This window comes from Thermasporomyces composti, assembly GCF_003386795.1.
In the GTDB taxonomy this organism is placed as follows: domain Bacteria; phylum Actinomycetota; class Actinomycetes; order Propionibacteriales; family Actinopolymorphaceae; genus Thermasporomyces; species Thermasporomyces composti.
Map to the genome: position 1 here is coordinate 1,607,164 of NZ_QTUC01000001.1, position 115,343 is coordinate 1,722,506.

The following is a 115,343-nucleotide window of genomic DNA, read 5'->3' on the forward strand; positions in this document are numbered from 1 at the left end:
CTGCCCGATGACCCGCTCGCCATCGGACGCGCTGACGCTCCGGTCGTCCTCATCGCGTACGAGGACTTCCGCTGTCCGTACTGCGCGAAGTACGCCACCGACATCGAACCGCAGCTCATCGAGCGCTACGTCACCTCGGGTGTGCTGCGCATCGAGTGGCGTGACTTCCCGGTCCTGGGCGAGGAGTCGATGGAGCTCGCCAAAGCGGCCCGCGCCGCCGCGCGGCAAGGCAAGTTCTGGGAGTTCCACGACGCGGTGTACGCGATCGGCGCTTCGAAGCCCCGCTTCTCCGAGGAGCTCATTCAGGACCTCGCCCGCGAGGCGGGAGTCCCCGATCTGACGAGGTTCAACGCCGACCGAGCCGACCCGAGGATCGAGCGAGCGATCCGGGCTGACATGGCGGAAGGTCGCGAGCTCGGAGTGTTCAGCACACCCACGTTCTTCATCAACACCCAACCGATTCTCGGCGCCCAGCCGTTGGAGCGGTTCATGACGATCATCGAGGCGGAACGGGCCACGAGATGAACGTCGGCTACCTCGGCGCCTTCCTCGGCGGGGTGCTCGCGCTGGTGAGCCCTTGCTCGGCGCTGCTGGTGCCCGCGTTCTTCGCGTACGCGTTCGCCAACCGGGTGCGCCTCCTGCTCCGTACCGGCGTCTTCTACCTCGGGCTCGCGACAACGCTCGTGCCGATGGGAGTGGCCGCCGGCTCGGTCGGCGCTCTCCTCACCGCGCACCGCGACGTCGTGGTCTGGGTGGGCGGAGTGCTCATGATGGGTATGGGAGCAGCGCTCATCCTCGGGTTCGGGTTCGGCTCGACGGCCGCGCAACGCGTCAGTGGCCGGATCCGCGTCTCCTCCGCGCTGTCCGTCTATGTGCTGGGCGGCGTGTATGGCCTGGCGGGGTTCTGCGCCGGTCCCCTCCTGGGGAGTGTGCTGACGATGGCCATGACCGGGGCCAGCCCGGTCTACGGAGGCTCCTTGCTGGCGACCTACGCGCTCGGCATGGCGTTGCCGCTGTTTCTCATCGCGGCGCTGTGGGATCGGTTCGACCTGGGCCACCGCCGGTGGTTGCGAGGTCGACCACTGCGCCTCGGGCCGCTGCGGCCGCACAGCACCACCTTGGTCGCGGGACTCCTCTTCGTCGTGCTCGGCGTGGTGTTCCTCGCCACCGACGGAACCGGGTCCTTGGGCAGTCCTGTCAGTCTGGACACCCAGTTCGCCGTGCAGGCCTGGGTGCAAGAGACCGTCGCGGCGGTCTCGGACACGGTCGTGTTGATCGTCGTGGCGGCCACGTCCTGCGCCACTGTCGCATTGGTCGCCATACGTCGCGCCCTCCGCGATCGGAGACACCCGAAGACTCGGCAGAGTCCAACGCCACGGTGACGCGACGACCCACGCCGACCAGGACGTGTTCTCCGTCGACCTCGGTCGCCTCCAGCGTCACAGGTGAGCCTGGTCCGTCGGTGGCTGCTGGTGAACTGGGAGCGTGCGGCTGCTCAGCGTCGACTTCCAGCACGACTTCGTCTCGCCCGGGGGCGTCCACTACCGCGGCCAGCCCTGCGTCGAGTTCGTCCTGGACACGGTGGTGCCGTTCGCCCGCGAGCACGGCGTCGGGATCGCGGAGATCGTCTCCGACTACCGCGATCCGGGCGGCGACGACGTCCCTACCTGCGTGCCCGGCCGCTGGGGCTACGAGTCGGCGATCCCCGAGGACGTCAAGCCCGCGTCCCCCTGGGTGAAGGCGTCCGTCGCGCCGACGTGGGTGCGGGACGGCGGCGGACGAGCCGACGTGGTCCCCGGACCTCCACGACCTGACCCGGACGGGTTCACTGCCTGGCTCACCACGACGCTCGGTCCACCGGACCCCAAGGAGCCGGTCGTGCTCCTGGGGCTCGTGCTGGAGGTGTGCGTGCTGGCCACCCTCATCGAGCTCCGGCTGCGCGGCTACCTCGCGACGGTGCTGGTCGAAGGGGTCGACACCTACGACGGCGACCAGCGACGCAAGCGGGACTTCCTCGACACCCTCGCACCGTTCTGGGGGCGGCCGCTGACCTGGTCCGAGTGCGTGACCACGCTCGCGAGCTGAGCACGTGCGGTGACGCAAGCGCCACGGACTCCAACCCGCCGTACGTCGCGTGACGTGTGTCAGTCTCGGCCGCTGAAGACCCGCGTCAGCTCGTCGGTGTGGTCGGGGCGCGTCGTCCACGACGCGAGCGACGACCTGGTGTGGGTTGTCTTTGCCGGCGTGGAGATGTTCAGCCGCGCCTCCTACGTCGAGTCGCTCCGGAGGGGAGCAGTGGCTTCCAGTGGGACATGCGCGCCGCGAGGGTCACGCTGCCGCAAGTCGCTCACCCTCCCACCGCGTCAAGGCCCTGCGACCGCTCAGCTCCGGCGCACCCGATAGCGCAGGTGAAGCACCCGGTTGCCGCGGATCACCATGTCGGGATCCTCCAACAGGTGCTGCGCGTCGACGGACCCGAAGTAGCGCCTGCCAGACCCGAACACGACAGGTACGACGTCCATGCGCACCTCGTCGGCCAGTCCCGCGGCGAGCGCCTGGCCACCGACGTCGCCGGCCGCGACCTCGACCACGCGATCACCGGCGAGCTCCTGTGCCTTGGCGACGGCTGCCTCGACGCCGTTGACGAAGTGGAACGGCGCGTCGAGGTCCCAGCCCTCGGGCGGCGGTCGGTGCGTCACGACCACCACGTGGTCGACCCCCCGGAGGGAGGCACACCGTCCCAGCCATCCGTGAGGTCGAAGACGCGACGTCCGGCGACCGTGACTCCGATCTGGTCCCAGTACGCCCGGGTGTAGTCGTACGACGCCTGCGACGCCTTCAAGGCGCCGCTCTCGTCCAACGGCACGTCACCGTTGGTCAACCAGTCGAACAGCGGTCCGGGCTGGTCGTTCTCGTCCGCGATGAAGCCGTCGACCGACACCGAGGCGTACATGACCACTGTGCCCACGGGGCCTCCTCTCCGCTCGAGGTCGCCCCTCATGGTGGCGTGTCGCGGGACCGTCCAGATGGCGGACCTCATCGTCGTCGTCGCCGATGGCCGAGTCCGGGAGGTGGGGAGCCACCACGAGGATCCCCGGACATCGACGTCTTCCCACGCCTCAGCCGGGAAGCGCGGCCGACGGCGCACGCGACGGCTGCAACGATTGCGGGCGCGCGAGGCGGTCACCGGTAGTGGCGCGACTGACCTCGCCCGTCCGCTCGTAGCGCGGCGACAGAGGGAGACGTGCCGGTCGATCTCGTCGCTACGCTTCCAGCATGGCGGACGAACGACTGACCGCGGCGCGAGACCTCTACGAGAAGGCGGTCTTCTTCGCTGACACCGAGGCGTTGACGGCGGCCAACAACCAGCTGGACGAGGTGGAAGCCGATCTCGCCTTGGCACGGGGACGGCTCCTCCACGCGCGCTTCCTCGCCGATCGCGCCGAGGACCCGAACGAGCTCGTCCAGTTCGAACGCGCCGCGACGCTCTACGGTCGGTTGGGCAACACCCGAGGCGAGGCCGAGGCGTGCTTCTGGATCGGCGCCTTCCACCAGGTGGTCCGTCAGGACGGCGATGCCGCGCTCCCGTGGCTCCGCAAGGCGTACGAGCTTGCGGAGCGTGCGAACGATCCGCTGACTCTCTCGTACGCCGCACGGCACCTGGGATTCCACGCGATGGAGGCCGGCGACCTCACGACCGCGCGCGAGCTGCTTGAGGAGTCGCTCCAGCTGCGCCGCAAGCTCGACTTCCGCCCCGGTGTCGCGGCCGCCTTGCTCGCCCTGGCCGACGTGACGAGCCGGGTGGGCGAGAAGGAGAAGGCCCGTGAGCTCCTCGCCGAGGCGGAGGCTGAGGCGACGGCCAGCGGCGCGAAGGGTGTGCTGTCGTGGATCGAGCAGGCACGTGCCGACTTCTCGTAGACCTCTTGCTTCGTACCGCGGGAGCGTCACCTTCGTTCACGATTCGCCGACAGTCGCTGCCCCCACGGCCGTCCTGACGTAAGTGGCCTCCGCGTCGCGCCCTCGACTGCGTGCCGGTGGGAGCGACTATCGGGTGACCGATGCGCGATCAGATCTGGCTGAGGCCTCCGTCGACGAGGAGCTCGGCACCGGTCGTGAAGCGGCTGGCGTCGGTGGCGAGGAAGAGCACCGCGGCGGCCACCTCGTCCGGCTCTCCCATGCGACCCAGCGGGATGCGAGCCACCAGCTCCTCGTCGAACTTCGCCGCCTGGTCCTTGTCTCCGAGGAGGTCAGCGAGTCCAGGGGTGCGGGTCGGTCCCGGGGTGACCACGTTGACCCGGATTCCACGCGGAGCCAGCTCGACCGTCCACGCGCGAGCGAAGCTGCGGACGGCGGCCTTGGTGGCGTTGTAGACGCTGAACGCTGCGACGCCCTTGGCGGCGGCGATGGAGCTGGGGAGGATGACCGAGGCTCCCTCGGACAGCAGCGGGAGCGCCTTCTGCACCGTGAACAGCAGTCCTTTGACGTTGACGCCGACGATGCGGTCGACGTGCTCCTCGGTGACCTCCTCGAGCCGCGCCGTCCCGCTCACGCCGGCGTTGGCGAACAGCACGTCGAGGCGACCGGTCTCGTCCTTGACCCTCGCGTACAGCCGGTCCAGGTCGTCGAGCACCGACACGTCGCCTCGCACCGCGATGGCGCGCCCACCGTTGGCCTCCGCGTTGACCGCCTTCGCCGCGGTGTCCAGCTCGCCTTGCTGCCTGCCGGTGATGAACACGGTGGCTCCTTCGGCGGCGAACAGGCGCGCGGTCGCCGCCCCGATGCCCTCCGAAGCACCGGTCACGACGGCGCCCTTGCTCTGGAGCGCGCCCATAGGCGTCCCCTCCTTCTTCCCTCTCCCACGCTCACCCCGTTCCTCCGACCGATCCCTGAGCCTTTCGTCCTCGTAGGTCGAGGTCCAACGGTCGTTCGCGACCCGGGAGGTCGAACCACCTGTGGCGGCCCGCGAAGGCGGCCGTTCGAGCGACCAACGGGTGCGGTCTCTCCCACACACCCGGGAGCCAGAAACAGCGATGGAGCAGAAGCATCACCTCAGCACCGACCTGCTCCAGCTCGTCGCGCAGGTCGCGCGCCCACTCGGCGCCCACGCGACCATCCTGTGTCAGCAGGCCCGTGTCGCCACCGTGACGTCGTACTCCGCGACGATGATCGACGTGGTCGTGCCCGACAGCGCGCCTCGGCTCGACCTCGACGACGGCCCAATTCCGACACGGGCCCTCGTGGATCGAGAAGACGAGCTCACCGGTGAGATCGTGGTGTGGGTTCGCGCGGGTCGGCTGATCGGACTCGAGCAAGCCTGGTACACCGACGAGCCGCCGATCGCGTGGCCTCTGCCTGACGCGGTGAGAGTCACCGGAGCCACCGAGGGGACAGGCCCATTCCCGGGTGACCCACCTGCACTCCCGCACCACGCGATGACGCGGCGGGCAAGCGGCTTGCCCCTGACGTTCCTGTGGGTGGCTCGTCGCCGCTTCGGGTCGTCGGCCGTAGCCGCGCCATGGTCAGCGCCGCGGGGCAGCGGCGCGGAGATAGTCGAGGAAGTCGTCGATCACGTCGCCGGGCCCGGCACGGCCCTTCCCATCGCGCGCGAGGTGTCCCACGGCGGCGAGGTCCGCGGCACCGTGGGCCGTCGCGCGCAGGAGCGCGGCGAGCGCCGCGGATGCCGCGCTCGCCAGCTCCGACGAATCGATCGACCACGGCCCGAAGACGAACGTGAACCACGCAGGGTGCCGCTGGGCCCACTCGACGTAGCGGTGCAGGAGTACGCGCACGGGGGTCAGCGGTCAGTTCTTCGTCGAACGCCAGCCCGTCGCGACCGCGCCGCACACCACTGGCGTCGGGCGCTGCGAACGCCTGTGGACGATCAGCGCCAGGCTCGTCGGCCTCGAGCCCTGACCGCGTGACCTGGCCAGTGGGACCCCTCGGGCATCAGCACATTGCCGCAACACGATGCGCGGTGAACGAAAGCACCTTCGACCTGGCGGGTTGTTGGAGCCAGCGAGGGGACTCGAACCCCTAACCGCCCGATTACAAGTCGGGTGCGCTACCAATTGCGCCACGCTGGCGGAACACCACGCAAGCGTAGCGGCGGACGTTGGGGCCCGAAGGTCCGGGCGGGCCGCCACGCGCCTAGCCCGCCACCTCCACCACCACCTTGCCGCGGGTGTGGCCGCGTCGATTGTGCTCGAGCGCGGCCCTCGCCTCGGCCAGGGGGTAGGTGGCGTCCACCGTGATCTCCAGTCGCCCGGCCTCGACGAGGCGTACGAGCTCCCGCAGGTCGTCCGGGTCGGGACGAACGAAGTGGTACCTCGTCCCGGCCACGCCTGGCTCGACGATGCTGGCGACCCGGCCCGGCGACGACACCAGGTCGACGCTGGCCCGCAGCGTCTCGCCACCCACGAGGTCGAGGATCGCGCTCGGCCCCTCGGGAACCAGCGAACGCACCCGCTCCGCCAGCCCGTCGCCGTACTCCACCGGCTCGGCGCCGAGAGACCGCAGGTACTCGTGGTTGCGCTGGCTGGCCGTCCCGATCACCCGCGCCGCGCCCAGGGCCTTCGCGATCTGGACGGCGAGGGAGCCGACCCCACCGGCCGCCGCGTGCACGAGCACGACGTCCCCCGACGTGACGCCGAGGACGTGGCGGAGCGCCTGGTAGGCGGTGAGGCCCGCGAGCGGGAGACCGGCCGCCTGCGCCCACGTCACGTTCCGCGGCTTGGGCGCGAGCGTGCGCACCGGCGCGGCGACCAGCTCGGCGAAGGTGCCGCGCTGGATGTGGTCCTCCCGGACGTACCCGACGACCTCGTCGCCGGGCGCGAACTCCGACACGGCCGGACCGGTCCGCTCCACCACACCCGCGAGGTCCCAGCCGAGCACCACCGGGAAGTGCACCTCGAACCACGGGTCGAGGCCGCCTCCCACGATCTTCCAGTCCACCGGGTTGACGCCCGCGGCGCGGGTCCGGACGAGAACCTGGTCGGGTCCGAGCTTCGGCTCCGGGTGCTCGCCGTAGCGAACCCGGTCGAGCCCGCCGTACTCGTCGATCATCACCGCCTTCACGCGGCACATCCTGCCCCACCAGGGCCTGCCCGACACCGCGGCGGTGACCCGACACCGCGGCGGTGACCCGACACCGCCCGTCGACCGGGCCTGTCAGCCGACTGGGCCTGTCAGCCGACTGGGCCTGTCAGCCGACTGGGCCTGTCAGCCGACTGGGCCTGTCAGCCGGCACTGTCGGACCGAGCCTGCTGTGTGGCTCAGCGCTCCGGAGCCGCGCCCGTCGAGTTCCGCACGACCAGCTCCGGTCGGAAGAGGTACTCGGTGTTCGGCGAGCCGTGGCCGCTCACCGCGTCGATCAACGCGCGAACCGCCGCCTGCCCCATCGCGTGCACCGGCTGTCGCACCGTCGTCAGCGGCGGATCGGTGAACGCGATCAGCGGCGAGTCGTCGTACCCGACGACGGACACGTCACGCGGCACGTCCAGGCCACGTTGGCGCGCCGCGCGGATCGCGCCCAGCGCCATCAGGTCTGAGCCGCAGATGATGCCGGTGACCCCCTGGTCGAGCAGCCGCACCGCCGCCGCGTGACCGCCCTCGACCGAGAACAGCGACTGCTCGACGAGCCCGGTGACGTTCTTGGCCCGCAGCTCCGGGCTCTCCAGCTGGGCGGTGAACGCCGCGAGCTTCCGGCGCACGGGGACATACCGGTCGGGCCCGATGGCCAGACCCAGCCGCCGGTGCCCGAGGCTCGTGAGGTGGCTGACGGCGAGCTGGATCGCCACGGCGTCGTCGGTGGAGATGAACGGCGCCTCCACCGACTCGATGTACCCGTTCACGAAGACCACGGGCAGCCCACGTCCGGTGAGCTTCTGGTAGCGCGCGGCGTCGGTGGAGACGTCGGCGTGCAGACCGGACACGAAGATGATCCCGGAGACGCCGCGGTCGAGCAGCATCTCGACGTACTCGTCCTCGCCGACGCCGCCCGGGGTCTGCGTGCACAGCACCGGTGTGTAGCCGTGCTGGCCACAGGCGTTCTCGATGACTTGGGCGAACGCTGGAAAGATCGGATTGTCGAGCTCGGGGACGACCAGGCCGATGAGGCCCGCGCTGCGCTGCCGTAGTCGAGCGGGACGCTCGTAGCCGAGGACGTCGAGGGCGGTGAGCACCGCCTGAGTCGTGGTCTCACTGACGCCTGGACGCCCGTTGAGGACGCGCGACACGGTGGCCTCACTGACCCCGGCGTGCCGGGCGATGTCGACGAGCCGTGCCCTCTTGGCCGGGCTCGCCTCCATCATTCGTCCTCCTGGTGAGCCCATCCCCGGCCTCGTGCGCCGCGGGTCGGACCGGTGGTGCTGGAACATCCTGCCAAGGATTGTGCATCAGTCGCGCTCAGCATCGTCGCCGCTACGAAAAGCGCAGGTCACGTGCCGCCTCGAGGTCGACGCAACGGTCCGCAGCACCGTCCGACGCGGGGTGTGACGCGGCCAGTCCGGGCCAGGAGCGCGGCTGGATCGTGACACCACGCACGTCACCGTGTCACCATGAGCTGCCGCGTGCTTGCGTCAGACGGCGTGTACCCAGGGGACCAGCGCGTCGGCTGACGGAGCCGCCAAGCGCCCTTTGCTCGGATCGTCCGGCACGTTCCTGCCGGTGGAGGGATGGAGAGTCATGGCAACGGTCACCTATGACGGCGCGACCAGGATCTACCCGGGTACCGACAAGCCCGCCGTCGACAAGCTCGACCTGCACATCGAGGACGGGGAGTTCATGGTCCTCGTCGGACCGTCGGGATGCGGGAAGTCCACGTCCCTGCGGATGCTCGCGGGCCTCGAGGAGATCAACGAGGGGCGGGTGCTGATCGGTGACCGCGACGTGACGCACCTCCCTCCGAAGGACCGCGACATCGCGATGGTCTTCCAGAACTACGCGCTCTACCCGCACATGACCGTCGCAGAGAACATGGGCTTCGCCCTCAAGATGCAGGGTGTGCCCAAGGACCAGCGGATGAAGAAGGTCCGCGAGGCCGCCCAGCTGCTGGGCCTGGAGGACCTCCTCGACCGCAAGCCGAAGGCGCTGTCCGGTGGTCAGCGGCAGCGGGTCGCGATGGGTCGCGCGATCGTCCGGGAGCCCAAGGTCTTCCTCATGGACGAGCCGCTGTCCAACCTCGACGCCAAGCTGCGCGTCTCCACCCGTACCCAGATCGCCGCGCTGCAGCGTCGGCTGGGAGTCACCACGGTCTACGTCACCCACGACCAGACCGAGGCGATGACCATGGGTGACCGGGTCGCGGTCCTCAAGGACGGCGTGCTGCAGCAGCTCGACACCCCGCTCAACCTCTACGACAAGCCCGCCAACATCTTCGTCGCCGGCTTCATCGGCTCGCCGGCGATGAACCTGCTGGAGGGCAAGGTCACCGAGGCCGGGATCGACATCGGCGGCTACACCGTTCCGATCGAGGCCGCGGTCCGCACCAAGCTGGGCAGCGACACCACGGCTACCGTCGGAATCCGCCCGGAGGCGCTGCGCATCGTCGGCGCGGAGGAGAACGGCATCACGGTCGAGGTGGCGGTCGTCGAGGAGCTCGGCGCCGACGCCTTCCTGTACGGCCTGCTGGGCAGCGGCGACGAGCAGAAGGAGATCATCGCTCGGATCGACGCTCGTCGCCCGCCGGAGAAGGGTGTCAAGGTCAAGCTGGCTGCCGACCCGGACCGGATCCACATCTTCTCGACGACCACGGGAGAGCGCGTCAGCTCCTAAAGACGCAGACCGGACTGGGCGTGGGGTGACGACCCGCTCGAACCCCACTCCAACGTCGAACCGTGGGGCCACCGGTCACGTCCGGTGGCCCCACGGTTTTCCGGTCACGCTCCGCGAGTTCCGACGCTGGTCACCTCGCAGTCCACCGATGGATGCGTGACGCCTCCTACGCTGCTCTCACATGACGAGAAGGCTCCTGGCGAGGGTCGCCCGAAGCCTCCCCTACGTGCGACGCGTCCTCGAGCACCGCGATCGGGCGGTCGCGCAGAACCATCGACTCCGCGAGCAGGTCGACCTCCTCACCAAACAACGCGACGCCGCGCAGCGGGAAGCCGACAAGCTCGCCTTGGGATTGGTGCCCTCGCACGCCGCGGAACCGCTCGACGACCTCCAGGTGCTGTTCATCGTGACGTATGGGCGGTCCGGCTCCACCCTGCTCATGAGCCTGCTCGATTCCCTGCCCGGCTACGTCATCCGCGGTGAGAACGCGGGCGTTCTCTACCACCTGTACGAGTTCCATGCCAAGGCGCTGAGCGCCCGCGACAAGTGGGCCAAGGACAAGCCGCTGCCTCCCCAGCATCCGTGGTACGGGATCGACGACTACCCGCAGTCCCTCGCCCTCGCGCGCATGCGTCAACTGGTCGTCGACACCATCTTCCGCCCGGAACCCGACACCCGGGTCACCGGCATGAAGGAGATTCGCTGGTGGATGCCCAACATCCCGGCCTACCTGGACTTCCTCGAGACGCTGTTTCCACGCGCGCGGTTCCTCCTCAACACCCGGAACCTCAAGGACGTCGCGCGCAGCCGCTGGTACGCCAAGAACCCTGACGCGCTGGCCCACCTGACCGACTTGGAGGCCCGCCTGACCAGCGCGGTGGCGAGTCGTGGCGACCGCGGCTACCACATCCATTACGACGACTACATCCGGGATCCCACGGTGCTCCGCGGGTTGTTCGAGTGGCTCGGCGAGGAGTACGAACCGGATCGGGTGGCGCGAATCCTGGCGACGAAGCACTCCTTTTGATCACCACTCATCGTCGACGAAGGCCTACCCTCGCTCGTATGCCACGGTTCGTCTCGGTCCCCGCCGACGCCGGACTCCTCGCGCTCGAGTGGAACCGGCCACTCGCCGAGTGGTCGTCGAAGCACCTCGTCGCGCTACCGCGCGGTATCTCCCGTCACGTCGTGCGCTTCGTGCGGCTCAACGGCCAGGTGTACGCGCTGAAGGAGGCACCCGAGCGTTACGTCCTCCGGGAGGCGAATCTCCTTCGTGAGCTGCAGCGCCTCGACGTCCCGGCGGTCGAACCGGTCGGCGTCGTGCTCGACCGGTACACCGAGGACCGGGAGCCGCTCGACCCCATCCTGCTCACCCGCCACCTGTCGTACTCGCTGCCCTACCGCGCGGTGTTCTCCCGCACGCTGCGTTCGGAGACGGTCGTCCGGCTGGTCGACGCGCTCGCGGCGCTCCTGGTCCGCCTCCACCTCGCGGGGTTCTTCTGGGGCGACTGCTCGCTGTCGAACACGTTGTTCCGCCGCGACGCTGGAGCGTTCGCCGCGTACCTCGTCGACGCCGAGACTGGCGAGCTGCACGACGAGCTGTCCCCTGGGCAGCGCGCGTACGACTTGGACATCGCCCACACGAACATCTTCGGCGAGCTCCTCGACCTCCAGGCCGGCGGCTACTTGTCCGAAGACACCGACCTGCTCGATCTCGCCGACACCGTCGTGGACCGGTACCAGCGACTGTGGGCGGAGCTGACCGAGCCGGAGGAGTTCGACGAGAACGAGCTGTACCGGCTCGAACGCCGCATCAAGCGGCTCAACGACCTGGGTTTCGACGTCGCCGAGCTCGACATCCACACCGACATCGACGGCCAGCACATTCGGATCCAGCCGAAGGTGGTCGACGCGGGACACCACAGTCGGCGGCTGCTCCGGCTCACCGGCCTGGACGTCGAGGAGAACCAGGCCCGCCGGCTCCTCAACGACCTCGACACCTTCCGCGCCGCGACGCAGCAGCAGTACGAGGACGAGGAGATCGTCGCCCACCAGTGGCTCACCGAGGTCTTCGAACCCGTGATCCAGGCCGTGCCGGCCGAGCTGCGCGGCAAGCTCCCGGCCGCCGAGATCTTCCACGAGGTCCTCGAGCACCGCTGGTACCGGTCGGAGGAGGCTGGGCATGAGATTCCGCTGGTCGAGGCCGCGCGCTCGTACGCCGCGACGGTGCTCCGCCACCGCCCGGACGAGCGGGAGCGCCTCCCCTCCGCTGACGAGATGGACTCCCTCGTCGACTCCGACCTGGACGCCTGACCTCGACACCCGCTCACGGGTCCGTCGCCGGTGGTCGCGACGCGGACATCGCCGCCGGGCCGGCCGTCCACCACGTCGTGCGGCGCAGCGCGCCGTCCCAGCTGAAGCTGAGGTGGATGTGGTCGGTGTGGGGATTCGGCGTCCCTGAGTAGGGCTGCCATCCTCGGTACGCCTCGTAGGACCGCCAGATGTGGTGGTTCCAGATGATGTACATGACGCCGAGCCGCCGGGCCATCGCGTGCTCGTTGCCGTACTGGTCGGTGGCGAGCAACCAGCCGAGGAAGTCCTCGGCGAGTCGGCGGTCTCGTTCCGAGTGCGCGTCGAACGCGATGTCCAACGCCCGTCCGTCATGGTGCTCACTCGGTCGCGCCGTGCCACACCCGCTGGCGATGCCGGTCCACCGTGGCCCGTAGACCACGAGGACGAGGTCGCGGACGTCCACCACCCCGGATCGGGGTGTGGGGTCGCACACCCGTTGCCCCTCATAGGCGGCGTAGGGGTCGATGGACGGTCCGAAGTCGGCCGGCACGACCGTGGGCTCGGGCGGGTCCGCGACAGCGGCCCCCGCCGGCCCGAATGCCAGCGCCCCGAGTGTCAGCGCCACGGTCACGAGCAGGGCACACGCCCACGACCGACCAGGCGAGCTCACACCCTCAGGGTGACCGACGTTCGGCGGGCCCCGCCGCCGGCGGGGGTACTGCGCGCCACCGCCGACCGACCACGACGAAGGCAGCCGGAGGGCCCGTTTCCCGTGACTGACGGCGCGTCGCGACCAGGGCCCGTTCCACCGGACTTGTCCCCACCGAGGCGGCACCCGGGCCCGCCGGTGACGACCGCGAGCCACCGCCCGCTGCTCGTCACGGGTTCGGTCCCGCGCCGGGATCGCTCAATAGAAGACTTGACGAGTCCACCAGCTCGTTCGGCGCATCGCGCCCCGCCAGCTGAAGCTGATGTGGATGTGGTCGGTGTGCGGGTTGGAGCCGGTGTACCACTGCCAACCGTCGTTCGGCCGATAAGCCCGCCACATCTTGTGATTCCAGATGATGTACATGATGCCGAACCGGCGAGCGAACGCGTGGCGGTTGCCGTGCGGATCGGGCTTCAGCAGCCAGTAGAGGAAGTCATTGGCGAGTTTGCGTTGCGTGTCGTTGAGCGCGTTGAAGGAGATGTCGAGAGCGCGCCCTTCCTTGTGCTCGGAGACACTGCTGCCCGTGCAGCTACGCGCGATACTCCACGACCGCTGACCGTAGGTCTGGAAGACGATGTCCCGTAGGTCTAGCGGGCCGGGCTTGTTCGTCATGCTGCACGTGGTCTGCGGTTCGTAGACCGCGTACGCGTCGATGGCCTTCGGGAACGCGGGTGACGGCGGCATGACGCGCGCTTGCGCCCGGTACTTCTCGCCCCCGTCGTCCGCCCAGGCCGGAACGATTCCCGCGTGTGCAGCGACACCCACGAGGGCAACTCCGAACAGATGTCTTCGACCCAATCGAGAATGCCGGATGTCGATGCGCTTTTGTTGATTCATAGCTCCAGGCTGTGCGCCGAAGGAGCAATCGTGCCTCCGTCCGAAGCCTCTTCCTTACGTCACCAAAGGCCCGGTTAGCTTCATCGACGCCCCTCATCTGGGATCGCGATTTTTGTCCGACCTTCCACGGGTCCACCGCCTCGCCTCCAACGCGCCGCGGCTCGTTCGACGAACCGGGGAACGGCGCACCACCCGTCCCGGCGGACACGTCCCGTCGTTCCGGTGTGCTCGCGTCCTCACGTCGACTCGAGCGAGGCCCGAATGGATTCCAGCGCGGCGATGAACGTTCCGGGTCGGGGACGGAGGAGGCTCCGCGGGTCTCGCTCACGCTGAGCAGCAGGAGGAAGCCCGGCCAGGCGCCCACCCATGTCTGTACCTATAGGTAGGTACACTGCTGTCATGGATTCCCGAGAGCGCCTCGTCCAGGCCATGAGCGAGCTGCTGTGGGAGCGCGGCTACGCCGACACCAGCCCGCGGGAGGTTCGACAGCGGTCAGGCGTCGGCCAAGGCAGCATGTACCACCACTTCCCCACCAAACGGGACCTGGCGCTGGCAGCGTTGGAGCGCAACATCGCCGACCTGGCGTCGGCGTCCGCCGAGCTCGACGGGCCGGGTGACCCGCTGAGCCGGGTCGAGGCTCACCTCATGCGCCCCCGGGACGCGCTCAAGGGCTGCAAGGTCGGCCGAATGACCCAAGACCCGCAGGTTCGGGAGGATCCCGAGCTGCTGGCCTTGGTGGCGAGAGCGTTCGCCGAAGCCCACAGCCGATGGGCACGGGCGTTGCGTGAGGCGGTCGACGCCGGTCAGTTTCGGGACGACGTCGACCCCGAGCGGCTCGCCTACACCTTGATGGCCGTCCTCCAAGGCGGCTACGTGCTGGCGATCGCGCAGCAGGACCCAGGCCCGTTCGAGGAGGCCCGTCGCGGCGCGCTCGACCTCCTGCGCGCCGCCACCCGGCCCGCCACGACGACGACCCACGGCGGCCGGCCCGGAGCCGACTCGACGCGAGCCGGCCCGGCCCCAACCAGTCCGACACGAAAGAGCGAATGACATGACAGTACGCATCGGCATCAACGGATTCGGCCGGATCGGACGCAGCTTCCTGCGCGCCGCCCTGGCCAGCGGAGCGGACGTCGAGGTGGTCGCCGTCAATGACCTGGCCGACGCGCGCACGCTCGCGACGCTGCTCGAATGGGACTCGGTGTCCGGCCACCTGGAGGGCATCGAGTTCGACGACGCCGCGATCAGCGTGCACGGGCGGACGATCACCGTCTTCGGTGAGCGCGACCCCGCCAGCATTCCGTGGGGTGACGTCGGCGCCGACGTGGTGCTCGAAGCCACCGGCCGGTTCACCGACGCCGACGCCGCCCAAGCCCACCTCACGGGCGGCGCGCGCAAGGTGCTGATCTCCGCCCCAGCCAAGGGCGACGTGCCGACCTTCGTGCTCGGCGTCAACGATGACCGGCTCGACCCGGAGGCTCACGACATCTTCTCCAACGGGTCGTGCACGACGAACTCCCTCGCCCCGCTGGCCAAGGTTCTCCACGACGCCTTCGGCATCGAGTCGGGGTTGATGACGACGGTGCACGCCTACACCAACGACCAGCGACTCCACGACGCGCCGCACTCCGACCTGCGCCGGGCCAGGGCCGCCGCCCTCTCGATCATTCCTGCGTCCTCAGGGGCGGCGAGGGCGATCGGCAAGGTGTTGCCGGAGCTCGACGGCCGGCTGACCGGGGCGGCCCTTCGAGTGCCGGTTCCCGTCGGGTCGATCACCGACCTGACCGTCGTCCTGGAACGCAGCGTCACCGTCGACGAGGTCAACGCGGCCTTCCGGGAGGCGGCGTCCTCCCCGAGGTTGCGGCGTTACCTGCAATACTCCGAAGCCCCGCTGGTGTCCTCCGACATCGTCGGCAATCCGCACTCGTCCATCTACGACGCCCCGTTGACCCAGGCCGTCGGTCGGCAGGTCAAGGTGCACGGCTGGTACGACAACGAGTGGGGGTTCTCCAACCGCTTGGTGGAGTTCTGCGAGCGCCTCGGCGCGGCGCTCTGACCATCTCCACTCCAGCCTCCACTCCAGCCTCCACTCCAGCCTCCACTCGAGCTCCAGCCGAGCTCGACGACAGAGGCCCCTGGGTCGGCACGTGATCCAGGGCGCCTGTCGCTCCGGATGGTCGCTGAGCCTGTCGGCTCGTCAAGGACGACCGCCAGGCCCGGCGACGTCCCTCTCCGGTCGCGCCGGCGAGGGCACCTGTGGTGCGAGTCCGCGTCAGACGTCGGCCGACAGCGAACGACTGATGACGAGCCGCTGAATCTGGTTCGTGCCCTCGAAGATCTGCAGGACCTTCGCCTCGCGCAGGTACCGCTCGACGGGGAAGTCCCGGGTGTACCCGTAGCCGCCAAGCACTTGCACGGCGTCGGTGGTGACCTTCATCGCGGTGTCAGTGGCCACCAGCTTGGCGATGGCGGCCTCGGTGGTGAACGGCAGCCCTTGGTCCCGGCGCCGGGCCGCGTCGAGATACGTCGCGCGGGCGGTCTGCACCGCGGCCGCCATGTCGGCGAGCAGGAACGCCAGGCCTTGGAAGTCCAGGATCCGCCGGCCGAACTGCCGCCGCTGCTTGGCGTAGTCCACCGCGACGTCAAGCGCCGCCTGCGCCAGGCCCACGGCGCACGCCGCGATGCCCAGCCGTCCCCCATCGAGACCGGAGAGGGCGATGCGCAAACCCTCGCCCTCAGCGCCGATGCGCCGCTCCAACGGCAGCCGCACCCCGTCCCAGTGCACCTGCGTGGTGGGCGACGCGGTGAGACCCATCTTCCGCTCCGGCGGACCGAACGACAGACCAGGCGTGCCGGCGTCCGCCAGGAAGCAGCTGATGCCCTTGGTGCGGTCCGGTGAGGTCCGGGCGAACAGCACGTAGAAGTCCGCCTCGCCGCCGTGGGTGGTCCACGCCTTCGTCCCGTCCACGACGTAGACGGGATCCGACCCCGAGGTGTCCACCACCGCCCGCGTGGTCATGGCGGCGACGTCCGATCCTGCCTGCGGCTCGGACAGACAGTAGGCGCCCAGCAGCTCTCCCGACAGCATGTCGGGCAACCACCGCTCCTGCTGCTCCTGCGTGCCGCACGCGATCAACGGGTAGCAGGCGAGCGCGTGCACCGAGACCCCGACCGCGACCGTCAACCAGGCGTACGCCAGCTCCTCGAGCACCTGCAGGTAGACCTCGAACGGCTGTCCACCTCCCCCGAACTCCTCCGGCGCGGTCAGCGACAGCAGCCCTGACCGACCGAGGAGCCGGAAGATGTCACGCGGAAACACACCGTCCGCCTCCGCCTTGTCGGCGGCGGGCGCCAGCTCCTCCCGAGCGATCTGGCGCGTCAGCGCGAGAAGCTCGTGGGCCTCCGGTGACGGGAGCAGGCGTTCGGCGTCCATCGTGTGTTCACCCTCGAGCGGTGGGCCCGCCACAGACGCGGGCGTCGAGGCGGAGCCTACCCAGCGCGCCCCTCCCGCCTCACAGCTCGACGCGGCGCAGCAGCTGCGCGTTGAGCGCGACCACGATCGTGGACGCCGACATGAGGATCGCGCCGAGCGCGGGGCTCAACGTGACCCCCACCCACGCGAGGACACCGGCGGCCAGCGGGATGGCGACGACGTTGTAGCCCGCCGCCCACCCCAGGTTCTCCACCATCTTTCGGTACGACGCTTTCGACAACCGCACGACCGCGGCGACCGCCCGGGGATCGGACGAGGCGAGGATGACGCCGGCCGACTCGATCGCGACATCGGTGCCGGCACCGATCGCGATGCCGACGTCCGCGCGAGCCAGCGCAGGAGCGTCGTTCACACCGTCCCCCACCATGGCGACCGTGTGCCCGCTGCGCTGCAGCTCGGCGACGACACGGTCCTTGTCGACGGGCAGGACCTCGGCGAACACCGGGTCCACGCCAGAGCGGAACCCCAGCTCGGCTGCGACCGCGTCGGCGACCGGACGGGAGTCGCCGGTGATCATCCCGATCGTGGAGATCCCCTCCGCGCGCAGCGCGGCGATTGCCTGGCGAGCCTCGGGGCGGACCGCGTCCTCCAGCGCGAGCGCACCCAGGACACGGCCCTCACGACGTTCCTCGTCCACGAGCTGCACCAGGTGCAAGACAGCGGAACCGCGACCGATCCAGTGGCGAGTCGCCGTGGCCACCTCCTCAGGCGGGCGAGCGTCGTACTCCCGCAGCAGTGCCGGTCCACCCACCGCGTAGGGAACGCCGTCGACGCGTGCCCGCACCCCACGCCCGGGAAGCGCCCGAAAGTCCGTGGCGGTCGACGCCAGGCCACGCTCTCGCGCCACGCTGACGATCGCGCGGGCCAAGGGGTGCTCGCTGTCGGACTCGACACCCGCGGCCAGGCGTAGCACGTCGTCCTCCGTCACACCGCGCGTCGGTAGCACGGCGACGAGCCGGTGCCGACCCTCCGTGAGGGTGCCCGTCTTGTCGAACAGCACGACGTCGACCGTGCGCATGCGCTCCAGCGCCAAGCGGTCCTTGACGAGGATGCCCGAGCGAGCCGCGACGGCGGTCGACAGGGAGACGACCAGCGGAATGGCCAGGCCGAGCGCGTGCGGGCAGGCGATGACCAGCACGGTGACGGTACGCGTGACCGACTCGACGAGGTCGCCGAACGCCCACCAGACGAGGAAGGTGACGAAGCCGGCAGCCGCCGCGACGTAGAACAGCGCGCCGGCGAATCGATCCGCCAGCACCTGCGTGCGACCACGGGAGGCCTGTGCCTGCGCGACCATGCGCTGGATCCCCGCGAGCGCGGTGTCCTCCCCGACGGCGTCGACCTCGACCCGGATGGCGGAGTCCGTGGCGACCGTCCCGGCGACCACCCGGTCACCGATCGACCGAGACACCGGCCGTGACTCGCCGGTGATCATGGACTCGTCGAGCTCGGCGGCGCCGTCGACGATCCGCCCGTCCGCGGGAACCCGCCCGCCGGGGCGTACCAGGACGACGTCTCCCACCCCGAGCGCGGCGACGTCGACCCGCTCGATCCGGCCGTCGGTCACCCGCTCGGCGTCGTCCGGCAGTAGCTCCGCGAGGGCCGACAACGCACCTCGGGCCTGGCTGACGGCCTTCATCTCCTGCCAGTGGCCCAGCAACATGATGGTGACCAGCGCCGACAGCTCCCACCAGAAGTCCAGGTGGAACAAGCCCACGCTGGTGGCCAGCGAGGTGGCGTACGCGACGACGATCGCCATCGAGACGAGCAGCATCATGCCGGGGGCGCGCCGGCGGATCTCCGCGACGCCACCGGTGAGGAACGGCCAACCCCCGTACCAGAAGACCGCAGACCCCAGGAGCGGACCCAGCCATGCGTGGCCCGGGAACACGACGGAGGCGCCGAACCACCCGAGCACCATGGGGCTGGTCGCGACGACCGGCAACGTGAGGAGCAGGCTGACCCAGAACCGCCGCCGGAACGTCTCCGGGTCGTGAGCGGCGTGCCCGTCGTGTCCGTCGTGACGCGGCTGGTGGACGGAACGCCCGATGTGGCCAGCGCTGCGGTGGACGTGCCCCTCTCGACTGGCGCGGGCATGCGTGGGATCGCCCCGATGTGGGTCGCCGCTCCCCATGGGCTTGCTCCCCGGCTTCGAGCTCGCTCAGGTGGCGGCCGCGTGCAGCCTCCCGCCTCTCGCGGCCGAGGACTCCTACCCCGTCGCGCCTCGACCACACCCGGGTTCCCTGGCCCCGGATCCGGGCGTCGACGTGCGCCCCAGGGGACGGGACAGACGCTCAGACCACGACCGGCCTGAAGGGGTTCTCCACGTGCGGTCCGTCGATCACCGGCCCGTGGCCGGTGAACTTCAGCCGAGACAGCCAGACCAGGCGGCCGGGTGACTCGCCCACCGCGTCCGGCTGCCAGGCGTGATAGACGTACCACCAGTGCGGCCCCACCTTGATCGGCATGCCGTGGCCGGGACCAGCCGCGACGTCGTTCCCGGAGAGGATCGGCCCGTCGCCCTTCTTGGTCCACGGCCCGGTGATCGCGGATGCCATCGCCCAGCAGACGCCGTACGTGTCCCTCCAGTACTCGCCGGTCGAGTAGAAGCAGTAGTAGACGCCTTGGTGGATGATCACGGAGGCGCCCTCGATCGTGTAGATCTCGTACGGCTGGTCCATGCCGATGATGCGCATCGGCTCGCCGACCAACTCCAGCCCGTCGTCGGTCAGGCGCTGAAGGTAGATGTAGGACGGCAGGCCACGCGAGTTCCCGTCGTTCTTCCACAGCAACCACAGCGAACCGTCGACGTCCCGGAAGGGTGACGCATCGATGCTTCCACCCTCGTCGACCTGACCGATCAACGGCGTTGTCCGTTCGTCGACGAACGGCCCGGCCGGAGACTCGGCCACCGCGACCGATATCGCCTGTTGGTCTATGTCAGCGCGACGCGCGGTGTAGTAGGCGAGGTAGCGCTGACCGACCTTGATGACTTCGGGCGCCCAGTGTCGACCTGGCACCGACCACGGGGCGATCACCGGCATGCCGTTGCCGACCTCGGTCCAGTTGACCAAGTCGGGCGACGTCAACACCGGCATCGCGCCCATCGCACCCGCGGTCGAGTACAGCCAGAACGCTCCATCGGCATAGAGAACCGCCGGGTCTGGATGGTTCGTTGGGATGACGGGGTTCTGATACCCGCCTCCTTGGGCGTGGGCCGAGGTCGTGCCGCCCAGGGCCGCGAGGGCCGCACCGCCGGCGGCGCCCAGGAATGCTCGCCGGCTGATGGAGCTGGTGGACCGGAGCAACTCGACGGAACGCGATGAGGCGGCCGGCTTCATCGCCCCTCCTTCAGGCGTCGTACTGGGCCCGCTGAGTCGATCTGACTGCTTCACAATAGGGACGTTTTCTCACGTTGTACATCAGTCCGTGTTGCCCCTTTCGGCCTGCTGACACAGGCAACAAGACACGCGGCCGGCCAATGTCTCGGCCGAGTTGCGCGAGGGAGCGCGATGGAGGAGGCCTGTCGGTGCCGCGTGGTAGGAACGGCATGCCACGTTCGCCGCGCCGGTCGCTCTCCGGACACCAGTAAACCCGGCAACGCGTGAGCAGGTGCGAAGGGCGACCCGTAGCTGGTTCCACAGATGGGAGTGCTGGATGCTCGACGATGGGCTTGCCCACGTCATGCGTTCGGTGGGATTGGAAATCGACGGCAAGCACGTCGAGCTGGTAGGCGGCGCCTCCGGTTCGGGTGTGTTTCGCGTCCAGATCGACGGAGACGACGCGGTGCTGAAGGTGACCAGGGCCGGCGACCGGCAGGACAACGCCAGACGAGAGCTCGCCTTCTATCAGACGCTGGCTGATCAAGTGCCCGTTGTGACGCCGAAGCTGCTTCGGTACGCCGACAATGATCGGTTCACGGCGTTGCTGTTGTCAGCTCATGGATCTGCACGGCCGGCGCCCCAGTGGGAGCCGTCGGCATGGCTGGAGGTCGCGCGGCAACTCGCGGCGCTGCATTCGGTCCCGCCCCCTGAGGGAGACTGCTGGACCGGTCCGCCGGCACGCCGGCGACTTCCTTACCGGCCACCCATCGACCTCGCGTCGAGCTACTGGTGTGCGACCGAAGCAGCCGCGAGCGTCCGATGCTTCCTCGACGAACCAGAGCAGCTAGCCAGAGCACTGCAGGCCGTACCGGTCTGCTTCGTCCACGGCGACTGTCACGTCGAGAACCTCCTCCGCGAGGGTGAGCGGATCGTGTGGACCGACTGGCAGGTCACGGGCGTCGGGTGTCCCGCCAGCGAGCTGGCATTCCTGTGGTCCCGCGCCCATGCCGACGGAGCCGACGTCCCGTACGACGCGATGCTGCGGGAGTACCTCGACCACCGCCCCACCGAGCCTGCGTCGATGCGGCGCGCGCTCATCGCAGCGGAGATCGACATCCTGCTGTTCGAGTGGCCGCAGTACGTCACCGTCATCAGTCCGGAGGCGCGAGCTCGCCTCACTCGTCGGCTCCTGCACCTCATCGACGACTGGCACACACACTCGTGGTGAGCCACGGCGATGGAGTGCCGGAGGTGGCCCCGTCCCCGTCCGGTGGATGGTTCACTGCACCTGCGGTCACCTTGGTCCGTGCGATCAGAGGAGTCGATGCGGCGATGACGGCGAGCGGGCGGCCCGTACCCACGCAGGATGAGGTGCTCGGGTACTTCGACACGCTGTCGAACTGGGGGCGGTGGGGTGAGGAGGACGAGCTCGGCACGCTGAACCACGTCACGGACGACGTCCGGTTGGCGGCCGCGCGCGCCGTGCGTCATGGCACGAGCGTGTCGTGTGCCTGGGAGATCACCGCCCCGGCAGAGATGCAGCGGTCGACCACGGCGTGCCCATGCGCGGCCGACATGCCGGGAGCCGAGGGCATGCCGGCGCGATTCCACGCCGACCGGAGGTGGGGCTTCTCATCCGAGCAGGTGAGCCTCGCGTTCCACGGCAACACCGTCACCCACATCGACTCGCCGTGCCACATCTTCTGGGACGGCACCATGTACAACGGACGGTCGCACTCGCTGGTCGATCCCACGACGGGGTCGGCGTGGGCAGCCGTGACCGCGGCGGCGAACGGGATCGTCACCCGTGGCGTCCTGCTGGATGTCGCACGGACCCACGACGTGCCGTGGTTGGAACCAGGGCAAGGCGTGTTCCCCGACGATCTCGAGGAGGCCGAGCGTCGCCAAGGTGTGCGGGTACGTCGCGGCGATGCCGTGCTCCTCCGGACCGGGTTTGGCCGCGCGCGACACGAGTCCGGTGCGACGTCCGGCGTCACGCAGGCTGGCTGGCACGCGGCCTGCCTGCCGTGGTTGTACGAACGAGAGGTGGCGCTGATCGGGGCCGACACCCCGCAAGACGTTCTACCGTCGGGATACGAGAACATCCTGATGCCGGTCCACGCCGTGGGTCTCGTCGCGATGGGGCTGTGGCTCCTTGACAACTGCGACCTGGAGGCGTGCGCGACGACGGCCGTCGAGCTCGGCCAGTGGGACTTCCAGCTCGCCGTCGCACCGGTTCGCTTCGCTGGCACGTCCGGCAGTCCGGTCAACCCGATCGCGACGTTCTGACGAGACGCGCGGTCGTCGACGAGAAGCCACCCGCCGGAAACGCTGTGGTGACGGCGACTGGTGGAGAGGACCGGGCAGTCGACGTCGTCGCCGTCGAAGCCAGCCGCCTCCGCACCGAGCACGTGAGCGTCCTGCTGTGACAACGTCCAGGCCCTGGACGGCGCGATGGTGCCGACGGCGAGATCCTCAGCCAACCAGCATCCCCGCGAATCTCAGTCCGCGCGTGCGGCGGCCCGACGCCGTGCGGCCTCGTACAGCGCGATCCCGGTGGCCACACCCGCGTTGAGCGACTCCGTCCCGGACGCCATCGGGATGCGGGCGACCAGGTCACAGGTCTCACGCACGAGCCGGGACAGCCCCTTGCCCTCGGATCCGGCGACCAGCACGACCGGGTCGCCGAGGAGGTCGACCTCGGACAGGTCCACGTCACCGTCGGCGGCCAGACCGACGACCATGAGCCCGTCCTGCTGCAGATTCCGCAGCGCTCGGGTGAGGTTGACCGTCCGCGCCACGGGCACCCGCAGCGCCGCGCCAGCGGACGCCTTCCACGCCGCCGCGGTCATGCCCGCCGACCGACGCTCGGGGATGACGACGCCGTGCGCTCCGAACGCCGCCGCCGAACGCACCACCGCGCCCAAGTTGCGCGGGTCGGTCACCCCGTCGAGGGCCACGAGCAGCGGAGGCTGGTCCTCGTCGAGCGCGGCCTTCACACAGTCATCCGGATCGGCGTAGGAGTACGCCGGTACCTGGGCGGCCACACCCTGGTGGACGGCACCGCCCGTCACGCGGTCCAGCTCAGCGCGTGTCACCTCCAGGAGAGGAAGCCCGCGCTCGGCCACCAGGCGCAGGATCGCCCGAACCCGGTCGTCGCGCTCGATGCGCTGCGCGACGTGGACCGTCGTCACAGGCACGTCTGCTTCCAACGCCTCGAGCACGGGGTTGCGGCCCACGATCCACTCGGCGCGCTCACTACGGGAGCGTCCGGACCGGGCCTGCTGCGCGGCGCGCGCCGCTCGCTCGGCTTGCGCCCGACGGTAGGCCTTGTGGTAGGGACGGTCCTCGGCCTTCGGCGTCGGCCCCTTGCCCCGCAAGCCTCGCTTGTTCCGACCGCCGGAGCCTGCGGTCGGGTTGCCCTTCTGGCGTTTCCGAACCGCCCCGCGTCGTCGGCTGTTACCGGGCACGGTCGCTCCTCACAGGCTCGTCCGCGAGCTGCCACCGTGGTCCGTGCGGCGTGTCGGTGACCTCGATGCCGGCCTCACGCAACCGGTCCCGCAGGGCGTCGGCCGCCGCCCAATCCTTCCGTGCGCGGGCCTCCTCGCGCTCGGCCAAAGCCGACTCCACGAGCACGGCGAGGGCCGACCGCAGCCGCTCCTCCTCGTGACCGGACCGCCGCCACTGCGGGTCGAGTGGATCGAGCCCCAGGACGGACAGCATCGCCCGCACGTCACGGAGCCGGGCGCGCACGGTGTCCTTGTCGTCGGCCGCCAACGCGGCGTTGCCGTCGCGAACGGCGGTGTAGACGACAGCGAGCGCCTGCGGCACCCCGAGGTCGTCGTTCATCGCAGCGGCGAACTCGTCCGGCACCGGTGGCGGCTCCGTGAAAGGCGCCGCCCCCTCCTCGCCGATGAGCTCGACCGCGTGCTGGACGAAGCTCTCCAGACGCTGGTACGCGGCGGCCGCCTCCCGCAGCGCCGACTCGGAGTACTCGATCGTCGAGCGGTAGTGGGGCGCGGCGAGGTAGTAGCGAATCTCCACCGGCCGGTACCGCTTGGCCACGTCGGTGACCAGCGCGGTGTTGCCGAGCGACTTGCTCATCTTCTCGCCGGCCAGGGTGACCCAGGCGTTGTGCAGCCAGTAGCGCGCGAACGGATAGCCGGCGCACACGGCCTGGGCGATCTCGTTCTCGTGGTGGGGGAAGACCAGGTCGACACCGCCCCCGTGGATGTCGAACGCGGCGCCAAGGTACTTCACCGCCATCGCGGAGCACTCGATGTGCCAGCCGGGTCGTCCCGGACCCCACGGGCTGTCCCACGACGGCTCGCCGGCCTTGGCGCGCTTCCACAGGGCGAAGTCGCGAGGGTCGCGCTTGGCCTCGACGTTCTCGGTGTCACCGGCGGGTTGCACCTCGTCGACCCGCTGGCCGGACAGCGCGCCGTAGTCGGCGTAGGACCGGACGTCGAAGAGCACGTCACCCTCGCTGGCGTACGCGTGCCCGGTGTCGATCAGACGCTCGATCAGGTCGATGATCTCGGGGATGTGGCCGGTCGCGCGCGGCTCGAGCGTCGCCGGGAGGCAGCCGAGCAGGTCGTAAGCCTGGGAGAACGCCCGCTCGTTGCGGGCCGCGACCTCCCACCACGGCACGCCCTCCGCCGCGGCCTTGGCGATCACCTTGTCCTCGACGTCGGTGACGTTGCGGACGTAGGTGACCTGGTAGCCCTGGTGCAGGAGCCAGCGCCGCAGGACGTCGAAGCTCACCGAGGCCCGCACGTGTCCGAGGTGTGGCGGGCTCTGCACGGTCGCGCCACAGACGTACATCGTGACCTTGCCGGGCTGGAGCGGCTCGAAGTCACGGGGTGCACGCGCACGCGTGTCGTACAGGCGCAAGCTCATTCTGTCAGGGTACCGAGTGGCGACGTCGGTCCGATCGGTACCGCTTGCCCCCGGGGGAGACAGCGGCCTCCGGATGCGGGCCCGCCACCGCGACCGAAGATCGCTCAGCACATGAACGCTGGCCAGCGTCGTCGTGACGCTGGCCAGCCCTGTCGTACGACGTCGGTCGACGTCAGCTCCGGCTCAGCCGGTACGCCCGGATCACCGTCTGGTCCAGCTCCCGCCCGTCGTCGGTGCGCACACTCGCCTGGAGCGAGACGAACCTCGCCTCTTGCGGCGAAGCGGGAACAACCGCGTGGAAGCCGGCACCTCGTCTGGTGACCCGCACGCGCCGCCAGGTCGCCCCGTCGTCGAAGGAGACCGACAGCCGCACCGCGCGCGCCGTGACAGCTCCCCCGTCCGCGCTGTGCAGGGTGAGCTGCAGCGGGAACGACTCGCCGGCCGGCGCCCGGTTGAGCAGGTCGACCGGCGCGCTCGTCGACAGGTTGACGAAGGGCAACCGCCCGTCCGCTCCTGGACCGCCGGTCACCTTCCACCGTGCGCGAACCTCGGTGGCGAGCGTCGACCACTCGACGTCACGCGTCGCCCGCGTGGTGAGCTCGTAGGTCGCCTTCTCCGCGGGCAGCGGGTACACGCCGCCGTCCGGCTCGTCGCTCTCCCCGACGACGACGCCGTTCTTCCGCAGCACCGTGTGAACCTTGCCGGCGTCGACGTCGGCGATGAACGCCTGCCCCGCTCGGGACGGCGTGAACGCCGACAGCGAGACCCAGAGCAAGTCGTAGGCGAAGCCCGGTCGAGCGACGGGACCCAGCGGCGCCGCGTTCCAGCTCCGGTTCCGCACCGGTCCCCGGCGGTACACCGACTCGGCCGTGTCGTAGATCGCGCCCTGCTCCATGCGGAGCTCCTCGCTCCACCGCACGTCCTCGCCGGGCGAGTAGAGATCGATCCGCTCGCCAGGCAGGGTGACCTCGTAGCCCTGGCCCCACGCCTCGTCGGACCACACCGGTCTCGGGAAGCTCATCTGGTAAGCCGGTCGCAGGTCGGACGAGCCCTCGCTGTGCAGCGACGCGTGGAACCTGGCCAGCTCTCGGTCGCGCACCCGGAAGGTCGGATCCGGGATCCGGCCCTTCTCGGTCAGGAGCAGGTTGTAGCCGCGCGGCAAGGTCTTCTTGACCCGCTCCTCGCGCCCACCCCGCGTGGTCCTGTCCCGCTCCGCCGCGACGGGTTCCGGCTCGGCGAGAGCGGACTGGTACTCGAACGCGTACCGATACGCCGTGACGCGGCCGGTCGGCGTGGCGTAGAGGTCGAACGTGTCGATGTCGGTGCCGATCCCCATCCGCAGGGACCCGTTGTCGACGACGGCACGACGCAGGCCGGGGTCGGCCGTGGCGCTGTCGACGATGGCCTTGATCGGGCGCCCCGCACGGGCGTCCAAGCTGACTGTCATGTCACGGGTGAGCGAGAGCTCAGGTCTGGCCACCAGCGTGATGCTTCCGCTCTCCGGCGTCGGCCCCTCCTCGTGAACCGTCGTCAGCAGGTCGTACTGACCGCGAGGCAGCCGCAGCTGGACAGGCTCACCGAAGACCTCGATCAGGCGGATGCTGCCCACCTCCGGGTCGACGAGGTGGACCAAACCCACGCCCGGGTTGCCGGAGCGGTCCACCACGTCGAGGGTGAGGGTGTACGACTCGATCTCCTTGTCGAGACCGACGGGCGTGCGAGCGACGACCTCGCCGTTCCTCGACGCGGTCACCCACGCGCTGTAGTGACCGTCCGGTGTCCCGTTCTGGGTCGTCGCCGTGACGCTGACCTGAGCGGAGCCTCCGGCCGGCACCGTCACGCGCGGCGTGGAGAGCGTGAACATCCCGTCAGGCAAGGGAGCGCCGTCGGGGCCCACCCCAACGACGGCGAGGTCGAGGGTGACGGGAGCCTCGCCGGCGTTGTGGTAGGCGAGCTCCTTCGTGATCGGCTCGTCGTCGGTGTGCGGCCAGGGCACCACGCCCAGGCTCAGAGCGGCTGGGCTGGTCGTGATCTCCTGCTCGATCGCCCGTCCAATGTCGAGCCGGCCCCCGCCTTGCTGGAACACGCTCAGCCCGGGCAGCGGGGCGGCGCTGGCCGTGAGCGCCGCGGCCAACTGGTCGGCCGTCCAGTCCGGGTGCCGCTGCGCGAGGAGCGCGGCCGCGCCCGCGACGTGCGGAGCCGCCATGGACGTGCCTGACAGGCGGACGTAGTGCTCGTCCACGACCTCCCCGAGCGCGCTGTCCGCCGCTCGGGCGGCGACGATTCCCTCGCCGGGTGCTGTCAGGTTGGGCTTGACGGCACTGTCGCCCACGCGGGGCCCGGTGTTGGAGAAGTCGCTGAGCTCGTCGGACTTGCTGACGCTCCCCACGGCGAGCGCGCGGTCGGCCGCCGCCGGCGCGGAGACCCGATCGTCGTGGAAGCAGAACGGGTCGTTGGGGTGGTTGCCGGCCGCCACGACGAACAACGCGCCGGTGCTCTCGGTCAGGGAGTCGACCGCCTGAGACAGCGGATCACTCCCGTCGGTGGCACACGTACCCAAACTCAGGTTGACGACCTTCGCACCCTGGCTGGTGGCCCACTCCATCCCGGCCAGCACCCAGGACTCCATGCCCCAACCGCCGTCGTCGAGCACCTTGCCGACGAGCAGCTCGGCATCCGGCGCCACGCCCTTGTACCTGTCGCCGGACGCGGCCCCGTCACCCGTAGCGATCGAGGCGACGTGCGTGCCGTGACCGAAGTAGTCGCGCGGGTCGCCAGTCTCGGTGAAGTCCTCGGCCTTGCGGACCGAGAGGTCGGGATGGTCTTCGTCGACACCCGAGTCGAGGACGGCCACGGTCACGCCCTCGCCGGTCAACCCCGCCTCCCATGCCTGCGGCACTCCCACCTGGGGCGCGCTCTCGTCCAGGACCGCGCGCACCGGTCCGTCCAGCCACACCTTCTCGACACCGCGCTCGAGCCTCGTTCGGGCACCGCTGTCAACGGTGAGCTGCGTCCACAGACGCGCGACGCCGTCCTTGGCCGCATGGACGACGGCCGCGTCGATGCTGCGCAGCTCGCGCGCGATCCGCGCACCCGCCTGGCTGAGGTCCGCCCGGACGGAGGTCCGCGCACCGCTGGCGTACTCGACGATGAGTGGCAGCTCGCGACGACGGCTGTCGTCGTAGCCGGACTCGATCAGGCCGGTCACGTTGAACAGCCGGAGGTCGAGACGCTCGCCGGCGAGCAGGGGGAGCGCGTCGACGGGAACGACGTACAGGCTCCCCTCCCGGTTCTCCCACTCGACGAAGCGAACCCCGGAGCGACCTGGGGCGGGATGGACGCGGATGTGTCGGCGACCGTCACGCCACTGGCTGACCTCCACCCGGTCACCTGTGATGAGCGTGACGGTCGAGATCCTCCGCGGGTGCTTCTCGTGAGCCGCCGCCTCCGCGCTGACGTCGTGCTCGACTCGAGGTCCGTGTGGCGGTTGAGCGCCGGCACCCCCGCTCATCGTGACGGCGGCGACCACCGCCATCACGACGCTCGCGACGCCACGCCGCACTCGTCGGTGTACTCCCACCAGCGTCCTCCCTCTGTGTGGCCGAGATCGGCCGTTCACCAGAGGAGATCACCGAGCGGGCGAAAAGGATGCCGCGTGGGAGTGATTTCTCACGCACCCGGAGCTCACCCGCGGTCGAGTGCACACCGGTCCCCCGGGCGAGCGTGGGTGGTGACACCACGGTTCGCGACAGCGGAGCGTCCGTCGCGGGGTCGTCCGGCTCAGTCGTCCCGGGGCAGGACGAGCGCGGTCGCGAACGCAGCCAGTCCCTCACCGCGGCCGGTGAACCCCAGGCCGTCGGTCGTGGTGGCCGACACCGACACCGGCGCGCCGCACGCCTCGCTCAACGCACGCTCAGCCTCCACCCGGCGCGGGCCGATGCGAGGCCGAACCCCGATGATCTGGACGGCGACATTGCCGATGCGCCAGCCCGCCCGACGGACCCGAGCTGCCATCTCGGCGAGCAGCGCGACGCCGTGGGCGCCGGCCCACGCCGGGTCCGACGTCCCGATCTGCTGCCCGAGGTCACCCAGCCCTGCCGCGGACAGGATCGCGTCGCAGCAGGCGTGCGCGGCGACGTCACCGTCGGAGTGCCCGGCGAGACCGACGGGCTCGTCCGGCCACAGCAACCCCGCCACCCACAGGGGACGGCCCGGGGCGAACGGGTGGACGTCGACGCCGACTCCCACTCGCGGCGCCGAGGGTGGCCTAGGCGCGGGCACCATCGGCTCGTCGTCGGGTGAGGAACGCCTCGCCGAGGAGAAGGTCAGAAGGCTGCGTGACCTTGAACGCCTCCGGCGCGCCAGGGATCGTCACGACACAGCCCCCGATGCGTTCGACGAGAGAGGCGTCGTCGGTGATCGTCGCGACCTCCGCGGGGTCAGCGGTCGCGGCCCAGGCGTGAGCCTTCGCCAGCACCGACCTCCGGAAGCCCTGCGGTGTCTGGACGGCACGCAACTGGCTCCGGTCGAGGGTGCGCACCACCTGGTCGCCCACGACCTGCTTGACCGTGTCGACGAGCGGCACGACGGGGATGCAGGCGTCAGCGCGGGTGCGAACCGTCACCGCCACCGCCTCGGCCAGCTCCGAGGGGGCAAGCGGACGAGCGGCGTCGTGAACCAGGACGATCTCGACGTCGGCTGGGAGCGCCGCCAGTCCGTGCGCCACCGACTGTCGCCGGTCGACACCGCCGGCAACCACCACCACCTCGGCACCCCACTCGAAGTCCGCGAGCAGCCGCTCCACGGTGTGGACGTCGTCCACCGGAGCCGCCACGACGACCAGCTCCACCGACGGCGCTTGCGCGAGCGCACGCACCGCATGGACGAGGAGCGGAGCGCCGCCCAGCGGGCGCAGCGCCTTCGGCACGCCCGGCCCGAGCCGGTCGCCACGGCCCGCGGCGGGAACGATCGCGGCGGTTCTCATCGACGTCGTCACACAGGAAGGGTCACGCAGGAAGAAGTGAGATCACACGAGGGCGCGACGCGGCCGCAGGCGCGCGACAGCGAGAAAGGACACTAGAGAGACACTAGAGAGGTGGTGCGGGCCCCGGACACCCCGGGGCCCGACGCCTGACGACGCTCGTCAGGACGCGAGCACCTCGTCGAGGAGCTTCTCCGCCTTGTCCTCGTTCGTGTTCTCCGCCAGTGCGAGCTCAGACACCAGAATCTGGCGAGCCTTGGCGAGCATCCGCTTCTCGCCCGCGGACAACCCTCGGTCGCGCTCCCGGCGCCACAGGTCACGAACCACCTCAGCGACCTTGATGACGTCACCGGAGGCGAGCTTCTCCAGGTTGGCCTTGTAGCGCCGTGACCAGTTGGTCGGCTCCTCGGTGTGGGGAGCCCTCAGCACCTCGAAGACCTTCTCCAACCCGTCCTGACCGACGACGTCGCGCACGCCGACGAGGTCGACGTTGTCTGCCGGGACTCGTACTACGAGATCGCTTTGCGAGACGATGCGAAGGACCAGGTAGGTCTTCTCTTCGCCCTTGACATTGCGGACCTCGATATCGTCGATGACGGCCGCCCCATGATGGGGGTACACCACTGTCTCGCCGACCTTGAAAGTCATATGTCAGGTACCCCTTCCTCGAAGACAAGGGTAACACGGGGCGTACGGGACTCCCTCGACGTTTCCGCAGGTCAGCCGCGGGATGAGGGCTTGACAACTCGCGAATCTTCCGTTTTCCCAGGTGAGACACCCCGCCCACCGGAGGCGTCCACCGGTCCTGGTCACCCAGCGCGACCGGTGAACGCGGCGCCACGCCGTGGTCGGGCACCGTCCCGAGACGATTGTCGCCTGTGAGCTCGACAGACCAGCCACCGCCGGCAACCGGGTCGCTTCGGCTGCTCCTGAGCCATGCGCCACGTACGCACCTTTCGTCCCGGAACCAGCGCTCCGTCTCGTTTCGGCCGCCCTCAGGCCGCCTCGGTGGGCCGCCTCGGCGGGCCGCCTCTGCGGACCCGAGACCCTGACCATTAGGCTGTGCTGCGCCCGGATGTACCCAGTGTGGGGTCCGGACGCCCGGGAGGAAGGAACGCCGTGCAGTCTTCGAAGATCAGCCGCCGACTCGCCCTCGGCCTGGTCGCCGTCGCGCTCCCCGCTCTGACCAGCTGCGCTGGCAGCTTCGAGGCTCAGCTGCAAGAGCCCTACACGCCCGGGAACGCGGTCTGGGCTGACACCGACGACCTTCGCGTGCGCGGGGTGGTGGCCGTCGCATCGACCGACGGCGCCGCCACGCTGGTCGCCACCATCCTCAACGAGGGTGACGCCGACGACGCGCTCGTCGCCATCCGCGTCCCCGGAGGTCGTGCACGCATCGGCGCGGGAACCGTGCCGAGGTCGACGGTTCCGCTGCCGGCTGGTGGCGTGGCCGTGCTGGGCGCGGACACCACCCTGGGGGAGGCGACGCCGGTCGCGATCGAGAGTCGCTCGGTGCGGCTCGGCTCCACGGTTCCGGTGGTCTTCGACTTCGAGCGCGCGGGCAGCGTTCGCCTGAACGTGCTCGTCGTGCCGCGGCGGGGCGAGTACGCGACCGTGCCACCGCCCACGGGCATGCCCCGAACCGGCGCCTGAGCGGCCGACGGGCCGCCGCGCACCGTTGTGGGGGCCCAGGCGCGCGCTCCCGTCCGCCGCGGAGCGCTGCCGGGGTCAGGCCTCGAACTTGTAACCCAGGCCGCGCACGGTCACCAGGTGACGCGGGTTCGAGGGGTCAGGCTCGATCTTCGCCCGCAGTCGCTTGACGTGGACGTCGAGCGTCTTGGTGTCCCCCACGTAGTCGGCACCCCAGACCCGGTCGATGAGCTGCGCCCGGGTCAGGACCCGGCCGACGTTCCGAAGGAGCGCCTCCAACAGCTCGAACTCCTTCAACGGGAGGCGGACCTCGGCGCCGTTCACCGTGACCACGTGCCGATCGACGTCCATCCGCACCGGTCCGCCCTCCAGCACCGACCGCGTGCCCTCGGCCACCTCGGTGCCCCGCCGCAGGACGGCGCGAATACGGGCTACCAGTTCACGGGGGCTGAACGGCTTGGTGACGTAGTCGTCTGCGCCGAGCTCGAGGCCGACGACCTTGTCGATCTCAGAGTCCTTGGCGGTCACCATGATCACGGGGACGTTGGACCGGCGACGCAACTCCCGACACACCTCGGTACCGGGGAGCCCGGGCAGCATCAGGTCCAACAGCACGATGTCGGCGCCGCCACGGTCGAACTCCTCCAGCGCGCTGTTGCCGTCCGCGGCGAGCGCGACCTCGAAGCCTTCCTTGCGGAGCATGTATGACAGCGCGTCGCTGTAGCTCTCCTCGTCCTCGACGACAAGAACACGGGTCACGGAGCGGCCTTTCTCGACGAGACAACGGATGAGTGGTCCAGCCCGACAGGTGACGGCGTGTTCGGCGACGTCTCCGCCGCCGACGGCTCGGCCCGCAGCGGCAGCCGGAGGGTGAAGGTCGAACCCTCTCCCTCCACGCTGCGCACCGTGACCGAGCCGCGATGACTGGCCGCCACGTGCTTGACGATCGACAGACCGAGCCCGGTCCCGCCGGTCTGTCGGCTCCGGGCACGGTCCACGCGGTAGAAGCGTTCGAAGACGCGCTCCAGCTCGTGCTCAGGGATGCCGACACCCTGGTCGCTGACCGCGATCTCGACGACGTCGCCATGGCGGCCCGCGCTGTCGTCGCCAGCGGCTCGGCGCACGTCGACGACGACGCGCGAACCCTCGGGGCTGTAGGTGACGGCGTTCTCGACGATGTTGCCCAGCGCGATGACGAGCTGCTCGCGATTGCCGGTGACGACGAGGCCACGCTCGCCGGTGTGGACCAGGTCGATGTCCTTGGCTTGCGCGTCCACTCCGCACCGGTCCAGTGCCGCGACCACGACCTCGTCGACGGGTACCGGCGTGGCCTCCTCGACCGGATCGTCGCCTTGCACCCGGGACAGTTCGATGATCTGCTGCACCAGCCGGGTGAGCCGCTCGGCCTCCAGCCGCATCCGACCCGAGAACCGTTGGACGGCTTCCGGATCGTCCGCCGCCTGCTCCACCGCCTCGGCGAGGAGGCTGAGCGCGCCGATCGGTGTCTTGAGCTCGTGGCTGACGTTGGCCACGAAGTCACGCCGGATCGCGTCGACGCGTCGCTCCTTGGTGCGGTCCTCGACCAGGATCAGCACCAGCTCGCTCCCCAGTGGGGCGACCCGTGCCGACAACGACACCAGGTCGACTCCCGAGCGGCCGCGCGGCAGCTCGAAGTCCCACTGCCGAATCTCGCCGTCGCGGCGGACCTGGTCCACGAGGTCGCGCAGCTCCGCCCGCTCCAGCGTGGATCCGCGGACCAGACCGAGCGCCCTCGCCTGAGCGCTGGCGTATCGGACGTCGTTGCGCGGCCCGACGACCACCGAGGCCGATCGGAGGACGGCGAGCACCTTGGCGACGTCGGGCGGGACTGCTGGCCGGTGCTCGGCGCTGGCGCGGGCCCGGCTCCGTTCGCTGAAGTCGACAAAGGCGACGGCGAGGACGCCGAGGACGAGACCGGCGAGTCCGCCGAGAGTCGCGGCGAGCGTCGCGTCCACGCTGGCCATCGTAGGCAACCGGGCCCACGCGACCACGACGCCCGCCGCCGCCCCCCGCTGACCGTCCGCAAGATTTCACCCGCTGTTCACGGTGTCCTCCTCTGGGCGGAACCTCCCGGACGCGTCACGGGCGCTTCCCGGTGCGGACGGGTGGTCACGGCCTCATGAGGTTCGTGCCAGCTGGGGCGCACAGAACTCCTCGGCGGGCTGGTCGGCCACCACCTCGCCGTCGTGAATGGTGACCACCCGATCCACCCACCGCAGGGTCTGCGGGCGATGCGCGATCACGAGGGTGGTCCGTCCCTTCGCGGCGCTGCGCATGGCCTGTTCGACGCGACGCTCGCTCTTCAGGTCGAGGTGGGATGTCGCCTCGTCGAGCACGAGCACCCGGGGATCGAGCACGAGCGCTCGCGCCAGGCAGAGCAGCTGCCGCTGTCCCGCGGACAGGGACCGACCACGCTCCTGCACCTCGTGCAGGTAGCCGCCGTCGAGCTGGCAGATGAACTCGTGCGCACCCACGGCCCGCGCCGCCGCCTCCACCATCTCGTCCGTCGCGTCGGGCACGCCGTAGGCGATGTTGTCGCGGATCGTCCGCGAGAACATGAACGGTTCCTGCGGAACGTAGCCAATCGCCTGCCGGTAGGCGGATGGGTCGAAACGGGTGACCGGTACGCCATCGACCTCGACCCGTCCTTCCGTGGCGTCGTAGAACCGGGTGATCACCTTGGCGATCGTCGACTTCCCGGCCCCGGTCTGACCCACGAACGCCACCCGTTCGCCCGCCTCCAGCCGGAGGTCGGCGTTCCGCAGGGCGGGCTTGCGGGTGCCCTGGTACTGCAAGGTCACGCCCCGCAGCTCGATCTCGCCACGAAGCTGACCCACCTCCACCGGATCCTCGGGTGCCGGCACGCTGACCTCCTCGGCCAGCAACGCGCGGATCCTCGACACTCCGGTGCGAGCCCGCTGGTAGATGTCGAAGACCGTCGCCAGCTGCTGAATCGGCGCGAACGCCAGCGCCAGGTAGAGCAGGAACGGCACGAGCTCCGCGACCTCCATCCGCCCGGCCGCGACCAGCCGCCACCCCACGAGGAGGGTGCCCGCCACGGTGAGGCCGGCGAGCAGCTCGATGAAGGCGACGTAGAGCGCCGTGGCCCGGTTGCTCGTCGTCCTGGCGCGGAGTTGGCGCTGGGCCATTCCCCGGAAGTGCGCGAGGTTCGCCGCCTCCCGCCGGAACGCCTGGGTGACCGGCAGCACCGCCAGCGTCTCGTGCAGGTAGGTGTTCAGCGCGGAGTTGAGCTCCCGCGCGGTCTCGTAGGCCGGCCCCACGACCCGGCGGTACCAGACCGTCGCGACGGTGGCCGGTGGGATCACCGCCAGCACCACCAGCGCCAGCGTGGGGTTGAGGACGAGCAGGACTCCCGTCATCCCCGTGAACGTCACGACCGCGACCAAGGCGTTGGTCAGGCCCGCCTGGATGAGCTCGGCGACCGCGTTGACGTCGGACGTCAGGCGGGTCATGATCCGGCCCGCGTGAGTGCGGTCGTAGTAGTCCATCCCCAGCCGCTGCAGGTGGGCGAAGAGCCTGACCCGCAAGGCGTACAGGATGCGCTCGGTGGTGCGGTTGGTGACGAACGTGGTCGCCCACACGTCGCACCAGGAGAACGCGGCCACGGCGGCGAACACGGCGCAGGTGACGAGCAGCATCGTCAACGATCGGTTGCCGAGCGCCTGATCCAGACCGGTGCGCACGATGAGCGGGCTGGCGAGGTTGACGACCGCGTCCAGCAACAGCAACGCCAGGCCGGCGAGGATCGGCCAGAGCCGCGGCTGGACCAGCTGACGTAGCCGGAACCGATCGGTCCTGGTCGACTCGTGTTCGACGTCGACGTCGGTGGCGTCGACCGCCGGTGGGAGCTGGGACAGGGCCGCCAGGAGCTCCGGCGACACCGGGTCGCCTACGCGTGCCCGCACGGGGTTCTGGCTCGTCGTGGCCGGCTGCCAGGCCTCCGGTGTGACCTGGCCGGGCGTGAGCGTCACCGCCTCCGCATCGTCCTCGGGCAGCTCCGACATGAGCTGTCGGTAGAGCTCGGACCGCGCGAGCAGCTCCTCGTGGGTGCCCTCGTCGACGACCTTGCCCCCGTCGAAGAGCACCACGCGGTCAGCCAGCCGCACCGTCGACTCGCGGTAGGCGACGACCAGCACGGTGCGGCCGGCGACGACCTCGCGCATGGCCTCGAGGATCTGCCGCTCCACGTGGACGTCGACCGCCGACGTCGCGTCGTCGAGGACGAGGACGTCCGCGTCCGCGAGGAGAGCGCGGGCGAGCGCGATCCGCTGGCGCTGACCGCCGGAGAGGCTCAGGCCCTCCTGCCCCACCTGGGTGTCGTAGCCCTCGGGCAGGCTCGCGATGAAGTCGTGGATGGCCGCGATCCGCGCGACGCGCTCGACCTCCGCGTCGGTCGCGTCCGACCGACCGTAGGCGATGTTGTCGCGGATCGAGCCCGACATCAGCATCGCCTCGTCGAAGACGACGCTGATGCGCTTCCGCAGCTCGGCGAGCGGCAGGTCGCGCACGTCGACCCCGTCCACGAGCACCCGGCCCGAGGTGGCGTCCCGCAGGCGCGGCAGCAGCTGCAGGGCCGTCGACTTCCCCGATCCCGTGGGCCCGACGATCGCCACCGTCTCCCCCGGCAGGACGTCCAGGCACAGGTTCGACAGCGCCTCCGGACCGTCGGGGTAGCGGAACGAGACGTCGTCGAAGCGGACGAACGCGCCACGCTGACCGATCTCGTCGACGCCACGGCTCGCCAGGCGACTCGCGCCGTCCACGCGGCCGGCCGCCACGCTGCGGGCGGCCGACTCCTCCGCGCGCCGACCCGCCGGATCGCGCACGTCCGGCTCGACCGCGAACACCTCCGCGACACGCTCGGTACCGGACCGCGCGCGCGGCAGAAGCGTCAGCACCATGGCCAGCATGCGGGCCGAGCCGTTGAGGTCGGCGAGGTAGGCGAGGAAGGCGAAGAAGGTGCCCAGTGTCATGTGGCCGTGGAGCGCCAACCAGCCACCGAGCAGGAGCACGAGGACCTGCCCGGCCAACGGCGACGCCTGCAGCGTGGCCAGCAGGGGTGCCCGCTGCCGGACCGCCCGGACTCGGGACCGGAACATGAGCGTCAACGACTCGATGAAGCGGTTGAGCTCGGCTCGCTCCTGACCGAAGCCCTTGACCACCCGGACGCCGGTGATCGCCTCCTCGGCGACCGTCGTCATGTCGGCCTCCCGCTGCTGCGCGTCCCACGACGCGGCGTACACGCGCATGTGGAGTCGGCGAGCGACCGCGACGAGAACGACCAGGACGACACACAGTGCCAGGGCGAGCACCGGCGCCAGCGAGGCCATGATGAGGAGCGCGAGGACGACCTGCAGCACCGTGCCGAGGACCGGTGGGAGCAGGCCGATCGCCTGCTGGATCAGCACCAGGTCGGAGTTGACCCGTGCCACGACCTGGCCGCTTTGCATGCGCTCGTGCGCGGCCTGGTCGAGGCTCTGCAAGTGGGCGTAGAGGTCGTCCCGAATGTCGTTCTGCACCTGGATGCTCAAGCGTCCGCCGGTCTCGCGCCACAAGCCGCTGGTCACAGCTCGGAGCAGGACGACGCCGACGAGCGCGGCGATCCAGGGCAGGAGGGGTCGGCTGCCCTCGATGATCGCGTCGTCGACGACCACCTTCTGCAGCAGCGGCGCGGTCACCAGCGCCGCGGTCCACACCGTCGAGGCGACCAACGAGACGATCAACAGCCGACGGTGCCGCCCCAGGTACGGCGTCAACCAACGCAACCAACCCTTGACAGCGGAACTCCTTCGAGCCGCTGACGTCGAGAGGTCGCCTTCTGAGTCTGACGGAACGGATGGACGAGGAGAGGGAACCGCGGGTACGGCCCGGGACCCTGACGAGAACATCGGTCGATCTTTCCCGCCGACGGCGGCGGCTTGGACTGCGTCGGGTCGAAACCGGCACGGGCACCCCCGCCGTCAGCGAAGGTCCGAAGCCGAAGCCAGGCGGACACCTACCCGAATAGTGCAGCGGTGAGCGGGCACACCTCGCTCAACCAACGGCGACCGGCCCGCTCCGGGCACGACCAAGACCAGTGCTGGCGTCAAGGACGCCTTGCCACTGGTCTGGGGGTGATCCGCTGGTGGGGGTGAGCCGAGCGTGGGAACGGTGTGAGCGCCGAGCCCCGCTCCACGATCCGGTGTGAAGCGCCCGCACAAGCCCCTACAGGTGCTCGTGCCGGGGAGTACCTGTCACAGACGGGATGGGAAGACGTACCTGGGGATGCTCGGGTAGTGCCGGACGGCGGGGCGAGAGATGTGATCCGAACGGAGCGTCCGATGTGACGCTGACATGGCGCGCACGCACCTCGACTACTGCTGTGATCTGGATGAGGACCTGGACTACGTCGTCCCTACGACAACGAGGCTAACCACGCCCTGATGTGATCGCGACCGCTTCCCACATCCTGGACGGACCCGGCCGGCCTCGTTGACTCCAACGCTTCACGCCCCAGGCCGGTTGCCTCGATCTCCCAACTTTTTCAAGCGTTTCCGGCCACGATCGACCCGGCGATCCAGGCTCCCGGTCACAGCCGCAGGACATGCTGACGGCTCCGCCGGAGCACCCAGCGGAGCCGTCGACAAGCTCGATCCTCAGCGTCCTTGGCTCTTGACCGCCTCGATGGCCGCGGCCGCGGCCTCGGGGTCGAGGTACTCTCCGCCCGGCTTGATCGGCCGCATGTTCTCGTCCAGTTCGTAGAGCAGCGGAATCCCGGTCGGGATGTTCAAACCGACCACGTCCTCGTCGCTGATCTGGTCCAGGTGCTTGACCAGACCGCGCAGCGAGTTACCGTGCGCCGCCACGAGGACCGTCAGGCCACGACGCAGGTCGGGAATGATCGCGTCGTACCAGTACGGCAGGGCCCGGCGCACCACGTCAGCCAGGCACTCGGTGCGTGGGAGGAGCTCCGGTGGCAGGTCGGCGTAGCGCGGATCACCCGCCTGGGAGAACTCGGAGTCGTCCGGCAGCGGAGGCGGCGGCGTGTCGTAGGAGCGGCGCCAGATCATGAACTGCTCGTCGCCGAACTCCTCCCGCGTCTGCTTCTTGTCCTTGCCCTGGAGCGCACCGTAGTGGCGTTCATTGAGCCGCCAGCTGCGATGGACGGGAATCCAGGCCCGGTCACAGGCGTCGAGCGCGATCTCGGCGGTGCGGATCGCCCGGCGCAGGAGGGAGGTGTGGACGACGTCGGGGAGGATTCCCCGCTGGGCGAGCAGCTCGCCACCCCGACGTGCCTCTGCCTCGCCCTTCCCGGACAGGCCGACGTCGACCCAGCCGGTGAACAGGTTCTTGGCGTTCCACTCGCTCTCGCCGTGACGAAGCAGGACGAGGCGGTAGGGCGGGACAGTCGCAGCACTCATGGTGTCGACTCTATCGAGCGTCCCCGGCGCGACCCGCGGCCTGCCGCGCGGCACACCGAACGGGGCACAGCGGACATGTCGCAGGGAGCGGGGTGGAGGTCACCGCCGGCCGGGCGACGGACCATCGCCAGCGGTCGGGTCGCCCTCGATCCCGGCGGGCCGGAGACGGCGGAACGCCTCCAGGTTGGCGGTCGACTCGCCGCGCGCCGTACGCCAGGCCCACTCGCGCCGGATCGCGGACGTGAACCCGAGCTCGAGGATGCGGTTGAACGACGAGTCCGCGGCCTCGAGCACCGCCCCGAGCACATGGTCGATCTCCTCCGGCGTCACCGCTGGACGCGGGAGCTGGCCGACCAGGTGGATGTCACCGAGGTGATCGACGGCGAAGGCGACACCCCGCAGCCGCCCGTTCCGCTCCAGCAGGAACCGGTAGACCGCCTCGTGGTTCTCGTCCGGACGTCGCACGACGAACGCGTGCACGCCGACCGCCTGGGCGCCGACCCGAAGCGTGCAGGTGGTGCGCAGCTTGCGCTCCCCGGGAAGAGTCACCACGAACGTCCCCGGCGACGGCTCCTCCCACGCGACGTCGAGGTCGGCGAGGACGCCCCGGATCACCTCGGCCGGATCGAGACTCACGCGGTCACCGTAGCCAGCACCGGCGCCCGGCGGGACCGAAGCGCGGGTTCGGTCACTGGCTCGCGGCGACCGACCGATCCGTCGACGCCAACGCCGTGGCGTAGACGTCGAGGGTGCGGGCCGCCGTCACCGACCAGCCGAACTTCCGCGCGTGGGCGACACCGCCCGCACCGAGTCGCGCTCGGCGCTCCGGGTCCGCGAGCAGCTCGTCGAGGGTGCGCGCCCACGTGCGTGGGTCGTGCCCGTGGACGAGGACACCGGATTCCCCGTCCCGGACGGCCGTGAGCAGCCCACCGGTCGCGGCCGCCACGACGGGCGTGCCACACGCCTGGGCTTCGAGCGCGACGAGGCCGAAGGACTCGTTGTGGGACGGCACCGCCACGAGGTCCGCCGCCTGGTACCACAGCGCCAGCTCGCGCTGGGCCTGCGGCGGGACGAACCGCACGACGTCCGCCACGCCGAGCTCACCAGCCAAGCGGGCGATCCCGTCCGGCTCCACCGTGCCGGAGCCGCTGGGGCCGCCCACGATCGCGACCACGAGTCGGGTCCGGAGCGCGGGCTGGTGGCGGAGCAGCCACGCGGCCGCGCGAACCAGCACGTCCGGCGCCTTGAGCGGCTGGAGCCGACCGACGAACGCCAGCACGACCGCGTCCTGAGGGAGACCGACCGCCCGACGTGCCCGCGCCTGGTCGCCGGGACGAAAGACGTCCAGGTCGACGCCCGGGTTGACGGTCACGACCGTCCGAGGATCAGCGCCATACAGGTCGACGAGAGCGCGGGCCTCGTCGTCGGCGTTGGCGACCAGCCAGTCGGCCGCCTCCACCACCTGCTCCTCGCCGATGATCCGTGCCCGAGGCTCCGGCGCGTCACCATCGGCCAGCAGGGCGTTCTTGACCTTGGCCAGGGTGTGCATGGAGTGCACGAGCGGGACACCCCAGCGTTCCTTGGCGAGCGCGCCGACCTGACCGGACAGCCAGTAGTGGGAGTGCACGAGGTCGTACCAGCCGCGCTCGTGACCCGCCTCGACGCGCAGCACACCCCGAGCGAACGCACAGAGCTGGGCGGGCAGATCCTCCTTGGCCAGCCCTTCGAACGGTCCCGCGATCACGTGCCGAACCCGTACGCCGGGAAAGGCCTCCACGACGGGCGGGAGATCGCTGGACGTCGCGCGGGTGAAGATCTCCACCTCGATGCCCCGCGCGGCCAGCCGACGCGCCAGCTCGACGATGTAGACGTTCATGCCGCCCGCGTCCCCCGCGCCCGGCTGGTCGAGCGGCGAGGTGTGCACGCTGAGCATCGCCACGCGACGCGGGTAGCGACGCGCCCCCGGGAGCCGCAAGGGCGAGGCCGAGACCGCCGTGGAGGAGCGAGTCGAACGGGACGAATGGCTGACGAAACGGCCACCACGACGCGGGGATCTCTGGCGCAACCGGCGCACCTCCCAGTGAGCTGGACGTCCCGTGCCCCGAACGGAGGCACCGGGCCCTACAACAGCCGCCCGGGATCATCGATTCCCGGACATCCCACATCCCGGAACGCTGCCGGATCTGGCCAGCTAGCGGGACAGCCAGCGGGCCAGCTAGGGACAGATGGCCACCGGAGGGAGGCACAGCGCGGCGGTCGCCTCACCGCTCGGCACGAAGGTGGGCGCCCCGGGCGCTCACGGGTCGGGGCTGTTGAGGAAGGCGCCGATGCGCTCCCGGACGGCCGCGCGATGGTCCCAGAGGAGGCCGCCACCCGCGTACACGTCGAGCTCGCCCTCAGGCAGGGCGGCCGCCACCTCCTCCGCCACGCCGACTGGATGCGCGTCGTCGCTCTCGTGCGCGAGGACAAGAGTGGGTGCGGAACAGGCCGCGAGAACCCGACGGTCGGCGAGTGGGCTTTGGCCGGCGAACGCCCGGAACGCCTGGGCCACCGACAACGCCCGGGCCATGGACGCGCCCAGGAGCTGCCGCGCGCGACGCTCGGCCCACGCGACGACCTCGGGCCGCGTGCGCACGGTCGACGGCTGCATCGCGAGGACTGCGTCCGTCAGGCCGGCGAGGTCGCCCGCCTCCGCCGCGTCGGCGGCCGCGACGAGCCGCCGACGTACCAGCGCCGGCTGAGGCCGGTCGAGTGCGGCGGGCAGGACGAGGACGAGGCGTTCGAAACGCGTCGGAAGCTCCGCGACGACACGGAGGATCGCGCCCGCGCCCAAGGAGACACCCACCGCCCGGCTCGCGCCGGTGGCGTCGGCCACCTCAGCGAGATCGACGGCGAGGTCGTCGTAGGACCAGTGCGGTGGCGGTGGTGGCGAATCGCCGTATCCCCGGAAGTGGAAGAACACGCGGGTGCCCCGCACGCCGCCCCCGAAGGGCCGGGTCTCGGCCACCGAACCCACGAGCCCGTGCGCGAACACGGTCACCGGCGCGCCGGAGCCGGTGACCCACACCTCCAGCCCGGACAGGGTGGTACGACGGTGCGGCGGTGTCACGCCAACGTCGCGCTGCCCCGCGTCACGCCCTCGTCCCGCCTACCGTCACCACGGACCGTAGGGGCCATCGCCCTTCCCTGGACGGCCGATCTCCCGCACCGCCGGACGCACGCCAGCGAGGTACACGGCGGCGGCGATCGTGCCGGCGAGGTTGAGCAGGCCCAGCACGGACGGGTTGAGCAGGTGCACGAGGAGCGCCAAACCGGTCAGGAGCAGCCACAGGACCTTGGTCTGCTTGTCCGCCGCGGGGAAAGCCTCCTTCGGCCGGAGCGCGGCGTCACCGAACGCGAACGCCTTCAGCACCAGGAGCAGCAGCCACAGGACCTGGTTGATGAGATGGGGCAGCAGCATGAGCTCGGGCACACCCCGAGGGTAGCCGCTGCGCGTACCCAGGCCCCGCGATCGCGGACAGGGCCGGCCGGAGTGCCCTTCCCCGGAGCGCCCTTCCACGTGACGGCGACGAACCCGCGTCAGGCTGACCTCCGGTGCCGATCAGCACGACCCGGACGTCCGGTATGAGCCGACCGATGGGCTAAGGAGGGGCACTCCGACCCGGACTCAGCTCACGCCGGTGCCGGCGTCCATGAGGCTGGTCACCGTCGTGTTGTTGACGCCGGTGGTCGCCATACTGCCGCTGGACTTCCGGCTCGCGCTCGACGAGGAGCGGCTACGCCCACTCGCGGCGCGCTTCCGGGTCGTGCTGGCGTTGGTCCTGCCGCGCGCCGTGGTGGTCTTGCCGCGCGTGGTCGTCGACTTGCGGCTCCGCGACGTCGCGGTCTTCCGCCCCCGCGTGCTCGCCGGCCGCCGACCGTTGGCCGCCGCGCCGTCCTGGCGCAGCCGAATGACGACGTTCTTGCCGCGCCGGGCAAGGGTGTCGTAGGTGTCGCCGGCCTGGATCCAGATCGTGTAGAAGGCGGACTGGGCCTTCTCAGCCATGTCCCTCGCCTGCGTCCGAAGGTCGAGAGAGGCCGTGCGGATCGTCCGGGCGATCGCGTCAGCACGCGCCTCGATGGTCTGCTGGACCCGGTCGGAGACGGCGACGGGATCGGCCGACTCCAGCGACCCGATCGTGTCCGACGCCATCCTGGACAGCTCACGCAGCTTCTCGACGGCGAGATCACCAGCACCGGCGAGAACGTAGAGCGGATTGGGCTCGGTGAAAGACTTTCGGGAATTACGGGGCATGGCTTAGTCCTCCTGTCGGGCGTGTGCTACCGCCCGTCTCCGGGTCGTGCTCTCGCGATTCGCCTCACTGGTCTCTTCCTCACCGGCCTCGCGGCGAAACGATGAATAGATGTCGAGCAGGACGCGTTTTTGGCGTGGCGAGAGATAGGGATCGCGTCGGATGGCGGTCTCGACCGAGGCGTCCTCGCGTCTTTCCGCCTCGGCCGGGTCCAGGAGACCGGCCCTGACGTACAGAGCCTCCGCGGAGACCCGTAACGCCTTGGCGAGCTGTTGCAGGACCTCCGCCGAGGGCTTGCGAAGTCCACGTTCGATCTGGCTGAGGTACGGATTCGAGACCCCGGCGAGCTCGGCGAGCTGTCGCAGGGACAGTTCTGCGTTGCGACGCTGCTCCCGCAGGTACTCGCCGAGGCTGCTGATCGACCGGACCTTCACATCGGCCAGTGTGCTTGCAAAAGTTAGCGGATGCAAGCTCGTTGCAAGAATGTCGCACGATGGGATGTCGGTGAGTCACTCACCTGAGGAGAACCAAGAAGCGACCTCGCGCTCACAGCCCTTTACCCACAAGCGATGTGGCTTAGCCGGGGCGATGACGAGAGCTCGCCCGATGTGGCGGAACTCACACGCGAGGTCGTCTTCATCGCGACGTCAGTCCCGCGTCGCGACGCCGTCGCCGGCGGCGGGGAGGTCGTCGAGGATGGTCGCCCGGATCGTCCCCACGACCCGGCCGCCGCCTCGCACCGGGGTCGTCACCTGCTCGTCGATGGCCGGACTCGACACACCCAGCCGACGCAACGCCGCCGCCATCACCACCGGACGGACCCGCTGGCCGCCATCCTCGATCTTCACCGCGACGGCGCGACCGTCAGCGAGGGCCACAGCGTAGGTGGCTTCGGCTCCACTCTTGCCGAACAGACCGGGCACCGAACGGATGAGCGCCGCCTCGTCCCGCCTCGTCCCACTCGTCCAGGTCGGGTGAGCGCGGATCGCCGCCACCACCCTCGCCTCCGGAGATCCCGCGGGGGCGAGCGCCAGCGCGCGGAACGCCCGCGCCAGACCGGTGAGGCTGAGCGCGAACAGCGGAGCCCCACAGCCGTCGACACCGGTGTGCGACACCTTCTCCCCCGCCAGCTCCTCGACCGTCTGGCGGATCAGCACCTGGAGCGGATGCGTCGGATCGCAGTAGGTGTCGGTCGGCCAGCCCGCTCGAACACAGGCGGCCAGCATGCCGGCGTGCTTTCCCGAACAGTTCATGGCCACCCGACTGGGTGAACCGCCTGCCTTGATCACCTCGTGGGCGGCCGCCTCGTCCAAGGGCAAGCTGGGCGGGCACCGCAGCGCGGACTCGTCGAGGCCGACGGCGGCGAGGATGCGCCGTACGCCGTCGACGTGGAACCTTTCGCCGGAGTGGCTCGCCGAGACCAGGGCGAGCAGCTCACCGTCGACGTCGAGACCCGCCCGCAGCATGCCCACCGCTTGCATCGGCTTGTTCGCCGACCGAGGGAAGATCGGCGTCGTGACGTCGCCGAGCGCGAAGGCAACCGACCCGTCGGCGTTGAGAGCGAGCACCGAACCGCGGTGCCGCGCCTCCACGAACCCCGACCGCACCACTTCGGCGACCACGGGAGGAGCGCCAGCCATGGGAGCGAACCTACCGGCCTCCTCCCGGCCGCCACAGGCGGCCGACGCTGCGCGCCACTGGGCCTAGCGCTGGGCCACGTGCAGCAGCTCGCGCGCCTCGTCGGTGCTCATCGGAGGGCGCTGCGCGAGTGTGGCCAGCTGCGCCGCCCGCTCCACGAGCTCGACGTTGTGCTGGACGGGCCGTCCCTTGGCGAAGGTCAGCGTGTCCTCCATGCCCACGCGCAGGTGACCGCCGCAGCTGAGCGCGGCGAGTGCCACCGGCAAGGTGGTCCGCCCGATCCCGGTCGCGGACCAGGAGGTCACCGCGTCCGGCAGCGCCTGGACCGCGGCCACGAGCGTGGCGGTGTCGCCAGGCATGCCCCCCGGGACACCCATCACCAAGTCGCAGTGCACGCGGTCGCCCGGCGGCAAGCCGTAGGTGTCGAGGAGTCTCCGCAACGCCGCGACGTGGCCCAGGTCGAACAGCTCGAACTCGGGCACGATGCGGCGGGCCAGCATCTCCTTGTACAGCTCCACGACGAACGGCCACGGGTTGGAGAAGATCTCGTCGCCGAAGTTGACCGTGCCGAGGGTGATCGAGGCCGAGTCGGGTTCGGCGTCCAGGACGCGCAACCGGTCCGCGTAGGAGTCGGTGACCGCACCACCGGTCGAGAGCTGGATGACGAGGGTGGTCTCCTGGCGCAGCGCGGCGACCGTGTCGCGGAGCCTGGCGAGGTCGAGCGTCGGCCGGTGCTCGTCGTCCCGGATGTGGACGTGGATCATCGCCGCGCCCGCCGCCTCGCACCGCCGTGCGGTCTCCACCAGCTCCTCGAGGGTGGTCGGGAGCTGGGGAACGGCCTCCTTGCTGGTCTCCGCGCCGGTGGGCGCCACCGTGATCAGGGTCGCCATGACGCCATCCTCGCAGGTCGAGCGCGGTCACGGAGGACATCGCGGCGGGATGGCGGCTGCGGCGTCCACGGTTTCCTCGGCGACCGCCCGCCCCGCTCCCATCCCACCCTCGCCGGTCGGGACAATGGCCTGGTGCGTGCGGTGGTACAGCGGGTCACCCAGGCGAGCGTGACCGTGGACGGCGAGGTGGTCGGGGCGATCGACCGGCCTGGCCTCGTCGTCCTCGTCGGCGTCACCCACTCCGACACCACAGCGCAAGCGGAGAAGCTCGCCGCGAAGATCTGGGGGCTGCGCATCCTCGCCGACGAGCGGTCGTGCTCCGACGTGGACGCACCTCTCCTCGTCGTCAGCCAGTTCACGCTCTACGCCGACACGCGGAAAGGACGCCGGCCCTCGTGGTCGGAGGCGGCGCCGAGAGAGATCGCCGAGCCGCTGGTCGAGCACGTCGTCGCCACCTTGCGGAACCTGGGGGCCACCGTCGAGACCGGCCGCTTCGGTGCGCACATGCACGTGTCGCTGGTCAACGACGGACCCGTCACGTTGATCCTGGAGGCGTGAGCCGGTGACCGCTGATCCAGACCCGCCTCGCTGGACCGTCCCGCCCGCCGAGTACGACGACGTGGCTCTCGCGCTCGACGGCATCCTCGACGAGGTGCGCGTGACCGTCCCGGCTGCTGTCGTGTCCTCCCTGGCGTCGTCGACGGCCGCCAGCGGCGGAGGCGGCCGGGACGACGGCGCGACCGACAGCGCGACCGACGACGCGGCGCGTCGCATCAAGGTCGCCGACCTCACCGACCAGGAGGGGACCCCGGTGGCACGGCTCACCGTGACCGAACGGAGTCGGACCGCCGAGGGAGGGTGGAAGCTGACCGGCACGGTCACGCCGCTCGCGGCCCGCGAGGACGGGGTCTTCGCCCACCTCCATCTGCCACCCGCCGTGGTTCGCGAGCGGTTCGCCGGTCGCAAGGTCGCGGCCGTTCCCCTCGACGCACCTCTCGACAAGGCCGCGTTGACGGCGCTCACCGCCGCGACCCGGGCTTACGACGTCACCGTACTGCTGCCGCTGGTCGGCGCCGGATCGTCCCGCATCGTCTCCGCGCACGCGTTGGTCCGCGCCACTGTGGTGGCCGCTGAGCTGCTACCCGGTGAGACGCTCGTCGTCCCGGTTCCCCTCGCGCGGCGTGAGGACCCTGCGGAGGACACCGCGCTGCGGACGAGAGTCGCGGAGGCGTACGGCGGGTGCGTCGAGTTCCCCCTGACCAGCTCCGCCGCAGCGGGTGGCGACTACCCCGAACCGATCGCCGCCATCGTCGCCGCGGAGCATCCACCTCCTCATCGACAGGGGCTGGTCGTCTTCTTCACCGGCCTGTCCGGTTCGGGCAAGTCGACGTTGGCGCGCCGGCTGCGCGACGTCATCCTCGAGCGCGGCGACCGCACGGTCACCCTGCTCGACGGTGACGTGGTCCGCCAGATGCTGTCGGCCGGGCTGGGGTTCTCCAAGGCGGACCGGGAAGCCAACGTGACCCGGATCGGGTTCGTCGCGGCGGAGGTCGCCCGGCACGGCGGCCTGGCCATCTGCGCCCCGATCGCGCCGTACGCCGACACGCGGGCGCGGGTCCGGCAGATGGTGGCCGAGGCCGGTGGCGCGTTCGTCCTCGTGCACGTCGCCACACCGTTGGCCGAGTGCGAGCGCCGCGACCGCAAAGGCCTCTACGCCAAGGCGCGAGCCGGTCTCATCACCGGCTTCACCGGGATCTCCGACCCGTACGAGGAGCCCACCGACGCGGACCTCCGGCTCGACACCTCGGTGATGAGCGTCGAGGAGGCGGTGGGGCGGATCGTCGACCTGCTGACCGCACGGGGGTGGCTACGCCCGGACTCCTCCCCAGCAGGTGTGGCCCGCCGCTAACGCGTCCATCCTGGTGAGGAAGCCTGTCCGGACCGGTCGACGGTTGGGCGCGTCCAGCAGCCCCGGTCACCCCTCGGACCGATGTGCTGCCGGCTCCGTCGCTCGACCGCCCTCCGCTCGCGTGAGGAGCACGCGGGCGGCCAAACCAAGCACCATGCTTCCGGCCACCACCACCGCCATGGGCAGCGCCGACGTCACCGCCACCGCCGTCGCCATCGGGCCGGTGAAGGAGGCGATGGCGAACTGCGCCGCCCCGAGCACCGCGGCCGCCGTGCCCGCCGACTCCGGGTACCGGGCCAGGGCGAGGGCCTGCGCGTTGGGCGTCACCAGACCGAACGTGGCGACGACGAAGAAGAGCGGGACGACGACGCCGTACAGCCCGGCGAACGACGTCGCCGCGGCGGCCACGAGCACCCCGGCGCTCGCCACCGCGGCGAGCTGGCCCATCGTCAGCATTCGGCGCGGCTCGACCAGACGACGCACCAGACGGCCATTGGTCTGCGCGGCCAGCATGAGCCCGAGGGAGTTGACCGCGAAGAGGAGACTGAACTGCTGCGGGCTGAGCCCGAACACGCCCTCGAAGACGAACGACGAGCCAGAGATGTAGCCGAACAGCGCACCGAAGGCGAACCCCCCGGCCAGGGCGTAGCCGACGAACACCGGATCCACGAGGAGACCGACGTAGGCGCGGAGCGCCTTGGGGACGCCGCCCCGCTGACGTCGATCCGGCGGCAGGCTCTCCGGCAAGGCGACCAGCAGGACGACGAGCAGCACCGTGCCGAAGGCGGCCAGGACGACGAACAGCGTTCGCCAGCCGCCGACGCGGAGCAGCTGTCCGCCGATCACCGGCGCCACGATGGGCGCCATCCCGCTCACGAACACCAGCACCGACAGCAGCCGGGCGAGCTCTCGACCGGTGACGAGGTCTCGCAGGACCGCGCGCGCGACGACGGTGCCGGCCGCGGCGGAGATCGCTTGGAGCAGCCGTGCCCCGATGAGCACCTCGACCGTCGGGGCGAGCGCGCACAAGACCGAGGTGGTGACGAAGCCGATGATCCCGACCAGGAGGGGGAGGCGTCGACCGACCGCGTCGGAGATCGGTCCGGCGAGCAGCTGACCGATCGCCGAGCCGGCGACCGCGGCGGTCAAGGTGAGCTGGAGCATCGACTCGGTGGTGCGCAGGTCGGCCGTCATCTGCGGCAGCGCCGGCAGGTAGAAGTCGACCAGCAGCGGCCCGAGAGCCACCGACGCCCCGAGCAGGACGACCAGCCGAACCGGTACCCGGGCCCTCCATCTCACCCCCGCACGATCTCGGGCTCACCCCGCACGATCTCGGACCGCCAACTTCGCGAGGAGCAGCGCCTCGGCCAGACAGGCCCGCTCGAACTCGCCGAGGTGCAGGCTCTCGTCGGCGCCGTGGGCCCGGCTGTCCGGATCTTCGACGCCGGTCACCAAGATCGACGCCTCGGGGAAGGCCCGGGCGAACTCGGCGATGAACGGAATGGTCCCTCCGACACCGATGTCGACGGGCTCACGACCCCACGCCTCCCGCATCGCCTCACGCGCCGCGTCGTAGGCCGGTCCGCTGGCCGGGATCGCGTACGGCTCGCCGAGGTCCCCCTCGTGGACCTCGACGTGCACGCCCCAGGGCGCGTGCTTGCGGAGGTGCTCGGCGAGGGCGGCGCGGGCCCGGGCGGCGTCGTCACCTGGGGCGAGGCGCACGCTCACCTTGGCCCGTGCCACCGGCTGGAGCGTGTTGGACGCCTCCGACACGCGGGGAGCGTCGATCGCGAGCACGGTCGCGGTCGGCTTGGCCCACAACCGCTCGGCGATGCTGCCCTCGCCCAGCAGCTGCACGCCGTCGAGGACGCCCGCCTCCCGCCGGAACCTCTCCTCCGGGTAGTCGAGGTCGACGGGCTCCCCGCGCACAAGACCCTCGATCGCGACCTCACCGTCGTCGTCGTGCAGCGTGGCGAGCAGGCGACACAGGGCGGTGAGCGCGTCGGGCGCGGCTCCGCCGTACATGCCGGAGTGGACGGCGTGGTGGAGCGCGCGCACCTCGACGACACAGTCGACGAGACCGCGCAGGCGGGTCGTGAGAGCCGGCACGCCGAGGTCGAAGTTGGTGGAGTCGGCGAGCACGATGACGTCCGCGGCGAGCCGGTCGCGGTAGGTCGCGAGGAACTGGGACAGCGTGGGGGAGCCGATCTCCTCCTCCCCCTCGACCAGGACCGTCACGCCGACCGGCGGTGCGCCCCCGAAGGCTCGGATCGCCGCCAGGTGCATGGCGATGCCGGCCTTGTCGTCGGCGGTCCCGCGTCCGTAGAGCCGCCCCTCCCGCTCGACCGGCTCGAACGGCGGGCTCGTCCACTGGGCCGGGTCACCGGTGGGCTGGACGTCGTGGTGGGCGTAGAGGAGCACCGTCGGCTGTCCGACAGGTGCCGGGAAGCGGGCGAGGACGGCGGGCTGCCCGCCCTCGACGGCGAGGATCTCGACCTTGGCACCCTCGGCCCGAAACAGTGCGGCGGTGGCGTCGGCACTGCGCCGAACGGCCTCCGCCGACCCGGGGTCGGCGCTGATCGACGGGATGCGGACGAGCGCTTCGAGATCGTCGCGGACGCCTGGCAAGACCGCGCGGACGGCCTCGGCGAGGTCGAGCTGGTGGATCACGCCTCGCAGAGTACGCGTTTCTACGCGATCGGTACGACCTCATTCACCCTTCTTGCCCGATCTGGCCGAGCCACCCGGATCCGGCCAAGCGCCCTCTGTGTGACCACATCGTGGTCAGAGAGCGCCGGAGCTAATCCCACTAGCCCTACCATCGCGATGGGAAATACAGGAAGGGTGGGGTCAACGTGCGAAAACTCGTGCTGCTCGGCCTGGTCGGGCTCGCCGCGCAACTCGTCGACGGCAGTCTCGGGATGGCCTACGGCGTCACGTCCACCACACTGCTGCTCGTCACCGGCACCGCGCCGGCCGCCGCGTCGGCGGCTGTCCACCTGGCCGAGATCGGCACAACGCTGGCGTCCGGGGCGGCGCACTGGCGGTTCGGCAACGTCGACTGGCGGGTCATCGGCCGCATCGCGCTGCCAGGAGCGGTGGGCGCCTTCGCGGGCGCCACGTTCCTCAGCTCGCTGTCGACGGAGGCCGCTCGGCCGTTGATGGCGGGAATCCTGCTGGCGCTGGGCGTCTACATCCTCGTGCGCTTCACCGCGTGGGGCACTCCCCAGCACCGCCTCGGCACACCACTGCGCCGGCGGTTCCTCGCGCCACTCGGCGTCGTCGCCGGCTTCGTCGACGCGACGGGCGGAGGCGGATGGGGTCCCGTCGCCACACCGGCCTTGCTCGCCACCGGCCGGATGGAGCCGCGCAAGGTGGTGGGGTCGGTCGACACGAGCGAGTTCCTCGTGGCGGTGGCGGCCAGCGGAGGCTTCCTCCTCGGCCTCGGCTCGGCCGGCATCCAGTTCGACGTCGTCGCCGCCCTACTCCTCGGCGGCCTCATCGCGGCGCCGATCGCCGCGTGGCTGGTGCGCCACATCCCGGGCCGAATCCTCGGGTCGTTGGTGGGCGGCGTCATCATCCTCACCAACACCCGGACCATCCTGAACGGCTTCGACGTGTCGTCCTCGGCCCGCACCGCGCTGTACCTGCTGATCGTGCTCGTCTGGGCCGGCGCCGTCGCGTGGTCGCTCCGCGGCCACCGCCTCGAGCAAGCCGCACTCGCCCAGCGTCAGCGAGACGTCGTCGGCTCCGAGGCCGCCTGAACTCCGGTCGGAGAGCTCAGCACAGCATCGATCAACCACACCAACCAGAAGCCCTCGCGCACTCCGAACAGGAAGAAGCCCCCGCGTCGGGGGGTAGCGCGGGGGCTTCCCACATGAGTGGCTTCGGACCACCGACCATGAGACGCGCTCCGATCCGGCGCGGTTCCATCCTCGACGACGACTTTTCGGGACGACCATCGCGAGCGGCCGACCCCGGGGCGACCTGCCGTCACGGAGCGACCTCGGTGTGCAGGGGAAGCTGCGACGCGAGGTTCGTCCGCTCCCCGCTCGCGGTCAGCCGGCCGGACGTCACAGCCTCCTCCCACGTCAGCCGGCCCAGGCAGAGCAGCACCCAGGTGAGCGGGTCGGTCTCCACGACGCCGGGCGGCGTGCCACGCGTGTGCCGGGGACCGTCGACACATTGGACCGCGGCATACGGCGGCACGCGCACCTCCACCGAGCGTCCCGGAACCTTCGCCGCGAGCAACGCGAGGAAGTGGCGCACCAGCACGCGAAGGTCGTCCGGCGCCGGCGTCGCCCCGGCGTCGACCGCTGCGAGGACGCGTCCCACCGTCGCGGCGACGACGCCGGGATCAGCGGGTCGAAGTCGTGGTGGCATCGGGCGGGAGCCTAACCGGTGCTCGGCCTCGCCACGGCCTGCCGTACGACTCTCCACACCACGACGTCGCGGCGGGCGTCCGCTGCGGGAACACCGCCACCACTGAGGTGGCACTGAGGTGGTGGGTCAGGCGGCGGCCGGAGCGTGGGCGCCAGCGTCGTCGACCAGCGCCAGCCGGACCACCTCCGCGGCGTCGTCGACGAGGTGGATCGTCAGGTCGTCCAGGACGGCTCGCGGAACCTCCTCGAGGTCGGGCTCGTTGCGTCGCGGCAGGATCACCTCGGTCAAGCCCGCGCGGTGGGCGGCCAGGAGCTTCTGCTTGACGCCTCCGATGGGCAGGACCCGACCGGTCAGCGAGACCTCGCCGGTCATGCCGACCTCGGTGCGGACCGGCCGCCCGGACAGCAGTGACACCAGCGCCGTCACCATCGTGATGCCCGCCGACGGACCGTCCTTGGGGACCGCGCCGGCAGGGACGTGGAGGTGGACGCGTCGGCGGATGAGGTCCTGGACTGGAACGCCGAGCCGTGGCCCGTTGGCGCGCAGGTAGGAGACCGCGATCTGGGCCGACTCCTTCATCACGTCGCCGAGCTGACCGGTGAGCGTCAGTCCGGGCTCACCGTCCATCGTCGCGGCCTCGACGTAGAGCACGTCACCGCCGGCGCCCGTCACCGCCAGGCCGGTCGCCACGCCGGGCGTGGAGGCGTCGCGAGCCGACTCCGGCAGGAACCGCGGCCGCCCGAGGTACGCGCGCAGGTCGGCCGCCTCGACGCGCACCGGGCCCGCGACGGTCTCGGTCGCCAGCCTGGTCGCGACCTTGCGCAGGATCTTCGCGATCGCCCGCTCCATCCCGCGCACGCCGGCCTCTCGGGTGTACTCGGACGCGATCGAGCGCAGCGCGGACTCCTCGATCGTCACGTCCTCCGGCGCCAACGCGGCCCGCTCGAGCTGCCGGGGCAGGAGGTGGTCACGCGCGATCGCGACCTTCTCGTCCTCGGTGTAGCCGTCGAGCCGGACGACCTCCATCCGGTCCAGCAGAGCCGGCGGGATGGTGTCGGCGACGTTCGCGGTGGCGAGGAAGAGCACGTCGGACAGGTCCAGCTCGACCTCGAGGTAGTGGTCGCGGAAGGTGTGGTTCTGCGCGGGGTCGAGGACCTCCAGCAGCGCCGCGGCCGGGTCGCCCCGATAGTCCGAGCCGAGCTTGTCCACCTCGTCGAGCAGGACGACCGGGTTCATCGAGCCGGCCTCCTTGATGGCGCGCACGATCCGGCCGGGCATCGCGCCCACGTAGGTGCGTCGGTGGCCGCGGATCTCGGCCTCGTCGCGCACGCCGCCCAGCGCCACCCGCACGAACGTGCGGTTGAGCGCCCGAGCGACCGACTCACCCAACGAGGTCTTGCCCACACCTGGCGGGCCCACCAGCGCCAGGACCGCGCCCGAGCCTCGTCCGCCCACCGCCTCCAGGCCTCGAGCGGCGCGCCGGGTCCGGACCGCGAGGTACTCGATGATTCGCTCCTTGACGTCGTCCAGACCGGAGTGGTCGGCATCGAGAACGGCTCGCGCGGCGGCGATGTCGGTGGTGTCCGTCGTGCGGACGTTCCACGGCATCTCCAGGACGGTGTCAAGCCAGGTCCGGATCCACCCCGTCTCGGGCGACTGCTCCGACATCCGTTCGAGCCGGGCGACCTCGCGCAGGGCCGCCTCACGCACCTTCTCGGGCAGGTCCGCCTTCTCGACGCGGGCGCGGTAGTCGTCGGCGTCGTCGCCGTCCTCACCGAGCTCCTTGCGGATCGCGGCGAGCTGCTGGCGCAGGACGTACTCCCGCTGGGTCCGGTCCATGGTGTCCCGGACCTCTTCGCGAATCCGCTCCGCGACCTCCAGCTCAGCCAAGTGCGCCCGAGCCCACTCGAGCAGGAGCGTCAGGCGCTGTGCGGTGTCGGGAGTCTCGAGCAGTCGAAGCTTCTTGTCGTTGTCCAGCCACGAGGCGTACCCGGCCGTGTCGGCCAGCTCGCTCGGATCCGTGATCCGCTGGATGACGTCGATGACCTGCCAGCCACCACGGTGCTGCAGGATCGACAGGAGCACGGACTTGTACTCACGGGCTAGCTCGTAGCTGCGCTCGTCCGGCGCCGGCACGTCGAGCTGCTCGGCCCGCACCCAGAGGGCCGAGCCCGGCCCTTGGACGCCGACGCCGAGACGGGCACGACCCACCGCGCGCACCACGACGGCGGGTTCGCCGCTCGGCAGCCGACCGGTCTGGGTGATCTCGGCGACCGCACCCGTGGCGGCGTAGGAGCCGCCGAGGCGCGGCACCACCAGCACGCGCGGCCTGGCGTCCTGGTCCTGACCGGCCGCCAGCCGGGCCGCGTCCACCGCCGCCTGGCTTTCCCGATCGAGCTCGATCGGGACGACCATGCCCGGGAGGACGACCGTCTCCTCCAGGAAGAGCAGGGGCAAGGTGAGCGTCGTCATGCCAAGGACAACTGATTACACGCTTACAGAATTCCCGAGATCACGTCGTGCCGGAGCACCGGCTCGGCGCTCGGCTGATCGCATCCGCTCAGCTACTCATCCCGCCTGAGTAGGCGGACGGATCCCGGCGGGTACGTGGACGGATGTCCGGGGCGCCTAGGTCTGGACAGACTCAGGGCTATGAGAGCGTTCGGGCCCAGAACGTCCGCTGGGTCCTCCGGCACCGTGTCCCCTTCGGGGTCTCCCACGAGGTCTCCATCGACGGCGCCCAGATCACCGGCAGCCGCCCACGGTCTGCTCTGGTGCACCGCGTTCGTGCTCGGTCCCTACCTGGCCGCGATCGCGACGCTGCTCGCCTCCTCGTGGAGACGTGACCCCGCGGGCGCCCCGTGCGAGGGCGTCGGTTTCGGATGCGCGCCCAGCCCGCGGGACGGGGCGCTCCTGGTGACGTTCATGTCCGCGCCGTTCGCGGTCCTCGCCACCGGGGTGGGGTGGCTCGTCGTCCTGGCGCTCCAGCGAGGCCCAGCGCGACACTGGGCCGGCACCGCGCAAGGTGCGCTCGCCGCCACCGTCGTCTTTCTCCTCGCCGGGTCGCTCGTCGCCGTCCACCTGCTCCGGTGAACCCGCTCGGGACCGAGCGAATAGGTTCGGGGTGGACGCGCCCCGTCGGGGCGGGATTACGATCGAGCCCGAACCCGGAGGGAGTTTCATGTCCGGCCCGACCAGTTCCTCCTACCAGCAGCCCACGCTCAGCCCACTGCCCCCGCCACCACCGCGCAGCCGCAAGGGCTACCTCTGGACGCTCTGGCTCGTCACCGCGATCTGGGTGGGTGTGCTGGCCCTCGTGGGCTTCGGTTTCTTCACCCTCCCGGGCGTCGACCCGGTGCGGGCTGGCGGGTGGTACTTCGCGATCTCGCTCATGCTCATCACGCCAGCCGCCGTCGTGGTGCTGGTGCTGAGCTGTGGCGTCGTCGCGATCCTGCGTCGGCTCGGCGCGCGCACCTGGCCCGGCGTGCTCCAGGCGGCGCCCTCCGTCGCGCTCGTCCTCACCCTGCTCTACGTGCTCGCCCGGTGGCTCTTCACCGGCCAAACCGAGGAGTGACCACGCCCGAGCGCTCCGACGGGGCCCGTCGACCAAGGCCAAGAGCCGCCTAGGCGTCCTCGAAGAGCGCCGGCAGGGTGGCTGTCCAGGCGGCTCGCACCTCCGCCAGCGGAACCTCGAAGATCCCCTCCACGGTGAGCCGAGCGTCGTCGCCGGCCTCCCCCACCGTGCCGATCCGGGTGCAAGGGACGCCGTGCTCCGCGCACAGCGCGACGAACCTCTCGGCGTGCTCCGCCGTCACCGCCACCACGGCGCGCGCCGTGGACTCGCTGAACAGCGCGACGAACGGGTCGCCCGGAAGCTCGACCGACACCCCGAACCCGTACCGCAGGCAGGACTCCACGAGCGCCTGGGCGAGCCCACCCTCGGACAGGTCGTGGGCGGCGTCGACCAGACCCTGGCCGGCCGCCTCGACGAGGACGTTCGCGAGCGCGCGCTCGGCCTCCAGGTCCACCGCGGGCGGCCGGCCGCCGAGGTGGCCGTGGACGACGTGCGCCCACTCCGAGCCGCCCAGCTCCTCGCGCGTGGTGCCGAGCAGGTAGACGGTGGCGCCCGGCGTCCGCCAGCCCTGGCGCACCCGCTGACGGACGTCGTCGATGACACCGAGCACGCCGACCACCGGCGTGGGCAGGATCGCCTGCTCGCCGGTCTGGTTGTAGAAGCTCACGTTGCCGCCGGTCACCGGCAGTCCCAGGACGCGGCACGCGTCGGCCAGCCCACGGGTCGCCTGCGCGAACTGCCACATCACCCCCGGGTCCTCGGGCGACCCGAAGTTCAGGCAGTTCGTCACCGCGAGTGGGCGTGCACCGGTCACCGCGACATTGCGGTACGCCTCCGCCAACGCCAGCTGGGTGCCGACGTAGGGGTCCAGGTAGACGTAGCGGCCGTTGCAGTCGGTCGCCAACGCCACCCCCAGGTGGGTGTCATCGGCGACCCGGATCATGCCGGCGTCCTCGGGCTGGGCGAGGACCGTCCTGCCCAGCACGTAGCGGTCGTACTGGTCGGTGACCCACGACCGATCGCACAGGTTCGGCGACCCGGCCAGCCGGAGCAGCGTGGCGCGGAGCTCCTCACCAGTCGTCGGGCGAGGCAACGCGTCGGGGGTGTTCGCCTGGACGCTGTCCTGCCACGCGGGACGCGCCAGCGGGCGGTGGTAGACCGGGCCCTCGTGCGCGACGGTCCGCGGTGGGACGTCAACCACGACTTCCCCACGCCACTCGACGGTGAGCCGCCCCGAGTCGTCGACCTCTCCGATGACCGTCGCGGGCACGTCCCACTTGGCGCAGATGGCGAGGAACCGCTCGACGTTCGCGGGTTCCACGATCGCCATCATGCGCTCCTGGGACTCGCTCATGAGGATCTCCTCGGGCGCGAGCGAGGAGTCCCGCAACGGCACGCGGTCCAACCAGATCCGCATGCCACCCTCGCCCGCGGACGCCAGCTCCGACGTCGCGCAGGACAGGCCGGCGCCACCGAGGTCCTGGATACCGACGACCACGCCGGCGGCGAAGAGCTCCAGCGTGCACTCGATCAGGAGCTTCTCCATGAAGGGATCGCCGACTTGCACCGACGGCCGCTTCGACGGGCCGCCGTCACCCTCGGCGTCCTCGTCGAACGTCTCGCTCGCCAGCACCGACACCCCGCCGATGCCGTCGCCTCCGGTCTTGGCGCCGTAGAGGATCACCTGGTTCCCGACGCCGGACGCCTTGGCAAGGTGCAGGTCCTCGTGCCGCAGCACGCCGACGCACAAGGCGTTGACCAGCGGGTTGCCGGCATAGGAGCGGTCGAAGACCACCTCGCCGCCGATGTTGGGCAGCCCGAGACAGTTGCCGTATCCCCCGATGCCAGCCACGACGCCGGGCAGTACCCGCTTGGTGTCAGCAGCGTCCGCCGGCCCGAACCGCAGGGAGTCCATCACCGCGACCGGCCGGGCGCCCATGGCCAGGACATCCCGGACGATCCCGCCCACACCGGTCGCCGCGCCCTGGTAGGGCTCGACGAAGCTGGGGTGGTTGTGTGACTCGATCTTGAACGTGACGGCGTACCCGTCCCCGATGTCGACGACCCCGGCGTTCTCCCCGATTCCCGCGAGCAGCCGACCCCGGTGGGTGTGGGTCGGCAGGTCGGCGAAGACGCGGAGGTGAGCCTTGCTCGACTTGTACGAGCAGTGCTCGCTCCACATGACGGAGTACATGGCCAGCTCACAGCTGGTGGGGCGGCGGCCGAGAATCTCCCGAATCCGGGCGTACTCCTCGGCCTTCAAGCCGAGCTCGGCGTAGGGCTGCTCGAGATCGGGCGTCTCCGCTGCGTACTTGACGGTGTCGACGGTCACCGAGACGGCTCCTGTCCGGACGCGGCACACGGGTGTCGAGGATGCGACACCGCAACGGTACCGACCGCCGAGGTCGCCCCTCGTCGTCAGGCCTCGTTTCGACGCGGGCGAAGGCCCCGACATCGTGATCGAGGGGTGGTGACCAACCGGTACGTTGAACACCGGGCGAACCACGAAAGACGAGGCAGGTGAGGCGTGAGGCGAACGATCAGCCGCAACGCGTCACGCAGGAGCACGCTGACGTGGCGAGAGACGCGCACCGCCTACCTGCTGCTCGCACCGAGCCTCGTCGGTGTCGGGGTGTTCCTCGTCCTTCCGGTGTTCGTCGTCCTCGCCTTGAGCCTGCGGCAGTGGGACTTGATCACCCCGTCCCGGTTCGTGGGCCTCGACAACTTCAGCTCGATCCTCACCGACCCCGCGGTCGGCAACTCGGTCCTCGTCACGGCGACCTTCGTCCTGCTCGTCATCCCCACCCAGACGGCGCTCGGGCTGCTCATGGCCCTGCTGCTCGACCGCGGACTGCCTGGGTCGAGCGTCTTCCAGGTCATCTACGTCATCCCGTGGATCTGCGCGCCACTGGCGCTCGGAGTGGTCTGGCGGTGGATGTTCGATCCCTCCGAGGGCGCCCTCAACGCCTTGATCGGACACCGCATCGAGTGGCTCACGAGCACGACGTTGGCCCTGCCCTCCGTCGCCGCGGTGGCCGTGTGGTCACAGGTCGGCTACGTGGCGTTGTTCTTCCTCGCCGGGCTGCGGTCGATCCCCCAGCAGCTGTACGAGGCCGCCCGGATCGACGGCGCGAGCGACCGCCAGGTGTTCTGGCGCATCACGCTCCCCCTGCTGCGGCCGACGACGTCCTTCGTCCTCATCACGGGGGTGATCTCGAGCTTCCAGGTCTTCGACACGGTGTACGCGATGACGCAGGGCGGTCCGGCCGGACGCACCGATGTGATCGCCGCCCGCATCTACCACGAGGCGTTCGAGGCGTTCCGGCTCGGCCGAGCGGCCGCGCTCGCCGTCGTGCTGTTCGCGCTGCTGGTGGCCGTCACGCTCCTGCAGCAGATCTACTTCCGGCGCCGGATCACCTACGACCTGTCGTGAGGTGCCGATGACCACGTCCACCGACAAGGGGTCCACCGACAAGGGGTCCACCGGGAAGCGGTCCACCGGCGAGCGGTCCACCGGCGAGCGGTCCACCCGGGAGAGGGTGGGCAGCGCGCGCACGACGGCGACTCCGACCCGACGGGAGTCGCGGGAACGGCGGAGCCCACGACGCTACGCCGCTGACCTCGCGACGTACGCGGTCCTGGTCGCGGGCGCGCTGCTCACCCTCGGACCGTACGCGCTGAGTCTGGCGACATCACTCAAGACGCCCGTCCAGTTCGCCAGGGAAGGCGCGCTGGCGCCACCGTGGCCGGTGACCTTCGACAACTACGTGGCGTTGTTCAGCGGCCGGTACTCCTTCATCCCGCCGCTCGCCATCACCGCGCAGGTGGTCATCGTCGTGCTCGTCGGGCAGATCACCTGCTCGGTGCTCGCCGCCTACGCCTTCGCCCGTCTCCGCTTCCCCGGACGTGACCTGCTCTTCTGGGCCTACCTCGCGACGTTGATGGTGCCGCAGGTCGTCACGCTGGTGCCGCTCTACACGATGATGACGACGGTCGGCCTCCGGGACACGTTCTGGGGCATCGTGCTGCCGTACCTGTTCGGCTCGCCGTACGCCATCTACCTGCTGCGCGAGTACTTCCGAGGCATCCCCGCCGACATCCTCAACGCTGCCACTATCGATGGAGCGGGGACCCTCCGGACTCTCTGGTACATCGTCGTCCCGATGAGCCGGCCCATCCTCGCCACGCTCTCGATCATCACAGTGGTCACGCACTGGAACAACTTCCTGTGGCCGCTCATCATCACCAGCAGCGAGAAGTGGCGGGTGCTCACCGTGGCCACCGCCAACCTCCAGAGTCAGTACTCCAGCAACTGGACGCTCGTGACCGCCGCGACCACGGTGGCGATGGCGCCACTGGTCGTCGTCTTCCTGATCTTCCAACGCCACGTCGTGCGCTCCATCTCGCTCACTGGCCTGCGATAGTGAGCACCGGAAACGACGAAGAAGAAGGGGACACCACCGTGGGTCATGCCCGACGTCTACTCGCCACCACCGCCGTCGTGGCCCTGGCGGCCACCGCCTGCGCGGTAGGCGACTCCAGTGACGACAGCGCCGACTCCGGCAGGACCGTCGTCACCTTCCGGCTCTGGGACGAGCAGGTGGCGAAGGCGTACGAGAAGTCCTTCGCAGCGTTCGAGAAGGAACACCCCGACATCGACGTCCAGATCCAGCTGGTTCCGTGGGCCGACTACTGGACCAAGCTCCCCGCGGACATCTCCAGCGGGACGGTGGCCGACATCTTCTGGACCAACACCTCCAACTTCGGCATCTACGCCGACAGCGGTGCCCTGATCGATGTCGGCGCCGAGCTCGGCGACCAACAGAAGGACTGGAAACAGTCGGTCGTGGAGCTCTACACCCGCAACGGCAAGCTGTGGGGCGTCCCGCAGCTGTGGGACTCGATCGCGCTCTTCTACAACAAGAAGCTGCTGGAGGAGGCTGACATCGATCCCACCACGCTGCACTGGGACCCGGACCCGGCCAAGGACACGTTCCTTCCGGCCGCGAAGAAGCTCACCATGGACGCCGCCGGCAAGCGAGCCGACGAGCCGGGGTTCGACCCCACCAAGATCCAGCAGTACGGCTTCAACGCCGCCCTGGACCCGCAAGGCATCTACTGGAACTTCGTCGGCTCCAACGGCGGCATCTGGCAGGACGGCGACGCCTTCGACCTCGACCGCCCCGAGACGGTGGCGGCCATCGAGTACGTCGTCGACCTCATCAACGAGCACCACGTGGCGCCGCCGGCGGCCGACACGGTCAACAACGGTGACCGGACCCGCGACCTGTTCGTGCAGGGACGGATGGCACTGTTTCAGTCGGGCCCGTACCACCTGAAGACCATCCAGGAGCAGGCCGACTTCGAGTGGGGCGTGGCGCCCATGCTCGAGGGCCCGAAGGGTCGGATCGGTGTCGTCCACGGCGTCGCGGCGGTCGCGTCGTCGGCGACCAAGCACCGTGAGGAGACACTCGAGGTGCTGCGGTGGCTCGGCTCGGCCGAGGGCCAGCGGCCGATCGCGGAAGGCGGCTACGCGTTCCCCGGCGTGACGTCGGTGGAGCAGGCGTACGTCGACTACTGGACCAAGCAGGGCGTGGATCTGGAGGCGTTCCTGCAGTCCGCGTCCGGTGAGACGTTCCCGGCGCCGGTGGGACCGCGGGTCAACGCGGGTGCGACCGCGATGGACCCGATCCTGAAGGAGATCTTCCTCGGTCGCCGTCCGGTCGCGGAGGGACTCGCCGAGGCCGAGCGGGTCGGCAACGCCGCGCTGGAGCAGTAGCGCCGACGGAGGACGGCACGCGTGGGCGAGCGGGCGGGCGTCAGGCGGTCTGGTGCACCAGCCGCCGCAGGACGGAGGTGAAGAACCCGAGCCCGTCGGTCGTCGGGCCGCACAGGAGGTCCACCGCGTGCTCCGGGTGGGGCATCAGGCCGACCACGTTGCCGGCCTCGTTGCAGATCCCGGCGATGTCGCGGTAGGAGCCGTTCGGGTTCTCGCCGACGTAGCGGACGACGACCCGCCCCTCGCCCTCCAGCCGGTCGAGCGTCGCGTCATCCGCGACGTAGCGACCCTCGCCGTTCTTGATCGGGATGACGATCTCCTGCCCGGTGGTGTAGGTCGAGGTCCAAGCGGTGGCGGTGTTCTCGACACGGAGACGCTGGTCGCGGCAGATGAACTTGCGGCGGTCGTTGCGCACCAGTGCGCCAGGCAGCAGGTGCGACTCGCACAGCACCTGGAAGCCGTTGCAGATCCCGAGGACCGGCAGCCCGCCCTTGGCCGCGTCGATGACGCTCTCCATGATCGGGGCGAACCGGGCGATCGCACCGCACCGCAGGTAGTCCCCGTAGGAGAAGCCTCCGGGCAGGACCACCGCATCGACGCCACGCAGGTCGGTGTCGGCGTGCCACAACGCCACGGCCTCCCCTCCGGCCACCCGGACCGCCCGTGCGGCGTCCTGGTCGTCGAGGGAGCCGGGGAACGTCACTACTCCGATACGCATCCGCTCATCCGGTCGGTCAGGTGTGGGACTCCGGCGTCTCCACGCGCACGCGGAAGTCCTCGATCACGGTGTTGGCCAGCAGCTTCTCGGCGGCTCGGCGAATCTCGGCGAGGCGCTCCTCGGTGACCTCACCCTCGACATAGAGCTCGAACCGCTTGCCCTGCCGGACGTCGGAGATGCCGTCGAAACCGAGCCGACCAAGGGCGCCGGCGACCGCCTGGCCCTGGGGGTCGAGGATCTCTCGTTTCGGCATGACGTCGACGACGACCACCGCCACGGTCGCACACTCCTCCCACGAAGCTGCGTCAACACTAGCGAGCACGGGTCAGGCTCAACGCCAGCGGTCACCGGTGAGCCGCTCGTACACCTCGATGTACCGCTGCCGGGTGGCCTCGACCACCTCGTCCGGCAGCTCCGGGCCTGGCGGGCGGCGGTCCCATCCGGTCGAGGCCACCCAGTCCCGGACGTACTGCTTGTCGAACGCGTACTGGGGCCGTCCCGGCTGCCAGGCGTCGGCCGGCCAGAACCGGGACGAGTCGGGCGTGAGGACCTCGTCGGCGAGCATGAGCGTGCCGTCGGCGGTCCGCCCCAGCTCGACCTTGGTGTCCGCGATGAGAATGCCTCGCTCGGCGGCGATCTCGGAGCCGCGCCGGTAGATCTCCAGCGTGATGCGGCGGAGCTCCTCCGCCGTCTCCTCACCCACCGTGGCGGCGACCTCCGCGAACGTCATCGGCGCGTCGTGCTCGCCCGTCGTCGCTTTGCTCGTGGGGGTGAAGACCGGTTCGGGCAACCGCGAGCCCTCGACGAGGCCCGGGGGCAGCGCGACGTCCCGGATGCGGCCGGTTCGGGTGTACTCCGCCAGCCCGGAGCCGGTGAGGTAACCCCGCGCGATGCACTCGACGGGCAGCATGGACAGCCGCCGGCAGCGGATCGCCCGGCCACGGAACGGCTCCGGGACGTCGGTGCTGGAGATCACGTGGTTGGGCACGAGATCCGCCAGCCGCTCGAACCACCACAGCGACAGCGCGGTCAGGATGCGGCCCTTGTCGGGGATCGGCGTCGGCAGGACCACGTCGTAGACCGAGATCCGGTCGGACGCGACCAGGATCAGGTCGTCTCCGTCTTCGAAGATGTCGCGGACCTTGCCGGAGTAGACGTGGGGTAGTCCGAACGACGGCTCGCTCATGCCTCGATCCTCGCAGAGCGCCTCGTGGGCGTCGGAAGCGCGGGGCTGGTCAGGTCCGCCCGTCCCGGGGGCCGAACACCTCGAGCGCCTCGGCGTCGGTGGCCCGGGCTCGGACGAAGTAGTCGGCCCAGTCCGCCGCCTCCGGGTACGTCGACTCCGCGGCGATCCGGGCGCACGCGGCGTCGACGTCGAACGTGGTGCGCCGCAGCGTCACCCCGGCGCCCAGCAGTGCCCAGTGGACGCCGGGCCGGCCGTAGGGCATGCCGACGCTGCCCGGGTTGACCACGAGCCGCCCGTGAGCCAGCCGGACGAACGGCATGTGCGTGTGGCCGCACACGACCGTGCCGATCCCGGGATCCAGGTCGGCGTAGACCTCCGCCCACCGGTCCAGGCGGGAGTCGACGAGGACGACCTCCTCGTCGTTCCGGGGTGTCGCGTGGCAGAACAGCACCGACCCGAGGTCTCCGACCTCCACCGTCACCGACGTGGGGAGGCCATCGAGGAACGCCACCTGCTCGGGCCGCAGCTGCTGGGCGGCCCAACCCGCGATCGGGTCCGGCGTCGGGAGGTGACCGGTCCGCAGGAACTCCACCATCTCCCGATCGGCGTTGCCCCGCACCCAGATCACCCGGTCGCCGAGCTCGGCCAGCCGGTCGAGCACCTCGACCGGCTGTGGCCCGGCGGCGATGTCACCGGTGACCACGATCCGATCAGCGCCGCGGACGTCGGGCTCGGCGAGCACGGCCTCCAACGCCGGGAGGACGCCGTGGATGTCGGAGAGGACAGCGACACGCGCGTACGGCATGGTCGCCATCCTGTCGACATCGACCTCTCCGCGGTGGCGAGTTCGCTCCCAGCGCACCGTGACGTGCCTCGCCGCAGCGGGGGACGCGCTTGACTCCTCCCTCGGCACCGCCAGGATCGGGTCATGGTGGGACGCACGACGATCAAGGCGGTCGTTTTCGACATCGGCGGTGTGCTGGAGCGCGTCGACACGCCGGACGCGCTCGTGTCCCGATGGAAAGCCCGTCTCGGCATGACCGACGAGGAGTTCGAAGCCGCCGCCGACCAGGTCGACCGCAAGGCTTCCGCTGCGCTGAGTCTCCCGGTGCCGGAACGTGCCTATCGCCAGTACTGTGTCGACGCCCTGGGGCTGTCCGAGAGGCAGGCCGACGAGTTCATGCGCGACCTCTGGGACTGGTACTGCGGGGAGCTGGACCAGGAGCTCATGTCCTTCGCCGTCAGCCTGCGCCCGCGGTACGCGACGGCCATCCTGAGCAACTCGGGTCCCGGCGCGCGCGAGCAGGAGGAGGCACGGTACGGGTTCTCGGCGCTCTTCGACCCCATCGTGTACTCGCACGAGGTCGGCTTGGAGAAGCCAGATCCCAGGGTCTACAGGTTGACCTGCGACCTGCTCGGCGTCGAGCCGCACGAGGTGGTGTTCCTGGACGACACCCCGATCTCTGTCGAGGGCGCGAACGAGGTCGGGATGATCGGAGTCCTGCACACGAGCACATCGGAGTCGATCCGGGCCATCACCGCGCTGCTCGGCTGAGCCGCGCGCCGACTCAGCCGCACGTCGACCCGGCCTCGCGTCGACTCAGCTCCGTGCCGACCTCGCCTCTGTCGCCGCCGTCAGGCCGACCTCCGCGCGCCACGCCTCGTGGAGGGCGGTCAGGCGCTCCACGACGTCCGGGTGCTCCGCGGCGAGGTCACGCGACTCGGCGATGTCGTCCGCCAGGTTGGTGAGCCGCACCCCCACGCCGATGTCCGTGTGCTCGGTCCGGCGCAGCGCCTCGGCATGCTGGCCGGCCTCGGCGACGTGCAGCTTCCAGTCCCCCTCACGGACGGCCCACTGGAAGCCGCAGTCCCAGTGCAGCGCCCGGTGGCCGAGTCCTCTGGTCGAGGCCGCACCGTTCGAGGCGGCGCGCAGGGCCGACAGCTGGTCCATGCCGTCGCAGTGCGCCCACGCCTCGGGGTCGGCGCCCGCCGCGGACAGCAGCGTCGGGTACAGGTCGAGGGTGCTGGTGAGCCCGTCGTACGCGCGACCGCCGACGATCCCACCGCCGGTCCAGCGCACGAGGAACGGCACCCTGATGCCACCTTCCCACAAGGTGTACTTCGTCCCACGCAAGGGTGTATTGACACCGAAGTTGCACGTGGAGCCGCCGTTGTCGGTGGTGTAGACGACCACCGTGTCGTCGGCGAGGCCACGACGGTCCAGCTCCTCGAGGAGCAGCCCGATCTGGGCGTCCATGAGCTCCAGCTGGGCGAGGTAGTAGTCGCGGCCGTTCGGCAGGTTGGGGAAGATCGCGCCGTCGTACCAGTCGACGTAGCTGGAGACGCTCGGGTCCCAGTCGTCGTACTTGGCCAACCCTCGCCGCTCGAGCTCGTCGTCCGGCAGCTGGAAGCAGAAGTTGTGGACGGCGTTGAACGCGAGCATGAGGAAGAACGGTTCGCTCTCGTGCCGCGCGACGAAGTCTCGAGCTCGCCTGCCTAGCTCCTCGGTGAGGAAACCTTCGAGCTCGACCTCCTCGTCACCGTCAAGCATCGGTTGCACCGCCATGCGCCAGGACGCCTCCGGGCCGTACGCCTCCACGGCGGCCCGGGAGTGCCGAAGGTAGTGCAGCCGGCCCATCTGCTGGCCGGCCAGACCGTAGAAGCTTTCGGCGAAGCCATGGTGGGGAGGGCACGCGCGGTCCCCCTTGCGCTCCCGACCGTAGTGGACCTTGCCGAGGTAGCCGGTCGCGTACCCCAGATCGGCGAACCGCTCGGCGAGCGACGGCAGGTGGTCGGGAAAGGAGCTGCTGTCGAACCACTGGGCGCCCCACCGCTGTTGGTACTGGCCGGCGATCAGGCCCGCCCGAGACGGGCTGCAGATCGGCGCGGTGACGTACGCCTGGGTGCACGTGATCCCCTCGGCCGCCAACCGGTCGAGCGCGGGCGTGCGCACGCGGGTGTCGATCCCCAGCACGCCGCGATCGGCGTAACCGTGGTCGTCGGAAACGATGAGGACAACGTTGGGCCGTCGCGTCATGTCCCCATCGTCGTGGCCTGGGCGCCCGGCGTCACCTGTCGACCGCAGACCTGCCGGGAACCGGTCAGCGAGGCGGCCCGTAGCGGCGGTAGCACCACTCCTCGTGCCACACGTGGTGGTAGACCCCGCGCGTGAGGTAGCTGCCGAGGTCGGTGATCGGGTACCGGCCGTGGTCGTGGTAGAGCCACCAGTACGGCACCACGGTGGCGACCACGTAGTGCGACACCACGAGGGGGAGGTAGAGCGGGCCGAACAACCGCGCCTGGAGGATGTGCCCGTGCTCGTGCCGGTGGACGGCTGGCGCGACACCGGCGATGACGGTGCCGATCGTGGTGACGTACCGCACGCCCCCGATCGGCGGAAACACACCGTTGACCAAGTGCACGGCGCCGCTGTGCCGGGTGAGGTCCGGCTCGACGCGGTTGCCGAGCAGCAGGTTGACGGCGAGGAAGACCGCGCCAGCCCACGTGTTCGGCAGACTCCAGGTCACGTCGACCGCGACGGCGAGCAGCCCTCGACCGCGACGCACGTCGTACGGCTCCCACCGCGCCACCGCCCAGCCGAAGACGCCACCCGGCACTCCTCCGACGAGCGCACCGAGCGCGAGCCCGATCCAACGCCCGTCCCCGAGACCGCTCCCGAGGAGGAGGCCCAGCCCAGCGGACACCGCGAGGAGGACCAGCGCGACCAGTCCGCCCACCACAGGAGAGGGTGTCCGCACCCTGATCGCGCCCGCTACAAGATCGCGCCAGGCTCGTACGCCGCGGCGTCCGGATAGCGCCGCACGACCTCCTCGACGCGCCGCACGACGGTGGCGACCTGCGCCGACGCGGCGCCGGTGAACGCCAGCGGCTCGTCGAGGAGCGCCGCGAGCTCGTCCCGCGACAGCCCGAGACGATCGTCGGAGGCGAGCCGGTCGAGCAGGTCGTTCTGGTCGGCCCCCTTCTCCCGCATGGCCAGCGCCACGGCGACCGCGTGCTCCTTGATGACCTCGTGCGCGGTCTCCCGGCCGACGCCGCGCCGCACGGCCGCCAGGAGGATCTTCGTCGTCGCCAGGAACGGCAGGTAGCGGTCGAGCTCCCGTCGTACGACGGCCGGGAAGGCTCCGAACTCGCCCAGCACGGTGAGGAACGTTTGGAACAGCCCGTCCGCCGCGAAGAACGCGTCCGGCAACGCCACCCGGCGGACGACCGAGCAGGAGACGTCGCCCTCGTTCCACTGGTCGCCAGCGAGCTCCCCCACCATCGACAGATAGCCGCGCAGGACGACCGCCAGCCCGTTGACCCGTTCACACGACCGGGTGTTCATCTTGTGCGGCATGGCCGAGGAACCGACCTGGCCAGGCTGGAAGCCCTCGGTGACCAGCTCCTGGCCGGCCATCAACCGGATCGTCGTGGCGAGGCTGGACGGCGCTGCCGCCGCCTGGACGAGCGCGGAGAGGACGTCGAAGTCGAGGGAGCGTGGGTAGACCTGACCCACGCTGGTGAGCACTCGCTCGAAGCCCAGGTGCTCCGCGACGCGACGCTCCAACTCGGCCAGCTTGCCCGCGTCGCCGTCGAGCAGGTCGAGCTGGTCCTGGGCCGTCCCGACGGGACCCTTGATGCCGCGCAGCGGGTACCGCGCGATCAGGTCCTCCAGCCGCTCGAACGCGACGAGCAGCTCCTCCGCCGCCGTGGCGAAGCGCTTGCCCAGCGTGGTGGCCTGGGCGGGGACGTTGTGACTGCGGCCGACCATGACCAGGTCGGCGTACTCGGTGGCCCGCGCGGCCAGTCGTGCCAGGGTGGCGACGACCCGGTCGCGGATCAGCTCCAGCGACGCCCGGATCTGCAGCTGCTCGACGTTCTCGGTCAGGTCCCGACTGGTCATCCCCTTGTGGATGTGCTCGTGCCCCGCGAGCGCCACGAACTCCTCGATGCGGGCCTTCACGTCGTGACGGGTGACCTTCTCGCGGGCTCGGATCGAGTCGAGGTCGACGTTCTCGACGACCCGCTCGTACGCCTCGAGCACCTCGTCGGGCACCTCGACGCCGAGGTCACGCTGAGCGCGGAGCACCGCGATCCACAGCCGCCGTTCGAGGACGACCTTGTGCGCCGGCGACCACAGCCGGACCAGCTCCGCGGAGGCGTACCGGGAGGCGAGGACGTTGGGAATCGAGGGCGCTGCCACACCCGCATTCTTTCGCGCTGGGCCCACGCTCGTCTGGACCGGGCCACCGCTCGGCGGTCCAGACCCGTCGGCAAAGACTCCACCACGCGGCGCTCCGGCGCGCCGGACCGGCGGAGAGGTCCCTCGTAGGCTGGGTGAATATGACCAAACCTGTCAGGGTGGCTGTGCAGCTCCAGCCCCAGCACGCCGACTACGCCCAGATCCGGGACACCGTGGCCCGCGCCGAGGAGGCCGGCGTCGACATCATCTACAACTGGGACCACTTCTTCCCGCTCTACGGCGACCCGGACGGCAAGCACTTCGAGTGCTGGACGATGCTCGGCGCCTGGGCGGAGCAGACGTCCCGAGTGGAGATCGGCGCGCTCGTCACCTGCAACAGCTACCGCAACCCCGACTTGCTCGCCGACATGGCCCGCACGGTCGACCACATGAGCGGCGGCCGGCTCATCCTGGGCATCGGGGCGGGCTGGTTCGAGCGTGACTACACCGAGTACGGCTACGAGTTCGGCACACCCGGCACGCGGTTGGACGCGCTCGAGGCCGCGCTTCCGCGCATCGTGCGTCGGTGGGAGCGGCTGAACCCGCCGCCCACTCGCCAGATCCCGATCCTCATCGGGGGTGGTGGCGAGCGGCGCACGCTCCGTTATGCAGCCCAGTACGCGCACATCTGGCACGGCTTCGGCGACGTCGAGACCGCCCGCCACAAGTGCGCCGTCCTCGACCGGTGGTGCCAGGAGATCGGACGCGACCCCAACGAGATCGAGCGCTCGATCGGTGTGGACGGCCCACCCACCCAAGCGGAGGAGTTCGTCGCCGTCGGGATCACCCAGTTCACCGTGGGCGTGTCCGGACCCGACTACGACCTGACGACGCTCCGCCAGTGGATCGCCTGGCGGGACGAGTTCAACGCCAAGACCGGCCGGGGTTGACCGAACCAGCTCTGGCTGGCCAGCCGACGGTCAGTTCGTCCGGTTCCGTCCAGGGACGGCGCAGGGTCAGTCGGTTCTCGTCCGGCTGGCCCTGCGCTCCCCTTTGGAGCCTTTGGAGGAATCTCCCACCGAGGTCGTCGAACACTGGGTGATCCACCATCGCCGCATCCCCGGGGTCCCTGGTTCGCTGAGGAGCCGTGACGACCTCGGACGAGCAGCGCGTGATGATTCCCGCCCGGGAGAGCCGGGCCGTCCAGGTGCGGGCCGGGCAGCGGGACACCCTCGGCGCCCAGCAGCCGACCCGTCCGGTCCACCACCGCCAGCGGCAGGTCGTGGTCCCGTCGCAGCACACGCAGCACCCCGGCGGCCCCCGAGCCGACCGAGATCGCCTCAGCGAGCGCGTCACCCCGGCGCACTGTCCGAAGCAAGGCGCGCTGACGTCGCTCCGCGTACACGGTCGCGACGGCCCGCGACACCGCGGTGAACGGCACGGTCGCGGAGATCTCCAGGAGCGGCAGCTCGGCGTCCCGGCAGGCGGCGATCAGATCCGGTGGCGTGGTCGGAGCCTGCTCGCGGAGCCCGAAGACGATCCCGGCACCACCCGCCCGTACCACGTTGGCGACGAACGTGGCGGAGGACTCGGCGCCCTCGTGCCACAGCCCGTTGGTGAGCACCAGCTCGCGCTGCCGGAGGTAGGGCGACGGGTCGAGGAGCTCGGTGTTGTGCACCCAGACCACGTCCGCGTCCAGCGCCCCGGGGCGACCGGCGGCGAGGACCCGCAGCTCGAGCGCCTCGTCGGCGACCAGCGACCGGATGGTGAGCACGACGGGAACCTATCCCGCCCCCTCGCCGACACCCGGCGCGAACGGATCACCCGAAATTCACCCAATCCCGCACAGCCACGACGTAGCCTGCGCGAAGGGGAACGGGCCACCGCTCGTCGCGAAACGGGGACACCATGCAGATGCCCGTCATCGACAGCTGCACCGTCGAAAGCTGCGCCTACAACCGGCAGCGGGAGTGCCACGCGCTCGCGATCACGGTAGGCAACACGGACGGCGCTCGCTGCGAGACGTTCTTCGACACCGACATGAAAGGTGGCGACCCGGAGAACCTCGGACACGTGGGCGCCTGCCGGATGGTGGACTGCGTGCACAACGTCTCGCTGGAGTGCCAGGCGCCCGGCATCGTCGTCGGCTACCAGCAGGACCACGTCGTCGACTGCCTGACGTACCAGACCTGATCGGCCACCCGTGACCGGGCTGGGCCGGGCCAGGGGCGAGCCGGTCGCAGCGGTCGACCCCACCTCGCCGTCAGGTCTGCGTCGGGCGATTCAGGCCGACTGGCCCGCTGCCTTCGCGGCGATGTCCCGCCGGTAGTGGGCGCCCTCGATGCGAATCCGCCCCACCGCGTCGTAGGCCCGCACCCGGGCGGCGGCCACATCCGGGCCCGTGGCCGTGACCGCGAGGACGCGTCCGCCTGCCGTCACGAGCCGACCGTCCGAGTCGACGGCCGTCCCCGCGTGGAAGACCCGGACGCCCTCCAGAGCCGCGAGCTCGTCCAGTCCCTCGACGAGGTCGCCGCGGCGAGGCGTGCCGGGGTAGCCCTCGGCGGCCACGACGACCGTGACAGCCGCACCGGGATCCCAGCGCGGCGGTTCGGCACCGGCGAGCCCTCCGGTCGCGGCGGCGTGGAGGAGACCGCCCACGGGCGAGCGCAGCAACGTCAATACCGACTGGGTCTCCGGGTCACCGAAGCGGGCGTTGAACTCCACCACGCGCACCCCGCGCGAGGTGAGGGCCAGCCCGGCGTAGAGGAGTCCGGCGAAGGGCGTGCCCCGGCGGCGGAGCTCGTCGACGGTGGGTTGCAGGATGCGCGCGACGACCTCATCGGCGAGGTCGGCGGGAGCCCACGGCAGCGGCGCGTACGCCCCCATCCCCCCGGTGTTGGGGCCGGTGTCACCGTCGCCGACGCGCTTGAAGTCCTGTGCGGGTACGAGCGGGACGACCGTCGTACCGTCGGTGACACCGAACAGCGACACCTCCGGTCCGTCGAGGTACTCCTCGACCACCACCCGCCCGCACGCGGCGGCATGCGCCAGCGCGGCCTCGCGGTCGGTGGTGACGACGACCCCCTTGCCTGCCGCGAGCCCGTCGTTCTTCACGACGTATGGTGAGCCGAACTCGTCCAACGCGGCGGCGACCTGGGTGGGGTCCTCACAGACCCGCGCCGCCGCGGTGGGCACCCCGGCGGCCGCCATGACCTCCTTGGCGAACGCCTTCGATCCTTCGATCCGCGCGGCCTCCGCCGACGGCCCGAAGCAGGGGATGCCGCACTCCCGCACGGCGTCGGCGACTCCCGCGACGAGCGGGGCCTCGGGTCCGATCACCACTAGGTCGACCTGGAGCTTCCGCGCCAGGTCCGCGACCGCCGCACCGTCGGTCGCCTCGACCGCGTGGATCTCCGCGAGCTCGGCGATACCCGGGTTGCCCGGTGCCGCGTGTACGACCTCGACCGTCGGGTCATCCGCCAGCGCACGGACCAGGGCGTGTTCCCGACCACCGGCGCCCACGACGAGCACGTCCATGGCACCCGACCCTAACGACGCCGTGATCGCGTCGATCGCCGACCCCGCCGTCGACACGGGCGACGGACGTCACGACGGCGGCGGGTGCGGCGGCGGGTACACGGCACGCGGGCCGACCACCTCCGCGCCCAGCGCCTCGACACGTTCCCGCAGCTCCCGATCAGCGGTGACCACGACCCGGCGCCGGCGGGGGTCCGCCTGGGCGACGAGGTCGACGATCGTGTCGTCGGCCGCTCCAGCGGCCGAGACAACCCGAACATTCGGCGTGCTCTCCACGCCGCGCGCCGCTCCCTCGACGACGAGGGTCACGTCGACGGGTGGCTCGACCTCGTCCCCGATCCCCGCGACCGCCACCGGGCCCAGCGCTTCCCGCAGACGTCGGATCGCGGCCTCCCGGTCCCGCCACCAGCCGTCCGGCACCGAGCCGACGACGTTCGCGCCGTCGACCACGACGAGGGGTCGTTCGTCACTGCTCACCGATTCAGCCTTTCCCGCGTCGGCACCGCGCGTACCGGCGCGGCGACCACGACGACGTTGGAGAGGTACCTCCGTCCGTCCCAGTCGTCGCAGCTGACCAGGACGAGCCGCGGCGGCCCGTCTCGGGCGAAGAGCCGCTCCGCGGCGTCGGCGAGGGCGTCCTTGTGAAAGGTCTGGACGCGTTCGACGGTGTAGCGCAGGACGCCGCTTGACGTTCGAACGTCGATCCGGTCACCTCGCCGCAGCCGCGACACGTGGTCGAAGGCACCGCCACCGGTGTGCACGGTGTGGCCGGCGACCACCGTCCGCCCTCGCGCGGCACCGGGCGCGGCACCACCGGACCACCACCCGACGACGTCGGGTCGGCGGGGAGGCCGCATCGTCCGATCGGGACCGACGTCGACCGCCACGACCTGCGCCCGGACCCCGAGGCGGGGGATGGCCAAGCGTTGCGGCGGTGCCGGCCTCAGCCTCGGTTCGAGCATGCCGCGGGCGGACGCCGCGGGAGACCGGGCAGCTGTCGGCTCCTCCTCGGCCATTGGTCCCCAGACCACGAGCGCCGCGAAGAGACCAACGCCGAGGAGGACGCCGGCGAGACGGCGCTCAGACACGACGGCGCCGCCGGTGGAGCAGGACGCCGAGGACCACGCCGGCGAGCGCCATCAGCGCCAGGCCGACCGTCGGGCGCTCGACTGCCGTCGGTCGCGTCGCTGCCATTCCCGGCGGCGGCGCGGCGAGCCCGGCGGGGACCGCCGTCGGGACGAGGGTCGGCGCGACCGTCGGCGTCGGCGCCGCCGTCGGCGTCGGACTGGGTGGGGTGCGGCGAACCACCGCCCGGTTCGGACCGCAGGAGACCGTGCCGACCGTGATGTCGGCGAGCTGGTCGGGGACGACGCCCACCCGCAGGGCGGTGACCCGCAACCCGCCCGCCTCGCGGACGCGTTCGTCCGTCGCTACCGTCAGCAGGTCACCGGTCGGCAGCTGATCGGTGGGAAGCTGCTCGAGCAGCTGACTCAGCACGTCACCGAGCCCGGGGATCTCCAGCAGCTCGGCGAGCTGGTCCAAGACGTCGAGCAGCCCGAGCCGAACCCCCTCCGGTGTGATCGTCGCGACGTCGAGTCGTTGCCCGGCGACGACCGCGACGACCGAGGCGTCGACCACGCTGGCCGAGCCGGTGATGTCGTGGGGGGTGGCCCGGCACGTCGCGGTCACCGCCCGACCCTCCACACGAAGCTCGAGCTCCGGCAGCTCGAGCGGCCCCGGCAGGTCGGGCAGCTCCAGCGGTCCCGCGGACGAGAGGACGTCGCCGAGCCCGAGCTGGTCGAGCGAGCCGAGGGAGACCTCGATCCGGCCGCCGGGCTCGACGAGACAGCTGCCGGCCGGACCGACCCGAACCATCCCGTCGCGACCCACGAGACCGGCGCACGCGGCTGAGGTGCCGTCGCCACTGGCAGTGGCGTCCTGGCCGAGCACACCACCCACGACCCCGACCTGATGGTCGAGGAGGGGAAGAACCGGCGTGTTCCGCCCGGAGGTCCGTTCCTCGGCGCCGTCGTGCGTCGCCGTGTAGGCCCCGGTCCCTACCTGCTCGCCCGCGAGGGTCACCGTCGCGGCACTCGCCGACGCCTGGCTGACGGGGATCCGGGCTGGCGCCGACCCGGCGGTCGCCACCACCAGACAGCTGGCCCCGACACCGGCTCCGACGACGATGCCGAGCGCGCGACGCAGCGAGTCCATGAACGCCCTCCCGCCCGGGAGCGAACCGCTCCCGTCCGGACCGCGAACCTGCGCAGTGAGAACGATCGGGCGCGCGCCCGGTTACGACGGTGGGGTGACGCCACGTGCAGACGTCGCCGCGGCCCTGGCCGAGGCACACCCAAACCTGGACGACGCCCTGGCCTGGAGACGGCCCGGTCCGGAGGAAGGGCGGGCGATGAGCGACGCTGAGGGCGGGCGTGTCAGATCAGGTCGCGCAGCACGATGACCGCGTCCCGACCCCGACCGACCCCGATCCCGGCGATGGGTGTGCCGATGAGTTCCTCCACCGCTTTGACGTAGGCCTGTGCGGCCCTGGGCAGGTCCTCGAACGTCCGGCAGCCGGAGATGTCCTCCGACCAGCCGTCGAGGTACTCGTAGATCGGCTTGGCGTGGTGGAACTCGGTCTGGGTCAACGGCATCTCGTCGTGTCGCGTGCCGTCGACCTCGTAGGCCACGCACACCGGGATCCGCTCGAAGCCGGAGAGGACGTCGAGCTTGGTGAGGAAGTAGTCGGTGAAGCCGTTGATGCGGCTGGAGTACCGCGCGATGACCACGTCGAGCCACCCGCACCGGCGGGGCCGACCCGTGGTCACGCCGTACTCGCCGCCGATCTCACGGAGGCGGTCGCCGTCCCCGTCGTGCAGCTCCGTGGGGAACGGCCCCGACCCCACCCGGGTGGTGTAGGCCTTGAGGACGCCGATCACCCGATCGATCCGCGTCGGACCGATGCCGGAGCCGATGCAGGCACCACCGGCCGTGGGGTTGGACGACGTGACGAACGGATACGTGCCGTGGTCGACGTCGAGCAAGGCGCCCTGAGCGCCTTCGAGCAAGACGACCTTGCCCTCGTCGAGCGCGCGGTTGAGCAGCGCCGACGTGTCGGTGACGTAGGGGCGGATGGCGTCGGCGTAACCGAGGAAGCCCTCGACGATGCTGTCGACTTCGATCGCGCGGCGGTTGTAGACCTTGACCAGCAGGTGGTTCTTCTGCTCGAGCGCACCCTCCACCTTCTGCCGGAGGATGCCGGGGTCGAACAGGTCCTGCACCCGGACGCCCACCCGGTTCACCTTGTCGGCGTACGTGGGGCCGATACCACGGCCGGTCGTGCCGATGCGGTTCTTGCCGAGGAAGCGTTCCGTCACCTTGTCGAGGGTGACGTTGTAGGGCGCGATCAGGTGCGCGTTGGCGGAGATCAGCAAGTCGGAGCAGCTGACTCCCCGGGACTCCAGCAGCTCGATCTCGTGGAGCAGGACCGCCGGGTCGATCACCACGCCGTTGCCCAGCACCGGGACGACGCCCGGGGTGAGGGTGCCGGAGGGAAGGAGGTGCATGTCGTAGGTCTCGCCGTCGACGACGACCGTGTGGCCGGCGTTGTTGCCCCCCTGGTAACGCACGCAGTAGTCGATGGAGCTGCCCAGCAGGTCTGTGACCTTCCCTTTGCCCTCATCACCCCACTGGGCGCCAACCAGCACAATCGCGGGCATGGGGATCCTTCCCGGTGACGGACGTCCAGCCGTCACCGCATCCTCAACGAACGTGTACCCAGGCACGCGCGGCGAGTCGCGGCCACGGCTCCTGCGCAGGCCAGGTTAGCCGGTCGACACCCACGCGAGCGTCGCGGTACACGCTGGGGTCCGACGGGCCAGTCTCGGCCGCCGCAACCCTCGCGGAGAGTCACCAAAGGGGATCAGAACGGTATGGTGCCGGCGTGGAGTCCCTGCTTGTGGTGATCAAGGACGACGCCGACGGCTCGGACGAGCAGAGAGTGCGGGCCGCCATCGACGCCCTCAGAGCCCAGGCCGACGTGCAGGTGGCTCGGCTGGCGATGCCGGGCGACCTTGACGGAGCCCTGCACCGACGCGGCGGCCGCACGGTCGTCGTGATCGGTGACGACGACCACCTGCACACCGTCGTGTCAGCGCTCCACCGTCGCAACGAGCTCGACGAGACCCTGGTAGCCCTCCTCCCCGACGGCTCCAGCAAGGACTTCGCGACCGGCGTGGGGATCCCGCCGGACCCGGTGGAGGCGGCCCACGCGCTGCTCCACGGCACCGAACGGCGGTTCGACCTCCTCATCGACTGTCGTGGCTCGGTGGCGGTCAACGCCGTGCAGCTGGAGCGACGTCGAGCGCGGACTGGAGACGACCTGGAGACCGCCCAGGCAGGGCGACGAAGCCTGCTCCCGGACCTGGCGCGGCCCTTGCACGTGCGCGTGCAGGCCGACGACCACGTCCTCGTCGACTTCGACCGGCCGGTGCTCCAGGTCACCGTCGCCAACGTCCTGCCGCCTCGCCGTTCGGCGTCCCCGCCGGCGGCCGACCCCGCCGACGGTTACGCCGACGTGCTCGTCTGCTTCGCACCCAGCCTGCTCGTCCGTGCCCGCCGCCTCCTGGGCCGCGAGACCGACGCCCACGACCGGCCCGTGAAGGTGCGCGCCCGCCGTGTCAGCGTCGCGGGCCAGCGCTTCTCGATGCGCACCGACGGCGTGGCGAGCGGCTCGGAGCGGCGGTGCACGTGGCAGGTGGCGCCGGGCAGACTCCGGATGCTCGTCCCGAAGAGCTGATTTCCGCCCGAGCCGGCACGGGCCCACGCCGGCTGGCTCATGCCGGGTGGGCTCGTGCCGGTGGGCTTCGACCCAGCGGGACTCTCGCCGAGTCTTCGCCGTGCGCGGCCGTCGAACCGGATCAGCCGACGCCGAGCTCGCGAGCCGCGGTCTGGCTCGATTCGGCGAGGAACGTCGCGCAACGCTGCGCCTCGTCCGCCTCTCCGATGGCCTCGGCCGCTCGAGCCAGCGCCGCGAGAGAGCGCAGGAAGCCACGGTTCGGCTCGTGCTCCCAGGGGATGGGGCCATGGCCCTTCCAGCCGTGGCGGCGGAGGGCGTCAAGTCCGCGGTGGTAGCCCACCCGCGCGTAGGCGTAGGCGTCGAGGTCACGTCCCTCAGCGAGAGCGCGTTCAGCCAGGATGGCCCAGGCGAGGGAGTACGCCGGGTGCGCTCGGGCCACGTCGGCCGCGTCCGCCCCGGCGTCCAGCGCCGCACGGGCCCGCTCGTCCTCGGGCAGAGTCGTCGGGGGTGGTTCGCCCAGCAGGTTCTGCCGAATGCTCATGTCGACATCCTGGCGCGTGACCGCTCGATCGATTCCGAACGACCGAGCCCCGGATTCACTGGCGCGTCGACCGCTGACTCACCTCGATGACCGGCTCACACGGAAAGCGACCGAACCGTCGCACTGCGATATCAAGGCCTCGTTGCGAATGCGCCGAGCATCCCTCGTCAAACATGGATTGCGGCAGCGCCCCTCATAGGACTCGCGTCCGTCCGGAGCGCCGCCGCTGTTGATGAAGTTTCGTAGTGAGCTCGAAACGAGCGCAATACCGCAGCTCAGCATCGGTCATGACCGCATGCGGACAGGCAGGTTTCGGTTGCAGTCGGTCGTTATCGGGCTGTTATGAATGGAGCCCCCCAAACGGGCATAGGACTGACAGGAATGCTCTTTCTCTCGCGGAAAGTACAAGCGTGGTGACAGGGCGTCTCTACGCTGTCTCGGTTTCTGGAAATGGCGACTTTCCTGTGAACTTCACCACTCACGTCCCGCGACACGGCGATTCGATGGCGCCTTGTGATCGACTAAAGCCGAATCGTGAGCATCAGGCATAGTCCCGCGTCGACCAGAGCTGACCGGATGCCGAGCAGATCGGATGCTGTGCAGATCGGATGCTGTGCAGATCGGATGCTGTGCAGATCGGATGCTGTGCAGATCGACCTCGCGACGAGCGGGCGCCGGGTCGCTCAGCGGCCGGGCTGATCGGCTGACGGGCGCCGAACAGGTGACGGGGTGCACCAGGAGCGCTCCCGGTACACCCCGTCGTCGCCGATTCGCTTGCTCAGCGCTCGAGGAGACGCTGGAGGAGAAACGTCACGTCGGAGCTCGTCACTTCGCAGACGTGGTCCCCGTCGACCGCAGGTGCTCGCACGCCTCCACGACGCGACGCGCCATCGACGCCTCGGCCGCCTTGCCGTACGAGCGGGGGTCGTAGACCTTCTTGTTGCCGACCTCGCCGTCGACCTTGAGCACGCCGTCGTAGTTCTTGAACATGTGGTCGGCGATCGCCCGGGTGAAGGCGTACTGCGTGTCGGTGTCGATGTTCATCTTGACCACGCCGTAGTCGACGGCGGCGCGGATCTCCTCCAGCAGCGAGCCGGAGCCGCCGTGGAAGACGAGGTCGAACGGCTTCTCCCGGTGGTACTTGGCGCCAACCTCGTCCTGGATCTCCTTGAGGATCTCCGGACGCAGCTTGACGTTGCCCGGCTTGTAGACGCCGTGCACGTTGCCGAACGTCAGCGCCGTGATGTAGCGGCCGTTCTCGCCCAAGCCGAGAACCTCGGCCGTCCGCATGCCGTCCGCCACGGTGGTGTAGAGCTTCTCGTCGATCCGACCGACGATGCCGTCCTCCTCACCACCCACGACACCGACCTCGATCTCGAGGATCGTCTTCGCGGCCTGGGACTTCTCCAGCAGCTCCTTGGCGATCTGAAGGTTCTCCTCCAGCGGCACAGCCGAGCCGTCCCACATGTGGGACTGGAACAGCGGCTCCTCGCCACGCTTCACCCGCTCGGTCGACAGAGCGAGCAGAGGACGCACGAAGCTGTCCAGCTTCTCCTTCGGGCAGTGGTCGGTGTGCAAAGCGATGTTGACGGGGTACTTCTTGGCGACCTCGCGGGCGTACAGCGCGAACGCCACCGCGCCAGTCACCATGTCCTTGACGGTGGTCCCGGACAGGAACTCAGCGCCGCCAGTGGAGATCTGAATGATGCCGTCACTTTCCGCCTCAGCGAATCCACGGAGCGCGGCGTTGAGCGTCTGCGAGGACGTCACGTTGATGGCGGGGTAGGCGAACGCGCCCTTCTTGGCGCGGTCGAGCATCTCGGCGTAGACCTCAGGTGTGGCGATGGGCATGGGACGCTCCTCGAATGGCTCGTAGGTCCTCGCGTGTCCTCAGTATCTCGGACGAGCCGCCGACGACGGTTTCCGGGCCGGAGCGATGGGGGCAGGGCCGCGCGACGACGACATGACGGTTCTTTCCCCCTCGTCCCGTCGGCTCACCCCCAGACGGCCCTCGCCGCGGCGGCTCACCCCGTCGGCCGCCATGGGACCTTGCCCGCATCGCTCGCGCGGGCGAGGTTGACGTGCACCTGGTATCGGTCGCCGCGGTAGGCCGACCGGACGTGCTCGACCGGGCGGCCGTCCGCCGTCGACGTGCGCTCCAGCACGAGCAGTGGCGCGCCCACGGCGACTCCGAGCACCCGCGCGGTCTGCGCGTCAGCGATCTCCGAGCGCATGACCTGCGTGGCGGCGTCAATGACGATGCCATACGAGCGCGCCAGGATGCTGTAGAGAGAACCGGAAAGATCGCGATCGAGCAGCCCGGGCGCCGACTCCGCGTCGTACCACCCGCTCTCCAGCGCCATCGGCACGCCGTCGGCGATCCGCAACCGCTCGATCCGGTACGCCGACTGTGTGGCGGTGAGGCCGAGCGCCTGCCGGACCGGCTCGGGCGGCACCGCCTCCACCGATCGCAGCACCACGGTCGAGGGCTCCAGACCGCGGCGACGCATGTCCTCGGTGAACGACGTCAGCTCCAGCATGGAGTCGACCCGAGGTGGCGCGACGAACGTGCCCTTGCCTCGGACTCGGTAGAGCCGGCCCTCGCCGACCAGCTTCCCGATGGCTTCCCGGACCGTCATCCGGGACACGTTGTAGCGGGCCATCAGCTCGCGCTCCGACGGGATGGGCGCGTCCGGTCGGAGCTCCTTCGTCACGAGCGTCTCCAGGATGCGCCGGAGCTGGACGTGCTTGGGAACCGGTCCATCGGTGACCAGGTCACGTCGTTCACCCACGGCCCTCCTCCTCGTCGTCACCCGCTCGATGCACGTCATCACCCATCGCGCCCGGACCGCGAGCGAGGTCATCCCCCGATCCACCACGTCACGGCCGCCGGCTAAGGTCCCGAAGGGAGTCCTGACCACGCGGGTCCGCGGCATCGTGTCACGCGTGTGCCGGCTGACCGAGCTCGTCGAACGCGATCACGACACACCGTGACGCCCCGTCACCGGTGTCCGCCGACCCCTGTGCCCACGACGACGACCTTGGGAGCTCGCCCCATGATGACCCAGATGGCCCGTGAGATCGCCGAGCAACCCGAGGCGGTCGCGCGGACCTTGGACCAGCTACGGCCGCTTCGCCCCGAGCTGGCCCGCCTCGCGCACGGAACCCGGCACGTCCTCTTCGTCGCCCGCGGTTCCTCCGACAACGCCTGCGTCTACGGGCGCTACCTGCTCGAGACGCACGCTCACCGGATGGCCGCGCTCGCCGCTCCCAGCGTGGCCACTCACTACCGCGCCGCCGTGGATCTCAGCGACACCTTGGTCATCTGCGTGTCGCAGTCCGGCGAGACCCGGGAGATCGTCGAGACCTTGGAGTGGGCCACCGCGCAGGGAGCGCGCACGGTCGCCGTGACCAACGACGGCACCAGCTCGCTCGCCCGGGCGGCCGACCTCACCCTCGTCACCCACGCCGGCCGCGAGCTCGCCGTCCCCGCCACCAAGACCTACACGACCCAGCTGGCCGCCATGGCGATCCTCGCCACCTCGGTCGCGCCCGATCCCCACGCCCTCGACGCGGACTTGGCTCGGGTCCCTGCGGAGATGGCCCAGTTGATCGAGCGGCGTGATGGCGTGGACGAGGCGGTCGAGGCCTTGGCCGCCACCACCGAGACGCTGGTCACCGGCCGGGGACTGCTGCTGGGCACCTCGCTGGAGATCGCGCTCAAACTGGAGGAGACCTGCCTGCGGCCGGTTCGCGGGCTGTCGTACGCCGACCTGCGACACGGGCCCATCGCGGTCGTGGACGCTGACATGGCCGCCGTGGTCGTGGCCCCGCAGGACGGGCCTGTGCTCGGCGGCCTCACCGAGGTGGCGGTGAGTCTGCGCGAACGTGGCACTCGCACGATCGGAATCGGTGGTGACGATGCCTTCGCCCGGGCGTGCGCGGTTCGGATGCCTGGGCCGAACCTCCCCGAGCCAGTGGCCCCGCTCGCGGCAGTCGTCCCCGGCCAGCTCATGGTCGAGGCGCTCGCCCGTCGCTTGGGCTTGAACCCGGACTCGCCACGCGGGTTGTCCAAGGTCACCCAGACCGACGGCTGACACCGGCGCGCCTGGTCGACAGACGACGGTTCGCCGATACGGGCCACGTCGATCACTCGGGCGACGGTTATTCACGCGACACCGTCGCGCTCCGGCGCTATGGTGACGCCCATGGTCGCCGGCTCGTTCGCCGCTTGCTTCTTCATCCGTCCGCGGTCAGACCGCCGCACCGACTCCCGGTGACGGTCTGACCGCCGTCCAGGTTTTCTGTCCGGCCTTTCCTCCAAGGCCCGCTCTCGGCACTTCGCCCTAGGCCGCATCTCGCGGCGCTCGCTGGTCGGCTGACGCCCAGACGACCCTCCCGGGATGTCGGTGAGGCGTGTCCACGTCCCCACGTCCGCACGTCTCCCCTTCCGAGGTCGTCATGCCCGCGCCCCGACAACGGGCTCGGCGCGGTGGTCCCGACCGCATCGGTCGTCCCGACCCGGGCCACCGTCGTCCGCGCCGTCCCCCTTCTCCGAACCACTCCGGCATTCACGTGCTCCGCTCCGCGTCCGTGATCGAGGCCGTCGTCCGCTCCGCCGACGTGGGCGCGGACGCGCTGGTGCTCGATCTCGGTGCCGGCCCGGGCACGCTCACGGCTCCCCTCGCCCGCACAGGTGGCCGGGTCGTGGCTATCGAGCGCGATCCGGCCTTCGTCCGCCGCCTGCGCCGCCGGTTCGCGGCGGACGACAACGTCCGGGTGGTCGAGGGAGACCTGCGAGTGGTGCCGTTCCCGCGACGCCCCTTCCAGGTCGTCGCCTCCATTCCCTTCTCCCTGTCGACGCTGCTGCTGAGCCGCTTGCTCGATCCCGTCGAGACGCCGCTGCACGCGGCCGATCTCGTGGTCGAATGGGGCTTCGCCAGGCGCGTCAGCGCGCCTCGTCCCCGACATCCTCGTGTGGCGTGGTGGGGTGCCCGCTTCGACATCCGCATCGCTCGACGCGTTCCCGCAGACGCGTTCGTACCGGCGCCCTCCGTCGACGCCGCCCACCTGGTGATCCGACGACGCCCTGGGATGGCGTCTCCGCGGGCACAACGGGTTCTCCGTCGGCTGCTCCTCGCCGGCTATCGCGACCCGCACCAGCGCCTGCGTGGCCTGCTCACGATGGTGGTGCCGAGGACACGCGTGAGGACGGTGACGAGTGCCGCCGGGCTGACACCGTCGACGCCAGCCGGCACGCTGACGGTCGCCGATTGGGCGCTGCTCGCGGAGCTCCTCGCGATCTCCTCCATCTCGTTACCCGTGGTGTTCGGATGACTACCGACGCGATATGCTCGTCCGCGTTGCCGCGGGGATTCCCCGGTGTTGGACCACGTTGACCAGCCATGGTCGATGGTCGGCGGGCCGCTCTCCGGGATCCCACGGTCACTGGAGGGGAGTGACCGGCGATCGCGGAGCACCGCGGCCGGCACCCCCTGCCGGTCGGATCACACACGGGCGATATCCACCGGCCACGTGGGTGGTGTGAGTGGACTCAACGGCGATCCGCTCGCACCGCCCACGTTCACAGGTCGCCACGATGACGGGTCGCCACGTTGATGGGCGCCCACGTTGACAGGCCACGTTGACGGGCGGCCACATTGAGAGGACGAGCGGTGGCCACGGTGATCGCCGACCTCGGCCGGCACACAAGCCCCTGGCGATCGCTGGTCCTTGACGCCGACGACCGCCGACCCATGGACGGCCCAGCGCACCATCAACCCGCGCGCCGCAGACCCGAAAGCCACCCTCCGAAGGTCCTGCACAAAACCGACGCCCACCGCTCCGCCGGCCGGAGACGGATGATGCACGTACGAGCCGGGTCGAGGAAGGAGTCAGGATGGCTGGGCGACGACCGATCGAGAGCATCCTCGTCGACATGGACGGCGTGCTCGTGCACGAGGGCGTCCCGGTGCCCGGCGCGGCGGACTTCGTACGGCGGCTGCGGGAATCCGGCAAGAAGTTCCAGATCCTCACCAACAACTCGATCTACACCCCGCGCGACCTGTGCGCTCGGCTGCACGCCGCCGGACTCGACGTGCCCGAGGAGGCGGTGTGGACCTCCGCCCTCGCCACCGCCCAGTTCCTGACCGACCAGGCGCCGGGCGGCTCCGCGTTCGTCCTCGGCGAGGCCGGGTTGACGACGGCATTGCACGAGGCGGGATACGTGCTCACCGACCAACAACCCGACTACGTGGTGCTCGGCGAGACCCGAACCTACAGCTTCTCGGCGATCACGACCGCCATCCGCATCCTCGGCACCGGAGCGCGCTTCGTCGCCACGAATCCCGACACCGTGGGCCCCTCCCCGGAAGGACCGCTGCCCGCCTGCGGCGCCATCGCCGCGCTCATCACGACCGCGACCGGGAAGGAGCCGTACTTCGTCGGCAAGCCCAACCCGCTCATGATGCGCAGCGCCCTCAACCGCATCGCGGCTCACTCCGAGACGACGATGATCATCGGTGACCGCATGGACACCGACATCCGCTCCGGGATCGAGGCCGGCCTGCGGACCGCGCTCGTCCTAAGCGGGGTCACCACCCGCGCCGACGTCGACCGCTACCCCTACAAGCCCTCCCTGGTGGTGGACTCGGTCGCCGACCTGATCGACGAACTGTAGAGCGGGACGCGTCGTGCCGTTCCTCGTGTCGTTGACTCAGGGCTTCTGGTCGAACCGGTGTCGGCGGATCCACGCATGCATGGCGATCGCCGCGGCGGCGCCCGCGTTGATCGACCGGGTCGAGCCGTACTGGGCGATCGAGAGGACGACGTCGCAGGCCTGCCGTGCGGCGTCGGACAGCCCCGGTCCCTCCTGACCGAACAAGAGGACACACGCCGCTGGCAGGTCGTAGGTCTCCAGTGGGACCGCACCGGGCAGGTTGTCGACGCCGAGCAAGGGCAGGCCCTGGTCGCGCGCCCACCCGGCGAACGCCTCGATGTCCGGGTGGTACCGGACATGCTGGTAGCGGTCGGTCACCATCGCTCCGCGGCGGTTCCACCGCCGGCGCCCCACGATGTGGACCTCGCGGGCGAGGAACGCGTTCGCGGTGCGGACGACGGAGCCGATGTTCAGGTCGTGCTGCCAGTTCTCGATCGCGACGTGGAAGTCGTGCCGACGGGTGTCGAGGTCGGCGACGATCGCCTCCCGACGCCAGTAGCGATAGCGATCGACGACGTTGCGACGGTCACCCTGGGCGAGCAGTACCGGGTCGTACCGCGGGTCATCCGGCCACGGCCCCTCCCACGGACCGACCCCCACCTGCGGGGCCCCCGCCTCGGAGGCTCTCACGTCGAAGACACCGTCGCTGCCGTCATCCGCGACGGTGTCGTGGAGATCCTGGTCACCGGGTGTGGTGTCGTCAGCGCTGCTCACGGCACCCATTCTTCGCGCCCGATACGTCGGCGACGCGGGCCAGGGGTGGGTACGCTCACCGGGTGTTCACGACGCCACCTGGGACCACGTCGATCGTCGCGCTCGGACCGGATTGGCTGGATCCGCAGAAGATCCTCGACGCCCTCGGCCCGTACGCGTTGGTCGGCGTCCTCGTCATCGTGTTCGTCGAGTGCGGGCTGCTCCTGGGCTTCTTCCTGCCCGGGGACTCGCTGCTGTTCACAGCCGGTCTGCTCATCGCGACCGGCTTCATCGACACACCGCTGTGGCTGGCCTGCCTACTCATCGTGATCTCGGCGTGCACGGGCAACCTCGTCGGCTACGGGATCGGCTACCGGGCCGGCCCGGCGATCTTCAACCGCGAGAACTCCCGCCTGTTCAAGCGCGAGTACGTCGACAAGACGCACGAGTTCTTCGAACGCTTCGGCGCACGGGCGATCGTGCTCGCCCGTTTCGTCCCGATCGTCCGCACCTTCATCACCGTCATGGCGGGCGTCGGTCGCATGGACGTCCGCCGGTACGCGATCTACACGACCCTCGGGGGCGTGATGTGGGGCGCCGGTGTCACGGTGTGCGGCTACTTCCTCGGGCAGATCGCGTTCTTCCGCCAGAACATCGAAGCGATCCTGGTCGCGATCGTGCTCGTCTCCGTCATCCCGATCGGCGTCGAACTCCTCCGCACCCGGCTCCAGCTGCGCAAGGAGCGGGCCAGGACAGCGAGCCCGACCACGGCGTCGGTCCACGACCGACGCTGACGCGTGTACCACCCCGGGCGGGACCACGACGTCGCACGACCGCGAGGTCAGCGACCGAACGTGTGGTCGATCGGCTGACGGGCGACCGAGACGGGCTCGTCGTCGAAGTCGCGCACCGGCGCCGACCGCACATCGCCGTCGGCCACCTCGAACGGCTCCGCCGGGGTGAAGCCGAAGCGCGCGGCGAGCAGGCTCGTCGGGAAGCTCTCGACCCGCGTGTTGTAGGCACGCACGTTGGCGTTGTAGAAGCGACGCCCCGCGGCGATGCGGTCCTCGATCTGGACCAGCTGCCGTTGGAGATCGGTGAACTCCCGGTCCCGCCGAAGCGCGGAGCACCGCTCCGCGAGGTCGAACAGCTCCCGCAGGGCCGCCACCAGCGCCGACTCTCGCCGCGCTCGCTCCGTCACCGTCATGCCCTCGCGGTCGTGGGGTGCGCCGTGACGCTCCAGATCCTCCACCAACCTCGGTGGCAGGTGGAGGTGAGCGCGAACTCGCTGGACGAGCGCCGGAATGAGGTCGTACCGGCGGTGCAACTCGACGTCAACCTGGAGCCAGGACTCGCGAACGAGCCAGCGCTGGCTGTGGAAACGGTCGTACGAGGCGACACCGCAGAGCACCAGCGTGGCGATGAGCACGACGGCCACGATGATCCAGATCATGCGGCACCCCCGCTGCTGGACGGCCGCGCACCAGTCGACATGAGCTCCTCACTCCACGGGACCGCCGGCCTGTCTTGACCGAACCGAGTCGACGATAACCGCGCGGGAGCCGGGCGGAGCTGGGATCGGATCCGACCCTGCGTGTCGACTCCTCCGCGTGCGCGGACCGTGGTCACCACGCGGACCTCCTCAGCTCAGTCCGAGGTCACCGACGCTGTAGACGAACCGGTACTCAAGCCCCGCGGACTCGATGCGCTGCCGAGCCCCGGTGTTGCGGTCGACCAGCACCGCCACCGCGACGACCTCAGCGCCGGCCTCCCGAAGCGCCTCGACGGCGGTGAGCACCGAGGTCCCGGTCGTGGAGGTGTCCTCGACGGCGAGGACGCGGCGCCCGGTGACGTCCGGCCCTTCGATGCGGCGCTGCAGCCCGTGCTGCTTCTCGGACTTCCGGACGACGAACGCGTCGAGCCGGCGACCTCGCGACGAGGCGGCGTGCAGCATGGCCGTGGCGACCGGGTCCGCACCGAGCGTCAGCCCACCCACCGCGTCGTACTCGAGGTCGTGGGTGAGGTCGAGCATGACCCGGCCGACCAGGGGAGCGGCCGCGCCGTCGAGGGTGATGCGGCGCAGGTCGATGTAGTAGTCGGCGGTCTGCCCCGACGACAGGGTCACCCGCTGGTGAACGATGGCCGACGTCTTGATGCGGTCCAGAAGTTCGTCACGATCACTGGGCACGGACCGGAAGCATAAGGCGGCACCCCATCACGGCGCACCGGCCGGCGGGTGGGATGGCTCGCGTCGACAGTCCTCCACACGGGCCTCAGCGCACGGGCTGACCGCACGGGCCGCGTCGGACTGGTCAACCTCACCCGCACGCGTTCGTGCTCCGCAGCACGGGGAACGGTCCGTCGGGACTCAGGTTGAGCCGCTGCCCCTCGAGGACGGAGTGCACCATTTCCCACGTTCGGGCGTTGCCGTCGCCGTCCTGGTCGAACAGCTGCTCGTAGTGCAGGTGGGCCGTGTGGGTACCGACCGCTCCGACCCGGCCGATCACCTGACCTTGGACGACCTCCTCGCCGGGTCGGACCGAGATGTCGGTCATGTGGAGGTAGAGGGTGTACCAGCGGCCGCCGTGGTCGATCTTGACACCACCGGGGCGGACCAGCTGTCGGACCCGTCCAGGCGCCGAGGCTCGCACCGGCGCTCCCTCGGTCGGGCCGTCCATCCGGAACATGTCCAGCTTCTTCTCGTCCGGGTTGTGCCCGCGGTAGGTGCTCAGGCGCCACCGCTCACCGCAGGTGAACGGAAGCTTGAAGGCCGGCCGGGGACCAGGCTCGTCGACCCGGCTGAACCACTGGCTCCCCGGGACACCGACACCGAACCACCGATCGGCGACCCAGGCGAACGCACCGACGACCACGGCCAGTGCCACGAGGGCGGCGAGCAGCCCCGCCCAGGCGCCGACCCGAGGGCGATCCGCGACCACGCGTTCTCCTTCCCCACCCTGTCGACCCGCACCGTTCGGAGCGCGTCGTCGCCGTCAGCGGCGACGCATGCGCAGGCTCCGAGAGACCGAACGCACGAGTGGGCGGGGGAGGTGCCGCGCGGCCCCGGCGACCAGCCGATAGCGCAACGTCGGGACGAGCACCGGGGACGTCCGCCCCGCGTCGAGGTGCCGCAGCGTCGCGGAGACGACGTCCTCCGAGGTGAGCCACATCCACCCCGGCAGCCCTTTCGGCCAGGCGCCGGACCGCTGGTGGAACTCGGTGCGGACGAAGCCCGGGCACACCGCGACGACGCGGACTCCGGTGCCCGCGACCTCGTTGGCCACGGCCTCGGTGAAGCTGGTCACCCAGGCCTTGGCCGCCCCATAGGTGCCGTAGGGGGCGAAGCCAGCGACGCTCGAGACGTTGACGACCGCCCCGGACCCCCGCGCGACCATGCTCGGCAGGGCGGCCCGGGTGAGCCGGAGCACCGCGCGGACGAGCACGTCGAGCAGACGCTCCTCCTCCTCGACCGGGGTGTCGAGGAACCGGCTGCCGAGCCCGAAGCCCGCGTTGTTGACCAGCAGGTCAGGTGAGGTGTCTGCGATCCGGTTCTCCACGGCGCGGACCGCGGCTGGCTCGGCGAGGTCCGCTGACAGGACGTCACAGTGGACGGTGTAGCGACTGGAGAGCTCCTCCGCGACGGCACCGAGCCGAGTGAGGTCGCGTGCGACCAGCACGAGGTCGTAGCGGCGAGCCGCCAGCGCCTCGGCGAAGGCGCGGCCGATCCCGGCCGTGGATCCGGTGATGAGAGCGGTCGGCATGCGGTTCCCTCGTCGCAAGTTGCGTCCTTCGTCGTGAGCTGGGGTCTTCGGGATGAGCTGCGTCCCTGTCGTGGCTGCGCCGTCGTCCTCTGCGCCTTCGTCGTGATGAGGCCGGCGTTCGTCGTGATCAGACGGCGTCAGACGGAGATTCGTCGTGCGCTCTCGAACCAGGGCCGCGACGCTGGAACCCACAGCAACGCCGCGGAGACGACCCCGACCACGATCAGCGCGAGGCCCAACCAGGACAGGCCCAGGATGTTGAAGAAGACATTGAGGACGGCGAGCACGCTGGCCGTCGCCCGGGCCCACGGCTTGCCTCGGCCGTTCATCACCGCCATGAACACCCAGACGGCGACCATGATCAGGCCGAACACAACGATGGAGGTGAGCATGGCGTTGGTCAGCGCCTCGACCTCCTCAGCCCCGGCCGGCCGCCCCTGAGCGCGCAGCGCCTGCTCCGCAGCGGGTCGCAGCTGGGAGCGGGAGCCGAAGGCGCTGAGCGGAACCAGGGCCGAGAGCGCGGCTCCGACGTACATGAGGATGACGGCGACCCGCACCGTCGTCGGCTTCTCGGTGATCGGGACCGCGTCATCCTCGCTTTCCGGCCACACCGGCATGGGCGGGAGCGAACTCTTGTCGGGCCGGTCGTCCTCCGGTGGCTTCCACTCGGTCATGGTCTCCTCCCTCAGCCGTTCGCCCCGCCGGCCTGGCCGTCGTGCCGGGCCGCGTCGTACCGGCAGCACCCTCCCATCATCGGCCGGCGCGGTGCTACAGACCGGACGAGTGAGCGGACGTGCGCGAGACGGCCAGCCTCGGACACCCCACGGCGCCCTCGATCCGCTCTAGGCTCGGGGAGCGTGACGCATCCACGTATGGCCGCCCGGCTCCACGGACTCGGCACGACGATCTTCGCAGAGATGTCCGCGCTCGCGGTCAGCACGTCATCGATCAACCTCGGCCAAGGTTTCCCCGACACCGACGGCCCAACCACGATGCTGGAGGAGGCCGTCGCGGCGATCCGCTCCGGGGAGCACAACCAGTACCCGCCCGGGCCCGGCATCGCTCCGCTCCGCCAGGCGATCGCCGACCACCAGAAGCGGTTCTACGGCTTGGAGTTCGACCCCGACACCGAGGTCTTGGTGACCGCCGGTGCGACGGAGGCGATCGCGGCCGCGCTCCTCGCGCTGGTGGAACCCGGTGACGAGGTGGTCGCGCTGGAGCCGTACTACGACTCCTACGTGGCTGGGATCGCGATGGCCGGCGGACGTCGGGTCCCGGTGACGCTTCGGCCACCGGACTTCCGGCTCGACATCGACGCCCTGCGGGCGGCGATCACGTCGCGGACCAAGCTCCTGCTGATCAACAGCCCGCACAACCCGACGGGCACGGTCCTCACCCGGGACGAGCTCGCCGCGATCGCCGAGCTCGCCTGCGAGCGCGACCTGCTCGTCGTCACCGACGAGGTGTACGAGCACCTCACCTACGACGGGGTGCCTCACATCCCGCTGGCGACCTTTCCCGGCATGCGGGAACGGACCGTCACCGTGTCCAGCGCTGGCAAGACCTTCGCGGTCACCGGCTGGAAGATCGGCTGGGTGTGTGCGACACCGGAGCTGGTCACGGCGGTGCGGACCGCCAAGCAGTTCCTCACCTACGTCTCCGGAGGACCGTTCCAGCCGGCGGTGGCGCACGCCTTGCGATTGGGCGACGACTACTACGCGTCGCTGCGAGACTCGTTGCAGCGCAAACGGGACCTGCTGTGCGACGGGCTGCGGTCGCTCGGCCTGGAGGTGTTCGTTCCGAAGGGCACCTACTTCGTGACGACCGACGTCCGCCCCCTGGGCTACGACGACGGCACCGAGTTCGCGCGGATGCTGCCGGAGCGCTGCCGGGTCGTGGCCATCCCGCACGAGGTGTTCTACGACGACAAGAAGGCGGGGCGGCCCCTGGTGCGGTGGGCGTTCTGCAAGCGGGACGAGGTACTCGTCGAGGCGGTCGAACGGCTCCGCTCCGGCCTGTCGTCTCGCCGGTGACCCACGCTCGCGTCACCGCGTCCCCCGCGACCGCTCGGCGATGGAACCCATCCTCTGTCGGTGGTCGGGGTTACGGTCGTCCTCCCGCCTCGGGCACCCGCCGAGGCCCGTGACGAATCGAGGCCACCGTGAGCACGACACCGTGCGGCACCTTCACCACCAGCAGCTGGGACGAGAAGCGTCCGGAGCAGTCCGGGCCGAGCGTCAGCCACGCACGCGTCACGAACGCCTACGAAGGACTCATCGAAGGCTCGAGTGCCGCCCACTACGTGCTGTACTACTCCGGCGAGGGCCCCGGCTGGGGCTCGGGCCACTACCACGGCTACGAGCAGGTCACGGGGACCGTCGACGGCCGGCGCGGCAGCTTCGTTCTGGAGCACACGGGCAGCTTCGACGGCACGACCGTGCGGACCAGCTGGACAGTCGTCGCCGGCTCTGGCACCGACGAGCTGCGTGGTCTTCGTGGCCAGGGTGGTTTCGAGGCCAGCGAGGGTACGTCGGCCATGCCCTACACCTTCGACTACACCCTCGAGCCCGATCCCTCCCGCGCCTCCGACGCCGCGACGGCGTGACGCGATGAGGACGACGAGCGAAGGCTCACTCCCATGGTTCTCGAGGTGACCCGTGCGCAGGTGATGGCCTACCGGGCGGCGGCCCACGGGTTGGACCGCCGCACCAAGGCAGCCGCTGACCTGGCTGTCCTCGACCTGGGCGTGCAGAGCGCTGGAGAGTCGGCACGACTGGCGGTCGCGGCCCGGCTCGCCGACGTCCCCCGCGGTGAGGACGACCCGCTCACCGACGACGAGACTTTCGCGCTGCTGTGGTCGTTTCGGGGAGCGCCGCACCTGCACCGGCGAGCTGACCTGCCGGGCCTGGTGAGCGCGCTGTGGCCGCTCAATGAGGCGGACGCCATGAGCCGGCTGCCAGCCGAGCGCGCCGCTCTCCGTGCGGCCGACATGTCCGCGTTGGACGCTTTCAGCGCGGTGGCGAGGGCCCTGCGGTCCGTCGTGAGGAGACCACTCAGCAAGGGAGAGGTGCGCGGCGGTCACGGCACGCCTGCCCGAGGCACTGTCCTACGAGTGCCGTCCGTGCCAGGCCGTCCACGTCTACGTCGGGATCTTCCAGCAGGCGGGGCTCTTCGCCGGGGTGCGGCATGTGCCCGACCAGTCGCCGTTGACGCTCGTCCCGCTCGAAGGGCGCCCTCGGATCCCGACGAAGGCGGCTGGGACGACCGAGGTCCTCCGGGCCTACCTGCGGCTGCACGGTCCGGCCACCCTCACCGACGCGGCCGGCTACCTCGGCACCACGGGGGCCCACCTGCGCTCCGTGTGGCCGGACGACGCCGCCCAGGTGTCCGTCGACGGTCGCCGCTGCTGGATCCTCCCCGACCGGCTCGACCTGCTTCGCGACCCGCCTCCCCCGACATACGTCCGGCTGCTTCCGGCGTACGACCCTCTCCTGCAGGGTCGTGACCGCGCGGTGCTCGTGCCCGATCCCGCTCGGCGGAAGCAGGTGTGGCGGATCCTCGGCAATCCGGGCGTGGTCTTCGTCGACGGCGAGATCACCGGCACCTGGCGAGCGCGGGCGGGAGGACGGACCGCGACGGGCGCGAAGCGGTTGACGCTCACGATCGAGGCGTTCGGGTCGATGCGGCGCCAGGTGAGGGCCGCGGTGGAGGACGAGGCGGCTCGGATGGCGCTGGCGCGCGGCGTCCCCGACGTCCAGGTGTCGTACGAGTGATCGCGTCCGGAGCCCCACCCGTCCGGGCCCCGGACGCCCCGGGGCGTCGGGGGTGACGGTGGCGTCGACAACAAGCCCGGCTCGACCACACCCCGGTGCGGGATGATCGGAGCATGCCCGTCTCCGACGACGTCCTCGCCGAACGATTCGCCGAACACCGCGGCCACCTGCTCGGGGTCGCCTACCGGCTCACCGGGATCGTGGCCGACGCCGAGGACGCCGTCCAAGAGGCGTGGTTGCGGCTGTCCCGCCTGGATCCGGCCGCGCGGGACGCGATCGAGGACCTCCGGGCCTGGTTGACGACGGTCGTCGGGCGGATCTGCCTGGATCGCATCCGGTCCGCGGCGGCGCAGCGGGAGCACTACGTCGGCCCCTGGCTGCCCGAACCGATCGTCAGCCCGCTCACTCCCACGGCGGAAGCAAGCCGCGATCCGCTCGAGGAGGTCGTGCGGAACGACGGTGTGCGGATGGCGGCACTGGTCGTGCTCGACCGCCTCACCCCCGAGCAGCGGGTGGCGTTCGTGCTCCACGACGCGTTCGGGGTCCCGTTCGCCGAGATCGCCGAGATCCTGGGCTGCTCCTCGGCCGCGGCCCGGCAGCACGCCTCGCGAGCCCGTCGCCTGGTGGCCGAGGCCGAGCCGCCACCCCGAATTGAACTGGCGGCGCAGCAGCGGGTCCTGACGGCGTTCCTGGCCGCCCTGTCCTCGGGGGACGTCGCCGAGGTCGTCCGGTTGCTGCACCCGGATGTGGAGCTCATCGGGGACGGCGGCGGCAAGGAGCGCACCGCGCTGCGGGTGGTCTCCGGCGCGGACAACGTGGCCCGCTTCCTGCTGGGCCTCGTGCGCCGCTACGGCGACGAAGGACTGGAGCTGGCCCGCCCGGTCCTGGTCAACGGCGACCTGGGGTTCATCCTCGGGACCGAGCCCACCGGCGACGGTCGGGAGGCGATGACGCCCCGAGTCTCCACCTTCGCGTTCCGAGGAGACCGGCTCGCCGCCATCTACGACATCGTCAACCCGGACAAGCTGACCCGGGTGCGCTTCGACAAGCTCAGCTGACGCTCTTCGCCGTGCGGCGGGACGGCGGGACAGCGCAGACGTCTCCGCTGGAGAACCCCTGGTCGGTGATCCCGAGCGCGTGGAAGCAGCGCGCCCGCATGTTCTCCACCGCGATGACGAAGGTGAGCTCCACGAGCCCGTCGTGCCCGAGCTCGCGGTCGAGGCGGGCCACCATGTCGTCCTCCACCCGAGAGGGCTGGGCGGTCATGGCGTCGGCGTAGGCCAGCACCGCGCGCTCCAGCTCGGTGAAGCGCGGAGAGGTGGGATAGGAGTCGATCGCGGTCAGCTTGTCCAGGTCGAGGCCCTGCAGCCGAGCCAGCATGGTGCCGAAGTCGACGCACCACGAGCAGCCGACCTGGGTCGCCACCCGGTAGACAGCCAGGTCCCGCAGGCTGGCTGGCAGTCGCCGGGCCGCCGGTACGAGCTGCATCTCGAAGATCGCCAATGCCCACAGCAGCTTGGGATGGTGCGCGAGGACGGCGAAGGGCTCGAGCACGGCCCCGAAACGGCGACGTGAGTACCAGAAGAGGACGCGCGTGAAGAGGCCGACCTTGCTCGCGGGCCGGGCAGGGATACGAGGCATCTCGGACCACCTCCGTTGGGTTCCGGGGCCGCTGTGTGCGAGCCCTCCACAACCCAGGACGAGCCGCCCGACCCCGATGTGACGGACCGGGTCGTCAGCGCGGCGACCCGCCCGAGGCGGTCAACCGACGCGGCGGGCCTCCAGTCGCACGTCCACAGTGCGCCCCTCCGCGGCGGACGCCAGGATCGCCTCGGCCACCTCGACGATGGCGAGCCCTTCCCACATCCCGACGACCGCACCCGTCCCCGGCACCTCGCGACCCAGGACGGCGTCGCGGAAGGCGGTCAGCTCCGTGCGCAGCGGTTCCGGCTTGGGAATCGCGTACCGGATCATGTCGCCCTCGGTCACGCCGCGGAACGAGGCCATCGCCTCCCACTCCAGCGGCTGGACACCGTTGGCGTGGAAGGTGAGGTCCGCCGAGATCGTGTCGGCCACGAAGGCGCCCCGCTCCCCGGTCACCACCGTGACCCGCTCCTTCATCGGCGACAGCCAGTTGACCAGGTGATTGACCACCGTGCCATCGGACAGCTCACCCACGACGGCGACGAGGTCCTCGTGCTGCCGACCGCTCTTGTGCGCGGTCCGGGCCGACACCGACCGGTAGGAGCGTTGGGTCACCCACGCGGTGGAGTCGATGTCGTGGGTGGCGAGGTCCTTGACCACGCCCACGTCGGCGACGCGGTTGGGGAACGGACCTTGGCGACGGGTGACCACCTGGTAGATCTCACCCAGCTCGCCCTGCTCCAGCCGCGCCCTCAGGTTCTGCAGCGCGGGGTTGTAGCGCTCGATGTGCCCGACACAGCCGACCACTCCGGCCTTGTCGAACGCCTCCGCCAACCGGGCGGCGGCCTCGACGCTGCTGGCCAGCGGCTTCTCGACCAGGGTGTGGACGCCCGCCTCGGCCAGCGCCAAGCCCACCTCCTCGTGGAACGCCGTCGGCACCGCCACCACGCACATGTCGATACCGGTAGCGATGAGCTTCTCCACGTCGGGCAGGACCTCAAGACCGCCCGCGACGCCGTGCGGGTCGCCCGCGGGGTCGGCCACGGCGACGAGCTCGACCCCCTCCAGAGAGCGCAGGACCCGGGCGTGGTGGCGGCCCATCATGCCGAGACCGATGAGACCGGCGCGCAACACACTCACCGCGGAACTCCCCACCCACTCGTCACGACTCGCTCACGCCTCCTGTCGTCACGCCGCCACCGCCTTGGCGACCGCCGCCACGACCCGGTCGAGGTCGGTGCTGGACAAGCTCGGGTGCACCGGCAGGGAGATCACCTCGCGGCAGGCGCGCTCGGTCACGGGGAGATCGAGCGATCCCGTGCGATCGGCGTAGGACGGCAGCCGATGGACGGGGATCGGGTAGTAGACGCCGGTGCTCACGCCCGCCTCAGCCAGCCGCGCCTGCACCTCGTCACGGTCCGGCACGCGCACCGTGTACTGGTGGTACACGTGCTCGGCGTGCTCGGCGACCTTCGGCACCACCACGTCGGGCGCGGCGTTCGCCAGCTCGGTGTCGAGGTAGCGGGCATTGCGCTGACGCTGCTCCGTCCAGCCGGGGAGTTTCGTCAACTGCACCCTGCCGATCGCCGCCGCGATGTCGGTCATCCGGGTGTTGAAGCCCACGATCTCGTTGGCGTACCGACGCTCCATTCCCTGGTTGCGCAGCAGCCGCACCTTCCGAGCGACCGTCTCGTCCGCGCAGACGACGATGCCGCCCTCACCGGTCGTCATGTTCTTGGTGGGATAGAAGCTGAACGCCGCGATGTCCCCGAAGGCACCGACAGGCCGACCGCGCCAGCGCGCAAGGTGCGCTTGACAGGCGTCCTCGAACAACGCGAGACCGTGCCGATCAGCGATCGCGCGGAGTGCGTCCATGTCCGCGGGGTGACCGTAGAGGTGAACCGGCATGATGCCGACCGTACGGGAGGTCACCGCGGCGGCGACCGCTTCCGGGTCGACACAGAAGTAGTCCGGCTCGATGTCGACGAAGACCGGCGTCGCGCCGGTGAGCACCACCGCGTTCGCTGTCGCCGCGAAGGTGAACGACGGCACGATCACCTCGTCGCCCGGGCCCACCCCTGCCGCGAGCAAGCCCAGGTGCAGCGCGCTCGTCCCGGAGTTGACGGCCACACACGGCCGCCCCTCGACCAGGGCCGCGAACTCCTCCTCGAAAGCGGCGACCTCCGGCCCCTGCACGACCATGCCGCTACGCAGCACCCGGTCGACCGCCGCGCGTTCCTCATCCCCAATCAGCGGTCGCGCCACTGGGATGGCGCCTTCCGTCATCACGGCTTCCTTTCGCTGTCGCAGGCCGGACGACCGTCGACGCGCACCTCGTCGTCCACCTCTCGCAGGACGCCGTCCACCTCGACGTACCGGGCGTCGGTCCGCGGGCAGCGCCACCAGCGCGGGGACCCTCCGTTGGCGCCGTCGGCGGAAGCGTCGGCGTCGGACGGCTCAGGGACCAGTCGAACACCGGCGCGGCCCACCCAGCCGATCTGCCGCGCGGGCACACCCGCCACGAGCGCGAAGTCGGGGACGTCCTTGGTCACCACCGCACCCGCGGCCACGAGTGCCCACCGCCCCACCGTCACCGGGGCCACGCACACGGACCGGGCGCCGAGCGAGGCGCCCTCCCGAACCGTCACGCCGACGGGTTCCCAGTCACCGGCTCGCTTCAGCGCGCCCGACGGGTCGACCGCCCGGGGGTACTCGTCGTTGGTGAGCACCGCCGCGGGTCCGACGAAGACGCCGTCCTCCAGGACAGCCGGCTCGTAGACCAGGGCGTAGTTCTGGATCTTGACGTTGGCCCCGATCCGAACGCCCGCACCGATGTAGGCGCCCCGACCCACCACGCACCCGGGTCCGAGAACCGCGTTCTCGCGGATCTGGGCCAGGTGCCACACCGACGAGCCGGCGCCCAGGACGGCACGCTCGTCGACGTCGGCGCTCGCCGCCACGAAGCCGGAGGAGAGGGCGGTCATGGGCGTTCAGGGTAACGAAGTCCGCTATGACCGGGTGGCAACGGTCATCACCTTGGTGAGGGCCGCGACGGTGTCCTTCATCGCGTCGTCGTCCAACGTGGGGTGCACGAGCAACATCAGCGACGTCTCGCCCAGCTTGCGCGCGACGGGACGTCGCTCCGCCGGCCGGCCCACGACGTCGAACGCCTTCTCGAGGTAGATCTCGGCGCACGCGCCCTGGAAGCACGGCACGCCCTCCGCCTCGACCGCGGTCATGATCCGGTCCCGGTCCCAGCCCGGCGCCAGTCGCTCCGGCTCCACGAAGACGTAGTACTTGTAGTAGGCGTGGCCCACGTTCGGTGGCGGGACGACGACGCGCAGGCCTGGGACGTCGGCCAGCCCGTCGTCGAGGATGGCCGCGTTGTGGCGGCGCCGCCGCGTCCACTCGGGTAGCTTGGCCAGCGCCCGACGGCCCAGCGCCGCCTGCACCTCCGTCATGCGAGCGTTGGTGCCGAACGACTCGTGGAGCCAACGGAACCCCGGCGGGTGCGCGCGGTGGTAGACCGCGTCGTAGCTCTTGCCGTGGTCCTTGTACTCCCAGACCGCGCGCCAGACCGCCTCGTCGTTCGTCGTCACCATGCCGCCCTCGCCGGCGGTGGTGAGGATCTTGTCCTGGCAGAAGGACCAGGCGGCGGCGTGTCCGAAGGTGCCCACCGACCGGCCGTCGAGCGTTGCCCCGTGTGCCTGGGCGCAGTCCTCCACCACGACGAGACCGTGCTCGTCCGCGAGCGCGAGCAGCTCAGGCATCGGCGCGGGCCAACCGCCGAGGTGGACCGGAACGATCGCGCGAGTCCTCGGCGTGAGAACGGCCCGGACCGTGTCCGCGGTGAGCGTCTGTGTCACGGGATCGATATCCGCCACGACCGGCCGAGCACCCAGGGCGACCGCCGCGCTCGCGGTCGCGACGAACGTGCGGGCGGGAACGACCACCTCGTCGCCGGGGCCGACCCCCACCGCCCGCAAGGCCAGCTCGAGCGCCACCGTGCCGTTGCTCACCGCGACGGCGTGCGCCGCGCCGATGGCCGCGGCGAACTCGCGCTCGAACGCCCGGCCCTCCTCACCGGTCCAGTAGTTGATCCGGCCAGACCGCAGCACCTCGACGGCGGCCGCGATCTCGTCGTCGGCGATGAACGGCCAGGGTGGGAAAGGCTCGGTGCGGACGGGCGGGCCACCGTCGACGGCCAGAGCCGACGCGGCAGGACCAGACGGGGACATCGGAGCGAACCTCCCTTACGTCATTCCCCCATGGACAGCAGCAGGTCGGACAGGATCGCGAACATGACGGCGTCGTAGCGGGTCGTTGTCCCGCCGCTGAACGACCCGTCCGGCTTCTGCCGCTTCAGCGCGGTGGAAACGTACCGGGCGACGTCGAGCGACAGGTTGAGCCCGTAGACCGAGGCGTAGCCCTCCGTGGGGATCAGGTCGCCGCGCGCGTGGTTCGCCATCCAGCTGAAGCCTCGACCAGCCTGAGCGACCCAGTCCTCGCGGCCGCGCATCTCGCCGTACTCCAGGAGTCCGGACAGCGTGATGTTGACGTAGCCACCGGAGTGCGGGGAGGGCTTGAACCAGGCGTACGGGGTCATGCCGTCGGGTCGTATCCGCTGCGCGAGGTTGGTGGCGATGGCGTCACCGTAGGTGAGCAGCCGCTCGTCACCGGTCTCGACGTACAACGCGGTGAGGAACGACAGCGCCGCCCCGTCGATGTTGTAGACCTCGACGGAGGTGTTCCGGACCGCCGGCAGGACGTCGTGGGTTCGTACCCGAGGGTCGTCGCGTGGGAGGACGGGCTCCAGGTTGCAGTACGGGATGCTGCCGCGGGTCTTCTCGGCGTCAAGCCACTGGAAGCCGTTCGGGCCAGCGAGCAAGTAGTCCTTGGCGCGCAAGGCCGCGGCCAGGTAGCGGGAGTCGCCGAAGACCTTGAAGCCTTCCAAGAGCGCGCTGGCAGCCGCGATCGTGACGACGGCGAGCGGCTCCCCTTCGGCGTGGGTGTAGCCGCGGCCGTGGTAGTGGGCGCGCTCGCTGAAGTGGCCCTGACGTGACCCGAACGCCCACGGCAGCCCGAAGCCGCCGTCCTTGCGCTGGTGGCGCACCAGCCAGTCCAGTCCGCGCCTGGCCATCGCGGCGTCGGCCGGATCGTCCGTGGCTCGGGCGCGCTTGAGGTAGCCCTGCACCAGGAACGCGATCGCCTGAGGGTCTTCCCGGAGCTGGCCCGGCCAGTACGGATGAGCGACCGCCCATCCGCCGCTCTTCGTCATCCGCCCCCGCAGGTACGCGGCGACCCGCTCCACCGCCGCCTGGACCTCGTGGCGGTCGGGGAGCTGCGCCGTCGCGTCACCGTTGTCGTAGTTCCGCGCCGCCACGAAGACGACGAACGTCGCCTGGGCGACGGGATCCCGCAGGGTCGCCCGCGGGAAGCCGGTGCCGGGCGTGGGGGTGAAACGTCCCCTCACCTCGATCGTCGCCGGCTCACCCGGCTCGATCAGGATGGTCTCCGTCGAGGGGTCGAAGCGCGCCGAGCCTTGCAGCGAGTACGCCAGCATGCCGCCCCGCTCGCTCTCCATCCGGCGCGGACCGCTCACCCGCAGCCGCTGCCCGAAGGCGTCGATGGTCCCGATGTACACCCCGCCGGGCGTCGGGGTGGTGAGCTGGAACGACAAGGTGTCGGCGCGTCGTCCACGGTGCACGCCGGTCCCGCCCCACACCTCCAGGATGGGACTGTGGCGGAGAGAGACGGAGTCGAGCCAGACGGTCCGCGCCGCGCCGGTCACCGAGATCTCCACCTCCACCCAGACGGTGCCGGCAGGCGCGTCGGCGTGGACCGAGACCGCCTCCCACGTGTCCTTTTCCGGTGTGCCCGTGCGGTTGCTCTGGGAGCCGAGCAGCCGGCGGCGCTGGTCGTAGAAGGCCAACCGCACCGACTCCCCACCGTCCGGGCCCGCGGTTGACGAGCGGCGCCAGAACGTCGCCGTGTAGGTGCGTTCGGGCAGCGCGGGGAGCCGGCCGCTGCGCAAGGTGAAGCGATCCTCGGGGGCGCGAGACGTCACCCGGAGCGCTCGCTTCCCGCTGTAGGGAACGTCGTCGCTGACGGTCGCCGACGGTTGTCCCTCACGGTCACAGCTCCATCGGGGTGGGCACGGACCGTCTCCGCCGAGCTCGAAGCCAGCGTTGACCGGCTGGGGCGGCAGCGGCGACGGAGTCACCTTGGGGAACGGCCGGTCGATCGGCGGCCGCGACGCGGTGGACGACAGTCCGCGCGCGCGAATGCTCTGCTGAACCCGCGAGGCGTCGGCGCACGCCGTGCTCAGACAGAGGGTGGCCGCGAGGACGGCAGCGACAGCCCCCCGTCTCCTTCGCCCCACGCGTTCGTCCTCCGTCTCCCCGCGCCGGTCAGCCATCACCGCGTCGCGGCGTCGAGAACGTCCTCGAGCCGGGCCGCCATCACCGTCCGCGACGCGTTCCTCTCCACATAATCGCGGCCACGGCGTCCGATGGCCGCCCGTTCATCCACAGGCTGATCAGCGAGCTGCTCGACGCAGTCCGCGAGCACCCGAGCCGGGTCCGAGCCAGGTCGGGCGAACGCGCTGAGCCCGCAACCGGCTTCGAGCACGAGCCGTTCCATCGCCCCACCCGCGTTGGTGATGACGGGCAGACCGGCGGCCATGTAGTCGTAGAGCTTGTTGGGGCTCATCGCCTTCTGGAACAGCTCGACCGGCGCGACGATGTGCAAGCCGACGTCGCAGGCCACGAACAGGTCCGCCAGTCGCTCCTTGGGCCTGGGGTCGAGGAAGCGCACGTTCTTCAGACCCTCGTCACGGGCCCGCTGCTGGAGCCGCTTCTTCTCCAACCCGTCGCCGACCAACAGGAACGTGGCGTTCGGCACGAGCGCCGCGGCGTCCAGGACGACGTCGAGACCGTCCTTGGGGCCGTGGGCGCCGGCGAAGACCAGCACGGTGCCGTCGACGTCGAGCTCGCGACGCGCGGTGTCCCTGTCCACGGTCGGGACGAAGTCCTCGGGTTCCGCGCCGTTGGTGACGACGACGATCTTCTCCGGGGGGAGACCGAACGACGCAAAGTGGTCCTCCCATCCCGTCGTCACGACGACGATCCGGGCGGCCTGGCGGTAGACGAAGCCCTCGACAGCCGTCAACACACGATGCAGGCGTGACCCCTCCCGGAGGAAGCCGAACTCCACCAACGACCGCGGCCACAGGTCGCGGATCTCCACGACGAGCGGTACTCGCCGCACCTTGGCGAGGAACCAACCGGCCAGCGGGGTGAGCAGGTGCGGGCTGGAGGCGTAGACGAGGTCGACGTGCCGCTGCCGGAGACCCACCCAGATGGCTCCGACGGTGTAGGACAGCCAGTTGAGGATGCGCTTGGGGCCGTTGCCCTCGTACGAGGTGACCGGCACCGTGACGAAGCCGGGGGCGCGGTGGTGGTACTTCCGACGGGTGTAGTTGTTGCGGTTGCCGGCCACGATCAGCGAGGTCCATCCCCGCAGGCGACCGAACAGCTCGACGTGACGGGTCCCTCCGCCCTCCGTCCGCGGCAGGGCGAACTGGTTGAGGACGAGCACGTGTCTGAGGCGAGACTGGCTCACGGATCCTGCTCGCTTCCTGTGTTGGGACGGCTTGCTGTGTGAGGACGCGCTGTGTCAGGACTGCTTACTGTGTCAGGACTGCTTACTGGGTCAGGACGGCTTGCTGGGTCGGGGCGACTGGTCTCAGGACGACCGGTCGCCTGATCGGACGACGCCACCGCGTCCTGCACGTCCGCGGTCGAACGTCGCCGAACGAAAAGACGTCCCCACCGCCAGCCGTCCTCGCCCGACGAGGACTCCGTGGGCATGAAGGCGATGAGGACGATCGCCAGCAGCATGCCATGGGTGAGGAAGACGGTCGGCAGCGCCGTGTTGGAGAGGCTGAACGCCGACTGTGCCAGGCCCGCGACGGCGAGGCCTCTCGTGACGCCTTGGGCGACGGTGTCGACGAAGAGCAACGCCACGGCGAGCACCGCGGTGTAGCCGAAGACACCGACCAGCCCGAAGTTGGCGTAGGCGTCAGCCCAGATGTTGGCGTTCGCGCTGAGGTTGGCGTCACCGAAGTAGACCTCGCCGATGAGGAACGGCGGCGGCAGGTGGTAGGAGTACTCCACCCACCGCTTGAAGAGGCCGTGCCCCATGTACACGAACGGGTGGTCGGTGAAGAAGTCGAAGTAGTACTTCGTGTTGATGCCGGCCGTCAGGATCAACCTGCGCACCGCGATCGTGGTGAGCGACGTCGCGCCACGCAGGAAGTCGAGCATGGTGACGAGGACGATGCCCGTCGTCGCGAGCACGACGACGCGTTCGCCGACCCGCTTGACGTCCGTGGCCCGCACCAAGACCACGACCGCGACGACCAGAGCGGAGGCGAACAGCATCTGCTTGAAGCCGGTGATGGACACCAGGAACAGCTCGGTAACCACACCGAGCACCACCCACAGCCAGCGGCGGGTGACCAGCCCGCGCCCGATGGCGATCGGCGCGATCGCGTTGCCGAGCCACGTGATGGCGTAGCGCGCGACCCGCGGCACGTACTCGAACGAGTCCCGGTACGTGTCGCGGACCTCATAGATCTCCGACAGCGCCACGAACCGGAACTGCAGGCCGTAGTAGGAGATCACGGTGCCGACGAGCGCCAACCACAGCAGGCTGAACGCCAGCCAGTACACCCTGGGCGACGGCCTGCGTCGATGCGGCGAGGGGAGCGGGACCGAGTAGATGAAGCCCAACAGCCAGAACGCGGCGGCGACGGCGCCCACCATGAGCCAGAGCTCGGCGGTGAGCTCGCTGGTGAACACGACGATGACGTGCACCGGCGCGACGACGAGCAGGAACAGCATCCAGTAGATGACCGCCGAGGGCCGCTCCCAGGAGACGGGCAAGCGCCGAGCGCACACGACGTACGTCGGCACCAGCACGATGGCCACGAGGATGTTGGGTGGGACGTTCTCGAAGCCCATGTAGCCGAACGCCGGCGCGATGACCAGGGCGTGCGCGAGCCCGAGCGCGACGGCATAGCCGACCAGCCAGCCGACGCCTCTCCAACGCAGCCGGGTCATCTGCGGCGGCGGGCTCACCCTACGCACGGCGGAGCACCCACCGAACGAGCAGGAGCACCCCAGCGTAGGAGAAGCCCAGAGCACCCGCGTAGGCGGCGACTCCCGCCACGTCCGATCCTCCCATCCACGCGACGATCAGTGGCGCGACGACCACGACCACCAGTCGCACAGCTTCCCAGACCAGCGCCACACCTTGGCGACCGACGAGGTTGAAGACGTTCGAGACCGGGCTGGCGACGAACTGCAGGAGGAACGCCACCGCCAACACCTGCGCGTAGGTGCCGGCGCGTTCCCACTGCGCGCCGAAGACCCACGTGAACAGCCAGGGGCCGAACGCGGCGAGCACCACCACCGGCCCCGCGCCGAGCAGGGCGAGCCTGCGGACGGCGAGCCAGGTCAGCTGAGGGAGCCGCCCGGAGTTCTCTCGTCGCGCGGTCGCGCCGCGGCCCAGGAACACCTGCGCGACGGCCTGCCCTACGACGGTGACCGGAAGCGCGAGCAGTCGAGTGGTGAACGCCAGCCATCCTGTGGGGTCGGGTCCGAACGCCAGCGCGAAGACGACGTACGGCGCGTACTGACCGATGTTGTTGAGCAGCGCCGTCCAGGTGGTGACGAGCGGGAACCGCCGGAACCGCGCCAACGCCGCGCCCACGTCACGCACAGTGACCGGACGGCGTGGCTCGTCATCCTGCTCGATCAGTGGCCGGCGGGCGATGGACGCCAAGCCCGCCAGCCGGCCCAGGCTCATTCCGAGGAGGAGCCCGAGCGGCCGCATGCCCAGTGCGCCGAGACCGAGCTGGGTGAGTGTGGTGCCGATTCCTTGGGCGGCGTTGCGGCCGGCGAGGTCGCGGTAGCGCTCGGCGCGCACCAGCACCGCGCTGATGAGTTGGAAGACCGCGATGGCCGCCACCGTCACCGGCACCAGCCACCACAGGTCCGCGAGCGTCGCCCAGGTCTCGCTGGTCGCCCACAGGTCCGCGGTCGCCGCACCCACGACCCAGATGAGGACGGCGACGACGACCGTGCCGAGAAGGCCCGCGCGCAGCACAGCGCGCGTCTCGTGGGCGTCCTTGGCCAGTGGGATCGCCAGCTCGAGCCGCAGGCTGGCGAGCACGGCGCAGGTCGCCACGACTCCGGTGAAGATCTGTAGGACGGCGAAGTCACCCGGGGCGTAGAGCCGGGACAGCAGGGGCGAGACGGCGACGAGCAACCCTTGCCCGACGACCGTGCCGAGCACGATCTCGACGACGCCGCGTCGCGCGCCGCCTGGTTTCGCCGCACGCGCGACCCGTCGGATGCCCACCAGTGTCATGGCGCGTGGGTGGGGGACTCTCCCGCCAGGAGACTCTCGTAGAGGGAGAGCAGCGTGCGCGCCTCGGCCTCCCAGGAGTACTTCTCGTGGACCGCCTTGCGTCCCCGTTCCCCCATCGCGCGGGCCCGCTCGGGGTCGGCCAACAGGCTGCACACGGCCTCGGCCACCGCCTGGGCGTCCTCGGGAGGCACGACGACACCCGCGCCGACGTCCTCGACGATCTGCCGCCACAGCGGGAAGTGCGAGGCCACCACGGGCACACCCTCGGCCATGTACTCGAAGATCTTCGTCGGCAGATTGTTCTCGTACGCCTTGGGCCCCACCTGCACCATGAGGCCCACCTTCGCCTCGGCCACCAGTCGCCGGGCATCTGCCGGTCGCTGGACGCCCACGTAGTCGACCGCCGCCGCGACGTCCGGATCGGACAGGCGCTCCTGCAGCTCGGGCGGCTGGAACGGTCCGATGAGCGTGAGCTTCTCGCCGTGCGCGGCGTAGGCCGCCTTGGCCGCTTCGAGCATGCTCGGCAGGCCGCGCAGCTCGGTGATCGCGCCGACGTAGACCAACCCGCGAGGACGCTCGTCGTACGGGATGTCGACGCCGCTGTCGTCGAGGATCGGGAAGTTGTTGACGATGACCATGCGCCGCGCGTGGGCGTAGACGTCGGCGACGAGCGGCGACGCGGCCACGACAGCACTGAGGACACGACCAGCGATCCGGCCGAGGAGCCGCGTTCCCCACGCCACCGCCGGTCGCAGCGGGCGCGGGATGTAGTGCTTCCCCATGACCTGCGACGGCAGCGGCTCGTGCGCGTCGAACACCACGTGGTGTCCACGGGCCCGCAGCGCTATCCCCAGCGGAATGAGCTCAGGGTCGTGGAGGTGGTAGATGTCGGCGCGCTCGGCCAGCAAGGGCCGCAGCAGGCTCCACACACCGACCGTCATCCGGGCCGCCCGGGAACGCGGCCGCGGCACCGGGACGACCCGGACACCGTCCTCCTCGTAGGGCCCCTCGGCGCGCGCGAAGAGCGTGACGTCGTAGCCGGCCGCCGCGAGCGAGCGACACTGCTTGTGGAAGATGCGGATGTCGGTCGAGGGATGGACGACCGATACGTGGACAGCCTTCCGGGTGCCCGGGCTCGGGTTGGTCGAAGTGGCACTCGCAGTCATCTTGTCCCAGCAACCTGAACGTGGAGGCGGCAGGTCACGCCGTCGGACCGAGCCGTGCGATCCCACCGAGCCAAGGCACTGCGCACCCGAGCGGTCTCAGCGCGACGAGCTGACATCGACGGGATCCACCGGTCGTCCGTCGGCGCAATCTAGCAGGTCTTTACGTTTTGTCCCGATGACGTCGGCCAGCTCCACCTGGTCCGGAGACAGCTCGGGAACCTCGGCGTGCGAGATCAGCGGGTGGTGCGGACGCCGGTCGGTCTCCCCCTCGCCGAGCAGCTCCTCGTGGAGCTTCTCACCCGGCCGCAGACCGGTGAACACGATCTCGACGTCCTCGTTGGCCATCTCGATGAGCTGACGGGCGACGTCGACGATGCGCACCGGCTCACCCATGTCGAGGATGAGCACCTCACCGCCACGACCGATCGCCGCGGCCTGGATGACCAGCTGGACCGCCTCGGGGATGGTCATGAAGTACCGGGTCACCTCCGGGTGCGTCACGGTGACCGGCCCACCCTCGGCGATCTGCTTGGCGAACGCGGTGAGCACCGACCCGCGACTGCCGAGGACGTTGCCGAAGCGCACGCTGAGGTAGGTGTTTCCGGTCAGGCGCGCGTAGTAGGCCGTCAGCCGCTCGGCGATCCGCTTGCTGCGCCCCAGCACGCTCGTGGGGTTCGCGGCCTTGTCGGTCGAGATGTTGACGAAGCGCTCGACACCGGTCTTCGCGGCCGCCTCCAGCACATGGATGCTGCCGAGCACGTTCGTCTTGAAGCCCTCCTCGGGATACTGCTCCAGCATCGGCAGGTGCTTGAGCGCCGCGGCGTGGAAGACGACCTCCGGCCTGCGTTCCTCGAACAGCGACAGAATGCGGTCGCGGTCGCGGATGTCGGCGAGGATGACCTCGCCGGTGTCGAGCAGGGCGCGTCCGGTGAGCGAGAGCTGCACCGCGTGCAGCGCCGACTCATCGCGGTCGAGCATCATCAGCTCGGCGGGATCGAACCGCGAGATCTGGCGACACAGCTCGGCGCCGATGGAACCGCCCGCGCCGGTCACCAGCACGCGCCGACCGGTGAGGTAGCCGGCGATGGCCTGGATGTCGGTGTCGATCTGGTGCCGACCGAGCAGGTCGGTCACGTCGATGTCTCGAACGTCGCGAATGGAGATGCGGCTGGGCGCGAGCAGCTCGCTGAGCCGCGGCAGGACCTTCACCTCCAGTCCACACCGCCGGGCCTCTCGGCCGACCTCGCGGTACAGCGGCGCCTCGCCACTCGGGATGGCCACGACCAGGACCTCGGCTCCCACCTCACGAGCGATCCGAGCCAGGTCGTGTCGAGTGCCGAGGACACGGACTCCGCTGATCCGCAAGTGCCGCTTGTTCGGGTCGTCGTCGATCAGCCCAACCGGCAGGTACGGGCTTTCCGGATCGGTCAGCATCGACCGCACGAGCTGCTGACCACCGTCACCCGCGCCGAAGACCAGGGTGCGGGCACCACCGGTCGGGCGGGCCGTCCCCTCGCGCAGAGTGCGGATGACGGCCCGAGCCGTCACCATGCCCATGACCGCCGCGAACGTGCCGCCGAACGGCACGCTCAGCGGCACGAACCGGGTAGGAACCGCGAGCAGGTCGAGTACGAGGAGGCAGGCGCCGATGCTCAGCCCGACGGCGGCGAGCATCACCACCTCGTCGAAGCTCCCCACGGGGTAGCCGCCCTGGTACAGCTTGGCTGCCAAGCCGAGGACCAGCTGCAACGCCACCGCGACACCGACGACGATCAGCAGACCGCGCGGGTCGAGCCGGTCGAACGCACCGTCGTAGCGCAGAACGGTCGCCAACGCGAGTGACACCGCCCACGCCGCGAGGTCGTTGACCACGAAGCCGGCCCTCGACCACGGCACCCGCCTCACCGAGCCGCTGAGGCGCTCGGACACGAGGCCATCGCCCCTCTCTCGCCGAACCCGAATCTTTCGCGACAAGGGACCCTACCGGAGGTTTGGGTCGGATCGCCCGGGTCATACCATGCGAGACTCTTTGCCGGGGCGAATGGGGCGAATGGGTCGGAAATCGAGCGAAGTAGCCGTCAGCCAGGAAGGTCGGCCCCGTGGAGCTGCGTGAGTATCTCCAGACGATCCGTAAGCACGGGATTCTCGTCATGCTGTGCGTGACCGTGACCGTCGCGGTCTCGGCCCTCATGGTGCTGCGCGCGACGCCCACGTACGCGTCGAAGGTCACCCTGTTCGTGAGCGTCGCGCCATCCCACGACGCGGCAAGCGCCTACCAGGGAGGGCTGTTCTCCCAGCAGCGCGCCGCCTCCTACGCCGACCTCGTGCGCGGCGAAGCGGTGACCCGCGCCGTGGTCGAGGACCTGGGTCTGTCGATGTCGCCCGCGTCGCTCGGGACGCGGATCAGCGCTCGGGTGATACCGCAGACCGTGCTCTTGGAGATCACGGTCACCGACACCGCGCCCGCGCGGGCCCAGCAGTTGGCGGGCGCGGTCGCCAAGCACTTCGCCGCGTTCATCCAGGAGCTGGAGCGACCGAGCAAGGACGCGCCGTCGCCGGTCCGGACCACGATGGTCGACTCGCCGACCTTGCCGACCTCCCCGGTGTCGCCGAACCCGCCGCGCACTCTGGGGCTCGGCCTGCTCGCCGGTCTGGTCGTCGGTGTCGGCCTCGCCCTCATGCGCGAGGTCCTCGACACCAGTGTCAAGTCGGCTGAGGCGCTGAGCGCCGTGACCGAGACGCCGAACCTCGGCGTGATCCCTCACGACCCTGACGCCAGGGCCAACCCGCTCGTCGTCCACATCGAGCCCGGCTCGCCACGGGCTGAGGCGCTCCGCCAGCTCCGCACCAATCTCCAGTTCGTCAACGTCGACCGCCATCCCAAGCGCATCGTCGTGACGAGCGCGGTGCCCTCCGAGGGGAAGACGACGACCGCGTGCAACCTCGGGCTCATCCTCGCGCAAGCCGGTCAGCGCGTCGTCCTCGTGGAGGGCGACATCAGGCGCCCGCAGCTCGCGGAGTACCTCGGCCTGGAGGGCGCGGTCGGGCTGACGAGCGTCCTCGTCGGTCGAGTGGCCCCGGAGGACGCGCTCCAGCCGTGGGGCGACCTTCCCCTCGAGGTCCTCACCAGTGGCCCGTTGCCGCCCAACCCCAGCGAGCTGCTGCAGTCCCGGGCGATGGAGCTTCTGCTCGGTGAGCTCGATCGGCGCGCCGACGTCGTGCTCATCGACGCGCCACCTCTGCTCCCGGTCACCGACGGCGCGCTGCTGGCCCGGATGTCCGACGGCGCCGTCCTCGTCGTCCGCCATGGCAAGACCAGCGTCGACCAGGTCCGGCAGGCGGTTGACAACCTGGCCAAGGTCGACGCTCGACTCCTCGGCACGGTTCTCACCATGGCGCCGGCCAAGGGACCGGACGCCTACACCTACGGCTACGGGTACGGCTATGGCTACGCCGTGGAGCGCGGTCGCCGCCGTGCCTCGCGTTCCCGGGAGAACGCGATGGCCTGACGTACGCGACTGTTGCGGGCAGGTGGCCGTCGGGACGTGAGCGCTCGTCACGCGCGCCGCTGCCAGGAACCGCCCGCGTCCTCGCTGAACCACAGGGCGTCGCCCACACCGAGGTAGGCCCGGTCGCCGTCGGCGGAGACGACCGGGAGAGCCTCCTCGTCGGTCTCGACGCAGGCTCGAGGCGTCCAGGTCGCTCCGCCGTCGGCGGTGGCGAGCACCGTCACGCCCTCGCACGTGTCGTCGTCCGTGCGCACGGCGAGCGCGCGAGAGTCGTCGACGAAGTCGAGGTCGAGGACGCCGGGCAGCGTGCCGCGCTCCGCCCACGACGCGCCGCCGTTGGCGGTGGCGAAGATGGCGCCACCGCTGCAGGAGACGTAGGCGCGGTCCTCGTCGAGTTCGCTGATCCCGACGACGACCTCACCCCTGGGGCAGGGGACGGTCGTCGGCCCACTGGGCGCTTGCAGCCGAGGTCCCGCCTGGGGGAGGCGATGCCAGTTGCCGCCAGAGCCCCTCGCCTCGCTCCAGGCTCCCCCGCCGTTGCTCGTCGTGTAAGTGGTCACGGTCGTGCAGTCGGCATCCATGCCGACGAGCCAGGCGCGGTCCGCGTCGACGGAGCCAGCCCGCAGGATCACCGCCGCGGAGGGCACGTCACTGGGCACGAAAGTCTCGCCGCCGTTCAGCGACAGCTCGACCGTGGCCCCACCGTGACCGCACGTGCCGGTGCGGGCGCGGACCACCGCAGCGCCGGCGCCGATGTCGACCAGAGTTCGACTCGCGCGCAGGTCGGGCACGGTGGGCCGGCTCGAGGCTTGCGCCGTCGCGCTGGGCGTGGCGGGATGGGACGGCGTGGCAGATGGCGTGACGGAGGGTTGGGTGGCGACGCGCGTGGGCGTCGCGCGCGGCGTGCGGGCCTCGGCCACCGGAGTCGAGACGCCGCTGCTTGGCCGCACGTGCCGGAACGCGAGCGTCACCAGCACGATGTCGAGGGCGACGAGGACTCCCACCGCCACTGTGCCGATGGTGCGCAGCCGAACCGCCAAAGGATCCCCTCCGCCGTCTTGGACTGACTCCTCGCTTGGGGGCATTCCGGGAGCGTCGCGCCACCACTCACCCGTTAGCCTGCTGTGCGCCAACATGCGGTCGCCACGCGACGGGCGCCCCGATGAGCACAACGACGCAGCGACCGCCGAGCAACGGACGTCGAAGGGAATCGAGTCAGTCGTGCCCCGGGTCATGGTGGTCTACGGCACACGTCCGGAGGCCGTCAAGATGGCTCCCGTGGTCGCCGCGCTGCGCGAGCGTACGACGCTCGAGCCGATCGTCGCGGTGACCGGCCAGCACCGAGAGATGCTCGACCAGGTCCACGAGTTCTTCGGCATCCGACCCGACCACGACCTGGCCATCCTCACCGAGCGACAGACGTTGACCGAGATCACCGTCCGGGCGCTCGAGGGCATCAACTCGCTGGTCCGGAAGGTCGCGCCGGACGCGGTGGTGGTCCAGGGCGACACGACCACGACCTTCGCCGGGGCGCTGGCGGCGTTCTACGAGCGTGTTCCCGTCGTCCACGTCGAGGCGGGCCTGCGCACCGACGACCGCTACTCGCCGTTCCCGGAGGAGATCAACCGTCGCCTGACGACCGAGCTGGCGTCGTTGCACCTCGCGCCCACGGTCGCCAATCGCGACCGGCTCGTGGCAGCCGGTGTTCCGCCGTCGGCGATCGCGGTGACCGGCAACACCGTTATCGACGCGCTCTGCACCGTCGTCGACCGACGGCAGCCGTACTCCGACCCGGAGCTCGCCGAGGTGCTGCGACGCGGACGTCGCGTCATCGTGGTGACGACGCACCGCCGCGAGTCGTGGGGCGAGCCGATGCGCGAGGCGCTCCGCGCCATCCTCGACGTCATCAAGGATCGTCCCGACGTCGAGGTCGTGGTGCCGATGCATCGCAACCCGATCGTCCGGGAGGTGGTGGTGGCCGAGCTGGCCGATCAGCCACGCGTCCACCTCACCGAGCCACTGCCTTACGCCGAGTTCGCGCGGCTGCTCAGCGAGTGCTACCTCGTGGTCACCGACTCCGGCGGAATCCAGGAGGAGGCACCGAGCCTGGGGCGCCCGGTCCTCGTCCTCCGGGACAACACCGAGCGCACCGAGGCGGTCGAGGCCGGCACGGTCCGCCTGGTCGGGACGCGACGGCCCGTCGTTCGCGACGCCCTGGCACAGCTACTGGACGACGAGCGGGCGTACGCCGAGATGGCCTCCGCGGTGAATCCGTACGGCGACGGCAAGGCCGCCGAGCGCTGTGTGGCGGCGATCGAGGAACTGCTGGGCCTCGGCCACCGGCTGCCCGACTACGTTCCCTGAGACGTCGTTCCCGGAGACGCCGTGCCCCGAGACGTCGACGAGCCCGCCGGCCGCCCCTCTCCTCGGCGCGCGACACCACCGACCAAACGTCACCCTTCGTGCCTTTTCGAACCCCTTCCGTAGTAAGGTCGGGCTTCGTCCGTTGCGACGTGACGTGATCGTTAGATCACAAAGAGGTATCTCTTCGCCCCATTGCCCGACAAACCGTGTCAGACTGGGAGAAACCGGGCACCATGCTGCCCGTAGGTACACACGACGTGTGATCGCCGTGTGACTCCTAGCTGCAATGACCGTGATCCTCAAAGGGGACTGGATGCACCCGACCACATTCCTGCGACGAGGCGTGGCGGCCATCGCCGCGGGCGCGGCCGCAGCCGCCGCACTCGTCGCGACCACGCCCGCACAGGCTCAACCGGCGCAGGTGGGCTACGCCGCTCAGGCGTACGGCACCTACGCCTTCACCTCCGACCGCTCCCTGGTGTCCGGACCCACCGCCTACACCGAGATGGCGTGCGGCACCAAGCCCGGCCTGGTGTTCCGCAACCACACAGCGGACGTCAAGGTGAAGGGCCTCGGGACCATCGGCGCCACCGTGACGGAGGTCCGGTCGATCGAGTCGGGCAACCTCCGGTCGTCGCTCGCGACGTCCGAGACGGCCAAGGCCAACCTGCTCGGCGGAGCCATCACCGTCGACGGCATCACCTCCTCGACGAAGGTGACCTGGGACGGCACACAGTTCCGTACCGAGCAGAGCGCGACCCTCGCCGACCTGCAGATCCTCGGCGTCCGGATCCCGCTCCGGCCCAAGCCGAACACCAAGATCGAGTTGAAGCTGCCTGGGCTCGGCACGGTCGGGGCCGTCGAGCTGAACAAGCAGTACCAGAAGAACTCCGGAACGGAGTTCGAGGCGATCACGACGGCGCTCGTGGTCTCGCTGCTGCCGAACAACCCGTGGCTGCCCAAGGCGGGGACCACGCTGCGGGTCGGCAACTCCAAGGCGGTCATCACCAAGCCGATGTCCGGCTACTTCAAGGGCCAGGGCTTCGCGACTCGCATCAACGCCCTCGACGGCATGCTGTCGTCCGGCCCCACCGCGCTGGCCAAGGTGCGCTGCCTGGGCGGTGAGACCACCAACTCCATCGCCGCCCTCGACATCGACGGTCTCCTCGAAGGCGGTGCGGCGCGCACCCACGCCGTCGGCGTCACCAAGGGCAGCGTCTCGACCAGCCGAGTGGTCAACGACACCGCCAAACTCGACCTCCTCGACGGCGCCATCACTGTCGAAGCTCTCCGCGCGGTCGCGCAGGCCCAGCGCACCGGCAACGGTCCCGTCCAGCTGTCCACGGAAGGCACGAAGTTCGTCGGGCTCAAGGTGCAGGGCCAGCCGGTCCTCGACGCGGACGTGGCGCCGAACACCAAGATCGACCTCGGCATCGCGCAGGTCACCCTCAACAAGGTCCGCAAGACCGCCACGACCGTGGAGGTGACCATGGTCGAGGTCGTCGTCCAGGACGACATCCTGGGCCTCCCGACCGGCTCGAAGATCGAGATCGGCCGAGCCTACGCGGGAATCAATCCCCAGTGAGTCCACGACCGCGGTGAGAGGAAGCCGCGGTACGGCAAGGTGGCTCACCACGAGTGTGGGGGGTGGCACGCTGGTGCCACCCCCCCACACACTTGCTTGCTTGTTCTCTGTTGTCTTGCTCTAGTCCGCTGTCGTCGCGCCTGGGCCCTCTCCGTCTCTGAGGCTCTCGTCTTCTCCTCTCAGGCTCCCAGGCTTACGTCTCGGGGTCTTCTCGGCGCTCTCGGTCCTTGTCGTCGCGACCGCGGCTGTACGTCAGCCGCGCAGCCTCGGGCGGACATGCAGGCCGATGTCCGGCGGCACGACGACCTCTTGCGCCGCCGCCACACCGTCGGCCAGCAGCGTCGCCTCGACCGGCACGCTCCGGCGAATGAGCGCCAACGCCACCGGACCCAAGTCGAAGTGGCGTCCGCTGCTCGTGACGAAACCGACGTCCCGGCCCTCGTGGGTGACCGGCGCGCCGTGGCCGGGCAGCCGATCGACCGAGCCGTCGAGGTGGAGAAGCACCAATCGGCGGGGCGGACGGCCGAGGTTGTGCACGCGCGCGACGGTCTCCTGACCTCGATAGCACCCCTTGTTGAGGTGCACCGCCGTGTCCAGCCAGCCCACCTCGTTCGGGATGGTGCGGTGGTCGGTCTCGAAACCAGCTCGCGGGATGTGCGCCGCGATCCGACGCGCCTCGTACGCCCACAGCCCTGCCGGCGGGCCCGCCTGCTCGGCGTACGCCGCGAGCCTGGCACGAGGCAGGAACAGGTCCCGCCCGCGGAGCGTGTCCGCCGCCTGGCGGCTCAGCACGTCGGTCGGACCGTCGGTGCGCGGCTCCCAAACCACGGCGATCTCGTCGGTCACGTCCGCGACCTCGACGCGCATGAGGAACCGCATCGAGTCGAGGAACTCCACCAGCCGCGGCGCGGTGCCGGGCTCGACGTGCATCCACACCGCCGAGCCGTCGTCGACCAGCGCGAGACAGTGCTCGACGTGGCCGTGCGGGGAGAGGAGCAGCGCGGTGGTCCCCTCGCCGGGTGGCAGCTGCTCCAGGTGCTGGGTCGTCAGGGAGTGCAGCCAGGTGAGCCGGTCCGGGCCGCTGACCCGCACCACGCCCCGGTGCGACAAGTCGACGAAGCCCACGCCCTCCTCGAGGCGGCGCTGCTCCCGCAACGGCTCCCCGTAGTGAGCGGCCACCCCCGCATCGGGCGACTCGGCTGCCACGGCGCCCTCGCGCTGGAGAAGCGGACTCCGGTAGCTCTCGCCTGCGGTCACGCCTTCGAGGTTACGGCCTGTTCACCGCTGCGCGCCTGCGGACATTCGGTGCACTCTCCGAAGACGGCGAGATGGCGAATGTCCAGCCGGAACCCGTAGCGTTCCAGCAGCGTCGCGGCGAAGCGCTCGACCGCCTCCGGCGGCACCTCGCTCACCCTGCCGCACGCGCGGCACACCGCGTGCGCGTGCGCCGGCGTGCTGGTGGAGTGGTAGGTGGGCGCCCGGTCGCCCAGGTGGGTGTGGGTGACCAGGTCCAGGTCCTCCAGGAGCTCGAGGGTGCGGTACACCGTGGAGATGTTGACGCCGCGGGCCTTGCGCCGGACGACCTGCAGGATCTGCTCGGGAGTCGCGTGCTGCAGCTCTTCGACCGCCTCCAGCACGAGCTGCCGTTGCGGCGTCAGGCGGTAACCCCTGGATCGGAGCTCCGCGCGCAACTCCTCGTGGCGCGACGCGGAGTCGCCGCCTCGCCGCTCTCGTGCCTCACCCATCACGGAAAGTGTAGGTTCGCTCAGGATGCAGGTGCCGGCTCAGCCCGCTCCAGGCGTCCCCACAGGTGCGGCTGAAGCTCGTGACCCTCCGCGGCCATGTCGAACG

Annotated in this window: 103 protein-coding genes, 1 tRNA gene and 2 pseudogenes (2 of these 106 only partly in view); 35 read left to right on the plus strand and 71 right to left on the minus strand. The window is 70.4% G+C overall.

Going from position 1 to position 115,343, the window contains the following annotated elements; all coding sequences use genetic code 11:
* The 3 genes from DFJ64_RS06995 to DFJ64_RS07005 form a co-directional block, all read left to right on the plus strand.
* Positions 1–525, plus strand: the 3' portion of a protein-coding gene (locus tag DFJ64_RS06995) for a DsbA family protein (RefSeq protein ID WP_115849714.1). Its footprint begins 186 nt before the window's first position; 525 of the gene's 711 nt are visible here — the last part of the coding sequence; its start codon lies off the left edge, out of view; the stop codon is at positions 523–525.
* Positions 522–1,382, plus strand: coding sequence for a cytochrome c biogenesis CcdA family protein (locus DFJ64_RS07000; RefSeq protein ID WP_115849715.1), 861 nt, complete (start codon positions 522–524; stop codon positions 1,380–1,382). Before DFJ64_RS06995 ends, DFJ64_RS07000 begins: the two co-directional genes overlap by 4 nt.
* A gap of 103 nt (positions 1,383–1,485) precedes the next feature.
* Positions 1,486–2,085, plus strand: a complete 600-nt coding sequence (locus DFJ64_RS07005) for a cysteine hydrolase family protein (protein ID WP_115849716.1) — start codon at positions 1,486–1,488, stop codon at positions 2,083–2,085.
* A 296-nt stretch (positions 2,086–2,381) separates the two neighbouring features.
* Here DFJ64_RS07005 and DFJ64_RS07010 read toward each other — a convergent pair.
* Positions 2,382–2,968, minus strand: a pseudogene (locus tag DFJ64_RS07010) (dihydrofolate reductase family protein).
* A gap of 308 nt (positions 2,969–3,276) precedes the next feature.
* On the opposite strand from DFJ64_RS07010, the gene DFJ64_RS07015 reads away from it, so the two are divergent.
* Positions 3,277–3,918: a tetratricopeptide repeat protein gene (locus tag DFJ64_RS07015; RefSeq protein ID WP_115849717.1), complete on the plus strand. Its 642-nt coding sequence runs from the start codon at positions 3,277–3,279 to the stop codon at positions 3,916–3,918.
* Positions 3,919–4,066: 148 nt separating this feature from the next.
* Here the strand turns inward: DFJ64_RS07015 and DFJ64_RS07020 are convergent, their stop codons facing one another.
* The 5 genes from DFJ64_RS07020 to DFJ64_RS07045 form a co-directional block, all read right to left on the minus strand.
* The gene (locus DFJ64_RS07020; protein WP_115849718.1) at positions 4,067–4,831 is read right to left on the minus strand and encodes an SDR family NAD(P)-dependent oxidoreductase; all 765 of its coding nucleotides are present in this window, start codon (positions 4,829–4,831) and stop codon (positions 4,067–4,069) included.
* A gap of 688 nt (positions 4,832–5,519) precedes the next feature.
* Positions 5,520–5,789: a hypothetical protein gene (locus DFJ64_RS07030; protein WP_115849720.1), complete on the minus strand. Its 270-nt coding sequence runs from the start codon at positions 5,787–5,789 to the stop codon at positions 5,520–5,522.
* A 218-nt stretch (positions 5,790–6,007) separates the two neighbouring features.
* Positions 6,008–6,083: transfer RNA gene (locus tag DFJ64_RS07035), tRNA-Thr, on the minus strand.
* Between the two features lie 64 nt (positions 6,084–6,147).
* Positions 6,148–7,074, minus strand: coding sequence for an NADP-dependent oxidoreductase (locus tag DFJ64_RS07040; protein WP_115849721.1), 927 nt, complete (start codon positions 7,072–7,074; stop codon positions 6,148–6,150).
* A 197-nt stretch (positions 7,075–7,271) separates the two neighbouring features.
* Positions 7,272–8,306 carry a LacI family DNA-binding transcriptional regulator gene (locus DFJ64_RS07045; protein WP_245940995.1) on the minus strand — a complete coding sequence of 345 codons (1,035 nt, stop codon included), beginning with the start codon at positions 8,304–8,306 and terminating at the stop codon, positions 7,272–7,274.
* A gap of 376 nt (positions 8,307–8,682) precedes the next feature.
* Between DFJ64_RS07045 and DFJ64_RS07050 the strand changes: the two genes are divergently transcribed.
* The 3 genes from DFJ64_RS07050 (at position 8,683) to DFJ64_RS07060 (ending at position 12,084) form a co-directional block, all read left to right on the plus strand.
* A complete protein-coding gene (locus tag DFJ64_RS07050; protein ID WP_115849723.1) occupies positions 8,683–9,771 on the plus strand; it encodes an ABC transporter ATP-binding protein in 1,089 nt (362 codons plus the stop codon).
* 181 nt (positions 9,772–9,952) lie between these two features.
* The gene (locus tag DFJ64_RS07055) at positions 9,953–10,798 is read left to right on the plus strand and encodes a sulfotransferase (protein ID WP_115849724.1); all 846 of its coding nucleotides are present in this window, start codon (positions 9,953–9,955) and stop codon (positions 10,796–10,798) included.
* A gap of 38 nt (positions 10,799–10,836) precedes the next feature.
* On the plus strand, positions 10,837–12,084 hold the full coding sequence (locus tag DFJ64_RS07060; protein WP_115849725.1) for a DUF4032 domain-containing protein: 1,248 nt from the start codon (positions 10,837–10,839) through the stop codon (positions 12,082–12,084).
* A 13-nt stretch (positions 12,085–12,097) separates the two neighbouring features.
* On the opposite strand, the gene DFJ64_RS07065 is transcribed toward DFJ64_RS07060, so the two are convergent.
* Together DFJ64_RS07065 and DFJ64_RS07070 are read right to left on the minus strand one after the other, a co-directional pair.
* Entirely contained in the window at positions 12,098–12,733 is a 636-nt protein-coding gene (locus DFJ64_RS07065) for a VldE C-terminal domain-containing protein (protein ID WP_115849726.1), read from the minus strand.
* Between the two features lie 237 nt (positions 12,734–12,970).
* The gene (locus tag DFJ64_RS07070) at positions 12,971–13,537 is read right to left on the minus strand and encodes a VldE C-terminal domain-containing protein (RefSeq protein ID WP_115849727.1); all 567 of its coding nucleotides are present in this window, start codon (positions 13,535–13,537) and stop codon (positions 12,971–12,973) included.
* Positions 13,538–14,008: 471 nt separating this feature from the next.
* Here DFJ64_RS07070 and DFJ64_RS07075 point away from each other — a divergent pair, with 471 nt between their 5' ends.
* Both DFJ64_RS07075 and gap read left to right on the plus strand, forming a co-directional pair.
* The gene (locus DFJ64_RS07075) at positions 14,009–14,659 is read left to right on the plus strand and encodes a TetR/AcrR family transcriptional regulator (protein WP_115849728.1); all 651 of its coding nucleotides are present in this window, start codon (positions 14,009–14,011) and stop codon (positions 14,657–14,659) included.
* Position 14,660: 1 nt separating this feature from the next.
* A complete protein-coding gene (gene gap, locus DFJ64_RS07080; RefSeq protein WP_115849729.1) occupies positions 14,661–15,665 on the plus strand; it encodes a type I glyceraldehyde-3-phosphate dehydrogenase in 1,005 nt (334 codons plus the stop codon).
* A 216-nt stretch (positions 15,666–15,881) separates the two neighbouring features.
* Here gap and DFJ64_RS07085 read toward each other — a convergent pair whose 3' ends face one another.
* From DFJ64_RS07085 to DFJ64_RS07095, 3 genes are all read right to left on the minus strand, one after another.
* A complete protein-coding gene (locus DFJ64_RS07085) occupies positions 15,882–17,042 on the minus strand; it encodes an acyl-CoA dehydrogenase family protein (RefSeq protein WP_115851894.1) in 1,161 nt (386 codons plus the stop codon).
* Between the two features lie 79 nt (positions 17,043–17,121).
* The gene (locus DFJ64_RS07090; protein WP_115849730.1) at positions 17,122–19,236 is read right to left on the minus strand and encodes a heavy metal translocating P-type ATPase; all 2,115 of its coding nucleotides are present in this window, start codon (positions 19,234–19,236) and stop codon (positions 17,122–17,124) included.
* A gap of 160 nt (positions 19,237–19,396) precedes the next feature.
* Positions 19,397–20,443: a glycoside hydrolase family 43 protein gene (locus DFJ64_RS07095; protein ID WP_115849731.1), complete on the minus strand. Its 1,047-nt coding sequence runs from the start codon at positions 20,441–20,443 to the stop codon at positions 19,397–19,399.
* A 316-nt stretch (positions 20,444–20,759) separates the two neighbouring features.
* On the opposite strand from DFJ64_RS07095, the gene DFJ64_RS07100 reads away from it, so the two are divergent.
* Together DFJ64_RS07100 and DFJ64_RS07105 are read left to right on the plus strand one after the other, a co-directional pair.
* Complete coding sequence (locus DFJ64_RS07100) at positions 20,760–21,653, plus strand: aminoglycoside phosphotransferase family protein (RefSeq protein WP_115849732.1); 894 nt, start codon at positions 20,760–20,762, stop codon at positions 21,651–21,653.
* A gap of 104 nt (positions 21,654–21,757) precedes the next feature.
* A complete protein-coding gene (locus DFJ64_RS07105; RefSeq protein ID WP_115849733.1) occupies positions 21,758–22,714 on the plus strand; it encodes a cyclase family protein in 957 nt (318 codons plus the stop codon).
* Between the two features lie 212 nt (positions 22,715–22,926).
* Here the strand turns inward: DFJ64_RS07105 and rlmB are convergent, their stop codons facing one another.
* From rlmB to DFJ64_RS07135, 6 genes are all read right to left on the minus strand, one after another.
* The gene (rlmB, locus tag DFJ64_RS07110; RefSeq protein WP_115849734.1) at positions 22,927–23,895 is read right to left on the minus strand and encodes a 23S rRNA (guanosine(2251)-2'-O)-methyltransferase RlmB; all 969 of its coding nucleotides are present in this window, start codon (positions 23,893–23,895) and stop codon (positions 22,927–22,929) included.
* On the minus strand, positions 23,885–25,324 hold the full coding sequence (gene cysS / locus DFJ64_RS07115; protein WP_115849735.1) for a cysteine--tRNA ligase: 1,440 nt from the start codon (positions 25,322–25,324) through the stop codon (positions 23,885–23,887). Before cysS ends, rlmB begins: the two co-directional genes overlap by 11 nt.
* Before the next feature lie 172 nt (positions 25,325–25,496).
* Positions 25,497–28,904, minus strand: coding sequence for a S8 family serine peptidase (locus DFJ64_RS07120; RefSeq protein WP_147304626.1), 3,408 nt, complete (start codon positions 28,902–28,904; stop codon positions 25,497–25,499).
* Between the two features lie 200 nt (positions 28,905–29,104).
* Positions 29,105–29,605 (minus strand): 2-C-methyl-D-erythritol 2,4-cyclodiphosphate synthase, encoded by a 501-nt coding sequence (gene ispF, locus DFJ64_RS07125; RefSeq protein WP_425452175.1) that lies wholly within the window; start codon positions 29,603–29,605, stop codon positions 29,105–29,107.
* Positions 29,592–30,320 (minus strand): 2-C-methyl-D-erythritol 4-phosphate cytidylyltransferase, encoded by a 729-nt coding sequence (gene ispD, locus DFJ64_RS07130; RefSeq protein WP_245940996.1) that lies wholly within the window; start codon positions 30,318–30,320, stop codon positions 29,592–29,594. The genes ispF and ispD overlap by 14 nt, the downstream gene beginning before the upstream one ends.
* 147 nt (positions 30,321–30,467) lie before the next feature.
* Positions 30,468–30,953 (minus strand): CarD family transcriptional regulator, encoded by a 486-nt coding sequence (locus DFJ64_RS07135; protein ID WP_115849739.1) that lies wholly within the window; start codon positions 30,951–30,953, stop codon positions 30,468–30,470.
* 471 nt (positions 30,954–31,424) lie between these two features.
* Between DFJ64_RS07135 and DFJ64_RS07140 the strand changes: the two genes are divergently transcribed.
* Positions 31,425–31,958, plus strand: coding sequence for a copper chaperone PCu(A)C domain-containing protein (locus tag DFJ64_RS07140; protein WP_115849740.1), 534 nt, complete (start codon positions 31,425–31,427; stop codon positions 31,956–31,958).
* Positions 31,959–32,033: 75 nt separating this feature from the next.
* Here DFJ64_RS07140 and DFJ64_RS07145 read toward each other — a convergent pair whose 3' ends face one another.
* The 12 genes from DFJ64_RS07145 to DFJ64_RS07200 all read right to left on the minus strand — a co-directional run bounded on the left by DFJ64_RS07145 (position 32,034) and on the right by DFJ64_RS07200 (position 46,235).
* A complete protein-coding gene (locus tag DFJ64_RS07145; protein WP_115849741.1) occupies positions 32,034–32,714 on the minus strand; it encodes a response regulator transcription factor in 681 nt (226 codons plus the stop codon).
* On the minus strand, positions 32,711–33,949 hold the full coding sequence (locus DFJ64_RS07150; protein ID WP_211310519.1) for a sensor histidine kinase: 1,239 nt from the start codon (positions 33,947–33,949) through the stop codon (positions 32,711–32,713). The genes DFJ64_RS07145 and DFJ64_RS07150 overlap by 4 nt, the downstream gene beginning before the upstream one ends.
* Positions 33,950–34,111: 162 nt before the next feature.
* Positions 34,112–37,738, minus strand: a complete 3,627-nt coding sequence (locus DFJ64_RS07155) for an ABC transporter ATP-binding protein (RefSeq protein WP_170152530.1) — start codon at positions 37,736–37,738, stop codon at positions 34,112–34,114.
* A gap of 912 nt (positions 37,739–38,650) precedes the next feature.
* Positions 38,651–39,415 (minus strand): phosphoglyceromutase, encoded by a 765-nt coding sequence (locus DFJ64_RS07160; protein WP_115849744.1) that lies wholly within the window; start codon positions 39,413–39,415, stop codon positions 38,651–38,653.
* 99 nt (positions 39,416–39,514) lie between these two features.
* Positions 39,515–40,051, minus strand: a complete 537-nt coding sequence (locus DFJ64_RS07165; RefSeq protein ID WP_115849745.1) for a type III secretion system chaperone family protein — start codon at positions 40,049–40,051, stop codon at positions 39,515–39,517.
* 52 nt (positions 40,052–40,103) lie between these two features.
* The gene (gene mshA / locus DFJ64_RS07170) at positions 40,104–41,348 is read right to left on the minus strand and encodes a D-inositol-3-phosphate glycosyltransferase (RefSeq protein WP_115851895.1); all 1,245 of its coding nucleotides are present in this window, start codon (positions 41,346–41,348) and stop codon (positions 40,104–40,106) included.
* A 363-nt stretch (positions 41,349–41,711) separates the two neighbouring features.
* Entirely contained in the window at positions 41,712–42,524 is an 813-nt protein-coding gene (locus DFJ64_RS07175; RefSeq protein WP_211310520.1) for an alpha/beta fold hydrolase, read from the minus strand.
* 45 nt (positions 42,525–42,569) lie between these two features.
* Entirely contained in the window at positions 42,570–42,887 is a 318-nt protein-coding gene (locus tag DFJ64_RS07180) for a DUF2516 family protein (protein WP_211310521.1), read from the minus strand.
* 195 nt (positions 42,888–43,082) lie between these two features.
* Positions 43,083–43,709: a hypothetical protein gene (locus DFJ64_RS07185; protein WP_115849747.1), complete on the minus strand. Its 627-nt coding sequence runs from the start codon at positions 43,707–43,709 to the stop codon at positions 43,083–43,085.
* A 3-nt stretch (positions 43,710–43,712) separates the two neighbouring features.
* Positions 43,713–44,141 (minus strand): helix-turn-helix domain-containing protein, encoded by a 429-nt coding sequence (locus DFJ64_RS07190; protein WP_115849748.1) that lies wholly within the window; start codon positions 44,139–44,141, stop codon positions 43,713–43,715.
* A gap of 213 nt (positions 44,142–44,354) precedes the next feature.
* On the minus strand, positions 44,355–45,347 hold the full coding sequence (locus DFJ64_RS07195) for an asparaginase (RefSeq protein WP_115849749.1): 993 nt from the start codon (positions 45,345–45,347) through the stop codon (positions 44,355–44,357).
* Positions 45,348–45,410: 63 nt separating this feature from the next.
* Positions 45,411–46,235, minus strand: a complete 825-nt coding sequence (locus tag DFJ64_RS07200) for a beta-keto acid cleavage family enzyme (protein ID WP_115849750.1) — start codon at positions 46,233–46,235, stop codon at positions 45,411–45,413.
* A gap of 132 nt (positions 46,236–46,367) precedes the next feature.
* On the opposite strand from DFJ64_RS07200, the gene dtd reads away from it, so the two are divergent.
* Entirely contained in the window at positions 46,368–46,793 is a 426-nt protein-coding gene (gene dtd, locus DFJ64_RS07205; RefSeq protein WP_115849751.1) for a D-aminoacyl-tRNA deacylase, read from the plus strand.
* A gap of 4 nt (positions 46,794–46,797) precedes the next feature.
* The gene (gene cysC, locus DFJ64_RS07210) at positions 46,798–48,144 is read left to right on the plus strand and encodes an adenylyl-sulfate kinase (RefSeq protein ID WP_211310522.1); all 1,347 of its coding nucleotides are present in this window, start codon (positions 46,798–46,800) and stop codon (positions 48,142–48,144) included.
* Between the two features lie 66 nt (positions 48,145–48,210).
* Here the strand turns inward: cysC and DFJ64_RS07215 are convergent, their stop codons facing one another.
* Positions 48,211–49,443: a multidrug effflux MFS transporter gene (locus tag DFJ64_RS07215; protein WP_115849752.1), complete on the minus strand. Its 1,233-nt coding sequence runs from the start codon at positions 49,441–49,443 to the stop codon at positions 48,211–48,213.
* Positions 49,444–49,461: 18 nt separating this feature from the next.
* The gene (locus DFJ64_RS07220) at positions 49,462–50,814 is read right to left on the minus strand and encodes a dipeptidase (RefSeq protein ID WP_115849753.1); all 1,353 of its coding nucleotides are present in this window, start codon (positions 50,812–50,814) and stop codon (positions 49,462–49,464) included.
* A gap of 185 nt (positions 50,815–50,999) precedes the next feature.
* Here DFJ64_RS07220 and DFJ64_RS07225 point away from each other — a divergent pair, with 185 nt between their 5' ends.
* Complete coding sequence (locus tag DFJ64_RS07225) at positions 51,000–51,908, plus strand: sulfite exporter TauE/SafE family protein (RefSeq protein ID WP_115849754.1); 909 nt, start codon at positions 51,000–51,002, stop codon at positions 51,906–51,908.
* 229 nt (positions 51,909–52,137) lie between these two features.
* On the opposite strand, the gene DFJ64_RS07230 is transcribed toward DFJ64_RS07225, so the two are convergent.
* Both DFJ64_RS07230 and lon read right to left on the minus strand, forming a co-directional pair.
* Positions 52,138–52,527, minus strand: coding sequence for a sterol carrier family protein (locus tag DFJ64_RS07230; RefSeq protein WP_115849755.1), 390 nt, complete (start codon positions 52,525–52,527; stop codon positions 52,138–52,140).
* Between the two features lie 126 nt (positions 52,528–52,653).
* Positions 52,654–54,999 (minus strand): endopeptidase La, encoded by a 2,346-nt coding sequence (gene lon / locus DFJ64_RS07235; RefSeq protein ID WP_115849756.1) that lies wholly within the window; start codon positions 54,997–54,999, stop codon positions 52,654–52,656.
* 315 nt (positions 55,000–55,314) lie between these two features.
* On the opposite strand from lon, the gene DFJ64_RS07240 reads away from it, so the two are divergent.
* Positions 55,315–55,620 (plus strand): hypothetical protein, encoded by a 306-nt coding sequence (locus DFJ64_RS07240; RefSeq protein WP_115849757.1) that lies wholly within the window; start codon positions 55,315–55,317, stop codon positions 55,618–55,620.
* A gap of 88 nt (positions 55,621–55,708) precedes the next feature.
* Positions 55,709–56,101: a hypothetical protein gene (locus tag DFJ64_RS07245; RefSeq protein WP_115849758.1), complete on the plus strand. Its 393-nt coding sequence runs from the start codon at positions 55,709–55,711 to the stop codon at positions 56,099–56,101.
* A gap of 49 nt (positions 56,102–56,150) precedes the next feature.
* On the opposite strand, the gene purL is transcribed toward DFJ64_RS07245, so the two are convergent.
* A complete protein-coding gene (gene purL, locus DFJ64_RS07250) occupies positions 56,151–58,433 on the minus strand; it encodes a phosphoribosylformylglycinamidine synthase subunit PurL (RefSeq protein ID WP_115849759.1) in 2,283 nt (760 codons plus the stop codon).
* Between the two features lie 195 nt (positions 58,434–58,628).
* Here purL and DFJ64_RS07255 point away from each other — a divergent pair, with 195 nt between their 5' ends.
* From DFJ64_RS07255 to DFJ64_RS07265, 3 genes are read left to right on the plus strand one after another with little or no spacing between them, the layout of a single operon-like run.
* Positions 58,629–59,534 carry a carbohydrate ABC transporter permease gene (locus DFJ64_RS07255; RefSeq protein WP_245940997.1) on the plus strand — a complete coding sequence of 302 codons (906 nt, stop codon included), beginning with the start codon at positions 58,629–58,631 and terminating at the stop codon, positions 59,532–59,534.
* A gap of 7 nt (positions 59,535–59,541) precedes the next feature.
* Positions 59,542–60,525, plus strand: coding sequence for a carbohydrate ABC transporter permease (locus DFJ64_RS07260; protein ID WP_211310523.1), 984 nt, complete (start codon positions 59,542–59,544; stop codon positions 60,523–60,525).
* The gene (locus DFJ64_RS07265; protein ID WP_245940998.1) at positions 60,525–61,880 is read left to right on the plus strand and encodes an ABC transporter substrate-binding protein; all 1,356 of its coding nucleotides are present in this window, start codon (positions 60,525–60,527) and stop codon (positions 61,878–61,880) included. Before DFJ64_RS07260 ends, DFJ64_RS07265 begins: the two co-directional genes overlap by 1 nt.
* A gap of 40 nt (positions 61,881–61,920) precedes the next feature.
* Here DFJ64_RS07265 and purQ read toward each other — a convergent pair whose 3' ends face one another.
* Genes purQ through DFJ64_RS07285 form a run of 4 tightly spaced genes read right to left on the minus strand, consistent with a single transcriptional unit; the run spans position 61,921 to position 64,589 of the window.
* Positions 61,921–62,598 (minus strand): phosphoribosylformylglycinamidine synthase subunit PurQ, encoded by a 678-nt coding sequence (purQ, locus tag DFJ64_RS07270; protein ID WP_115849761.1) that lies wholly within the window; start codon positions 62,596–62,598, stop codon positions 61,921–61,923.
* Positions 62,599–62,614: 16 nt separating this feature from the next.
* Positions 62,615–62,875: a phosphoribosylformylglycinamidine synthase subunit PurS gene (gene purS / locus DFJ64_RS07275; protein ID WP_115849762.1), complete on the minus strand. Its 261-nt coding sequence runs from the start codon at positions 62,873–62,875 to the stop codon at positions 62,615–62,617.
* A 54-nt stretch (positions 62,876–62,929) separates the two neighbouring features.
* Positions 62,930–63,784, minus strand: a complete 855-nt coding sequence (locus DFJ64_RS07280) for a phosphoribosylaminoimidazolesuccinocarboxamide synthase (protein WP_115849763.1) — start codon at positions 63,782–63,784, stop codon at positions 62,930–62,932.
* Positions 63,785–63,833: 49 nt separating this feature from the next.
* Positions 63,834–64,589, minus strand: a complete 756-nt coding sequence (locus DFJ64_RS07285; RefSeq protein ID WP_115851900.1) for a metallophosphoesterase family protein — start codon at positions 64,587–64,589, stop codon at positions 63,834–63,836.
* 123 nt (positions 64,590–64,712) lie between these two features.
* Between DFJ64_RS07285 and DFJ64_RS07290 the strand changes: the two genes are divergently transcribed.
* Positions 64,713–65,339, plus strand: a complete 627-nt coding sequence (locus DFJ64_RS07290) for an HAD family hydrolase (protein ID WP_115849764.1) — start codon at positions 64,713–64,715, stop codon at positions 65,337–65,339.
* Between the two features lie 45 nt (positions 65,340–65,384).
* Here the strand turns inward: DFJ64_RS07290 and DFJ64_RS07295 are convergent, their stop codons facing one another.
* From DFJ64_RS07295 to purB, 3 genes are all read right to left on the minus strand, one after another.
* Entirely contained in the window at positions 65,385–66,821 is a 1,437-nt protein-coding gene (locus DFJ64_RS07295; protein ID WP_115849765.1) for a sulfatase family protein, read from the minus strand.
* A gap of 64 nt (positions 66,822–66,885) precedes the next feature.
* Positions 66,886–67,521 (minus strand): glycine zipper family protein, encoded by a 636-nt coding sequence (locus tag DFJ64_RS07300; RefSeq protein ID WP_147304627.1) that lies wholly within the window; start codon positions 67,519–67,521, stop codon positions 66,886–66,888.
* Between the two features lie 35 nt (positions 67,522–67,556).
* On the minus strand, positions 67,557–68,987 hold the full coding sequence (purB, locus tag DFJ64_RS07305) for an adenylosuccinate lyase (protein WP_115849767.1): 1,431 nt from the start codon (positions 68,985–68,987) through the stop codon (positions 67,557–67,559).
* 140 nt (positions 68,988–69,127) lie between these two features.
* Between purB and DFJ64_RS07310 the strand changes: the two genes are divergently transcribed.
* Entirely contained in the window at positions 69,128–69,916 is a 789-nt protein-coding gene (locus DFJ64_RS07310; RefSeq protein ID WP_115849768.1) for an LLM class F420-dependent oxidoreductase, read from the plus strand.
* Here the strand turns inward: DFJ64_RS07310 and DFJ64_RS07315 are convergent.
* Positions 69,844–70,740, minus strand: a complete 897-nt coding sequence (locus tag DFJ64_RS07315; RefSeq protein ID WP_115849769.1) for a PucR family transcriptional regulator ligand-binding domain-containing protein — start codon at positions 70,738–70,740, stop codon at positions 69,844–69,846. The two genes, DFJ64_RS07310 and DFJ64_RS07315, sit on opposite strands and share 73 nt — an antisense overlap.
* Before the next feature lie 140 nt (positions 70,741–70,880).
* Between DFJ64_RS07315 and DFJ64_RS07320 the strand changes: the two genes are divergently transcribed.
* Positions 70,881–71,159, plus strand: coding sequence for a DUF1540 domain-containing protein (locus tag DFJ64_RS07320; RefSeq protein ID WP_245940999.1), 279 nt, complete (start codon positions 70,881–70,883; stop codon positions 71,157–71,159).
* A 90-nt stretch (positions 71,160–71,249) separates the two neighbouring features.
* Here the strand turns inward: DFJ64_RS07320 and purD are convergent, their stop codons facing one another.
* The 5 genes from purD to DFJ64_RS07345 all read right to left on the minus strand — a co-directional run bounded on the left by purD (position 71,250) and on the right by DFJ64_RS07345 (position 76,222).
* Positions 71,250–72,503, minus strand: a complete 1,254-nt coding sequence (gene purD / locus DFJ64_RS07325; protein ID WP_115851901.1) for a phosphoribosylamine--glycine ligase — start codon at positions 72,501–72,503, stop codon at positions 71,250–71,252.
* Positions 72,504–72,572: 69 nt separating this feature from the next.
* Positions 72,573–72,980: a PIN domain-containing protein gene (locus DFJ64_RS07330; protein ID WP_115849771.1), complete on the minus strand. Its 408-nt coding sequence runs from the start codon at positions 72,978–72,980 to the stop codon at positions 72,573–72,575.
* A complete protein-coding gene (locus DFJ64_RS07335; protein WP_245941000.1) occupies positions 72,977–73,591 on the minus strand; it encodes a class F sortase in 615 nt (204 codons plus the stop codon). The genes DFJ64_RS07330 and DFJ64_RS07335 overlap by 4 nt, the downstream gene beginning before the upstream one ends.
* Positions 73,584–74,717 (minus strand): hypothetical protein, encoded by a 1,134-nt coding sequence (locus DFJ64_RS07340; RefSeq protein WP_115849772.1) that lies wholly within the window; start codon positions 74,715–74,717, stop codon positions 73,584–73,586. Before DFJ64_RS07340 ends, DFJ64_RS07335 begins: the two co-directional genes overlap by 8 nt.
* Before the next feature lie 221 nt (positions 74,718–74,938).
* Positions 74,939–76,222, minus strand: coding sequence for an adenylosuccinate synthase (locus DFJ64_RS07345; RefSeq protein ID WP_115849773.1), 1,284 nt, complete (start codon positions 76,220–76,222; stop codon positions 74,939–74,941).
* A 224-nt stretch (positions 76,223–76,446) separates the two neighbouring features.
* Here DFJ64_RS07345 and DFJ64_RS07350 point away from each other — a divergent pair, with 224 nt between their 5' ends.
* Positions 76,447–77,301, plus strand: coding sequence for a diacylglycerol/lipid kinase family protein (locus DFJ64_RS07350; protein WP_170152531.1), 855 nt, complete (start codon positions 76,447–76,449; stop codon positions 77,299–77,301).
* A 121-nt stretch (positions 77,302–77,422) separates the two neighbouring features.
* Here DFJ64_RS07350 and DFJ64_RS07355 read toward each other — a convergent pair whose 3' ends face one another.
* The 3 genes from DFJ64_RS07355 to DFJ64_RS07365 form a co-directional block, all read right to left on the minus strand.
* Positions 77,423–77,842 carry a DUF3151 domain-containing protein gene (locus DFJ64_RS07355; protein WP_115849775.1) on the minus strand — a complete coding sequence of 140 codons (420 nt, stop codon included), beginning with the start codon at positions 77,840–77,842 and terminating at the stop codon, positions 77,423–77,425.
* 825 nt (positions 77,843–78,667) lie between these two features.
* Entirely contained in the window at positions 78,668–79,693 is a 1,026-nt protein-coding gene (gene fbaA / locus DFJ64_RS07360; protein WP_115849776.1) for a class II fructose-bisphosphate aldolase, read from the minus strand.
* A 173-nt stretch (positions 79,694–79,866) separates the two neighbouring features.
* Positions 79,867–80,634, minus strand: coding sequence for a GntR family transcriptional regulator (locus tag DFJ64_RS07365; protein WP_115849777.1), 768 nt, complete (start codon positions 80,632–80,634; stop codon positions 79,867–79,869).
* Between the two features lie 276 nt (positions 80,635–80,910).
* On the opposite strand from DFJ64_RS07365, the gene DFJ64_RS07370 reads away from it, so the two are divergent.
* From DFJ64_RS07370 to DFJ64_RS07380, 3 genes are all read left to right on the plus strand, one after another.
* The gene (locus tag DFJ64_RS07370) at positions 80,911–81,939 is read left to right on the plus strand and encodes an SIS domain-containing protein (RefSeq protein WP_245941001.1); all 1,029 of its coding nucleotides are present in this window, start codon (positions 80,911–80,913) and stop codon (positions 81,937–81,939) included.
* 364 nt (positions 81,940–82,303) lie between these two features.
* Entirely contained in the window at positions 82,304–83,179 is an 876-nt protein-coding gene (locus tag DFJ64_RS07375) for a ribosomal RNA small subunit methyltransferase A (RefSeq protein WP_147304628.1), read from the plus strand.
* A 562-nt stretch (positions 83,180–83,741) separates the two neighbouring features.
* On the plus strand, positions 83,742–84,521 hold the full coding sequence (locus tag DFJ64_RS07380; RefSeq protein WP_115849780.1) for an HAD-IIA family hydrolase: 780 nt from the start codon (positions 83,742–83,744) through the stop codon (positions 84,519–84,521).
* A gap of 36 nt (positions 84,522–84,557) precedes the next feature.
* Here the strand turns inward: DFJ64_RS07380 and DFJ64_RS07385 are convergent, their stop codons facing one another.
* Positions 84,558–85,283: a TrmH family RNA methyltransferase gene (locus tag DFJ64_RS07385; RefSeq protein WP_115849781.1), complete on the minus strand. Its 726-nt coding sequence runs from the start codon at positions 85,281–85,283 to the stop codon at positions 84,558–84,560.
* Positions 85,284–85,336: 53 nt separating this feature from the next.
* On the opposite strand from DFJ64_RS07385, the gene DFJ64_RS07390 reads away from it, so the two are divergent.
* Positions 85,337–86,047 (plus strand): DedA family protein, encoded by a 711-nt coding sequence (locus DFJ64_RS07390; protein ID WP_115849782.1) that lies wholly within the window; start codon positions 85,337–85,339, stop codon positions 86,045–86,047.
* Between the two features lie 47 nt (positions 86,048–86,094).
* Here DFJ64_RS07390 and DFJ64_RS07395 read toward each other — a convergent pair whose 3' ends face one another.
* The 5 genes from DFJ64_RS07395 to DFJ64_RS07415 all read right to left on the minus strand — a co-directional run bounded on the left by DFJ64_RS07395 (position 86,095) and on the right by DFJ64_RS07415 (position 89,688).
* Positions 86,095–86,706: a LemA family protein gene (locus DFJ64_RS07395; RefSeq protein ID WP_115849783.1), complete on the minus strand. Its 612-nt coding sequence runs from the start codon at positions 86,704–86,706 to the stop codon at positions 86,095–86,097.
* A 189-nt stretch (positions 86,707–86,895) separates the two neighbouring features.
* A complete protein-coding gene (gene pyrE / locus DFJ64_RS07400) occupies positions 86,896–87,441 on the minus strand; it encodes an orotate phosphoribosyltransferase (protein ID WP_115849784.1) in 546 nt (181 codons plus the stop codon).
* A 130-nt stretch (positions 87,442–87,571) separates the two neighbouring features.
* Positions 87,572–88,192, minus strand: a complete 621-nt coding sequence (locus DFJ64_RS07405; protein ID WP_115849785.1) for a M23 family metallopeptidase — start codon at positions 88,190–88,192, stop codon at positions 87,572–87,574.
* Between the two features lie 54 nt (positions 88,193–88,246).
* The gene (locus tag DFJ64_RS07410) at positions 88,247–89,014 is read right to left on the minus strand and encodes an SDR family NAD(P)-dependent oxidoreductase (protein WP_115849786.1); all 768 of its coding nucleotides are present in this window, start codon (positions 89,012–89,014) and stop codon (positions 88,247–88,249) included.
* 137 nt (positions 89,015–89,151) lie between these two features.
* The gene (locus DFJ64_RS07415; RefSeq protein WP_115849787.1) at positions 89,152–89,688 is read right to left on the minus strand and encodes a hypothetical protein; all 537 of its coding nucleotides are present in this window, start codon (positions 89,686–89,688) and stop codon (positions 89,152–89,154) included.
* A gap of 198 nt (positions 89,689–89,886) precedes the next feature.
* Here DFJ64_RS07415 and DFJ64_RS07420 point away from each other — a divergent pair, with 198 nt between their 5' ends.
* From DFJ64_RS07420 to DFJ64_RS07435, 4 genes and pseudogenes are all read left to right on the plus strand, one after another.
* Positions 89,887–91,047 carry a pyridoxal phosphate-dependent aminotransferase gene (locus DFJ64_RS07420; RefSeq protein WP_115849788.1) on the plus strand — a complete coding sequence of 387 codons (1,161 nt, stop codon included), beginning with the start codon at positions 89,887–89,889 and terminating at the stop codon, positions 91,045–91,047.
* A 128-nt stretch (positions 91,048–91,175) separates the two neighbouring features.
* Entirely contained in the window at positions 91,176–91,619 is a 444-nt protein-coding gene (locus tag DFJ64_RS07425) for a DUF3224 domain-containing protein (RefSeq protein ID WP_170152533.1), read from the plus strand.
* Between the two features lie 63 nt (positions 91,620–91,682).
* A pseudogene (locus tag DFJ64_RS20150) lies at positions 91,683–92,787 on the plus strand (winged helix DNA-binding domain-containing protein).
* A 113-nt stretch (positions 92,788–92,900) separates the two neighbouring features.
* Positions 92,901–93,845 carry a sigma-70 family RNA polymerase sigma factor gene (locus tag DFJ64_RS07435; RefSeq protein ID WP_115851903.1) on the plus strand — a complete coding sequence of 315 codons (945 nt, stop codon included), beginning with the start codon at positions 92,901–92,903 and terminating at the stop codon, positions 93,843–93,845.
* Here DFJ64_RS07435 and DFJ64_RS07440 read toward each other — a convergent pair.
* The 11 genes from DFJ64_RS07440 to DFJ64_RS07490 all read right to left on the minus strand — a co-directional run bounded on the left by DFJ64_RS07440 (position 93,838) and on the right by DFJ64_RS07490 (position 107,963).
* Entirely contained in the window at positions 93,838–94,428 is a 591-nt protein-coding gene (locus DFJ64_RS07440; RefSeq protein WP_115849790.1) for a carboxymuconolactone decarboxylase family protein, read from the minus strand. The genes DFJ64_RS07435 and DFJ64_RS07440 overlap by 8 nt on opposite strands.
* A 120-nt stretch (positions 94,429–94,548) precedes the next feature.
* Positions 94,549–95,571, minus strand: coding sequence for a Gfo/Idh/MocA family protein (locus DFJ64_RS07445; protein ID WP_115849791.1), 1,023 nt, complete (start codon positions 95,569–95,571; stop codon positions 94,549–94,551).
* A 48-nt stretch (positions 95,572–95,619) separates the two neighbouring features.
* Positions 95,620–96,717 (minus strand): DegT/DnrJ/EryC1/StrS family aminotransferase, encoded by a 1,098-nt coding sequence (locus DFJ64_RS07450; protein WP_115849792.1) that lies wholly within the window; start codon positions 96,715–96,717, stop codon positions 95,620–95,622.
* On the minus strand, positions 96,717–97,415 hold the full coding sequence (locus DFJ64_RS07455) for an acyltransferase (RefSeq protein ID WP_115849793.1): 699 nt from the start codon (positions 97,413–97,415) through the stop codon (positions 96,717–96,719). The genes DFJ64_RS07450 and DFJ64_RS07455 overlap by 1 nt, the downstream gene beginning before the upstream one ends.
* 24 nt (positions 97,416–97,439) lie before the next feature.
* Positions 97,440–98,669 (minus strand): DegT/DnrJ/EryC1/StrS family aminotransferase, encoded by a 1,230-nt coding sequence (locus DFJ64_RS07460; RefSeq protein ID WP_115849794.1) that lies wholly within the window; start codon positions 98,667–98,669, stop codon positions 97,440–97,442.
* Between the two features lie 20 nt (positions 98,670–98,689).
* Entirely contained in the window at positions 98,690–100,813 is a 2,124-nt protein-coding gene (locus tag DFJ64_RS07465) for a prenyltransferase/squalene oxidase repeat-containing protein (RefSeq protein WP_170152534.1), read from the minus strand.
* A 35-nt stretch (positions 100,814–100,848) separates the two neighbouring features.
* Positions 100,849–102,054, minus strand: a complete 1,206-nt coding sequence (locus DFJ64_RS07470) for a glycosyltransferase family 4 protein (protein WP_115849796.1) — start codon at positions 102,052–102,054, stop codon at positions 100,849–100,851.
* Entirely contained in the window at positions 102,051–103,583 is a 1,533-nt protein-coding gene (locus DFJ64_RS07475) for a hypothetical protein (RefSeq protein WP_147304629.1), read from the minus strand. The genes DFJ64_RS07470 and DFJ64_RS07475 overlap by 4 nt, the downstream gene beginning before the upstream one ends.
* Positions 103,576–104,868 (minus strand): lipopolysaccharide biosynthesis protein, encoded by a 1,293-nt coding sequence (locus DFJ64_RS07480; RefSeq protein WP_170152535.1) that lies wholly within the window; start codon positions 104,866–104,868, stop codon positions 103,576–103,578. The genes DFJ64_RS07475 and DFJ64_RS07480 overlap by 8 nt, the downstream gene beginning before the upstream one ends.
* The gene (locus tag DFJ64_RS07485) at positions 104,865–106,034 is read right to left on the minus strand and encodes a glycosyltransferase (RefSeq protein ID WP_115849799.1); all 1,170 of its coding nucleotides are present in this window, start codon (positions 106,032–106,034) and stop codon (positions 104,865–104,867) included. Before DFJ64_RS07485 ends, DFJ64_RS07480 begins: the two co-directional genes overlap by 4 nt.
* A 96-nt stretch (positions 106,035–106,130) precedes the next feature.
* Positions 106,131–107,963 (minus strand): polysaccharide biosynthesis protein, encoded by a 1,833-nt coding sequence (locus DFJ64_RS07490; protein WP_115849800.1) that lies wholly within the window; start codon positions 107,961–107,963, stop codon positions 106,131–106,133.
* Positions 107,964–108,133: 170 nt separating this feature from the next.
* Between DFJ64_RS07490 and DFJ64_RS07495 the strand changes: the two genes are divergently transcribed.
* Positions 108,134–109,543: a tyrosine-protein kinase domain-containing protein gene (locus DFJ64_RS07495; RefSeq protein WP_115849801.1), complete on the plus strand. Its 1,410-nt coding sequence runs from the start codon at positions 108,134–108,136 to the stop codon at positions 109,541–109,543.
* A gap of 47 nt (positions 109,544–109,590) precedes the next feature.
* On the opposite strand, the gene DFJ64_RS07500 is transcribed toward DFJ64_RS07495, so the two are convergent.
* Entirely contained in the window at positions 109,591–110,628 is a 1,038-nt protein-coding gene (locus tag DFJ64_RS07500) for a WD40/YVTN/BNR-like repeat-containing protein (protein ID WP_147304630.1), read from the minus strand.
* A 49-nt stretch (positions 110,629–110,677) separates the two neighbouring features.
* Here DFJ64_RS07500 and wecB point away from each other — a divergent pair, with 49 nt between their 5' ends.
* Positions 110,678–111,907 carry a non-hydrolyzing UDP-N-acetylglucosamine 2-epimerase gene (gene wecB / locus DFJ64_RS07505; protein WP_281268493.1) on the plus strand — a complete coding sequence of 410 codons (1,230 nt, stop codon included), beginning with the start codon at positions 110,678–110,680 and terminating at the stop codon, positions 111,905–111,907.
* A 313-nt stretch (positions 111,908–112,220) separates the two neighbouring features.
* Entirely contained in the window at positions 112,221–113,492 is a 1,272-nt protein-coding gene (locus DFJ64_RS07510) for a choice-of-anchor P family protein (protein ID WP_147304631.1), read from the plus strand.
* 252 nt (positions 113,493–113,744) lie between these two features.
* Here the strand turns inward: DFJ64_RS07510 and ygfZ are convergent, their stop codons facing one another.
* The 3 genes in view from ygfZ to DFJ64_RS07525 are tightly spaced (at most 20 nt apart) and all read right to left on the minus strand, a layout consistent with a single transcriptional unit that may run on beyond the window.
* Entirely contained in the window at positions 113,745–114,749 is a 1,005-nt protein-coding gene (gene ygfZ / locus DFJ64_RS07515) for a CAF17-like 4Fe-4S cluster assembly/insertion protein YgfZ (RefSeq protein ID WP_115849805.1), read from the minus strand.
* Positions 114,746–115,237, minus strand: coding sequence for a Fur family transcriptional regulator (locus DFJ64_RS07520; RefSeq protein WP_115849806.1), 492 nt, complete (start codon positions 115,235–115,237; stop codon positions 114,746–114,748). The genes ygfZ and DFJ64_RS07520 overlap by 4 nt, the downstream gene beginning before the upstream one ends.
* 20 nt (positions 115,238–115,257) lie before the next feature.
* Positions 115,258–115,343 carry the 3' portion of a heme-binding beta-barrel domain-containing protein gene (locus DFJ64_RS07525; protein ID WP_115849807.1) on the minus strand. It continues 427 nt past the right edge of the window, so 86 of the gene's 513 nt are visible here — the last part of the coding sequence; the start codon falls outside the window, past its right edge — the gene reads right to left on this strand; it ends in the stop codon at positions 115,258–115,260.

Coding starts and splice junctions, on each gene's coding strand:
- DFJ64_RS07000 (WP_115849715.1), top strand. CDS start 522: ATGAACGTCGGCTACCTCGGCGCCTTCCTCGGCGGGGTGCTCGCGCTG.
- DFJ64_RS07015 (WP_115849717.1), top strand. CDS start 3,277: ATGGCGGACGAACGACTGACCGCGGCGCGAGACCTCTACGAGAAGGCG.
- DFJ64_RS07020 (WP_115849718.1), bottom strand. CDS start 4,831: ATGGGCGCGCTCCAGAGCAAGGGCGCCGTCGTGACCGGTGCTTCGGAG.
- DFJ64_RS07045 (WP_245940995.1), bottom strand. CDS start 8,306: ATGGAGGCGAGCCCGGCCAAGAGGGCACGGCTCGTCGACATCGCCCGG.
- DFJ64_RS07050 (WP_115849723.1), top strand. CDS start 8,683: ATGGCAACGGTCACCTATGACGGCGCGACCAGGATCTACCCGGGTACC.
- DFJ64_RS07055 (WP_115849724.1), top strand. CDS start 9,953: ATGACGAGAAGGCTCCTGGCGAGGGTCGCCCGAAGCCTCCCCTACGTG.
- DFJ64_RS07060 (WP_115849725.1), top strand. CDS start 10,837: ATGCCACGGTTCGTCTCGGTCCCCGCCGACGCCGGACTCCTCGCGCTC.
- DFJ64_RS07075 (WP_115849728.1), top strand. CDS start 14,009: ATGGATTCCCGAGAGCGCCTCGTCCAGGCCATGAGCGAGCTGCTGTGG.
- gap (WP_115849729.1), top strand. CDS start 14,661: ATGACAGTACGCATCGGCATCAACGGATTCGGCCGGATCGGACGCAGC.
- DFJ64_RS07085 (WP_115851894.1), bottom strand. CDS start 17,042: ATGGACGCCGAACGCCTGCTCCCGTCACCGGAGGCCCACGAGCTTCTC.
- DFJ64_RS07090 (WP_115849730.1), bottom strand. CDS start 19,236: ATGGGGAGCGGCGACCCACATCGGGGCGATCCCACGCATGCCCGCGCC.
- DFJ64_RS07095 (WP_115849731.1), bottom strand. CDS start 20,443: ATGAAGCCGGCCGCCTCATCGCGTTCCGTCGAGTTGCTCCGGTCCACC.
- DFJ64_RS07100 (WP_115849732.1), top strand. CDS start 20,760: ATGCTCGACGATGGGCTTGCCCACGTCATGCGTTCGGTGGGATTGGAA.
- DFJ64_RS07105 (WP_115849733.1), top strand. CDS start 21,758: ATGACGGCGAGCGGGCGGCCCGTACCCACGCAGGATGAGGTGCTCGGG.
- cysS (WP_115849735.1), bottom strand. CDS start 25,324: ATGAGCTTGCGCCTGTACGACACGCGTGCGCGTGCACCCCGTGACTTC.
- DFJ64_RS07135 (WP_115849739.1), bottom strand. CDS start 30,953: ATGACTTTCAAGGTCGGCGAGACAGTGGTGTACCCCCATCATGGGGCG.
- DFJ64_RS07160 (WP_115849744.1), bottom strand. CDS start 39,415: ATGAGTGCTGCGACTGTCCCGCCCTACCGCCTCGTCCTGCTTCGTCAC.
- mshA (WP_115851895.1), bottom strand. CDS start 41,348: ATGCTCAGCGTGCACACCTCGCCGCTCGACCAGCCGGGCGCGGGGGAC.
- DFJ64_RS07185 (WP_115849747.1), bottom strand. CDS start 43,709: ATGCCCCGTAATTCCCGAAAGTCTTTCACCGAGCCCAATCCGCTCTAC.
- DFJ64_RS07195 (WP_115849749.1), bottom strand. CDS start 45,347: ATGGCTGGCGCTCCTCCCGTGGTCGCCGAAGTGGTGCGGTCGGGGTTC.
- DFJ64_RS07200 (WP_115849750.1), bottom strand. CDS start 46,235: ATGGCGACCCTGATCACGGTGGCGCCCACCGGCGCGGAGACCAGCAAG.
- DFJ64_RS07230 (WP_115849755.1), bottom strand. CDS start 52,527: ATGCCACCACGACTTCGACCCGCTGATCCCGGCGTCGTCGCCGCGACG.
- lon (WP_115849756.1), bottom strand. CDS start 54,999: ATGACGACGCTCACCTTGCCCCTGCTCTTCCTGGAGGAGACGGTCGTC.
- DFJ64_RS07245 (WP_115849758.1), top strand. CDS start 55,709: ATGTCCGGCCCGACCAGTTCCTCCTACCAGCAGCCCACGCTCAGCCCA.
- DFJ64_RS07260 (WP_211310523.1), top strand. CDS start 59,542: ATGACCACGTCCACCGACAAGGGGTCCACCGACAAGGGGTCCACCGGG.
- purQ (WP_115849761.1), bottom strand. CDS start 62,598: ATGCGTATCGGAGTAGTGACGTTCCCCGGCTCCCTCGACGACCAGGAC.
- DFJ64_RS07280 (WP_115849763.1), bottom strand. CDS start 63,784: ATGAGCGAGCCGTCGTTCGGACTACCCCACGTCTACTCCGGCAAGGTC.
- DFJ64_RS07285 (WP_115851900.1), bottom strand. CDS start 64,589: ATGCCGTACGCGCGTGTCGCTGTCCTCTCCGACATCCACGGCGTCCTC.
- DFJ64_RS07290 (WP_115849764.1), top strand. CDS start 64,713: ATGGTGGGACGCACGACGATCAAGGCGGTCGTTTTCGACATCGGCGGT.
- DFJ64_RS07295 (WP_115849765.1), bottom strand. CDS start 66,821: ATGACGCGACGGCCCAACGTTGTCCTCATCGTTTCCGACGACCACGGT.
- DFJ64_RS07310 (WP_115849768.1), top strand. CDS start 69,128: ATGACCAAACCTGTCAGGGTGGCTGTGCAGCTCCAGCCCCAGCACGCC.
- DFJ64_RS07320 (WP_245940999.1), top strand. CDS start 70,881: ATGCCCGTCATCGACAGCTGCACCGTCGAAAGCTGCGCCTACAACCGG.
- purD (WP_115851901.1), bottom strand. CDS start 72,503: ATGGACGTGCTCGTCGTGGGCGCCGGTGGTCGGGAACACGCCCTGGTC.
- DFJ64_RS07340 (WP_115849772.1), bottom strand. CDS start 74,717: ATGGACTCGCTGCGTCGCGCGCTCGGCATCGTCGTCGGAGCCGGTGTC.
- DFJ64_RS07345 (WP_115849773.1), bottom strand. CDS start 76,222: ATGCCCGCGATTGTGCTGGTTGGCGCCCAGTGGGGTGATGAGGGCAAA.
- DFJ64_RS07355 (WP_115849775.1), bottom strand. CDS start 77,842: ATGAGCATTCGGCAGAACCTGCTGGGCGAACCACCCCCGACGACTCTG.
- fbaA (WP_115849776.1), bottom strand. CDS start 79,693: ATGCCCATCGCCACACCTGAGGTCTACGCCGAGATGCTCGACCGCGCC.
- DFJ64_RS07370 (WP_245941001.1), top strand. CDS start 80,911: ATGGCCCGTGAGATCGCCGAGCAACCCGAGGCGGTCGCGCGGACCTTG.
- DFJ64_RS07375 (WP_147304628.1), top strand. CDS start 82,304: ATGCCCGCGCCCCGACAACGGGCTCGGCGCGGTGGTCCCGACCGCATC.
- DFJ64_RS07380 (WP_115849780.1), top strand. CDS start 83,742: ATGGCTGGGCGACGACCGATCGAGAGCATCCTCGTCGACATGGACGGC.
- DFJ64_RS07385 (WP_115849781.1), bottom strand. CDS start 85,283: ATGGGTGCCGTGAGCAGCGCTGACGACACCACACCCGGTGACCAGGAT.
- DFJ64_RS07395 (WP_115849783.1), bottom strand. CDS start 86,706: ATGATCTGGATCATCGTGGCCGTCGTGCTCATCGCCACGCTGGTGCTC.
- DFJ64_RS07410 (WP_115849786.1), bottom strand. CDS start 89,014: ATGCCGACCGCTCTCATCACCGGATCCACGGCCGGGATCGGCCGCGCC.
- DFJ64_RS07415 (WP_115849787.1), bottom strand. CDS start 89,688: ATGACCGAGTGGAAGCCACCGGAGGACGACCGGCCCGACAAGAGTTCG.
- DFJ64_RS07420 (WP_115849788.1), top strand. CDS start 89,887: ATGGCCGCCCGGCTCCACGGACTCGGCACGACGATCTTCGCAGAGATG.
- DFJ64_RS07435 (WP_115851903.1), top strand. CDS start 92,901: ATGCCCGTCTCCGACGACGTCCTCGCCGAACGATTCGCCGAACACCGC.
- DFJ64_RS07440 (WP_115849790.1), bottom strand. CDS start 94,428: ATGCCTCGTATCCCTGCCCGGCCCGCGAGCAAGGTCGGCCTCTTCACG.
- DFJ64_RS07450 (WP_115849792.1), bottom strand. CDS start 96,717: ATGACGGAAGGCGCCATCCCAGTGGCGCGACCGCTGATTGGGGATGAG.
- DFJ64_RS07455 (WP_115849793.1), bottom strand. CDS start 97,415: ATGACCGCCCTCTCCTCCGGCTTCGTGGCGGCGAGCGCCGACGTCGAC.
- DFJ64_RS07460 (WP_115849794.1), bottom strand. CDS start 98,669: ATGTCCCCGTCTGGTCCTGCCGCGTCGGCTCTGGCCGTCGACGGTGGC.
- DFJ64_RS07480 (WP_170152535.1), bottom strand. CDS start 104,868: ATGACACTGGTGGGCATCCGACGGGTCGCGCGTGCGGCGAAACCAGGC.
- DFJ64_RS07485 (WP_115849799.1), bottom strand. CDS start 106,034: ATGACTGCGAGTGCCACTTCGACCAACCCGAGCCCGGGCACCCGGAAG.
- DFJ64_RS07500 (WP_147304630.1), bottom strand. CDS start 110,628: ATGCCCCCAAGCGAGGAGTCAGTCCAAGACGGCGGAGGGGATCCTTTG.
- wecB (WP_281268493.1), top strand. CDS start 110,678: ATGCGGTCGCCACGCGACGGGCGCCCCGATGAGCACAACGACGCAGCG.
- DFJ64_RS07510 (WP_147304631.1), top strand. CDS start 112,221: ATGCACCCGACCACATTCCTGCGACGAGGCGTGGCGGCCATCGCCGCG.
- DFJ64_RS07520 (WP_115849806.1), bottom strand. CDS start 115,237: ATGGGTGAGGCACGAGAGCGGCGAGGCGGCGACTCCGCGTCGCGCCAC.